Origin of the sequence: Novosphingobium sp., assembly GCF_965229225.1 — a bacterium.
Taxonomy (GTDB): Bacteria; Pseudomonadota; Alphaproteobacteria; order Sphingomonadales; family Sphingomonadaceae; genus Novosphingobium.
In genome coordinates, this window is sequence record NZ_OZ245867.1 from 2,767,862 (window position 1) to 2,878,223 (window position 110,362).

At 65.4% G+C, this 110,362-nt stretch carries 109 protein-coding genes, 2 tRNA genes and 2 pseudogenes (2 of these 113 cut by a window edge); 54 read left to right on the top strand and 59 right to left on the bottom strand.

Annotated features, from left to right (window positions below; translation table 11 throughout):
• From ACO06X_RS12745 to ACO06X_RS12755, 3 genes are all read left to right on the top strand, one after another.
• Positions 1-166, top strand: partial view of a winged helix-turn-helix domain-containing protein gene (locus ACO06X_RS12745; RefSeq protein ID WP_421836627.1) — the final stretch only. Its footprint begins 467 nt before the window's first position; only the last 166 of its 633 coding nucleotides appear in the window; the start codon falls outside the window, past its left edge; the stop codon is at positions 164-166.
• Between the two features lie 259 nt (positions 167-425).
• Positions 426-683: a translation initiation factor IF-1 gene (gene infA / locus ACO06X_RS12750; protein WP_298170836.1), complete on the top strand. Its 258-nt coding sequence runs from the start codon at positions 426-428 to the stop codon at positions 681-683.
• Between the two features lie 154 nt (positions 684-837).
• Positions 838-1,002 carry a hypothetical protein gene (locus tag ACO06X_RS12755; protein WP_421836628.1) on the top strand — a complete coding sequence of 55 codons (165 nt, stop codon included), beginning with the start codon at positions 838-840 and terminating at the stop codon, positions 1,000-1,002.
• 89 nt (positions 1,003-1,091) lie between these two features.
• Here ACO06X_RS12755 and ACO06X_RS12760 read toward each other — a convergent pair whose 3' ends face one another.
• Positions 1,092-1,715 carry a c-type cytochrome gene (locus ACO06X_RS12760; RefSeq protein ID WP_421836629.1) on the bottom strand — a complete coding sequence of 208 codons (624 nt, stop codon included), beginning with the start codon at positions 1,713-1,715 and terminating at the stop codon, positions 1,092-1,094.
• A gap of 190 nt (positions 1,716-1,905) precedes the next feature.
• Between ACO06X_RS12760 and ACO06X_RS12765 the strand changes: the two genes are divergently transcribed.
• From ACO06X_RS12765 to ACO06X_RS12795, 7 genes are all read left to right on the top strand, one after another.
• A complete protein-coding gene (locus ACO06X_RS12765; protein WP_421836630.1) occupies positions 1,906-2,796 on the top strand; it encodes a prephenate dehydratase in 891 nt (296 codons plus the stop codon).
• Between the two features lie 80 nt (positions 2,797-2,876).
• On the top strand, positions 2,877-3,530 hold the full coding sequence (locus ACO06X_RS12770) for a hypothetical protein (RefSeq protein ID WP_421836631.1): 654 nt from the start codon (positions 2,877-2,879) through the stop codon (positions 3,528-3,530).
• Complete coding sequence (locus ACO06X_RS12775; RefSeq protein ID WP_421836632.1) at positions 3,527-4,831, top strand: DUF4350 domain-containing protein; 1,305 nt, start codon at positions 3,527-3,529, stop codon at positions 4,829-4,831. The genes ACO06X_RS12770 and ACO06X_RS12775 overlap by 4 nt, the downstream gene beginning before the upstream one ends.
• The gene (locus tag ACO06X_RS12780; RefSeq protein WP_421836633.1) at positions 4,828-5,784 is read left to right on the top strand and encodes an AAA family ATPase; all 957 of its coding nucleotides are present in this window, start codon (positions 4,828-4,830) and stop codon (positions 5,782-5,784) included. The genes ACO06X_RS12775 and ACO06X_RS12780 overlap by 4 nt, the downstream gene beginning before the upstream one ends.
• 9 nt (positions 5,785-5,793) lie before the next feature.
• A complete protein-coding gene (locus ACO06X_RS12785; protein WP_421839907.1) occupies positions 5,794-7,125 on the top strand; it encodes a DUF58 domain-containing protein in 1,332 nt (443 codons plus the stop codon).
• Positions 7,122-8,201 carry a stage II sporulation protein M gene (locus ACO06X_RS12790; RefSeq protein ID WP_421836634.1) on the top strand — a complete coding sequence of 360 codons (1,080 nt, stop codon included), beginning with the start codon at positions 7,122-7,124 and terminating at the stop codon, positions 8,199-8,201. The genes ACO06X_RS12785 and ACO06X_RS12790 overlap by 4 nt, the downstream gene beginning before the upstream one ends.
• Positions 8,201-9,103, top strand: a complete 903-nt coding sequence (locus ACO06X_RS12795) for an RDD family protein (protein ID WP_421836635.1) — start codon at positions 8,201-8,203, stop codon at positions 9,101-9,103. The genes ACO06X_RS12790 and ACO06X_RS12795 overlap by 1 nt, the downstream gene beginning before the upstream one ends.
• A 3-nt stretch (positions 9,104-9,106) precedes the next feature.
• Here ACO06X_RS12795 and ACO06X_RS12800 read toward each other — a convergent pair whose 3' ends face one another.
• Entirely contained in the window at positions 9,107-10,057 is a 951-nt protein-coding gene (locus ACO06X_RS12800; RefSeq protein WP_421836636.1) for an isoaspartyl peptidase/L-asparaginase family protein, read from the bottom strand.
• Between ACO06X_RS12800 and ACO06X_RS12805 the strand changes: the two genes are divergently transcribed.
• The gene (locus ACO06X_RS12805; RefSeq protein WP_421836637.1) at positions 10,056-10,571 is read left to right on the top strand and encodes a GNAT family N-acetyltransferase; all 516 of its coding nucleotides are present in this window, start codon (positions 10,056-10,058) and stop codon (positions 10,569-10,571) included. The two genes, ACO06X_RS12800 and ACO06X_RS12805, sit on opposite strands and share 2 nt — an antisense overlap.
• 112 nt (positions 10,572-10,683) lie before the next feature.
• Here ACO06X_RS12805 and ACO06X_RS12810 read toward each other — a convergent pair whose 3' ends face one another.
• From ACO06X_RS12810 to ACO06X_RS12845, 8 genes are all read right to left on the bottom strand, one after another.
• Positions 10,684-11,616 carry an electron transfer flavoprotein subunit alpha/FixB family protein gene (locus tag ACO06X_RS12810; RefSeq protein WP_421836638.1) on the bottom strand — a complete coding sequence of 311 codons (933 nt, stop codon included), beginning with the start codon at positions 11,614-11,616 and terminating at the stop codon, positions 10,684-10,686.
• The gene (locus ACO06X_RS12815) at positions 11,616-12,362 is read right to left on the bottom strand and encodes an electron transfer flavoprotein subunit beta/FixA family protein (protein ID WP_421836639.1); all 747 of its coding nucleotides are present in this window, start codon (positions 12,360-12,362) and stop codon (positions 11,616-11,618) included. Before ACO06X_RS12815 ends, ACO06X_RS12810 begins: the two co-directional genes overlap by 1 nt.
• A gap of 111 nt (positions 12,363-12,473) precedes the next feature.
• On the bottom strand, positions 12,474-14,495 hold the full coding sequence (locus ACO06X_RS12820) for a biotin carboxylase N-terminal domain-containing protein (RefSeq protein WP_421836640.1): 2,022 nt from the start codon (positions 14,493-14,495) through the stop codon (positions 12,474-12,476).
• Between the two features lie 2 nt (positions 14,496-14,497).
• Positions 14,498-15,058, bottom strand: coding sequence for a CPBP family intramembrane glutamic endopeptidase (locus ACO06X_RS12825; protein WP_421836641.1), 561 nt, complete (start codon positions 15,056-15,058; stop codon positions 14,498-14,500).
• A gap of 107 nt (positions 15,059-15,165) precedes the next feature.
• Positions 15,166-17,301, bottom strand: a complete 2,136-nt coding sequence (gene scpA, locus ACO06X_RS12830; RefSeq protein ID WP_421836642.1) for a methylmalonyl-CoA mutase — start codon at positions 17,299-17,301, stop codon at positions 15,166-15,168.
• A gap of 88 nt (positions 17,302-17,389) precedes the next feature.
• Positions 17,390-17,830: a methylmalonyl-CoA epimerase gene (gene mce, locus ACO06X_RS12835; protein WP_421836643.1), complete on the bottom strand. Its 441-nt coding sequence runs from the start codon at positions 17,828-17,830 to the stop codon at positions 17,390-17,392.
• A gap of 1 nt (position 17,831) precedes the next feature.
• Entirely contained in the window at positions 17,832-19,010 is a 1,179-nt protein-coding gene (locus ACO06X_RS12840) for an acetyl-CoA C-acyltransferase family protein (RefSeq protein ID WP_421836644.1), read from the bottom strand.
• Positions 19,011-19,034: 24 nt separating this feature from the next.
• A complete protein-coding gene (locus ACO06X_RS12845) occupies positions 19,035-20,561 on the bottom strand; it encodes an acyl-CoA carboxylase subunit beta (protein WP_421836645.1) in 1,527 nt (508 codons plus the stop codon).
• A 118-nt stretch (positions 20,562-20,679) separates the two neighbouring features.
• Here ACO06X_RS12845 and ACO06X_RS12850 point away from each other — a divergent pair, with 118 nt between their 5' ends.
• Entirely contained in the window at positions 20,680-22,101 is a 1,422-nt protein-coding gene (locus ACO06X_RS12850) for a helix-turn-helix domain-containing protein (protein WP_421836646.1), read from the top strand.
• Position 22,102: 1 nt separating this feature from the next.
• Here the strand turns inward: ACO06X_RS12850 and ACO06X_RS12855 are convergent, their stop codons facing one another.
• On the bottom strand, positions 22,103-22,579 hold the full coding sequence (locus ACO06X_RS12855) for a hypothetical protein (protein WP_421836647.1): 477 nt from the start codon (positions 22,577-22,579) through the stop codon (positions 22,103-22,105).
• A gap of 10 nt (positions 22,580-22,589) precedes the next feature.
• The gene (locus ACO06X_RS12860; protein ID WP_421836648.1) at positions 22,590-23,501 is read right to left on the bottom strand and encodes a metal-dependent hydrolase; all 912 of its coding nucleotides are present in this window, start codon (positions 23,499-23,501) and stop codon (positions 22,590-22,592) included.
• Positions 23,502-23,595: 94 nt separating this feature from the next.
• Between ACO06X_RS12860 and ACO06X_RS12865 the strand changes: the two genes are divergently transcribed.
• Positions 23,596-24,270 (top strand): TetR-like C-terminal domain-containing protein, encoded by a 675-nt coding sequence (locus ACO06X_RS12865; RefSeq protein WP_421836649.1) that lies wholly within the window; start codon positions 23,596-23,598, stop codon positions 24,268-24,270.
• Between the two features lie 82 nt (positions 24,271-24,352).
• Here the strand turns inward: ACO06X_RS12865 and sucD are convergent, their stop codons facing one another.
• Positions 24,353-25,237 carry a succinate--CoA ligase subunit alpha gene (gene sucD / locus ACO06X_RS12870; protein WP_421836650.1) on the bottom strand — a complete coding sequence of 295 codons (885 nt, stop codon included), beginning with the start codon at positions 25,235-25,237 and terminating at the stop codon, positions 24,353-24,355.
• 3 nt (positions 25,238-25,240) lie between these two features.
• Entirely contained in the window at positions 25,241-26,440 is a 1,200-nt protein-coding gene (gene sucC, locus ACO06X_RS12875; protein ID WP_421836651.1) for an ADP-forming succinate--CoA ligase subunit beta, read from the bottom strand.
• Between the two features lie 231 nt (positions 26,441-26,671).
• Here sucC and ACO06X_RS12880 point away from each other — a divergent pair, with 231 nt between their 5' ends.
• The gene (locus tag ACO06X_RS12880; RefSeq protein WP_421836652.1) at positions 26,672-27,448 is read left to right on the top strand and encodes a 3'(2'),5'-bisphosphate nucleotidase CysQ; all 777 of its coding nucleotides are present in this window, start codon (positions 26,672-26,674) and stop codon (positions 27,446-27,448) included.
• Between the two features lie 101 nt (positions 27,449-27,549).
• Positions 27,550-28,317, top strand: coding sequence for a HesA/MoeB/ThiF family protein (locus tag ACO06X_RS12885; protein ID WP_421836653.1), 768 nt, complete (start codon positions 27,550-27,552; stop codon positions 28,315-28,317).
• Here ACO06X_RS12885 and ACO06X_RS12890 read toward each other — a convergent pair.
• On the bottom strand, positions 28,306-29,022 hold the full coding sequence (locus ACO06X_RS12890) for an NAD-dependent deacylase (RefSeq protein WP_421836654.1): 717 nt from the start codon (positions 29,020-29,022) through the stop codon (positions 28,306-28,308). The genes ACO06X_RS12885 and ACO06X_RS12890 overlap by 12 nt on opposite strands.
• A 35-nt stretch (positions 29,023-29,057) precedes the next feature.
• Between ACO06X_RS12890 and dapB the strand changes: the two genes are divergently transcribed.
• From dapB to ACO06X_RS12905, 3 genes are read left to right on the top strand one after another with little or no spacing between them, the layout of a single operon-like run.
• Complete coding sequence (dapB, locus tag ACO06X_RS12895) at positions 29,058-29,786, top strand: 4-hydroxy-tetrahydrodipicolinate reductase (protein WP_421836655.1); 729 nt, start codon at positions 29,058-29,060, stop codon at positions 29,784-29,786.
• Positions 29,783-30,493: an endonuclease III gene (gene nth, locus ACO06X_RS12900; RefSeq protein WP_421836656.1), complete on the top strand. Its 711-nt coding sequence runs from the start codon at positions 29,783-29,785 to the stop codon at positions 30,491-30,493. Before dapB ends, nth begins: the two co-directional genes overlap by 4 nt.
• Positions 30,490-30,921 carry a hypothetical protein gene (locus ACO06X_RS12905; protein WP_421836657.1) on the top strand — a complete coding sequence of 144 codons (432 nt, stop codon included), beginning with the start codon at positions 30,490-30,492 and terminating at the stop codon, positions 30,919-30,921. The genes nth and ACO06X_RS12905 overlap by 4 nt, the downstream gene beginning before the upstream one ends.
• A 3-nt stretch (positions 30,922-30,924) precedes the next feature.
• Here ACO06X_RS12905 and ACO06X_RS12910 read toward each other — a convergent pair whose 3' ends face one another.
• Together ACO06X_RS12910 and aroC are read right to left on the bottom strand one after the other, a co-directional pair.
• Positions 30,925-32,235, bottom strand: a complete 1,311-nt coding sequence (locus ACO06X_RS12910; RefSeq protein WP_421836658.1) for a dicarboxylate/amino acid:cation symporter — start codon at positions 32,233-32,235, stop codon at positions 30,925-30,927.
• Positions 32,236-32,321: 86 nt separating this feature from the next.
• Positions 32,322-33,407: a chorismate synthase gene (gene aroC / locus ACO06X_RS12915; RefSeq protein ID WP_421836659.1), complete on the bottom strand. Its 1,086-nt coding sequence runs from the start codon at positions 33,405-33,407 to the stop codon at positions 32,322-32,324.
• 148 nt (positions 33,408-33,555) lie between these two features.
• Between aroC and ACO06X_RS12920 the strand changes: the two genes are divergently transcribed.
• From ACO06X_RS12920 to ACO06X_RS12930, 3 genes are all read left to right on the top strand, one after another.
• Entirely contained in the window at positions 33,556-33,867 is a 312-nt protein-coding gene (locus ACO06X_RS12920; RefSeq protein WP_421836660.1) for an antibiotic biosynthesis monooxygenase family protein, read from the top strand.
• A complete protein-coding gene (locus ACO06X_RS12925; RefSeq protein ID WP_421836661.1) occupies positions 33,864-34,211 on the top strand; it encodes an arsenate reductase in 348 nt (115 codons plus the stop codon). The genes ACO06X_RS12920 and ACO06X_RS12925 overlap by 4 nt, the downstream gene beginning before the upstream one ends.
• A 65-nt stretch (positions 34,212-34,276) precedes the next feature.
• Positions 34,277-34,684 (top strand): acyl-CoA thioesterase, encoded by a 408-nt coding sequence (locus ACO06X_RS12930; protein WP_421836662.1) that lies wholly within the window; start codon positions 34,277-34,279, stop codon positions 34,682-34,684.
• A 108-nt stretch (positions 34,685-34,792) separates the two neighbouring features.
• Here ACO06X_RS12930 and ACO06X_RS12935 read toward each other — a convergent pair whose 3' ends face one another.
• Both ACO06X_RS12935 and ubiG read right to left on the bottom strand, forming a co-directional pair.
• Positions 34,793-34,978: a hypothetical protein gene (locus ACO06X_RS12935; RefSeq protein ID WP_421836663.1), complete on the bottom strand. Its 186-nt coding sequence runs from the start codon at positions 34,976-34,978 to the stop codon at positions 34,793-34,795.
• Entirely contained in the window at positions 34,978-35,742 is a 765-nt protein-coding gene (gene ubiG / locus ACO06X_RS12940) for a bifunctional 2-polyprenyl-6-hydroxyphenol methylase/3-demethylubiquinol 3-O-methyltransferase UbiG (RefSeq protein ID WP_421836664.1), read from the bottom strand. Before ubiG ends, ACO06X_RS12935 begins: the two co-directional genes overlap by 1 nt.
• A 79-nt stretch (positions 35,743-35,821) precedes the next feature.
• Between ubiG and ACO06X_RS12945 the strand changes: the two genes are divergently transcribed.
• Positions 35,822-37,090, top strand: a complete 1,269-nt coding sequence (locus ACO06X_RS12945; RefSeq protein WP_421836665.1) for an aspartate kinase — start codon at positions 35,822-35,824, stop codon at positions 37,088-37,090.
• Positions 37,091-37,349: 259 nt separating this feature from the next.
• Positions 37,350-38,360 carry an NAD(P)H-dependent flavin oxidoreductase gene (locus ACO06X_RS12950; RefSeq protein WP_421836666.1) on the top strand — a complete coding sequence of 337 codons (1,011 nt, stop codon included), beginning with the start codon at positions 37,350-37,352 and terminating at the stop codon, positions 38,358-38,360.
• Here ACO06X_RS12950 and ACO06X_RS12955 read toward each other — a convergent pair whose 3' ends face one another.
• Both ACO06X_RS12955 and ACO06X_RS12960 read right to left on the bottom strand, forming a co-directional pair.
• The gene (locus ACO06X_RS12955) at positions 38,361-38,984 is read right to left on the bottom strand and encodes an HNH endonuclease (RefSeq protein WP_421836667.1); all 624 of its coding nucleotides are present in this window, start codon (positions 38,982-38,984) and stop codon (positions 38,361-38,363) included.
• Between the two features lie 387 nt (positions 38,985-39,371).
• Positions 39,372-40,802 (bottom strand): M20/M25/M40 family metallo-hydrolase, encoded by a 1,431-nt coding sequence (locus ACO06X_RS12960; RefSeq protein ID WP_421836668.1) that lies wholly within the window; start codon positions 40,800-40,802, stop codon positions 39,372-39,374.
• A 163-nt stretch (positions 40,803-40,965) separates the two neighbouring features.
• On the opposite strand from ACO06X_RS12960, the gene gyrB reads away from it, so the two are divergent.
• Complete coding sequence (gene gyrB, locus ACO06X_RS12965) at positions 40,966-43,503, top strand: DNA topoisomerase (ATP-hydrolyzing) subunit B (RefSeq protein WP_421836669.1); 2,538 nt, start codon at positions 40,966-40,968, stop codon at positions 43,501-43,503.
• Positions 43,503-43,772 (top strand): hypothetical protein, encoded by a 270-nt coding sequence (locus ACO06X_RS12970; RefSeq protein WP_421836670.1) that lies wholly within the window; start codon positions 43,503-43,505, stop codon positions 43,770-43,772. The genes gyrB and ACO06X_RS12970 overlap by 1 nt, the downstream gene beginning before the upstream one ends.
• A gap of 562 nt (positions 43,773-44,334) precedes the next feature.
• Here the strand turns inward: ACO06X_RS12970 and ACO06X_RS12975 are convergent.
• On the bottom strand, positions 44,335-46,020 hold the full coding sequence (locus ACO06X_RS12975) for a P-loop ATPase, Sll1717 family (RefSeq protein ID WP_421836671.1): 1,686 nt from the start codon (positions 46,018-46,020) through the stop codon (positions 44,335-44,337).
• Positions 45,909-46,967, bottom strand: a complete 1,059-nt coding sequence (locus tag ACO06X_RS12980; RefSeq protein ID WP_421836672.1) for a ribonucleotide-diphosphate reductase subunit beta — start codon at positions 46,965-46,967, stop codon at positions 45,909-45,911. The genes ACO06X_RS12975 and ACO06X_RS12980 overlap by 112 nt, the downstream gene beginning before the upstream one ends.
• 196 nt (positions 46,968-47,163) lie before the next feature.
• Between ACO06X_RS12980 and ACO06X_RS12985 the strand changes: the two genes are divergently transcribed.
• Positions 47,164-47,424: a DUF2171 domain-containing protein gene (locus ACO06X_RS12985; RefSeq protein ID WP_421836673.1), complete on the top strand. Its 261-nt coding sequence runs from the start codon at positions 47,164-47,166 to the stop codon at positions 47,422-47,424.
• Between the two features lie 50 nt (positions 47,425-47,474).
• Here the strand turns inward: ACO06X_RS12985 and ACO06X_RS12990 are convergent, their stop codons facing one another.
• Both ACO06X_RS12990 and ACO06X_RS12995 read right to left on the bottom strand, forming a co-directional pair.
• Entirely contained in the window at positions 47,475-47,864 is a 390-nt protein-coding gene (locus ACO06X_RS12990) for a PepSY domain-containing protein (RefSeq protein ID WP_421836674.1), read from the bottom strand.
• Between the two features lie 201 nt (positions 47,865-48,065).
• Entirely contained in the window at positions 48,066-50,093 is a 2,028-nt protein-coding gene (locus ACO06X_RS12995; protein ID WP_421836675.1) for a ribonucleoside-diphosphate reductase subunit alpha, read from the bottom strand.
• Positions 50,094-50,633: 540 nt separating this feature from the next.
• On the opposite strand from ACO06X_RS12995, the gene ACO06X_RS13000 reads away from it, so the two are divergent.
• Positions 50,634-50,876, top strand: coding sequence for a GlsB/YeaQ/YmgE family stress response membrane protein (locus ACO06X_RS13000; protein ID WP_421836676.1), 243 nt, complete (start codon positions 50,634-50,636; stop codon positions 50,874-50,876).
• A gap of 170 nt (positions 50,877-51,046) precedes the next feature.
• Here ACO06X_RS13000 and nadB read toward each other — a convergent pair whose 3' ends face one another.
• Entirely contained in the window at positions 51,047-52,666 is a 1,620-nt protein-coding gene (gene nadB / locus ACO06X_RS13005) for an L-aspartate oxidase (RefSeq protein ID WP_421836677.1), read from the bottom strand.
• 403 nt (positions 52,667-53,069) lie between these two features.
• A complete protein-coding gene (locus tag ACO06X_RS13010) occupies positions 53,070-54,026 on the bottom strand; it encodes an ABC transporter ATP-binding protein (RefSeq protein ID WP_421836678.1) in 957 nt (318 codons plus the stop codon).
• Positions 54,027-54,130: 104 nt separating this feature from the next.
• Between ACO06X_RS13010 and ACO06X_RS13015 the strand changes: the two genes are divergently transcribed.
• From ACO06X_RS13015 to ACO06X_RS13050, 8 genes are all read left to right on the top strand, one after another.
• The gene (locus ACO06X_RS13015) at positions 54,131-54,334 is read left to right on the top strand and encodes a zinc-finger domain-containing protein (RefSeq protein WP_298164302.1); all 204 of its coding nucleotides are present in this window, start codon (positions 54,131-54,133) and stop codon (positions 54,332-54,334) included.
• Positions 54,335-54,376: 42 nt separating this feature from the next.
• Positions 54,377-55,804: a metalloprotease TldD gene (tldD, locus tag ACO06X_RS13020; protein ID WP_421836679.1), complete on the top strand. Its 1,428-nt coding sequence runs from the start codon at positions 54,377-54,379 to the stop codon at positions 55,802-55,804.
• Positions 55,805-55,971: 167 nt separating this feature from the next.
• Entirely contained in the window at positions 55,972-56,397 is a 426-nt protein-coding gene (locus ACO06X_RS13025) for a hypothetical protein (protein ID WP_421836680.1), read from the top strand.
• A 32-nt stretch (positions 56,398-56,429) separates the two neighbouring features.
• Complete coding sequence (locus tag ACO06X_RS13030) at positions 56,430-57,017, top strand: GNAT family N-acetyltransferase (protein ID WP_421836681.1); 588 nt, start codon at positions 56,430-56,432, stop codon at positions 57,015-57,017.
• A gap of 8 nt (positions 57,018-57,025) precedes the next feature.
• Entirely contained in the window at positions 57,026-58,162 is a 1,137-nt protein-coding gene (ispG, locus tag ACO06X_RS13035) for a flavodoxin-dependent (E)-4-hydroxy-3-methylbut-2-enyl-diphosphate synthase (protein ID WP_421836682.1), read from the top strand.
• A gap of 52 nt (positions 58,163-58,214) precedes the next feature.
• Positions 58,215-58,739, top strand: a complete 525-nt coding sequence (locus tag ACO06X_RS13040) for a retropepsin-like aspartic protease family protein (protein ID WP_421836683.1) — start codon at positions 58,215-58,217, stop codon at positions 58,737-58,739.
• 10 nt (positions 58,740-58,749) lie between these two features.
• Positions 58,750-59,244, top strand: coding sequence for a GNAT family N-acetyltransferase (locus tag ACO06X_RS13045; RefSeq protein WP_421836684.1), 495 nt, complete (start codon positions 58,750-58,752; stop codon positions 59,242-59,244).
• 119 nt (positions 59,245-59,363) lie between these two features.
• Positions 59,364-59,888: a murein L,D-transpeptidase catalytic domain-containing protein gene (locus ACO06X_RS13050; RefSeq protein ID WP_421836685.1), complete on the top strand. Its 525-nt coding sequence runs from the start codon at positions 59,364-59,366 to the stop codon at positions 59,886-59,888.
• A gap of 124 nt (positions 59,889-60,012) precedes the next feature.
• Here the strand turns inward: ACO06X_RS13050 and ACO06X_RS13055 are convergent, their stop codons facing one another.
• Entirely contained in the window at positions 60,013-61,440 is a 1,428-nt protein-coding gene (locus ACO06X_RS13055) for a L,D-transpeptidase family protein (protein ID WP_421836686.1), read from the bottom strand.
• Positions 61,441-61,610: 170 nt separating this feature from the next.
• On the opposite strand from ACO06X_RS13055, the gene ACO06X_RS13060 reads away from it, so the two are divergent.
• Both ACO06X_RS13060 and acnA read left to right on the top strand, forming a co-directional pair.
• Complete coding sequence (locus tag ACO06X_RS13060) at positions 61,611-62,516, top strand: DMT family transporter (protein ID WP_421836687.1); 906 nt, start codon at positions 61,611-61,613, stop codon at positions 62,514-62,516.
• Positions 62,517-62,696: 180 nt separating this feature from the next.
• Positions 62,697-65,366 (top strand): aconitate hydratase AcnA, encoded by a 2,670-nt coding sequence (gene acnA, locus ACO06X_RS13065; RefSeq protein WP_421836688.1) that lies wholly within the window; start codon positions 62,697-62,699, stop codon positions 65,364-65,366.
• 106 nt (positions 65,367-65,472) lie between these two features.
• Here the strand turns inward: acnA and ACO06X_RS13070 are convergent, their stop codons facing one another.
• The 7 genes from ACO06X_RS13070 to ACO06X_RS13100 all read right to left on the bottom strand — a co-directional run bounded on the left by ACO06X_RS13070 (position 65,473) and on the right by ACO06X_RS13100 (position 70,528).
• Positions 65,473-66,447, bottom strand: a complete 975-nt coding sequence (locus ACO06X_RS13070; RefSeq protein ID WP_421836689.1) for a PEP-CTERM sorting domain-containing protein — start codon at positions 66,445-66,447, stop codon at positions 65,473-65,475.
• Between the two features lie 225 nt (positions 66,448-66,672).
• Positions 66,673-67,704: a Holliday junction branch migration DNA helicase RuvB gene (gene ruvB / locus ACO06X_RS13075; protein ID WP_421836690.1), complete on the bottom strand. Its 1,032-nt coding sequence runs from the start codon at positions 67,702-67,704 to the stop codon at positions 66,673-66,675.
• Positions 67,704-68,324, bottom strand: a complete 621-nt coding sequence (gene ruvA / locus ACO06X_RS13080; protein WP_421836691.1) for a Holliday junction branch migration protein RuvA — start codon at positions 68,322-68,324, stop codon at positions 67,704-67,706. The genes ruvB and ruvA overlap by 1 nt, the downstream gene beginning before the upstream one ends.
• Before the next feature lie 56 nt (positions 68,325-68,380).
• Entirely contained in the window at positions 68,381-68,857 is a 477-nt protein-coding gene (gene ruvC, locus ACO06X_RS13085) for a crossover junction endodeoxyribonuclease RuvC (protein WP_421836692.1), read from the bottom strand.
• A gap of 1 nt (position 68,858) precedes the next feature.
• Entirely contained in the window at positions 68,859-69,209 is a 351-nt protein-coding gene (locus ACO06X_RS13090) for a DUF3147 family protein (protein WP_421836693.1), read from the bottom strand.
• Positions 69,210-69,212: 3 nt separating this feature from the next.
• A complete protein-coding gene (locus ACO06X_RS13095) occupies positions 69,213-69,743 on the bottom strand; it encodes a hypothetical protein (RefSeq protein WP_421836694.1) in 531 nt (176 codons plus the stop codon).
• Positions 69,744-69,763: 20 nt separating this feature from the next.
• Complete coding sequence (locus ACO06X_RS13100; protein WP_421836695.1) at positions 69,764-70,528, bottom strand: YebC/PmpR family DNA-binding transcriptional regulator; 765 nt, start codon at positions 70,526-70,528, stop codon at positions 69,764-69,766.
• A gap of 119 nt (positions 70,529-70,647) precedes the next feature.
• Between ACO06X_RS13100 and ACO06X_RS13105 the strand changes: the two genes are divergently transcribed.
• Positions 70,648-71,334, top strand: coding sequence for a type II CAAX prenyl endopeptidase Rce1 family protein (locus tag ACO06X_RS13105; RefSeq protein ID WP_421836696.1), 687 nt, complete (start codon positions 70,648-70,650; stop codon positions 71,332-71,334).
• Here the strand turns inward: ACO06X_RS13105 and ACO06X_RS13110 are convergent.
• The 5 genes from ACO06X_RS13110 to ACO06X_RS13130 all read right to left on the bottom strand — a co-directional run bounded on the left by ACO06X_RS13110 (position 71,331) and on the right by ACO06X_RS13130 (position 75,530).
• Entirely contained in the window at positions 71,331-71,813 is a 483-nt protein-coding gene (locus ACO06X_RS13110) for an arsinothricin resistance N-acetyltransferase ArsN1 family B (RefSeq protein ID WP_421836697.1), read from the bottom strand. The genes ACO06X_RS13105 and ACO06X_RS13110 overlap by 4 nt on opposite strands.
• Before the next feature lie 18 nt (positions 71,814-71,831).
• The gene (locus tag ACO06X_RS13115) at positions 71,832-73,163 is read right to left on the bottom strand and encodes an amidohydrolase family protein (protein ID WP_421836698.1); all 1,332 of its coding nucleotides are present in this window, start codon (positions 73,161-73,163) and stop codon (positions 71,832-71,834) included.
• Between the two features lie 64 nt (positions 73,164-73,227).
• Positions 73,228-73,464 carry a DUF2312 domain-containing protein gene (locus ACO06X_RS13120; RefSeq protein ID WP_298166052.1) on the bottom strand — a complete coding sequence of 79 codons (237 nt, stop codon included), beginning with the start codon at positions 73,462-73,464 and terminating at the stop codon, positions 73,228-73,230.
• A gap of 81 nt (positions 73,465-73,545) precedes the next feature.
• The gene (locus ACO06X_RS13125) at positions 73,546-74,217 is read right to left on the bottom strand and encodes an RlmE family RNA methyltransferase (RefSeq protein WP_421836699.1); all 672 of its coding nucleotides are present in this window, start codon (positions 74,215-74,217) and stop codon (positions 73,546-73,548) included.
• On the bottom strand, positions 74,214-75,530 hold the full coding sequence (locus tag ACO06X_RS13130; protein ID WP_421836700.1) for a Ppx/GppA phosphatase family protein: 1,317 nt from the start codon (positions 75,528-75,530) through the stop codon (positions 74,214-74,216). The genes ACO06X_RS13125 and ACO06X_RS13130 overlap by 4 nt, the downstream gene beginning before the upstream one ends.
• 155 nt (positions 75,531-75,685) lie before the next feature.
• On the opposite strand from ACO06X_RS13130, the gene ACO06X_RS13135 reads away from it, so the two are divergent.
• The 3 genes from ACO06X_RS13135 (at position 75,686) to ACO06X_RS13145 (ending at position 77,332) form a co-directional block, all read left to right on the top strand.
• Positions 75,686-75,759, top strand: a tRNA-Gln gene (locus ACO06X_RS13135).
• A gap of 163 nt (positions 75,760-75,922) precedes the next feature.
• Positions 75,923-76,801, top strand: coding sequence for an LOG family protein (locus tag ACO06X_RS13140; protein WP_421836701.1), 879 nt, complete (start codon positions 75,923-75,925; stop codon positions 76,799-76,801).
• A gap of 6 nt (positions 76,802-76,807) precedes the next feature.
• Positions 76,808-77,332 (top strand): GNAT family N-acetyltransferase, encoded by a 525-nt coding sequence (locus ACO06X_RS13145; RefSeq protein WP_421836702.1) that lies wholly within the window; start codon positions 76,808-76,810, stop codon positions 77,330-77,332.
• Here the strand turns inward: ACO06X_RS13145 and thiD are convergent.
• From thiD to glmM, 3 genes are read right to left on the bottom strand one after another with little or no spacing between them, the layout of a single operon-like run.
• Positions 77,311-78,063, bottom strand: a complete 753-nt coding sequence (gene thiD, locus ACO06X_RS13150) for a bifunctional hydroxymethylpyrimidine kinase/phosphomethylpyrimidine kinase (protein WP_421836703.1) — start codon at positions 78,061-78,063, stop codon at positions 77,311-77,313. The two genes, ACO06X_RS13145 and thiD, sit on opposite strands and share 22 nt — an antisense overlap.
• Positions 78,060-78,284, bottom strand: a complete 225-nt coding sequence (locus ACO06X_RS13155; RefSeq protein ID WP_421836704.1) for a DUF1272 domain-containing protein — start codon at positions 78,282-78,284, stop codon at positions 78,060-78,062. The genes thiD and ACO06X_RS13155 overlap by 4 nt, the downstream gene beginning before the upstream one ends.
• Positions 78,285-78,295: 11 nt before the next feature.
• On the bottom strand, positions 78,296-79,633 hold the full coding sequence (gene glmM / locus ACO06X_RS13160) for a phosphoglucosamine mutase (RefSeq protein ID WP_421836705.1): 1,338 nt from the start codon (positions 79,631-79,633) through the stop codon (positions 78,296-78,298).
• 80 nt (positions 79,634-79,713) lie between these two features.
• On the opposite strand from glmM, the gene ACO06X_RS13165 reads away from it, so the two are divergent.
• Entirely contained in the window at positions 79,714-81,045 is a 1,332-nt protein-coding gene (locus ACO06X_RS13165) for a dicarboxylate/amino acid:cation symporter (protein ID WP_421836706.1), read from the top strand.
• On the opposite strand, the gene ACO06X_RS13170 is transcribed toward ACO06X_RS13165, so the two are convergent.
• The gene (locus ACO06X_RS13170; protein ID WP_421836707.1) at positions 81,035-82,183 is read right to left on the bottom strand and encodes an AI-2E family transporter; all 1,149 of its coding nucleotides are present in this window, start codon (positions 82,181-82,183) and stop codon (positions 81,035-81,037) included. The two genes, ACO06X_RS13165 and ACO06X_RS13170, sit on opposite strands and share 11 nt — an antisense overlap.
• An 87-nt stretch (positions 82,184-82,270) precedes the next feature.
• Entirely contained in the window at positions 82,271-83,440 is a 1,170-nt protein-coding gene (locus ACO06X_RS13175; RefSeq protein ID WP_421839908.1) for an N-acetyltransferase, read from the bottom strand.
• A gap of 174 nt (positions 83,441-83,614) precedes the next feature.
• Between ACO06X_RS13175 and ACO06X_RS13180 the strand changes: the two genes are divergently transcribed.
• Positions 83,615-84,688 carry a fatty acid desaturase family protein gene (locus tag ACO06X_RS13180; RefSeq protein ID WP_421839909.1) on the top strand — a complete coding sequence of 358 codons (1,074 nt, stop codon included), beginning with the start codon at positions 83,615-83,617 and terminating at the stop codon, positions 84,686-84,688.
• On the opposite strand, the gene ACO06X_RS13185 is transcribed toward ACO06X_RS13180, so the two are convergent.
• Genes ACO06X_RS13185 through ACO06X_RS13195 form a run of 3 tightly spaced genes read right to left on the bottom strand, consistent with a single transcriptional unit; the run spans position 84,685 to position 86,300 of the window.
• Positions 84,685-85,458 (bottom strand): sulfite exporter TauE/SafE family protein, encoded by a 774-nt coding sequence (locus ACO06X_RS13185; RefSeq protein ID WP_421836708.1) that lies wholly within the window; start codon positions 85,456-85,458, stop codon positions 84,685-84,687. The genes ACO06X_RS13180 and ACO06X_RS13185 overlap by 4 nt on opposite strands.
• Before the next feature lie 4 nt (positions 85,459-85,462).
• Positions 85,463-85,975, bottom strand: a complete 513-nt coding sequence (locus tag ACO06X_RS13190) for a rhodanese family protein (protein ID WP_421836709.1) — start codon at positions 85,973-85,975, stop codon at positions 85,463-85,465.
• 4 nt (positions 85,976-85,979) lie between these two features.
• Positions 85,980-86,300, bottom strand: a complete 321-nt coding sequence (locus tag ACO06X_RS13195; protein ID WP_421836710.1) for an ArsR/SmtB family transcription factor — start codon at positions 86,298-86,300, stop codon at positions 85,980-85,982.
• A 69-nt stretch (positions 86,301-86,369) separates the two neighbouring features.
• On the opposite strand from ACO06X_RS13195, the gene ACO06X_RS13200 reads away from it, so the two are divergent.
• A complete protein-coding gene (locus ACO06X_RS13200) occupies positions 86,370-87,263 on the top strand; it encodes an MBL fold metallo-hydrolase (RefSeq protein WP_421836711.1) in 894 nt (297 codons plus the stop codon).
• Here the strand turns inward: ACO06X_RS13200 and lptG are convergent.
• The 5 genes from lptG to ACO06X_RS13225 all read right to left on the bottom strand — a co-directional run bounded on the left by lptG (position 87,247) and on the right by ACO06X_RS13225 (position 93,205).
• On the bottom strand, positions 87,247-88,347 hold the full coding sequence (gene lptG, locus ACO06X_RS13205; RefSeq protein ID WP_421836712.1) for an LPS export ABC transporter permease LptG: 1,101 nt from the start codon (positions 88,345-88,347) through the stop codon (positions 87,247-87,249). The two genes, ACO06X_RS13200 and lptG, sit on opposite strands and share 17 nt — an antisense overlap.
• Positions 88,337-89,569 carry an LPS export ABC transporter permease LptF gene (gene lptF / locus ACO06X_RS13210; RefSeq protein WP_421836713.1) on the bottom strand — a complete coding sequence of 411 codons (1,233 nt, stop codon included), beginning with the start codon at positions 89,567-89,569 and terminating at the stop codon, positions 88,337-88,339. Before lptF ends, lptG begins: the two co-directional genes overlap by 11 nt.
• A 123-nt stretch (positions 89,570-89,692) precedes the next feature.
• Complete coding sequence (gene clpS / locus ACO06X_RS13215; RefSeq protein ID WP_421839910.1) at positions 89,693-90,052, bottom strand: ATP-dependent Clp protease adapter ClpS; 360 nt, start codon at positions 90,050-90,052, stop codon at positions 89,693-89,695.
• A 241-nt stretch (positions 90,053-90,293) separates the two neighbouring features.
• Complete coding sequence (locus tag ACO06X_RS13220; protein WP_421836714.1) at positions 90,294-91,124, bottom strand: phasin family protein; 831 nt, start codon at positions 91,122-91,124, stop codon at positions 90,294-90,296.
• A gap of 182 nt (positions 91,125-91,306) precedes the next feature.
• Positions 91,307-93,205: a PHA/PHB synthase family protein gene (locus ACO06X_RS13225; RefSeq protein WP_421836715.1), complete on the bottom strand. Its 1,899-nt coding sequence runs from the start codon at positions 93,203-93,205 to the stop codon at positions 91,307-91,309.
• Positions 93,206-93,355: 150 nt separating this feature from the next.
• On the opposite strand from ACO06X_RS13225, the gene ACO06X_RS13230 reads away from it, so the two are divergent.
• The 3 genes from ACO06X_RS13230 (at position 93,356) to ACO06X_RS13240 (ending at position 95,542) form a co-directional block, all read left to right on the top strand.
• Entirely contained in the window at positions 93,356-94,555 is a 1,200-nt protein-coding gene (locus ACO06X_RS13230; protein WP_421836716.1) for an LL-diaminopimelate aminotransferase, read from the top strand.
• 26 nt (positions 94,556-94,581) lie between these two features.
• Positions 94,582-95,382 carry a crotonase/enoyl-CoA hydratase family protein gene (locus tag ACO06X_RS13235; RefSeq protein ID WP_421836717.1) on the top strand — a complete coding sequence of 267 codons (801 nt, stop codon included), beginning with the start codon at positions 94,582-94,584 and terminating at the stop codon, positions 95,380-95,382.
• Positions 95,383-95,468: 86 nt separating this feature from the next.
• Positions 95,469-95,542 (top strand) — tRNA-Cys (locus ACO06X_RS13240).
• Positions 95,543-95,827: 285 nt separating this feature from the next.
• On the opposite strand, the gene ACO06X_RS13245 is transcribed toward ACO06X_RS13240, so the two are convergent.
• Positions 95,828-97,126, bottom strand: coding sequence for an aromatic ring-hydroxylating oxygenase subunit alpha (locus ACO06X_RS13245; protein WP_421836718.1), 1,299 nt, complete (start codon positions 97,124-97,126; stop codon positions 95,828-95,830).
• 250 nt (positions 97,127-97,376) lie between these two features.
• Here ACO06X_RS13245 and ACO06X_RS13250 point away from each other — a divergent pair, with 250 nt between their 5' ends.
• The 3 genes from ACO06X_RS13250 to ACO06X_RS13260 all read left to right on the top strand — a co-directional run bounded on the left by ACO06X_RS13250 (position 97,377) and on the right by ACO06X_RS13260 (position 100,249).
• On the top strand, positions 97,377-98,504 hold the full coding sequence (locus ACO06X_RS13250) for an aromatic ring-hydroxylating oxygenase subunit alpha (RefSeq protein WP_421836719.1): 1,128 nt from the start codon (positions 97,377-97,379) through the stop codon (positions 98,502-98,504).
• Positions 98,492-99,097 (top strand): TetR family transcriptional regulator C-terminal domain-containing protein, encoded by a 606-nt coding sequence (locus ACO06X_RS13255; RefSeq protein ID WP_421836720.1) that lies wholly within the window; start codon positions 98,492-98,494, stop codon positions 99,095-99,097. Before ACO06X_RS13250 ends, ACO06X_RS13255 begins: the two co-directional genes overlap by 13 nt.
• 315 nt (positions 99,098-99,412) lie before the next feature.
• Entirely contained in the window at positions 99,413-100,249 is an 837-nt protein-coding gene (locus tag ACO06X_RS13260) for a TonB-dependent receptor (protein ID WP_421836721.1), read from the top strand.
• Here ACO06X_RS13260 and ACO06X_RS13265 read toward each other — a convergent pair.
• Positions 100,170-100,535: pseudogene (locus tag ACO06X_RS13265) on the bottom strand (bifunctional D-altronate/D-mannonate dehydratase); the annotation flags it as partial. The gene ACO06X_RS13260 and the pseudogene ACO06X_RS13265 overlap by 80 nt on opposite strands.
• A 98-nt stretch (positions 100,536-100,633) precedes the next feature.
• Between ACO06X_RS13265 and ACO06X_RS13270 the strand changes: the two are divergent.
• The 4 genes and pseudogenes from ACO06X_RS13270 (at position 100,634) to ACO06X_RS13285 (ending at position 105,605) form a co-directional block, all read left to right on the top strand.
• Positions 100,634-101,389, top strand: a complete 756-nt coding sequence (locus ACO06X_RS13270; protein WP_421836722.1) for a FadR/GntR family transcriptional regulator — start codon at positions 100,634-100,636, stop codon at positions 101,387-101,389.
• Positions 101,386-102,784, top strand: a pseudogene (gene uxaC / locus ACO06X_RS13275) (glucuronate isomerase). Before ACO06X_RS13270 ends, uxaC begins: the two are co-directional and overlap by 4 nt.
• A complete protein-coding gene (locus ACO06X_RS13280; protein WP_421836723.1) occupies positions 102,781-104,175 on the top strand; it encodes a mannitol dehydrogenase family protein in 1,395 nt (464 codons plus the stop codon). Before uxaC ends, ACO06X_RS13280 begins: the two are co-directional and overlap by 4 nt.
• 332 nt (positions 104,176-104,507) lie before the next feature.
• Positions 104,508-105,605: an Acg family FMN-binding oxidoreductase gene (locus tag ACO06X_RS13285; RefSeq protein WP_421836724.1), complete on the top strand. Its 1,098-nt coding sequence runs from the start codon at positions 104,508-104,510 to the stop codon at positions 105,603-105,605.
• 177 nt (positions 105,606-105,782) lie between these two features.
• Here the strand turns inward: ACO06X_RS13285 and ACO06X_RS13290 are convergent, their stop codons facing one another.
• The 4 genes in view from ACO06X_RS13290 to ACO06X_RS13305 are tightly spaced (each overlapping or abutting the next) and all read right to left on the bottom strand, a layout consistent with a single transcriptional unit that may run on beyond the window.
• Entirely contained in the window at positions 105,783-107,003 is a 1,221-nt protein-coding gene (locus ACO06X_RS13290) for an ABC transporter permease (RefSeq protein ID WP_421836725.1), read from the bottom strand.
• Positions 107,003-107,704, bottom strand: a complete 702-nt coding sequence (locus ACO06X_RS13295; RefSeq protein ID WP_421836726.1) for an ABC transporter ATP-binding protein — start codon at positions 107,702-107,704, stop codon at positions 107,003-107,005. The genes ACO06X_RS13290 and ACO06X_RS13295 overlap by 1 nt, the downstream gene beginning before the upstream one ends.
• Complete coding sequence (locus tag ACO06X_RS13300) at positions 107,704-109,056, bottom strand: efflux RND transporter periplasmic adaptor subunit (RefSeq protein ID WP_421836727.1); 1,353 nt, start codon at positions 109,054-109,056, stop codon at positions 107,704-107,706. Before ACO06X_RS13300 ends, ACO06X_RS13295 begins: the two co-directional genes overlap by 1 nt.
• Positions 109,049-110,362 carry the 3' portion of an efflux transporter outer membrane subunit gene (locus ACO06X_RS13305; protein ID WP_421836728.1) on the bottom strand. It continues 111 nt past the right edge of the window, so only the last 1,314 of its 1,425 coding nucleotides appear in the window; the start codon falls outside the window, past its right edge — the gene reads right to left on this strand; the stop codon is at positions 109,049-109,051. Before ACO06X_RS13305 ends, ACO06X_RS13300 begins: the two co-directional genes overlap by 8 nt.

Here is a 110,362-nt window from a genome sequence, read left to right on the forward strand (position 1 = left end):
CGAGCCGGTCTCGCACTACAAGCTCCGCACTGAGCTCAGCCATGGCAACGACGAGATGTCGTACAACTATCTCAAGGTGCTCGCCTCGAACCTGCGCGCAAAGCTCAAAGCGCCCTATGTACTCGTGCCGGGCGGGCAGGGTTCCTACAAGATCGCCAGCCTTTAGAAGACCTTGGCAAAAGCGCCGCCGGGCTGTCATTGACAATCCGGCGGCCGCAGCCCATATAGGCCTCGCTATCGTCGCCTGCGACGGATTATCACGCACCGGATCTTGATGCCGGGCCGAATTCTCCCCTCTCACGCCACCAGCACCGGTTGCACCGTTTGTAGCCGCGTATTCTGTTTTCGTGAAAGGGGCCCTTATGCCCGCTACCAGTCCTCGTCTTTCTCCCGCTGCTCCTGCTCATCAGAAGGGCAACTGAGCCATGGCGAAAGAAGATGTGATGACCCTCGACGGCCAGATCGACGAGATCCTGCCAGACGGCCGCTTTGGCGTCATGCTCGAGAACGAACACCGCATCATCGCCTATACGGCGGGGAAGATGCGCAAGTTCCGCATCCGCTCGATCGTGGGAGACCGCGTGAAGGTGGAAATGACACCCTACGACCTGACCAAGGGCCGTATCGTGTTTCGCGAAAAGGTCGCCAGCAGCGGCGGCGGCGCGTTCAAGAAGCGGCGCTGACACTCCGCTCCAGACCGGCGGCCGATCCGGCGCATTGGCGCGCGATGGCCTCGCATACTCTCAACATATCGGCGCGCCCTGCGCGCCGGGCACCTATCGGCGCGTTCTGCGCGCCAGACAACACATCGGCGCGCCGTGCGCGCCAGGGATTTTCATGACACCGATTTTGAACACAACGCACGCCTACACCATCAGCCACAGCTTCCTGCCCGGCCATCGGGTTTCCCGGATGGACCGCAAGGCAGCGCCGACCCGGCGCACTTCGCCCGTACTGACAGCGCAGGAACTGCAGAAGCTCGTCCGCCAAATGGTCGACTGACCCCCGGCCCGACGCAGACACGAAAAAGGCCCCTCTGGCCGCGCCGAAATGCGCTGCCGGAGGGGCCTTTTTCGTTGCAGACTGATCGCTTACTTGGCGGCTTCGCTCGCCTCGGGCGCAGCAGAGCTGGAGTCCGCTGCCGGAGCGCTGGCATCGCCAGCCGGTGCCGCAGCGGCTTCGGCGGCGGGAAGCGGCAGGTTGCTGCCCTGCGAGTTGAGGTACAGGATCACATCGGCGCGCTGCTGCGGATCGCCGATCCCGGCGAACGACATCTTGGTGCCGGTCGCGTACTTGGCGGGCGAGGTCAGCCACTCATCGAGGTTGGCGAAGTCCCATTTGCCGCCCTTGGCCTTGAGCGCATCGGAGAAGGCATAGCCGCCGCGACCGGCCGCCTGGGCTTCACCCACCACGCCCCAGAGATTCGGACCGATGCCGTTGGCCCCGCCCTGCGCGATCGTGTGGCAAGCCTTGCACTTGGCAAAAGTGGCTTCGCCCTTGGCGACATCGCCCTTGGCAAGGCGGTTCGCGATCGGTTCCGCAGCCGCCGCACCAGCGCCGGCTTCAGCCTCGACACCCTCGATCACATAGCCCATCTTTTCGGGGCGATGTTCCTTGTCGGCCAGGAAGTAGTGGCCCGAAAGGCTCGAAAGCCCCAGCGCAACGATGCCGCCGAACAAGGTCCAACCGGCAATGGTATTGAAACGATCGTCCATTCCGAGCCCCATATGGAGTTTGCGCAGCCCGCGTGCCGCGTGAAATTTCGCCGCCGCTCTAGTCACGCCCCCGCGCGCGCGCAAGAGCGATTGCAATAGGTTGGAACACAAGAATCGCATGCGTCCATGATCTTGGAAGCTGCAGAAGCGCCTTGCCGCGCCCATCGCGGGGCCTTAAGCGCCTCGGTCGATGGCCAGTTACCCCGCCCCCGCCGCCCGCCTCGTTGCTGAAATGACCGAGGCCGCCGCCGCCGATCCGGCGCGCACAGTTGCGTTTCAGGGCGCGCCGGGTGCCAATTCGCACCGCGCCGCGCTTGAGGCGCTGCCGTACTGTCTGCCGCTGCCGTGCTTCTCGTTCGAGGATGCGCTGGAGGCGGTGAAGGACGGCCGCGCCGGCCAGGCGATCATCCCGATCGAAAACTCGCAGCACGGTCGTGTCGCCGATATCCACTTTCTCCTGCCCGAAAGCGGCCTGTCGATCGTTGGCGAGCACTTCATGCCGATCCACGCCTGCCTGATGGGCCTCGGCACCGGGCCCTTCACCAGCGCCTACAGCCACCCGCAGGCGCTTGGCCAGTCGCGCCACTACCTGCGGACACGAGGCATCGTGCCGATGTCCCACGCCGATACGGCGGGCGCTGCTGCCTATGTCGCCGAGCTCGGCGATCCCGCCATCGCCGCCATTGCTCCGCGCATCGCCGCCGAACTCTATGACCTCACGCTCGTCGAGGAAAACATCGAGGACGCGCACGACAACATGACCCGTTTCGTCATGCTGGCGCGCGAGCCGCTTGAACTCGGCACGATCACGGGCCCCGCGATCACCACCTTCATCTTCGAGGTGCGCAACATCCCCGCCGCGCTCTACAAGGCGCTCGGCGGCTTCGCGACCAACGGCGTCAACATGACCAAGCTGGAAAGCTACCAGCGCGGCGCGAGCTTTTCCGCCACCGCCTTCTTCGCCGATATCGTTGGCGCGCCGGGCGAACCGCCGGTCGATCGTGCGCTCGAAGAACTCACCTTCTTCGCCAAGGATCTGCGCATTCTCGGCACCTATCCGCTGGAACGCGCGCGCGGCTGACGTCCCGGTCCGGGATCGAACACCAGACCGGCGCGATAATCGCTTGCTCCCGGCGGGCAGGGCATGCGACGACTTGTGCTGTGGCAGGAGCACCGGGACCGGACAGCGCCAAGGCAGGCGAACGCGCCTGGGAAGCTGCACGCGCGATGCGCGAGATCCAGTATGCCCCGCTGCCGACCAACAAGATCCCCAAGAGCGAGCCGCCCGAATGGCTCGAGGCGCTCTTCCGCTTCCTCGGCAAGCTGATCGAGCCGCTGGGCCGCTGGCTTGGCGCGGGTTGGAGCGCCGTCGAGGTCGTGCTGGTGCTGCTTGCCGTGATCGGCGCGGCGTGGATCGGCTGGACGCTCTTCCAGCGCTGGCGGCTCACCCTTGCGCTTGCCGTACCGGTCACCGCCCAGCCGGTGATCGACCGCGCAGCCGCGCTTGCTCTGCTCGAAGATGCCGATGCGCTGGCAGCCCAGGGCCGGTTTGACGAGGCGGTGCATCTGCTGCTCCAGCGCAGCGTTCATCACATCGCAGCCGCCCGGCCCGATTGGCTTTCCCCTTCCAGCACCGCGCGCGAGATCGGCCTGATCCCCGGCCTGCCTGCGGCCGCACGGCAGGCCTTCACGCTCATCGCGCGCGAGGTGGAGCGCAGCCTCTATGCCCTGCGCGCGCTGGCGGCGGATGATTGGCACCGCGCCCGCGAAGCCTATGCCGCCTTCGCGTTGCAGAATCTGGAGGGCGGCCAGTGAAGGATGCCACCTTCGGCCGGGGCACCACATTGGGTGTGGTGCTGATCGGCGCGCTCGCCTTCGTCACCGTGCTCTATTGGCTCGGAACTGGCGGCGGGGCGACGAACAACGGCGGCGGGCATGCCGCGGGGCGCGGGCTGAATGGCTATGCCGGCCTTGCCGCGATGCTCGAGGCGGACGACATCACCGTCCACCGCGCGCGCAGCAAGGACGCGCTCAGGCAGCCCGGCCTGCTTGTGCTGACGCCGCCGGCCGAGGCCAAGGGCAGCGATATCGCCGAGATCGTCGCCGCGCGGCGCACGATTGGCCCGACGCTTGTCGTAACCCCCAAGTGGGTGACCAACCCCGACTTCACGAGCCCGCTGACGCGGCGCGGCTGGACGCGGATCGACGGAACCCGCCCGCCCGAATGGAAGGGCTATCACGACGATGTCAGCCTCGATTTCGTGCCCGGCGCGGCACACGGGTGGACAGGCTCCGGCGCATTTTCCGCGCTGCATGGCCGCCTGCCTGACGACCGCAAGGTGCAGTCCGGCACCGGCCCCGGCCTCGAAGCGCTGGTGGAAACGCCGGGCGGGCGCGTCCTTGCCGGCTATCTTAGCGGGGATGGCAGCAACCCCGCGCTGGAGCGCTGGATCGGCATGGAGCGTCATGCCGACGGCGATCCGGACGAAGCGGACGCCAGCAAAGATTTTACTCGTAGCTACCCGGTGGTGCTGGTGTTCGAGCCCGACCTGCTCGACAACTGGGGCCTCGCGGACAAGCAGACCGGCCTCCTTGCCCGCCGCTTGATTTTTGCCGCTGCCGGTGGCCGCCCGAACGAAGTGACCTTCGATCTTACGCTCAATGGCCTCGGCGCGAGCCGCAACCTCCTCACGCTTGCCTTCGAGCCGCCGTTCCTCGCCGCCACGCTGTGCTTCCTGATGGCGCTGTTGGCAGTCGGCTGGCGCAGCTTCAACCGTTTCGGGCCGGCGCGCGTGGCCGGGCGCGAGATCCCGCTCGGCAAGACCGTGCTGGTGCGCAACACGGCTGGCCTGATTCGCCGCGCCGGGCGGCTGCGCCTGATCGCCGGGCCCTATGGCGATGCCGCGCGCGAACGGCTGGTGCTTGCACTCGGCCTGCCGCGCGGCCGCCCGCCGGAGGAAACCGACGCGGCGATCGATCGCTTGCAGGCCCGCCTCGATACGACCGGACCGCGCTGGTCCGAACTCGCCGCACATCTGCGCGCGGCCCGCCGCAGCACCGACGTGGTGCAGCGCGCGGCTGCCCTGCAACGCCTTGAAAGGGACCTGACCGAATGACACTCGAAGACGTCCGCGCTCTGGCCGCCGCTATCCGCGCCGAAGTGGCCAAGGCCGTGGTGGGGCAGGACAGTGTGGTCGATCACCTGCTGATCGCGCTGCTGGCCGGTGGCCACGTGCTGCTCGAAGGCCCGCCGGGCACTGCCAAGACCCTGCTCGCGCAGAGCTTTGCCACCACTCTGGGGCTCGATTTCGGGCGTATCCAGTTCACGCCGGATCTCATGCCCGGCGATATTCTCGGCTCCAACCTGTTCAACTTCCAGACCAGCCAGTTCACCCTCACGCGCGGGCCGATCTTCCACGAACTGCTGCTGGGCGATGAAATCAACCGCACCCCGCCCAAGACGCAGGCCGCGCTGCTTGAAGCGATGCAGGAACGCCGCGTCACGCTCGATGGGGAGACCTATGCGCTATCAGACCGCTTCATGGTCGTCGCCACGCAGAACCCGATCGAGAGCCAGGGCGTCTATCCGCTCCCCGAAGCGCAGCTTGATCGCTTTCTGTTCAAGCTGCTCGTCGATTACCCGAGCGCCGAGGAAGAAGCCCAGATCGTCACCCGTTACGGCGCCGGGCGCGGCGCGCCGAGCCTGGCCGCGCTGGGGGTGAGCGCGGTCACCACAGGCGATGCGATCGGTCAGGCAGTCGCCGCCGTAACCACCGTCACGATGTCCGAAACCGTGGTCGATTACATCGTCCGCCTCGTCCGGGCGACGCGCGAGAGCGCTGATCTTGCCGCCGGGGCCAGCCCGCGCGCGGCGGTGGTCCTCGCCGGTGCCGCCCGCGCCCGCGCCGCGCTGGACGGGCGCGATTATGTCATCCCCGATGACGTGAAGGCCCTCGCCATCGCGGTGTTGCGCCACCGCATGTTGCTCAGTCCCGCTGCCGAGATCGAGGGCCGCGCCGCCGAGAGCATTGTCGCGGATCTCATCCAGCGCACCGAAGCGCCGAGATAGCCCTTGGCGCTGCGCTGGCCTTTCCCGGTATTCTACCCTTCGGCGCGCACGGCGGTGCTGCTTGCGCTCGCCGCGCCGCTGGCCGTCGTGCTCGCCGCCGCCGCGCCGCAGGCATGGATCGCAGCGCCCGCGCTTGGCGGCGCGCTGCTGGTGATGGTCCTGCTCGATGCCTTGCTGGCCCCTGCGCTGGCAGATCTGCGCGTCATCGTGCCTCAGGATGGCGAAGTGGGCGAACCGCTGCGCCTCACCGTGCTCGCCGATTTCCGCATCGACACGCCACGCGCCGCGCCGGTCGCCGCCCTGGCGCTCGATCCCCGGCTTGCCCCCGGTGGACGGCTGGTGGCACCCCTTCGGCGTGCCGGCGGGGTGTGGAGCGCCGAGATCGAAACCACACCCACCCGGCGCGGCACCGGGCGAGTCGACGCGGTGTGGCTGCGCTGGGATGGCCCGCTCGGCCTCGCCTCGCGCCAGGTCCGCCGCGAACTGGGTGAGGCGATCCGCATCCGCCCCAATATCGCTCCGGTGCGCAGCCCTGCGCTGCAGCTGTTCCTGCGCGATGCCCAGTTTGGCATGGTCGCCCGCCGTATCCGGGGTGAGGGCACCGAGTTCGAGGCGCTCGCCGAATACGAACCCGGCATGGACCGCCGCCGGATCGACTGGAAGTCCTCCGCGCGCCACGCCCGGCTCTTCGCCAAGGAGTATGAGACCGAGCGCAACAACCAGATCGTCTTCGCCTTCGATTGCGGGCAGACAATGTGCGAGCCGATTGCCGGCCTGCCGCGTATCGATCGGGCCGTCACTGCCGCGCTCACCACCGCCTGGATCGCACTCGGCGCGCAGGACCGGGTCGCAGTCTATGGCTTTGCCCAGCGGCCGCAGGTGCTGAGTCCTTTTGTCACTGCCCCGCGCGATTTTGCCCGCCTGCAGGAAGCTGCTGCCGCGCTCGACTACAGCGCCGAGCAGCCCAACTTCACCCTCGCGCTCTCCACGCTTGCGGCGCGGCTACGGCGGCGCTCCCTGATCGTGGTTTTCTCCGAATTCACCGATCCCACCAGCGCCGAACTCATGATCGAATCGATGCGCCGTCTGGTCGAGCGACACCGCGTCATCTTCGTTGTCATGGCCGATGCCGAACTGGCCGAGTTCGTCAGCGCGCCGGTCCGCAGCGCGCAGGATGCGGCAATGGCCGTCACCGCCACCACCTTGCAGCACCAGCGCACGCTAGTGCTCCAGCGCCTGCGGCGTGCGGGCATTCTCGTGGTTGAAGCGCCCTACCAGCATATCGGCAATCGCCTGCTTGATGCCTATCTCGCGGTAAAGCGCGCGGGGAGCCTCGGATGAACGAGCCCGCAAACGCCTCTCTCCTCGGCCGGCTCGGCGGCTGGTTCAGCCCCGCCGCGAGCGCGGACATCGCTGCCGCGACAAGCGCCGCGCTGCGCTCGGACCGCTTCCGGCTCGAGCGCGAGGGCGAATGGAAGCGGCTCGAAGCCATCGTCTCGCGCATCGAGCGCGGACGGCTGCGTGGTGTCTCGGACGAAGACCTCCTCGCGCTCCCCGCGCTCTATCGCACCGCCGTCTCCAGCCTCGCCGTTGCGCGCGAAACCTCGCTCGATGCCGAAACGCTGCTCTGGCTGGAAGGGTTGACCCGCCGCGCGTGGTTCATCGTCTATGGTCCGCGCGCGGGGCTGGGCGATTGGCTGCTGCGCTTCTTCGGCGGCGGCTGGGGGGACAGCGTACGCGCGCTGCGCAGCGAGATCCTGATCGCGCTGGCGCTGATGGTGGCCGGCACGATCGTTGGCTGGCTGCTCGTCGCCAGCGATCCCGATTGGTACTACGCGCTGATCCCCGGCGGCATGGCCGATGCCCGCGTTCCGGGCGCGAGCCGCGCGGTGCTCCTGCGCACCGTGTTCAGCCAGCAGGACCAGCACGGCCTCGCCGTGTTTGCCGCCGCGCTGTTTTCCAACAACGCACAAGTCGCGATCCTCGCCTTCGCGCTCGGCTTCGCGTTCGGCCTGCCCTCCGCGCTGCTGCTGATCCAGAACACTACGATGCTGGGCGCGCTGCTCTGGCTCTATCACGGGCAGGGCCTCACGCTGGAGATCATCGGCTGGCTTTCGGTCCATGGCACGACCGAGCTCTACGCGATCCTGCTGGCCGGTGCGGCGGGGCTTCATATCGGCCGCGCGATGGCCTTTCCCGGCGAAGCGTCCGTGCTCGATGCCGCTGCTGCCGCCGGGCGGCGCAGCGCGCAAGTCATGGTCGGCGTGGTCCTCATGCTGATCGTCGCGGGCCTGCTCGAGGGTTTCGCCCGCCAGCTGATCGACAACACCGCCGGCCGCCTCATCGTCGGCACTTTCATGCTGGTGTTCTGGACCGTCTATTTCTTCGTCTGGCGCGGCGCGGGGAAATCGGCCTGATGGCGCGCCGCCAGCCCCGCAACCGCAATCGCACAGTGATAACGCCCGAAGGCGTTGCGCTCCCTCTCGTGCTTGCCTCCCGCGGTTCGCGGGCTGCCGCGCTGTTCATCGATCTCATCCTGATCGTCACCGCGATGACCGTCACCACGCTCACGCTGATCTGGATCGCAGGCGGCGTCGGCATCAAGATCGACGAAGTCGACGCGGATGGCCCCAAATCGCGCGCCGTGCAGGCGCTGGCGATCGTGTGGATCATCGCGATGTTCCTGTTCCGCAATGCCTGGTTCCTGTTCTTCGAACTCGGCCCGCGCGGCGCGACGCCGGGCAAGCGCGTGACCGGCATCCGCATCGCCGCGCGCGGCACCGAGCGGTTGACCACCGAAGCCGTGATCGCCCGCAACATCGTGCGCGATATCGAGCTGTTCATGCCGATCGTGTTCATCAGCAGCGCCATCGCATCAGGCAGCGATACCGACGTCGCCGGCTGGGCGGGCGCCATCTGGTGCGCGATCTTCCTGCTGTTCCCGTTTTTCAACCGCGATTCCCTGCGCTGCGGCGATGTGATCGCCGGCACATGGGTGGTCGAGGCGCAGAACCGCAAGCTGGGCCAGGCGCTGTCCGTCAGCGCAACGGCAGCCGTTGCCGATCAGGCCTTCACGTTCACCCCCGCAGAACTCGCGGTCTATGGCGAGTACGAACTCCAGACGCTCGAAAGGGTGCTGCGCGAGGACAAGGGTTCGGCACTCGGCGATGTCGCCGATGCGATCAGCCGCAAGATTGGCCGCCCCTATCCCTACCGCGCCGAACGCGTCTTCCTCGAATCCTACTATATCCAGCTCCGCGCCCAGCTGGAGCAGGGCCTGCGCCTTGGCCGCCGCAAGGCGGACAAGCACGCCGCCTAGAACCTAGCCTTCGCCGAAGATGCCCACTTCGAGCAGGCCCGCGCTATCGGCCCGGCCGCGAAACATGCCCGGCGTGGTGAAGGCAAACCCCGTCTCGCCGCCGGGCGTCGCGTAGATCACGCCGCCAACCCCGCCCATCGCGCCAACTTCGCCGAGCACGGCCTCGGTCGCCGCCTGCGGACCTTCGCCGCCGATCCGCATCCGCGCGCAAATCTCGTGCGCCACGGCGGCGCGGATGAACTGTTCGCCCGAACCGGTGCAGCTGATTGCGGCTGCCCGGTCATCGGCATAGGTCCCTGCACCGATAAGCGGCGAATCCCCGATCCGCCCCCAGCGCTTGCCAGTGAGGCCTCCGGTCGACGTCGCCGCCGCGACATGCCCGCTCGCGTCCACCGCCACCGCGCCCACCGTGCCGTACTTGAGCCCCGCATCGAACCAGCCGAGCTTCTTCGCCTTGAGCTCCTGCAACTGCTGCCAGCGCGCCTCGGTGGCGAACCAGTCCGGATCGACCTGCGGCACGCCCTGCTCGCGCGCAAACTCTTCGGCCCCCGCGCCGCTCAGAAACACGTGCGGGCTCTTTTCCATGACCGTTCGTGCCAGCTGGACCGGGTTGCGCGTATGCGTCACCCCGCAGACCGCCCCGGCCCCACGCGTAGCCCCGTCCATCAGCGCCGCATCAAGCTCGTTGGTGCCTTGATAGGTGAACACCGCGCCGCGCCCGGCGTTGAAGTGCGGATCATCCTCCAGCGCCGAAACCGCCGCGCAGACCGCGTCCAGCGCGCTCCCGCCCGCCGCGAGCACGGCGGTTCCTGCATCGAGCGCCACGCCCAGCGCTGCTTCGTGCGCGGTGACGCCTGCGGCATCCATCGTCTCGGGCGTCATCGATCCGGCCCCGCCGTGGATGGCGATGGCCCAGCGGCTTTTGCCAGCCTCAGTTTTGCTTGTATCGGTCATGCCCAGCGCGATAGCAGATCAGATCGGCAAGGCCAGCGGGGGGCGCATGATCGAAGGTCTTGAAATCACCGAAGACGACCTGTCGGGCGCGGACGTACAGGCGCTGGTGGCCTATCACCTCGGCGGCATGCACGCGGAGAGCCCCGCCTGCAAAGTCCACGCCTTGCCGCTCGACAAGCTGCGCCAGCCCGGCGTCACCTTCTACACCGCCCGCATCCACGGCACGCTCGCGGCCATGGGTGCGATCAAGCACCTCGACGAAACCCACGGCGAACTCAAATCGATGCGCGCCGCCCCCGAATGGCGCGGAAAGGGCGTGGGTGAGGCGATGTTGGTGCATCTGCTGGATGTGGCGAGGACGCGTGGCTATGCGCGCGTGAGCCTTGAGACGGGGCGGACCGAGGCGTTTGCCCCTGCGGTGGCGCTGTACCGGAAGTATGGGTTTGAGGAGTGCGAGGCCTTCGCCGACTACGTGGTGGATGAATTCAGCTGGTGTCTCAGTCTGGTTCTTTGAGAACCTCCCCCGCAAGGGGAGGGGGACCGCCCGAAGGGTGCTGGAGGGGTAGCTCCAACGAAAAAGGCCCCGCCGGAGCAGGGCCTTCTTGTACTCAACGCAAACCGTCTGCTCAGAGCTTGCCGGTAAGCTCCGGCACCAGCGTGAACAGATCGCCGACGAGGCCAATGTCCGCGACCTGGAAGATCGGGGCGTCCTCATCCTTGTTGATGGCGATGATGGTCTTGGAATCCTTCATGCCCGCAAGGTGCTGAATCGCGCCCGAGATGCCGACTGCGATGTAGACTTCCGGTGCCACGATCTTGCCGGTCTGGCCGACCTGGTAGTCGTTGGGCACGTAGCCCGCGTCCACCGCCGCGCGGCTCGCGCCGACGCCCGCGCCGAGCTTGTCGGCGAGCGGGATGATCACGCTCTGGAAGGTTTCCGCATCCTTGAGGGCGCGACCGCCCGAGACGATGATCTTGGCCGAGGTCAGTTCCGGACGCTCGCTCTTGGCGATTTCCGAACCGAGGAAGCTCGATGTGCCGGCATCGCCCGCCGCGCCAACGGCTTCCACCGCAGCCGAACCGCCAGTGGCGTCCGCCTTCGCAAAGGCGGTGCCGCGCACGGTGACAACCAGCTTGGCATCGGTCGATTCAACCGTCGCGATGGCGTTGCCGGCATAGATCGGACGGGTGAAGGTCTTGGGGCCCTCGACCGAGAGAATGTCCGAGACCTGCATCACATCGAGCAGCGCGGCGACGCGCGGGGCGATGTTCTTGCCGGTGGTCGTGGCGGGCGCGACGAACACGTCGAAATCGGCCATCAGGCCAGCGACGAGCGGTGCGACATTTTCGGCCAGCGCATGGGCATAAGCCGCGTCATCGGCCTTGAGCACCTTGGTGACGCCAGCAATCTGCGCGGCAGCGGCGGCAGCGGCATCACAGCCCGAACCAGCGACCAGCGCGGTCACTTCACCGATCTGCGCGGCAGCGGTGACGACGGCGAGCGTGGCGTCCTTGACCGAGGCGTTGTCGTGTTCGACCCAAACGAGTGTCTTGGACATCAGGCGACTCCCATTTCCTTGAGCTTGGCAACCAGCGCATCGACGTCAGGCACCTTGATGCCCGCGCTGCGCACCGGCGGTTCGGTGACCTTGAGCGTCTTGAGACGCGGTGCGATATCGACGCCGTAGTCCGCAGGCGTCTTGCTCGCGAGCGGCTTCGACTTCGCCTTCATGATGTTGGGCAGCGAGGCGTAGCGCGGCTCGTTGAGACGCAGGTCTGTGGTGACGATGGCGGGCAGCGCCAGCTTCACCGTCTCCAGACCGCCGTCGATCTCGCGCTTCACGACGACGCTGTCGCCTTCGACCGCGATCTCGTTGGCGAACGTGCCCTGCGGACGACCCAGCAGCGCGGCGACCATCTGGCCGACCTGGTTGGCGTCGTCGTCGATCGCCTGCTTGCCGGTGATGATCAGGCCCGGCTGTTCCTCGTCGGCAATCGCCTTGATGATCTTGGCCACCGCCAGCGGCTCGACTTCGGTTTCGCTGACCACGAGGATCGCGCGGTCCGCACCCATGGCGAGCGCGGTACGCAGCGTTTCCTGCGCCTTGGCCGGGCCGACCGAAACCGCCACGATCTCGGTGACCACGCCCTTTTCCTTGAGGCGGATGGCTTCCTCGACCGCGATCTCGTCGAACGGGTTCATGCTCATCTTGACGTTGGCAAGGTCAACCCCCGTGCCATCCGCCTTCACGCGCGGCTTCACGTTGTAGTCGATCACCCGCTTCACGCAGACCAGGGCTTTCATCGTGTCAGGCCTTTCTCAATTCGATGGCGCGCGCATAATTGGCGCTTACGTAAACGTCAACCTCACCCCATTGCCCATGCAGGAAAGTGAGCACGGGCATCAGCGGCGCTTCTACTCCATTTCAAGGATGATGGCATCCACTGCAAGGCTTTCGCCCTGCGCTGCGTTCACTGCCTTCACCTTGCCCGATTTCTCGGCGCGCAGGATGTTTTCCATCTTCATCGCCTCGACCACCGCGAGCGGCTGCCCGGCCTCGACGGCATCGCCAACGCCGACATGCAGCGCCACGAGCAGCCCGGGCATCGGGCAGACGAGATACTTCGACATGTCGGGCGCGACCTTGGCGATCATATGCTTGGTCAGCGGCGCGATTCGCGCGGGCAGTACGCGCACGTCATGGCTCGCCCCGCGCGTCGTCAGCTTGAAGCCCGCCGCGCGCGCGGCAATCTTCACCGTCAGCGGCTTGCCGCCAACTTCCGCCATCACCACCCGGTCGCCCGGGGTGTATTCGAGCGCGAGGTCGACTTCCGCGCCATCGACGGTGATCGCCTCCTCGTCGACCGAGACCGCAAAGTCGGTCTCGCCGATCCGCACCGCCCATTCGGACGGCGGATCGAGCGTCACGCCCAGCTGCCCATCGACCTGCCGTGCCCGGTCGGCCCGCGCCGTGGCGAGGAATCCCGCCAGCGCCGCCAGCGAGCGCTTGGTCTCGTCAGACGTCGCCGCGCCGTGGAACCCGTCCGGATACTCCTCGGCGATGAACCCGGTGGTCAGCTCGCCCGAACGGAAGCGCGGGTGCTGCATGATCGCCGAGACGAAATCGATATTGTGGCCCAGCCCTTCGATCTCGAACGCATCGAGCGCCTCGATCTGCCGGTCCGCCGCCTCGTCACGCGTTTCGCCCCAGGTCACCAGCTTGGCGATCATCGGATCATAGAACATCGAGACTTCGCCGCCTTCATAGACGCCGTCGTCCACGCGCACGCCGTCCACGCCGCGCCGACCATTGGCGGTCCCGTCATCGGTCCAGCCTTCCACCGGCGGATCATAGCGCACCAGCCGCCCGGTCGAGGGCAGGAACCCGCGGTAGGGGTCTTCGGCATAGACGCGGTTTTCGATCGCCCAGCCGTCGATGCCGATATCGTCCTGCGTGAACGCCAGCTTCTCACCCGCCGCCACACGGATCATTTGCTCGACCAGATCGATGCCGGTGATCGCCTCCGTAACCGGGTGCTCCACCTGCAGGCGGGTATTCATTTCGAGGAAATAGAAGCTCTCGCCGCTCGGGTCCGCGCCCGAAACGATCAGTTCCACCGTACCCGCCGAATAATACCCCACCGCACGGCTCAGCGCGACGCACTGCTCGCCCATCGCCTTGCGCATCTTCGGCGTCACGAAGGGCGAGGGTGCTTCCTCGACCACCTTCTGGTGCCGCCGCTGAATCGAGCATTCGCGTTCGTTGAGGTAAAGAATGTTGCCGTGCTGGTCGCCAAGGATCTGGATCTCGATGTGGCGCGGATTGAGAATGAACTTCTCGATGAACACGCGGTCATCGCCGAACGAGTTCAGCCCCTCGCGCTTCACCGCCTCGAAGCCCTCGCGCACGTCCTTCTCGGAATAGGCAAGGCGCATGCCCTTGCCACCGCCGCCGGCCGAGGCCTTCATCATCACCGGATAGCCGATCTCGTCCGAGATGCGCACTGCGTGCTCGGTATCCTCGATCTCGCCCACGAAGCCGGGGACGACGTTCACGCCCGCCGCCTTCGCCAGCTTCTTCGATTCGATCTTGTCACCCATCGCGGCAATCGCGTTCACGGGCGGCCCGATGAACGCGATGCCCTCCGCTGCCAGCGCCTCGGCAAACGAGGTGCGCTCGGACAGGAAGCCATAGCCCGGATGTACCGCCTCGGCGCCGGTCTGCTTGCATGCCGCGATGATCTTGTCGGCGATGAGGTAGCTCTGCGCGGCAGGCGAAGGACCGATATGCACCGCCTCATCCGCCATCTTCACAAACGGCGCGCGCGCATCGGCATCCGAATAGACCGCAACGGTCTGGATACCCATCCGCCGCGCGGTCTTGATCACGCGGCAAGCAATTTCGCCACGGTTGGCGATGAGGATTTTCTTGAACATTTTCATATTCTTTCAGAAAGATTCCTGAAGTCCGAGGTCCGCTTGGCCATCACCTTTCCGGCCAGCATCATCGGAGCATCGACTATCAGGTGGGCGATCATGGCGGCCCACAGTCCGCCCAGAACAAAAGCACCAGTCATTAACGCTCCTGCCACAGCCACGAACAGCAGATGCATCAGGCCCCATGAAGAGCGATGCAGCAGCACGAAAACGACAAAGGGCGCGCCGACGGCTGCCAAACGTGGAAACCCTGCCGCCATGAGGCTGCCAATGGCGACGGCACGGAAGATTAGTTCCTCTGCGCCGGCTGCAGTGACGAGCAGGAACAACCTCTGAATCAGCGATGCTGATGCGATCTCGCGCAGCGCGTCGGCGTTTTGCGGCTGTCCACCAAGCCTTTTCGCAACGAGAACGTAGGCCGGCAAGGACAGCAACCCGAGTACGCCGAACAGAAGGCCATATCCCGCTTGCTGCCAGCCAAAGCTCCACATGCCGAACAGCTGCGGGTCGAAGCCTTGCTGGCGCAACGCTAGCCAGAAGCTGGCAGCTGCAACCGCCCACAACAAAATGCTACCTACAAGGCGAGGCCGGACCCCAACGCGCCCAAACAGCCCACACGATCGGGCAAAGACGACCATAGCGGTACCACCAAGGGCGACGAGCGCAGCAATCATTCGGCAGCCTCGGCTTCGCCAATCGGCGGCATGTTGTGGCCCAGCAGACGGAGCATATCCGCCGCACATTCCACCACATTCGAGCCGGGGCCGTAGATGCCCTGCACCCCCGCCTCGCGCAGGTAGTCGTAGTCCTGCGGGGGGATCACGCCGCCCGCAACGACCTTGATATCGCTGCGCCCCGCTTCGCGCAGGTGGCGGATCAGTTCGGGGATCAGGGTCTTGTGGCCCGCCGCCAGCGACGACGCGCCGACTGCATCGACATTGGCCTCCAGCGCCAGCTTGGCGGCTTCCTCGGGCGTCTGGAACAGGGGGCTGCTCGTCACATCGAAGCCCATGTCGCCGAACGCGGAGGCGATCACGTTCGCGCCGCGGTCATGCCCGTCCTGGCCCATCTTCGAGACGAGCATCCTGGGCGCACGGCCCAAGCGGCGCGTCACGGCTTCCACGCCATCCAGCACCTGCTGGTAGCGCGAATCGCCTGCATAATAGGCGCTGTAGACGCCCTTCACCGGGGTCGGGTGCGTGCCATGGCGACCGAACACGATTTCCATCGCATCCGAGATCTCGCCCAGCGTCGCGCGGTGCCGCGCGGCTTCCACTGCGAGTTCGAGCAGATTGCCGCCAGTCTTCGCGCCTTCAGTGAGAGCGTTCAGGGCCGCGCGGCACTTCGTCTCGTCGCGCGTCTCGCGCACCCATTTCAGCCGCGCGATCTGCCCTTCGCGCACCGCCATGTTGTCCACTTCCAGCGTATCGAGCTGGTCTTCGCTGGCGAGGCGATACTTGTTGACGCCGACGATCACGTCATCGCCCTTGTCCACCCGCGCCTGCCGTCCGGCAGCGGCTTCCTCGATCATCGCCTTGGGCCAGCCCGCCGCGACGGCCTTGGCCATGCCGCCTTCGGCTTCGACGCGCTCGATGATCTCCCAGGCCTTGTCGACCAGTTCCTGCGTCAGCGCCTCGATGTAGTAGGAGCCCCCGAGCGGATCGACCACCTTGGTCATGCCGGTCTCTTCCTGGATCACGATTTGCGTATTGCGGGCGATGCGCGCGGAAAAGTCGGTCGGCAGCGCGATGGCTTCATCGAGCGCATTGGTGTGGAGCGACTGCGTGCCACCCAGCATCGCGGCCATCGCCTCGATCGTGGTGCGGATCACGTTGTTGTAGGGGTCCTGCTCCTGCAAGCTCACGCCCGAGGTCTGGCAGTGCGTGCGCAGCATCTTGCTCCGCTCGTCCTGCGCGCCCAGCTGCGTCATCACGCGGTGCCACAGCACGCGCGCGGCGCGCAGCTTGGCCACTTCCATGAAGAAGTTCATGCCGATGGCGAAGAAGAAGCTGAGGCGCCCGGCAAACTTGTCGATATCGAGGCCCGAGGCGACGCCGTACTTCACGTATTCCATGCCATCGGCGATGGTGAAGGCGAGCTCCTGCACCTGCGTCGCGCCGGCTTCCTGCATGTGATAGCCGGAAATCGAGATCGAATTGAACTTCGGCATCTCGCGGCTGGTGTAGCCGAAGATGTCCGAGATGATCCGCATGCTCGGCTCGGGCGGGTAGATATAGGTGTTGCGGACCATGAACTCCTTGAGGATGTCGTTCTGGATGGTCCCGTCGAGCTGCGCGCGGGCAACGCCCTGCTCCTCGCCCGCCACGATGAAGAAAGCGAGTATGGGGATCACCGCGCCGTTCATGGTCATCGAAACCGACATCTGATCGAGCGGAATCCCGTCGAACAGGATCTTCATGTCCTCGACCGAATCGATCGCCACGCCTGCCTTGCCGACATCGCCCACCACGCGCGGGTGATCCGAGTCATAGCCCCGGTGCGTCGCCAGATCGAAGGCGACCGAGAGGCCCTTCTGCCCAGCCGCCAGATTGCGGCGATAGAACGCGTTCGATTCCTCGGCAGTGGAGAAGCCCGCATATTGCCGGATCGTCCAGGGCCGCCCCGCATACATCGAGGCGCGCACCCCGCGCGTGAACGGCGCGAAGCCCGGCAGGCCCGGGTCCACCGGCGCGTCGTCAGCCGTATAGAGCGGCTTCACGGCAATGCCTTCCGGCGTCTGCCAGGTGAGGTCCTTGCCCTTCACTTCCTTGGCGGCAGCCTTCTGCCAGTCTTCGATATTCGCCATGATCTTGTCCCTAAACCCGTTCGGTTCGAGCGAAGTCGAGAACCGTTGCGCCCGTGTCTCGACTTCGCTCGACACGAACGGAGTGTGGTTAGTGCCCGCCCTTGGGCGTCTCCATGATCTCGGTCAGCACGCCGCCCATGTCCTTGGGGTGGACGAAGAAGATCAGCGTCCCATGCGCGCCGATGCGCGGTTCGCCCAGCACGCGCTTGCCCAGCGCCTCGAACGCTGCCTTGGCCGCATGGATATCGGGCACTTCATAGCACATGTGGTGCTGCCCGCCCGCCGGGTTCTTGGCGAGAAATGCCGCAATCCCGGCATTGCCCGGCAGCGGCTCGATCAGCTCGATCTGCGTGCCATTGAGCGCACCATCCGCGCCCGGCGTATCGACGAAGCACACCTTCACGCCCTGCTCGGGCAGGTCGAACGGCTCATGGATCTTCGTCGCGCCCATCACGTCGCGCCAGAACACAATGCTGTCCGCAATCGAAGGCGTCGCAACGCCGATATGGTTCAGCCGTCCGAGCTTCATGTCAGACCCTCTCGATCACCATGGCGATGCCCTGACCGCCGCCGATGCACATCGTGATAAGGCCGTACTGGCCCCCGGTGCGCTGCAACTCGTAAGCCGCCTTGATCGTCAGGATGGCGCCCGTCGCGCCAATCGGATGGCCGAGCGAAATGCCCGAACCGTTGGGATTGGTCTTGGCCGGATCGAAGCCCAGCTCCTTCGCCACGCCGCAGGCCTGCGCCGCGAACGCCTCGTTGCTCTCGATCACGTCGATCTGATCCAGCGTCAGACCCGCGCGCTTCAGCGCCACCGGCACCGCCTTCACTGGGCCGAGACCCATCACATTGGGCTCCACGCCCGCATGGCCCCAGCTCAGGATCTTGGCGATCGGCTTCAGCCCATGTTCGGCCACGGCCTCACCACTCGCCAGCACGACTGCGCCCGCGCCGTCGTTGATGCCGCTGGCGTTGCCGGCGGTCACGGTGCCGTCCTTCTTGAACACCGGGCGCAGCGCAGCCATAGCCTCGACACTCGCGTCAGCACGGAAATGCTCATCGGTGTCGAACACGGTCACGCCCTTGCGGGTCTTGATCTCGACCGGAACGATCTGCTCCTTGAAGTAGCCCGCCGCCGTCGCCGCCGCCGCGCGCTTGTGGCTTTCCACCGCCAGCGCATCCTGCGTTTCGCGCGTGATCTGGTGGCGCTCGGCCACGTTCTCCGCCGTCACGCCCATATGGATGTTCTCGAACGGATCGTGAAGCGCGCCGAGCATGGCGTCCATCATCACCTGATCGCCCATCTTCTGGCCGTTGCGCGCCGTCAGCACCATATGCGGCGCGTTCGACATGACCTCGCAGCCCCCGCCGATGGCGATCTGCTGCTCGCCCAGCGCAATACCCTGCGCCGCGGAGACAATCGCCTGCAGGCCTGAGCCGCAAAGCCGGTTCACGTTCATCGCCGGGCTCTCGATGGGCACGCCCGCATTCACCGCCGCGACGCGGCTAACATAGGCGTCCTTCGGCTGCGTCGGCACGACGGTGCCGATCACCACATTCTCGATCGCATCCGGCGTCAGACCCGCGCGGGCAATCGCCTCCTTGATCACGATGGTGCCCAGATCCGCCGGGCGGAAAGAGGCCAAGCTGCCGCCAAACGTGCCAATGGCAGTCCGCGCGCCGGAAACGATGAAGATGTCAGTCATGCGAAATGTCCTTCAAGCCGCCGCTCAAAGCGGAATATTGTCATGCTTCTTCCAAGGGTTCTCGAGGCTCTTCCCCCGCAGTTTCCGCAGCCCCAGCGCAATGCGCCGCCGCGTGGAATGCGGGTGGATCACCTCGTCGACAAAGCCCTTGCTCGCCGCCACGAACGGGTTGGCGAAGCGGTCCTCGTATTCCTTGGTTTTCACCGCCTGCTCTTCGGTCGAAAGCCCGCGGAAGATGATTTCCACCGCGCCCTTCGCGCCCATCACCGCGATTTCGGCGGTCGGCCAGGCGTAGTTCAGATCGCCGCGCAAGTGCTTGGAGGCCATCACGTCATAGGCGCCGCCATAGGCCTTGCGCGTGATCACGGTGATCTTGGGCACGGTCGCTTCGGCATAGGCGAAGAGCAGCTTGGCGCCGTGCTTGATGATCCCGCCCAGTTCCTGCGCGGTGCCCGGCAGGAAGCCCGGCACGTCGACAAAGGTGATGATCGGAATCTCGAACGCATCGCAGAAGCGCACAAACCGCGCGGCCTTCTTCGAGGAGTTGATGTCGAGCACGCCCGCCAGCACCATCGGCTGGTTCGCCACCACGCCCACGGTCTTGCCCTCGATCCGCCCGAACCCGCAGAGGATGTTGCCCGCGTGCTTGGGCTGGATTTCGAAGAACTCGCCTTCGTCCAGCGTCTTGGCGATCACCTCGTGCATGTCATAAGGCTGGTTGGCTGAGGCGGGGATGATCGTGTCGAGGCTCGGCTCCAACCGGTCCCACGCGTCCGCCGTCGGCCGCTCGGGCACGCCGGAGCGGTTGGTCAGCGGCAGGTAATCGAAGAACTCGCGCGCCATGAGCAGCGCTTCGATATCGTTCTCGCAGGCGAGGTCCGCCACCGAGGTCTTGGTCGAATGCGTCACCGCGCCGCCCAGCTCTTCCTGCGTGACGATCTCGTTGGTGACGGTCTTCACCACGTCCGGCCCGGTGACGAACATGTAGCTGCTGTCCTTCACCATGAAGATGAAGTCGGTCATCGCGGGCGAATAGACCGCGCCGCCCGCGCAAGGCCCCATGATGAGGCTGAGCTGCGGCACGACGCCTGAGGCGAGCACATTGCGCTGGAAAATCTCGGCGTAGCCGCCAAGGCTGGCAACGCCCTCCTGAATGCGCGCGCCGCCGCTGTCATTCAGCCCGATCACCGGTGCGCCGACTTTCAGCGCGGTGTCCATGATCTTGCAGATCTTCATCGCGTGCCGCTCGGAAACCGCGCCACCGAACACGGTGAAGTCCTGGCTGAACACGTAGACCAGCCGCCCGTTGATCGTGCCCGAACCGGTCACCACGCCGTCGCCCGGCACGGTCTGCTCGGGCATCCCGAAATCGACGCAGTTGTGCTCGACGTAGGCGTCGATCTCTTCGAAGCTGCCTTCATCGAGCAGGATATCGAGCCGCTCGCGCGCGGTCAGCTTGCCCTTGGCGTGCTGGGCATCGATGCGGCGCTGGCCGCCCCCCATGCGGGCCGCCTCGCGGCGCTTTTCCATTTCGGCGATATTGGCTGACATGCGTGCAAAGCCCCGGATTCTGGTAAAGTGGCGCTGGCGGATGCCGCATTGCAGCGCGGCTGTCCAATGCAATTCGGCAAAGTTGCAAAGTCGAAGTTTGCAAACTAGGCTCGCGTTCATGGCAAACCGAAGGCTCTTTGCAGGACAGGCCCTGCGCACCCTGCGCCAGCGACGCGGATTGCGTCAGGCAGAGATGGCCACTGCGCTCGGCATCAGCGCGCCCTATCTCTCACAGCTCGAAACGGACGAGCGCCACCTCACCCCCGCACTGGCCGAACGCCTGCGCGCCGCCTTCCCGATCGACTGGGCCGATTTCGCCCCGCCCGATGCCGATGCACTTGCGGAATCGCTGCGTGATGCGCTGGCCGATCCGCAATTGCCGGGCGGCATTCCCGCCGAACAGGTTGAACGCCTCGCCCGCCAGTTCCCCGCCTTTGCCGAAAGCTTCGTCGCACTCCACGGCCTCTTCACCAAAGGTCGCCAGCGCCTCGAAATGCTGGATGAAGCCATCGGCGCAGACCTTGGCGGCTCCGAGATCGCGGGCGGCCGCCTGCCGTGGGAGGAAGTGCGCGACTGGTTCCACCTCGCCAACAACTACGTCGACCGCATCGACCGCGACGCCGAAACGCTCGCGCACCAGATCTCCGGAGACGAGGCGTCCCCTCGCATCCGCACCATGCAGCAATGGCTGCGCCGCGAAGGCGTCACCATCGAATGGGCCAGCGGCGCCGCGCTCCGCCGCTTCGATGCCGCCAAACGCCACCTTCAGCTCGATTCAGCGCAGCCCAACGAATCGAGCCGTTTCCAACTCGCCTATCAGGTCGCTGCGCTCGCGCTATCAGGCCAGATCGCGGCCATCGTCGCCTCGGCCCCGCTGCAGACCGAAGCCGCGCGCCACCTCCTGACCGTCGGGCTAGGCAACTACGCGGCGGGCGCGCTGCTCATGCCCTACGAACGGTTCCGCAGCGCAGCACGCACCTTGCGCCACGATATCGACCGCCTGCGCCAGCTCTTCCATGTCAGCTTCGAGCAGTGCTGCCACCGCCTATCCACCCTCCAGCGCCCGCAGGCGCGCGGCATCCCGGTGTTCTTCGCGCGGGTCGACATGGCCGGCAACATCACCAAGCGCCATTCCGCCACCCGTCTCCAGTTCGGCCGCTTCGGCGGCGCCTGCCCTCTGTGGATCGTCCACGAAGCCGTCGCCATCCCGGACCGCATCCACGTCCAGCTTGCCGAGATGCCCGATGGGATCCGCTACGTCTCGATCGCCAAGGGCCTCGTGAAACCCAGCGGCAGCTACTACCGCCAGCCGCGCCGCTACGCCGTGGTGCTGGGCTGCGAAGCCGCGCTGGCAGACGAGTTCGTCTATGCCGACGGTCTCAACCTCACCAACGAGGACGCCGTCACCCGGATCGGCATTTCTTGCCGCATCTGCCCCCGCGACAGCTGCGACCAGCGCGCCTTCCCCCCCAGCGACAAGGCCATCGCGGTCGATCCCAGCCAGCGCGATCTGGTGCCCTACCGGATCGTGGAGGGGTAACTCAGACCTGCTTGCGCACGCGAACCACGATCTCCACCACCGCCCAGACCAGCGCGATGATGCCCACGTAGAACAGGAAAAACGGGATCAGGTTGGTCACCGGCGCGGCGAATTTCAGGCCCCGGCTGTCCTTGAACAGCGCGTCGAACAGCGAGGCGATGGGGAAGCACCACGCCGTCAGCACCAGCATCCGCGCGATACGCCGCGCTGTGGCCACAGGCAGGGCCATCGCCGGTTGCAACGCTGCCACCAGCCACAGCAGCAACCCGTTGAGCACGCCTTCCATGTGGCTCATGCGCCAGGCCTTGTCGGTGCCGGGCAGCTGCACCGCGATCTTGCCCGGGATCGGCCAAAGCTCGATGCTGCCGATGAGGTAGAACACGAAGCCGAACCCCGCGACGAACCCCAGCAGCATCACATAGCCGCCCTGCACGATCAGCATGCGCTGCACGGCGCGCAGTTCCGAACCTTCCATCATCCATCCCCCTTCAGAACGGCACCGGCATCGCGGCGCTCTGTGTGTCGATCAACGGCATCGGCGCGCCCCGATCCCCGGCCCGTTCCCCGGCACGCGCATGCGCCGCGATCCATTCACGCACCCACGGATGATCTTTCATCCCGCGCGGATCATGGCCCGGCACCAGCGAGCGCAGCAACGCGGGGCCCGCGCCCAGCAGAAACTGCGCCGCCCACCACCACACCTTGAGCCGCGAGCCGGGCCGCCGCCAGCGTCCATCCGCCAGCAGCAGCGCACGGTAGCACCGGCGGCTCCAGCGGATCACGTCGAGCGACCCATGCAGCACGCCGAACACCCGCCGCCAGTACCCCGGCGAGACCGCCTCATAGACATCGTGCGCCACCAGCTTGTGCTCGGTTTCCTCGACCATGTGCCACAGGATGAACGAGGTGACCTGGCGGTCCGCGCCGCGAAACAGCTTCACCCGATTGCCCACCAGCCATTCGGTCAGCCCCAGCGTCATCGCCTCGAACCCCGCCGCGTAGGCGAGGCGCACCGCCAGCGGGCGCTGCAAAAGCCGCGCATAGGCCTGCGCCATCTCCGCTTCAACATTGGCGAGGCTGGCATAGCCTTGCGCCAGGATCACATCGTTGAACCGCCGATGCGTGCGGTAGTGCTGCGTCTCCTGCATGCAGAAGTCGCGCGCCTCGCGGCGCACCGCTGGGTTTTCGATCTGCTTCGCCGCCTCGCCCAGCGTGGCCACCAGAAATGGCTCAAGATGCGGCATCACAAACGATGCGCCGTTGATCATCTGCGAAAATTCGGGCGCATGCGGGATCCAGTGCGCCGGCGTATCCTCGGCAAAGGCAAAGGCGCCCTGCCGCACCGTGATCGGTGTAATCGCGCCAGCCCGCCCGCCTGCGCCCGCATCGTTGTCGCCCATCACCCGCTCCCTTGCGCCGGATCGACTCTATAACAGCGTTATAAACCCGACATACCACTGGAATTTCAAAGCGCAAGCGCCCATGCAAAACACGATGCCGAATCGGAGGACTGTCACCACGGAGCCCCCGCGCGAAGATCTCGCCGCGCGCCTGCTCGCTGAGGCCGAAGCACTCATACGCCGTGACGGACCAGACGGCATTGCCCTGCGCGAACTCGCCCGCGCCTGCGGCTCCTCGACCATGGCGATCTACACGCTCTATGGCGGCAAGCCGGGGCTGATGCAGGCGCTCTACGCGGTCGGCTTCGCGCGGCTCCATGCCTACGCTCTCTCAGCCGAGCACCGCGATGCCCCCTTGCGCTGGATGGTCCGCCAGATGCTCGCCTATCGCCGCTTCGCGCTCGATCATACCGGGCTCTACCGGCTGATGTTCGGCGGCGAGAAGCGCTTCTCCCCCACTGGCCGCCATAGCCGCTTCACCTCGCTCGCCGTGCCGGTAGAGGATGCCTACCCAGCCTTTGCCGCGCTGGTCGATGCCGTCGGCACGTGCCTCGCCCACCACCGCGCCAAGGTGCCCGATCCTGCCGAAGTGCAGGACCTCGCCTTCCTCGTCTGGGGCCAGATGCATGGCCTCGTCGGGCTGGAAATTGCAGGCTACGCCGATCCTGACGACGCGCTCGCACGCTACCAGTCCGCCGTGCGCTTTATCTGTACCCACTGCGGGGCGGATCGCGCCGACGTGGATGCTGAACTGGCCGCTACCAGCTAACCACCGCCCGCGTCATCGCGCGCCACGAAAAAGGCCGGAGGTTTCCCCCCGGCCCCTTCCTCAAACCAAGGCGCGAAAAGGCTCAGCCCTTCAGCACTTCCGCCAGCGTCTCACCCAAGAGCGAGGGCGACGGCGAAACGCGGATGCCGGCTTCTTCCATCGCGGCGATCTTGCTTTCGGCATCGCCCTTGCCGCCCGAAACGATCGCGCCGGCGTGGCCCATGCGGCGGCCCGGAGGCGCCGAGCGGCCTGCGATGAAGCCGGCCATCGGCTTCTTGCGGCCCTTCTTCGCCTCGTCGATCAGGAACTGCGCGGCCATTTCCTCGGCGTCGCCGCCGATTTCGCCGATCATGATGATCGACTTGGTCTCGTCATCGGCCAGGAACAGCTCGAGCACGTCGATGAAGTTGGTGCCGTTCACCGGATCGCCGCCGATGCCGACTGCGGTCGTCTGGCCCAGGCCGATGTTGGTGGTCTGGAACACCGCTTCATAGGTCAGCGTGCCTGAACGCGATACGACGCCGACCGAGCCCTGCTTGAAGATCGAGCCCGGCATGATGCCGATCTTGCATTCGTTCGGGGTCAGCACGCCAGGGCAGTTCGGCCCGATCAGGCGCGACTTCGAGCCCTGCAGTGCGCGCTTCACGCGCACCATGTCGAGCACCGGGATGCCCTCGGTGATGCAGACGATCAGTTCCATCTGCGCGTCGATCGCTTCAAGGATCGCATCCGCAGCGCCCGGAGGCGGCACGTAGATGCAGCTGGCGGTCGCGCCGGTCGCGGCCTTGGCTTCGGCCACGGTATCATACTGCGGCAGGCCGATGTGGCTGGTGCCGCCCTTGCCCGGGGTGACGCCCGCGACCATCTGCGTGCCGTAATCGAGCGCCGCCTGCGTGTGGAACGCGCCGGTCTTGCCGGTCATGCCCTGCGTGATGACCTTGGTGTGCTTGTTGACGAGAATCGACATGGTTCAGGAAACCTTCCGGACTGCGGCCACGATCTTCTGCGCGGCATCGCCAAGGTCGTTGGCGGGGACAATGGGGAGACCCGAATTGGCAAGGATGTCCTTGCCCTGCTGCACGTTGGTGCCTTCAAGGCGCACGACCAGCGGAACCTGCAGGTTCACTTCCTTCGCCGCAGCCACGATGCCGTCGGCGATGATGTCGCACTTCATGATCCCGCCGAAGATGTTGACGAGAATGCCCTTCACGGCCGGATCCGAAAGGATCAGCTTGAACGCCGCCGTCACCTTCTCGGTCGTCGCGCCGCCGCCCACGTCGAGGAAGTTCGCGGGGAATTCGCCGTTCAGCTTGATGATGTCCATCGTCGCCATGGCAAGGCCAGCGCCGTTCACCATGCAGCCGATATTGCCGTCGAGCTTGATGTAGGCGAGGTCGTACTTGCTGGCCTCGATTTCCGCCGGATCTTCCTCGGTCTCGTCACGCAGCGCGACGACATCGGGGTGGCGATAGAGCGCGTTCGAATCGAAGCTCATCTTGGTGTCGAGCACCAGCAGATTGCCGTCCTTGGTTTCCACCAGCGGGTTGATCTCGAGCATGTCGCAATCGAGCGCCATGAACGCGGTGTAGAGCTGCTTGGCGATCGTGGCGGCCTGCTTGTTGAGTTCGCCCGTCAGCTTCAGCGCATAGCCCACGGCGCGGCCGTGGTGCGGCATGAAGCCCTGTGCCGGATCGATCGTGATCGTCGCGATCTTTTCAGGGGTCGAGTGCGCAACCTCTTCGATGTCCATGCCGCCTTCGGTCGAGACAATCATGGCCACCCGGCCGGTACCCCGGTCCACCACCATCGAGAGGTAGTATTCCTTGGCGATATCAACGCCGTCGGTCACGTAGAGACGGTTGACCTGCTTGCCCGCCGCGCCGGTCTGCACCGTCACCAGCGTGTTGCCGAGCATTTCCCTGGCAAACGCTTCGACTTCCTCGACCGACTTGGCCAGCCGCACGCCGCCCTTGGCATCGGGGCCGAGTTCCTTGAACTTGCCCTTGCCGCGCCCGCCCGCGTGGATCTGCGCCTTCACCACATAGAGCGGCCCGGGCAGCTGCTTCGCGGCCGCAACCGCTTCTTCCACGGTCAGGGCAGCAATGCCCGCCGGAATGCCGACACCGAAACGGCTGAGCAATTCCTTGGCCTGATATTCATGAACGTTCATGCGTTATCCCCGCAAAGAGAGAATGAGAGCTAGCGGTTTAAACCCGGCAGGTCGCGCTGCCTTAAGCACACGACTAAGGGCTTGAAAAGGGTTCGTGACGCCCAATTGCGCCTGCACGGATGCATTCTCCGCCTGCGCGGCCTCGCCTTCGCCGAATACGAATGCACAGCCGGGTCCGCGCCCGCAGCGCCCCCTTGCGCTCGCGCCGCCAAACCCGCATCCCGAAAGCCAATGATCGACTTTGACCGCTTCCGCCACATCATGGCCGAAGCCGGACGCCTGGCGCTCGCCAGCTGGCCCGGCCACGGCCACGCACTCGATGTGTGGGACAAGTCTCCGAACAACCCCGTCTCCGCCGCAGATCTCGCCGTTGATGGCTATCTCAAGCAGGAACTCGGGGCGCTGCTCCCCTCCGCCGGCTGGCTCTCGGAGGAAACCGTCGATGATCCGTCCCGGCTCGACAAAGGGCTGTGCTGGCTGGTCGATCCCATCGACGGTACGCGCGATTTCGTACGCGGACGGCCCGGCTGGGCTGTATCGGTCGCGCTCATTTCCGAAGGGCGTCCCCTGATCGGCGCACTCGATGCCCCCGCGCGCGGCGAATACTGGCAGGCCATCGCCGGCCAAGGCGCCACCCGCAACGAAGCGCCCCTGACCGCCAGCAACCGCCTCGAACTCACCGGCGCACGCGTCCCCGCTGATGCGCTGCCCCGTGCGGACCACGACCTCATCCTCGTCGACAAGCCCAATTCCATCGCGCTGCGCATCGCGATGGTCGCCGCCGATGAGGCCGATCTCCTCGCCACGCTGCGCTGGGGCTACGAATGGGATATCGGCGCCGCCGCCCTCATCGCCCGCGAAGCCGGTGCTGCGGTCAGCGACGCGTTCGGCGCCCCGCTCGCCTACAACAAGCGCGACCCCCGCGCCTTCGGCCTCCTCGCCGCAGCGCCTGCGATCCACGCGGCGGCGGTGGACCGCCTCGCCGAACGCGCAAGCCGAATGGCATAGGACCCGACCATTTATGCCGCCGTCGTGCTGGCCTGGCTCTGATCACGAGTCCGCATCCATGGCCCTCGCATTTTCTCTCCTTTCTCCCTAACTCCCCTCCCATGACTCCTGACCGCCTCGATCGCTTCGCCCGCCACATCGTCCTTCCCGAAGTCGGCGGCGCGGGGCAGGCGAAGCTCGTGCAGAGCCATGTCGTGCTGGTCGGGCTTGGCGGCATTGGCAGCCCCGCCTTGCAGTATCTGGCGGGAGCGGGGATCGGGCGGCTGACCCTGATCGACGACGATGTGGTCGATGCCTCGAACCTCCAGCGACAGACCATCTTTGCGACCGGTGACGTTGGCCGGCCCAAGGCCGAGGCGGCGGCGGAGTGGCTCCAGGCCTTTGACCCGGCGCTGGTGGGCACGGCGCATGTCACGCGGCTGACGCGGGACAATGCGGCAGAGCTGATCGCGGGTGCCGACGTGGTGCTCGATGGCTGCGACAACTTCGCGACGCGCCTGGCGGTTTCGGATGCCTGTGTCGCCGCGGGTGTGCCGCTGACGAGTGCGGCGCTGGGCCGGTTCCAGGGGCAAGTGGCGAATTTTGCCGGGCACCGCGCGGGCCATGCCTGCTATCGCTGCTTTGTCGGCGATGCATTCGATGCGGAGGATTGCGACACTTGCGCCGATACCGGGGTGCTGGGGGCGATGGTCGGCATGGTGGGCGCGTTTGGTGCGATGGCTGCGCTGCGGGTGCTGCTGGAAGGTGTTTCGACGCTGGGCGATCCGCAGTGGGGGCAGGTCCATGTGCTCGATGGATTGAAGCCCGCGCTGCGCACGATGCGGATTGCCAAGGACCCGGAGTGCGGGGCCTGCGGGTCAGCCGCCTAGCAGATCCTCGACCCAGGCGGGCACGATCTCGCTGGCAGGGCCGAGGCGGGTCTCTTCAAACCACGACGAACCAGCTGAGCGTTCGAGATTGAGTTCGAGCGTAGCCGCGCCAAGCTCGCGCGCAGTCCGCACGAAGCCGGCGGCAGGATAGACCGCGCCCGAGGTGCCGATCGAGACGAACAGATCGGCTTCGGAAAGCGCGGCGAAGATCTCGTCCATGCGGTAGGGCACTTCGCCGAACCACACGACGTCCGGGCGTAGCGCGGTGACGCTGCAGGCAGGACAGGGCGGGCGGTGGATCAGCGGGCCGGTCCACGGCACGCGCCTATCGCAGGCTGTGCACCACACGGTGAGGTGCTCCCCGTGCATGTGGATGACCGAGAGCGAGCCGCCGCGCTCGTGCAGATCATCGACGTTCTGGGTGACGAGAGTGACGCTGCCGCCGGGCACTTTCTTCGGCCATTCGCGCTCCAGCCGGCCCAAGGCGTGGTGAGCGGGGTTGGGCTGCTTGGTCTGGATGGCTTCGCGGCGCATGTCGTAGAAGCGCAGCACGAGATCGGGATCGCGCGCGAAGCCTTCGGGGGTGGCGACGTCCTCGACGCGGTGCTGTTCCCAAAGGCCTCCGGCTGAGCGGAACGTATCGATTCCGCTTTCGGCGGAGACGCCCGCGCCTGTCAGGATGACGATGTTGCGAATGGTCTGCATCGCGGCCATGAAGCACGCCAGACACGAGGTGAGCAATGGCTAGAGTGGGCATTATCGGCAGCGCAGGTCGCATGGGGAAAGCACTGTCCGAGGCGATCGTTGCCGCAGGGCACGAAGTTTCGGGCGGCATCGATCAGGGCGGTGATCCCGTCGCGCTGGCACATGCCTCCGACGTGCTGGTCGATTTTTCGGCCCCGGCGGCGCTGGAGTTCAACCTCGATGCGGCGATCCATGCCGGGATCCCGATCGTGGTCGGCACGACCGGGCTTGCCGAGCGGCACCACTGGCTGGTCGATGCAGCGGCGGTTTCCGTGCCCGTGCTGCAGACCGGCAATACCTCGCTCGGCGTCACGCTGCTGGCGCATCTGGTGCGCGAGGCGGCGATGCGGCTGGGCGAGGACTGGGACATCGAGATTGTCGAGACGCACCACCGGATGAAAGTCGATGCGCCTTCGGGCACGGCGCTCCTGCTGGGTGAGGCGGCGGCGGCGGGCCGGGGCATTCGGCTGCACGAGGAAGCGGTGTCCGGGCGTGACGGGGTGACCGGCGCGCGCAAGGAAGGCACCATCGGCTTCGCGGCGCTGCGCGGCGGCACGGTGGCGGGTGATCACACCGTGCATTTCCTTGCCGACAACGAACGCATCGCGCTCTCGCACCTCGCCGAGAACCGCGCGATCTTCGCACGCGGCGCGGTGCGTGCGGCGCAGTGGCTGCTTGGCAAGGAGCCGGGGCGCTATGCGATGCAGGAGGTGCTGGGGCTTTGAAGAAGGACCATGTCTTCGAGTTCTTCCGGCGGCTGGCCGAAACCAATCCCGCGCCCGAAACCGAGCTCGAATACGGCAATGTCTACCAGCTGCTCGTCGCGGTGACGCTTTCGGCGCAGGCGACCGATGTCGGCGTCAACAAGGCGACGCGCGCGCTGTTTGCCAGGGTGAAGACCCCGGCGCAGATGCTGGAGCTGGGCGAAGAGGGCCTGAAGGCGCACATCAAGACCATCGGCCTGTTCAACAGCAAGGCGAAGAACGTGATCGCCATGGCCGAAATCCTCGTGCGCGAGCATGGTGGCGAAGTGCCTAACGACCGCGACGCGCTGACGCTGCTGCCGGGCGTGGGGCGCAAGACCGCCAATGTCGTGCTCAACTGCGCCTTCGGGGCGGAGACCTTCGCGGTCGATACGCACATCTTTCGCGTGGGCAATCGCACCGGTCTGGCCAAGGGCAAGACGCCGCTGGCGGTGGAGAAGCAGCTCGAGAAGAAAGTGCCGCAGCCGTTCCGCGTGGGGGCGCATCATTGGCTGATCCTGCACGGGCGCTATGTCTGCAAGGCGCGCAGCCCCGAATGCTGGCGCTGCGAAGTGGTTGACCTTTGCGGTTTCAAGGAGAAGATTCTCGAGAAGGGGGTGAAACCCGCGACTACGCCAGCGACTCGGGGGGGCGGAGCGCGCAAGAAAGCCAAGGAGAAAAAGCCGTGAGTGCTTTGAGGATCGCCGCCTTGCTTACCCTGACCACGACAGCTGCCCTGTCGCTCAGTGCCTGCGCGCCCGGCGCCGGGGCGAAGTGGGCAGCCAATGGCCATGCCGCCGACGTCCCTGCCGCGACGCCAACCGGCAAGGCGGTGAGCTGCATCCCGATTACCGCGATCCGGGAAAGCCGGGTGCGCGACGACTGGACCATCGATTTCCGCACCGGCGGTGACACCTGGTATCGCAGCAGCCTGCCCTACCGGTGCAGCAATCTGGGCTTCGAGCGGGCGTTCTCCTACTCGACCTCGCTCTCGCAGCTGTGCAACGTCGATATCATCACCGTCTTCCGCAACGGCGGTGGCCCGACCGGTCCGCTGGGCTCTTGCGGGCTGGGGATGTTCCAGCCGGTGAAGCTGGCGAAAGACACGAAGAAGTAGGCTTCACGCCTCCGGATCGAGGTGCAGCCCCCGGCGGCCGTGTTCCGGCGTGTCGTGCGGGGGCACCGGCTCGGGCGCATCGGGATCCATCGGCACTTGCAGCATGCCTTCCCACTTGGTGATCACCGAGGTCGCCACGGCATTGCCGACGACGTTGGTGGCCGTGCGGCCCATGTCGAGGAAGGTATCGACGCCGAGCAGCAGCGCGACGCCTTCCACCGGAAGGCCGAACTGGGTGAGTGTCGCCGCGATCACGACAAGGCTCGCGCGCGGGACGCTGGCGATGCCCTTGGAGGTGACCATCAGCGTGAGCAGCATGGCCACCTGCTGCCCGGCGGAGAGCGGGATGTTGTAGGCCTGCGCGATGAACAGCGTGGCGAAGCTGGTGTACATCATCGAGCCATCGAGATTGAAACTGTAGCCCAGCGGCAACATGAACCCCGAAATGCGGCGCGGCACACCGAAGCGGTCGAGCTGCTCGAACAGCTTCGGCAGCGCGCTTTCCGAGCTGGCGGTGGAGAAGGCGAGCAGAATCGGTTCGCGGATATAGCGCGCAAGCAGCAGCACGCGTTTGCCAAGGAAGATCCCGCCCATGCCCAGCAGCAGGGTCCACAGGATCAGCAGCCCGAAGTAGAACTCGGCGACGAAAGCGCCGTAGGTCACGATGATGCCGAGCCCGCGTGTGGCGATAACCGAGGCCATCGCGCCGAACACGCCCAGCGGTGCGGCGCGCATGACATAGCCGGTGATCGTGAGCATCAGCGTCGCCAGCGCCTCGCAGCCGCGCACCAGCGGCGCGCCTTCCTCGCCCATCGCTGAAAGCCCAAGTCCGGCGAAGATCGAGAAGACGAGGATCTGCAGCACGTTGTTGTTGGCCATCGCGTCGAGCGCGCTGGTCGGGAACACCGACAGCAGGAAGTGGCGCAAGGTCAGATCTGCCGTGGCGAGATCGGAGACCGGCGTCGAGGACGTGATGTTGAGCCCGGCGCCCGGCTGGAACAGATTGACGAGCAGAAGGCCGAGCCCGATCGAAATGAGGCTAGCGGTGATGAACCAGGCGAGCGCCCGCCCGCCGATGCGGCCCAGCGCGGCGCTATCGCCCATGCTGGCGATGCCCGTCACCAGCGTCGCGAGGATCAGCGGCGCGATGATCATCTTGATGAGGTGGAGGAACACCTCGGGCAGCAGCTTGAGGAGATCGGCGATCTCCGCGAGGTGCTTGTCGCCCGCCGGATAGGAAACGTTGAGCGCATAGCCCACGCCGATACCGGCGAAGAGGGCGATTAGGATGTAGAGGGTCAGGCGCGTGCCCAAGTTTTCGGCTCCCCGTGTGCTTATTTGCCGTTTGCTTTGGCGTGCGAGACTAGCGGGGTCGTGGCATTAGGCAAGGCGTTGGCCGGTCAGCCCCCGCACTGCGCCCGGTGCATCAGCTTCTGATCGGCCAGCACCAACGCCATCATCGCCTCGACCACCGGAACGCCGCGAATGCCGACGCAGGGGTCGTGGCGGCCCTTGGTGAAGAGCTCGGTCGCCTCGCCTTCCCGCGTGATCGTGGGCACGGGCGTGAGGATCGACGACGTCGGCTTGAAGGCGACACGCACGTGGACCGGCTGACCGGTGGAGATGCCGCCCGCAATGCCGCCGGCGTGATTGGCAAGGAATTCGGGCGCTTCTTCTCCCGATCCGGTTTTTGGGGGCCGCATCGGATCGGCATTGCCTTCACCGGTGTTGGCCGCGGCGGCAAAGCCATCGCCGATCTCGACACCCTTGACTGCATTGATGCCCATCATCGCGTGAGCCAGCTCGGCATCAAGCTTGGCATAGAGCGGTGCGCCCCAGCCTGCGGGGACGCCGGTGGCGGTGCATTCGACGACGGCGCCGAGCGAGGAACCGGCCTTGCGGGCATTGTCCACCAGGGCTTCCCAGCGTGCGGCGGCCTTGGCATCAGGGCAGAAGAAGGGGTTGCGCGTGATCTCTGCCGCATCGAAGTTGGCAGGATCGATGGCATCGCCGCCGATGGCGCTGACCCAGCCGAGCACTGTCACTTCCGGAATGACGAGGCGCGCCACTGCACCCGCTGCCACGCGCGCGGCGGTTTCGCGCGCGCTGGAGCGTCCGCCGCCGCGATAGTCACGAAAGCCGTATTTGGCGTCGTAGGCATAGTCGGCATGGCCCGGGCGATAGGCCTTGGCGACGTCACCATAGTCCTTCGAGCGCTGGTCGAGGTTCTCGATCATCAGGCTGATCGGGGTGCCAGTGGTCTTGCCTTCGAACACGCCCGAAAGGATGCGGACCTGATCCGGCTCCTGCCGCTGCGTGGTGAAGCGCGATTGGCCGGGGCGGCGCGCATCGAGGAAGGGCTGGATCTGCGCTTCGCTGATGGCGAGGCCCGGCGGGCAACCATCGACGACTGCGCCCAGCGCAGGTCCGTGGCTTTCCCCCCAGGTGGTGAAGCGGAATGCGTGGCCGAAAGTGTTGAAGCTCATGGCGCAGCGCCTTCGCGCAAATTGTTGCAAAAGTCACGCCTGCCTTGCGCCAAACGTGCTTCGACAAGCTCAGCACGAGCGGATATGGGCGTCGCATATCAACCCCGCTCGCCCTGAGCTTGTCGAAGGGCCAAAAGCAGGTCCCGCCATGTTCCTCGTCGTCTTCCGCAACCGCAAGCGCGCCGACATTGATGCCGCTGCCTATTCCGCTGATGCCGATGCCATGGAGGTGCTCGCCGCAGCGCAGCCCGGGTACATCTCCTTCAAAAGCTACACCGCCGAGGATGGCGAGGTCGTCGCGATCAGCGAATGGGTGGACGAAGCGGCGGCGCTGGCATGGCGGCGGGCGGCCGAACACGCCGAAATGCAGGCCAAGGGCCGCGAGGCCTACTACGAGGACTACACGCTGTTTGCGGGCACGCCGAACCGGGTGCACCGCTTTTCGAGGACCAAGGCATGACGATCACGCTCTACGGCATCCCCAATTGCGACACGGTGAAAAAGGCGCGCACCTGGCTGGACGCAAAAGGGATCGCCTACACCTTTCACGACTACAAGAAGCAGGGCGCGGACTCTGCGAAGATCGCTGGCTGGATCGCTACGGCGGGGCGCGACAAAGTGGTGAACCGTGCGGGGACGACGTTCCGCAAGCTGTCAGCCGAAGATCAGGCCGCGCTGGCGGGCGATGGTGCGCCGGCCGTGCTGGCGGCCAATACCTCGGTGATCAAGCGGCCGATCGTGGAGCATCCGGGCGGGCTGCTGGTGGGGTTCAAGGAAGCGGAATGGAGCTCCATTCTGGGCTGAATTGACATGAAAAGACACGCGGGTTGCCCTGTTCAGCAGGGCGCCGCCGTGTTATCTACATCAATGTGAATACTGCCGCGCCCTTCGCCTTTGCGATCACCGTCGATCCTTCGGACATCGATTTCATGGGGCACGTCAACAACGCGTCCTACCTCAAATGGGTTCAGGATGCCGTCGTCGGCCACTGGCGGGCGTTTGCTCCGGCGCAGGCGATTGCCGACCATGTGTGGGTCGCGACCAATCACAACATCACGTACCGGCGGCCGACCTTCCTCAACGATCCGGTGATCGCGCACGTGATCCTCGAACGTGTGCAGGGTGCGCGGGCGTTTTACGAAACGATCATCAAGCGCGGCGAGGATGTGCTCGCCGAAGTGAAATCAAGCTGGTGCTGCCTCGATGCCGCCACCTTGCGCCCGGCGCGGCTGGCGCGTGAACTGGTGGAGCGGTTCCTGCCAGCTTCGGTAGACTGAGCGCGGCCAGCCCCCGCTTCGTCATTCCCGCGCAGGCGGGAATCCAGCGAACCATAGCGCTGCGCCGCTCTGGATCCCCGCCTTCGCGGGGATGACGAGGGATAAACTTCAGCGCAGCTTCGCGATTTCCAGTCCGTCGGCCTTGGCGCGAATCTTGATCGATTCCTCAGTGCGGGTCAGCGCCTTGGCGAGGCCTTTCAGCGCCATGCCCTTCTTGGCGAGCATGTGCAGCTTCTGCACCTCGTCGGTGGTCCAGGCCTGCTTGTGGCGTTCGAAGACTTTTCCGGTCGCCATCAGGCTTGCACTCCTTCGATTCTGCGTGCGGTGACAATGTAGTTGAGCGAAAGGTCGTCCGAAAGGTGGAGGCCTTTCAGCGGGCTCCACGATATGCCCCTGGGGTTGCCCATCGCAAACCCCGCTTCGGCGAGCAGATCGCTGAGCTCCAGCGGGGTGATGAAATCCTCCCAGTGGTGCGTGCCCTTGGGCACCATGCCGACCGTTTCCGCCGCACCGACCAGCAACAGGCGCGAGGCGGCGGTGCGGTTGGGGGTGGACAGGACCAGCAGGCCGTCTTCGGCAACCGTCGCCACGAGGCCGGAGATGAAGGCGGCCTTGTCGGCTACGTGTTCGATCACTTCCATCGAGGTGACGAGATCGAAGGTGCCGAGACCGAGCGCGGCGAGTTCGCCGTGGCGGTAATCGATGGCGAGGCCGCTGCCTTCGGCATGCGCCCGTGCTGCCGCGATATTCTCCTCCGCCGCGTCAACCGCCGTCACCGCGGCGCCCATCCGCGCGAGCGGTTCGGCGAGCAGCCCTGCGCCGCAGCCGACATCGAGCGCGCGGCGGCCGGCGAGCGGGCGGAGCGACTTCGGATCGGCGGCAAAGTGCGAGTCGATGGCTTCGCGCAAGAAAGCGAGCCGCACCGGGTTGAGCTTGTGCAGCATGGCCGAGCTGCCCTTGGGATCCCACCATTCGGCGGCCAGCTTGCCGAAATGGGCGGCTTCCTCGGGCCTGATGGTCGCTGCGCCTGTTATTGCTTGGGAGGTTGCATTGCTCATGCGGCGACTCTAAAGCGCCGCGTCCGCGCGGTCGAGGGGCCGCGGGGGAAACCTTTTTTGTTGCTGCGGGGGATAGAGCGTGGCCCGGATCGTGATGAAATTCGGCGGCACTTCGATGGCCGGCACCGAGCGCATCCGCCGCGTGGCCGGCATCGTCAAGCGCCAGCAGGAAGCGGGGCACGAAGTTGCTGTCGTCGTCTCGGCCATGGCGGGCGAGACCGACCGGCTGGTGACGTTCTGCCGCGAGGCCAATGCCCTCTATGACCGCGCCGAATACGACGTGGTGGTGGCGGCGGGGGAGCAGGTCACGGCCGGCCTCCTCGCGCTCCATCTGCAGGCGCTGGGCTGCAAGGCGCGCTCGTGGCTCGGCTGGCAGCTGCCGGTGCGCACCGACGATGCCCATGCTGCCGCGCGGATCGAGGATATCGAATCGGGCGCGCTGCTCGCTTCCATGGCGGCGGGCGAGATCGCGGTTATCCCGGGCTTTCAGGGCCTCGATCCCCAGGCCCGAGTGACCACGCTGGGCCGGGGCGGCTCGGATACCTCGGCGGTGGCGGTGGCGGCGGCGGTTCACGCGGACCGCTGCGATATCTACACCGATGTCGACGGCGTCTACACCACCGATCCGCGCATCGTGGCAAAGGCGCGCAAGCTGAAATACGTGACTTACGAGGAAATGCTCGAGCTCGCCTCGGTTGGCTCCAAGGTGCTGCAGACGCGCTCGGTCAGCCTCGCGATGAAGGAAGGCGTGCGCGTGCAGGTGCTCTCCTCGTTCATCGATGAAAGCGCGCCGCCAGCCGACAGCATCCCCGGCACGATGATCGTCAGCGACGAAGAATTGGCCAAGATTACGGAGGGAACCGACATGGAACGCCAGCTGATCACCGGCATTGCCGCCGACAAGAACGAGGCCAAGGTGACGCTGACCCGCGTGCCCGACCGTCCGGGTGCGGTGGCCGCGATCTTCGGCCCACTCGCCGAGGCGAACATCAACGTCGACATGATCATCCAGAACATCGCCAAGGACAAGGGCGAGACCGACGTGACCTTCACCTGTCCGCAAGCGGACCTCGCCCGCACGCAGGCGCTGATCGAAGAGCGCAAGGAAGCGATCGGCTACTACCGCATGATCGCGGACAGCAAGGTCGCAAAGGTCTCGGTGGTCGGCGTCGGCATGCGCAGCCACGCGGGCGTCGCCTCGACCATGTTCAAGGCGCTCGCGGACCGGGGCATCAATATCCAGGCGATCTCGACCAGCGAAATCAAGGTTTCGGTGCTGATCGACGCGGACGAAGTGGAACTCGCCGTGCGCGTGCTGCACACCGCTTACGAGCTCGACGCGGCCTGAAAAGTCCCGCCTCCCGACGCCGTTGCGAAGCCGGAAGGCGGGGTGCGACCCGGGACCGGGCCTTGGTGGACCGGCTCTCGGCTTTCTCGAAGATACCTGATGCCGCCTTTCTGCTTGCTGTACGGCCATCGGGCAAACGACAAACCTTGCGCACTGAAATCGGGGCCGCCGATCAGGCTGCCAACTTCCCGCCTTGTTGCCGCCACGAAGCAGCCCTAAAGGCGCTCGTTTGCAGGCTGCGCTAGACGAGACGTTTCGAATGACCGCATTTCCCAAGACCCACGCCCTCATGGCGCGCGGTGCAGAGTTTCTTGGTACCGAGCATGCCGTGCTGTGCGGCGCGATGAGCTGGGTTTCCGAGCGCAATCTCGTGGCCGCGATCAGCAATGCCGGCGGTTTCGGCGTGATTGCCTGCGGGGCGATGACCCCCGAACTGCTCGATGCCGAGATCACGGCGACAGCGGCGCTCACCGCCAAGCCCTTCGGCGTGAACCTCATCACGATGCATCCGCGTCTGTTCGATCTGATCGAGGTCTGCGCGCGGCACAAGGTCGGCCATGTCGTGCTGGCGGGCGGCATTCCGCCCAAGGGTTCGGTTGAGGCGATCAAGGCGTTCGGCGCCAGGGTCATTGTGTTTGCACCGACTTTGGCGCTGGCGAAGAAGCTGTTCCGTTCGGGCGCTGATGCCTTGGTGATCGAGGGTTCCGAAGCCGGCGGGCATATCGGCCCGGTCTCGACCTCGGTGCTGGCGCAGGAATTCCTGCCTGCGCTCGCCGCCGAACATGTGGTGTTCGTGGCCGGCGGAATCGGCCGCGGCGAGATGATCGCCAGCTACCTCGAAATGGGCGCGAGCGGGGTGCAACTCGGCACCCGTTTTGCCTGCGCCAGCGAATCCATCGCGCATCCGGCGTTCAAGGCGGCGTTCTTTCGCGCCAATGCGCGCGATGCGGTGGCCAGCGTGCAGATCGATCCGCGCCTCCCCGTCATCCCGGTGCGCGCGCTGCGCAACAAGGGCAGCGAGGAATTCAACGCCAAGCAGATCGAAGTCGCGCGGCGGCTCGATGAAGGCGTGGTCGACATGGGCCAGGCGCAGCTGGAAATCGAGCATTTCTGGGCTGGCGCGCTGCGCCGCGCGGTGATCGACGGCGATGTCGAACGCGGTTCGGTCATGGCCGGGCAGTCCGTCGGCATGGTGACGAAGGAAGAGCCAGTCGCCGCGATCATGGCCGAATTGATGACGGAGTGCGAGGCGGCGCTGACGCGCGGCTGATCAGCCTTCCAGTTCGACGTCCCAGTAGAGCCAGTCGCGCCAGCTATCGTGGAGGTGGCCGGGCGGGAACAGGCGGCCGCGCTCCTGCAGGTGCCATGAGGTCGGCCGGATCGGTTCGGTGATCAGGCGCATCGCTGCCTGTGCCGGGGTGCGGCCGCCCTTGCGCATGTTGCACGGCGCGCAGGCGGCGACGACGTTTTCCCAGGTCGTGCGCCCGCCAAGGCGGCGCGGCACCACATGGTCGAAAGTCAGCTGATCCGGGCAGCCGCAGTACTGGCACTGAAACTTGTCGCGCAGGAACAGGTTGAAGCGCGTGAAGGCGGGAAATTCGCTCGGCCGCACGTATTGCCGGAGCGCGATGACCGAAGGGATCTTCATGTCGAGCGAGGCGCTGTGGACTTCGCGGTCGTAGGTCGCGACGATATCGACCCGTTCGAGGAACACCGCCTTGATCGCCGTCTGCCACGGCCAGAGGCTCAGGGGATAGTAGCTGAGCGGGGTGTAATCCGCATTGAGCACGAGCGCCGGGCAGTTTGAAAGATGGCGATCATGGCCCAATAGCGCGGTATCACCGCCGTGGGGCCTGGCTTCTGCCGCCCGCTCGATCAGCGCCCTGTGAAGCATGCTCCCAACCGGCCCTTTCGCTCCCTGGCGCCCGAAGCCTCACCCGGAGGCGAAGCAAGGCGCCTTCGGGGTGCGATGTGAGGGATGCGGATGACCGCTTCGTGACGCATGGGCAGAAAAGACCACAGCCCTCTCGCGTGCGTCAAGAGGACGCGCGCTTTCCTGTCCACAGGTGCATAAGCCTGTGGACAGGATGGGGGCAATTCCCGCTAAAGCGAGCAATTACAGGGGCGTGATCTGCATGGCACTTACACGGTAAACTCCCCGTCGCCCCGTGCTTGACACGGGGCTTGGCTAACCTTTGCTGCCAAGGAAAGCCCAGGCCCGTGTCAAGCACGGGCCGACGGAAGTCTTTTGAGATATCAACCGACCTTCAAATCCGCGCTGTTACTTGGTGTAGGCCTTGACCAGTTCATAGAGATAGGCGCGGCCGGTCATGAGCGACTTGATCTCGATCCGTTCGTTGAGGCCGTGGACGCCGTTGCCGTCCGGATTGCCCCAGCTGCCCGGCACGCCATAGGTCGGGATGCCCACCGCGGCGAGGAAGATGCCATCGGTCGCGCCGGTCGACATCGTCGGCACCACGGGGACGCCGGGAAAGTACTTGGCGGCGAGCTTTTCCATCGGGCCGATGATCGCGGGATCCATCGGCGGGGTCTTGGCGAGGGGGCGCAGCGGCGGGACCGGGGTGATCGTCACGCCGGTATCGGCGACGACGGCCTGCAGTTCCTGCTGCACTTCCTCCACCGAGTGGCCGGGGAAGATGCGGCAGTTGACGTTGGCCCCGGCGCGCTGCGGCAAGGCGTTGTTGGCATGGCCGCCATCGATCAGCGTGGCAACGCAAGTGGTGCGCAGCATCGAATGGAACGTGCGGTCGGTGTTGAGGACCGCTTCCGCCGCGCTATCCGCCGGGTTGGCGGCAATCGCCTGCATCGCCTTGCCGAGATCATCGGACCGGGCTGCGCCGGCCTTGGCGAAGAAGGCACGAGTCGTGTCCGAAAGCTCGAGCTTGAAATCGTAGGCCTGCAGCTTCACCAGCGCGGCAGCGAGTTCGTAGATCGCATTCTCGCGCACCGGGATCGAGCTGTGGCCGCCCGGGTTGCGCGTTTCGAGCCGGTAGTTCTGCACGCCCTTCTCGCCGACCTGGATCGATTCCACCACAAGCTTGCCGCCTTCGGAGAGGCCCTTGCCATTGGTGCGCCCGCCGCCGCCTTCGTTGAGCGCGTAGGCGGCATCGATCAGATCGCGCTTGTTCTTGGCCAGCCATTCGGCGCCGTTGAAGGCATAGGTCGTCTCCTCACCGCAGGTGAGCGCGAGCTTGAGCGTGCGCTTGGGCTTGAAGCCCTCCTGCTTGAAGCGGATCAGCGTATCGACCCAGCCTGCCGCCATCGCCTTGTCGTCGCTCGTGCCGCGCGCGTAGAGGTAGCCGTTCTCTTCGATCAAGGTGAAGGGATCGCGCACCCAGTCCTCGCGCTTGGCTTCCACGACGTCGAGGTGGGCGAGCAGCAGGATCGGCTTCTCGGTCTTCGACGTGCCGGGCATGACGGCGACGAGGCCGCCTTCCTTGGGCTTTTCGGGCGTGGCGAAGAGCGTCAGCTGATCATCGGTGAAGCCCGCCGTCTTGAGGCGCGCCGCCATGCGTTCGGCTGCCAGTGTGCAGCTGCCGGAAGAGAGTGTCGTGTTGGTTTCGACGAGTTCCTTGTAGAGGCTGCGGAACGCTTCCTCTCCGCCGTAGGGATCGGCCTTCGCGGTTGGCGCGGCCAGTGCCGGAGAGGAGAGCAGTGCGGCCGAAATGGCGCCGGTCAGCAGCTTGCGCATGGGGTGACAAGTCCTTTGTCGTGAGGGGGTTGCGGCGTGTTTCAGCACGATTGGCGCCCCGCCGCCAGTCCCCCTCGCTTCAGCGGGTGAAACAGGGCTCTCCCTTGTGCAAAACAGGGCGGATTCGCTTGGGAAATCGGCCTTTAATGCCTATGTCCGAATGATGGCCAGTACGAACGAAAACATCCCCAACGCCAACGAATATGGCGCCGATTCCATCAAGGTCCTGCGCGGGCTCGATGCGGTGCGCAAGCGCCCCGGCATGTACATCGGTGATACCGATGATGGCTCGGGCCTGCACCACATGGTGTTCGAGGTTTCGGACAACGCGATCGACGAGGCGCTGGCCGGGCATTGCGATCTCGTGCTGATCGAATTGAACCCCGATGGTTCGGTCTCGGTGGAAGACAATGGCCGCGGCATCCCCACCGGCATCCATGCCGAGGAAGGCGTTTCCGCCGCCGAAGTGATCATGACCCAGCTCCACGCGGGCGGGAAGTTCGAGAACACCAGCGACGACAATGCCTACAAGGTTTCGGGCGGGCTCCACGGCGTCGGCGTCTCGGTCGTCAATGCGCTCTCGGAATGGCTTGAACTGACGATCTGGCGCGACGGGCAGGAGCACTGGATGCGCTTCGAACACGGCGACGCGGTCGCCCCGCTCAAGGTCACCGGCCCGGCTCCGGACGATGGCAAGGGCGGGGTGAAGAAGGGCACGCGGGTCACGTTCTCGGCCAGCCACGACACCTTCAAGAACGTGCTCGAGTTCGATTTCGACAAGTTGCAGCACCGCTACCGCGAGCTGGCCTTCCTCAATTCCGGCGTGCGCATTCTGCTGCGCGACAAGCGGCACGAGGAAGTGGCCGAGCACGATCTCTACTACGTCGGCGGGATCGGCGCGTTCGTGCAGTACCTTGATCGCAACAAGCAGCCTCTGATGCCCGAGCCGATCGCCATTTCCGCGAGCCGCGACGGCGTGGGGATCGATGTCGCGCTCGAATGGAACGACAGCTACTACGAAAACGTCCTCGCCTTCACCAACAACATCCCCCAGCGCGATGGCGGCACGCACCTTGCCGCCTTCCGCGCGGCGTTGACGCGCACGCTCAACGGCTATGCCGATCGTTCGGGCATGCTGAAGAAGGAAAAGGTCAGCCTCACCGGCGATGACATGCGCGAGGGGCTGACCGCGATCGTTTCGGTCAAGCTGCCGGACCCCAAATTCTCCTCGCAGACCAAGGACAAGCTGGTCAGCTCCGAAGTGCGCCAGCCGCTCGAAAGCTTGATGGCCGACAAGATGAGCGAATGGCTGGAGGAAAACCCCGCCCACGCCCGCGCCGTGATCCAGAAGGTGATCGACGCCGCCGCTGCGCGCGAAGCCGCCAAGAAGGCGCGCGAGCTGACCCGGCGCAAGGGCGCGATGGATATCGCCAGCCTGCCCGGCAAGCTGGCGGATTGCCAGGAGCGCGATCCCGCCAAGTGCGAACTGTTCCTCGTCGAGGGCGATTCGGCAGGCGGCTCGGCCAAGCAGGGGCGTGATCGGCACTTCCAGGCGATCCTGCCGCTGAAGGGCAAGATCCTCAACGTGGAGCGCGCGCGGTTCGACCGGATCATCGGCTCGAAGGAAGTCGGCACGCTGATCCAGGCGATGGGCACCGGCATCCGCGACGAGTTCAATCTGGGCAAGCTGCGCTATCACAAGATCGTGATCATGACCGACGCCGACGTCGACGGCGCGCATATCCGCACGCTGCTGCTCACGTTTTTCCACCGCCAGATGCCCGAGATCATCCGCGAAGGGCACCTCTTCATCGCCCAGCCGCCGCTCTACAAGGTGGCGAAGGGGCGCAGCGAGGTCTACCTCAAGGACGGCCCGGCGCTCGATCGCTACCTTGTCGAGGCAGGCCTTGCCGGCCGTATGCTGGAAACCGCTGGCGGCGCGCGCAGCGGGGCGGATCTGGCGGGGCTGGTCGAGCACGCGCTGCGCTTCCGCAACCTGATGGCCTTCGCGCCCAAGCGCTATGATCCGACGATCATCGAGGCGCTGGCGCTGGCGGGCGCGCTTGAGCCCGAGATGACCGCAGCCGAGCGTGACGCGGCGCTGGCTGCCAGCGTGCGCTGGATGGACCGGGGCGAGCACGATGCGCGCTGGGTTGCCGAAGTGGCCCCCGATGGCGGCTATCGCATCCAGCGCGTGTGGCGCGGGGTGACCGACAACCACACGATCGAACCCGGCTTCCTTTCGAGTGCCGAGGCGCGCAAGCTCGCCCGCCTCGCCGGGGAGCAGGCCGAAGTCTATGCCATGCCCGCGCGGCTGGTGCGCACCAGCGCCGCCGCTGCCGAGCCCGAGCCAGAGGCCGTGCTGGAAGGGCAGGAGGGCGAGGCCGAAGCGCCCGCGCCCGTGCGCCCGGCGACCAAGGAAAGCGCCGGGATCACCCGGCCTTCGGAACTCCTTGCGCAAGTGCTGGCGGCGGGGCGCAAGGGCCTTGCCATCTCGCGCTACAAGGGCCTGGGCGAAATGAACGCCGATCAGCTGTGGGAGACCACGCTCGATCCCACGCAGCGCTCGCTGCTGCAGGTGAAGATGGAAGACGCCGACGTGACCGACGAGATCTTCACCCGCCTGATGGGCGACGTGGTCGAGCCGCGCCGCGACTTCATCCAGGAAAACGCGCTCAACGTGGCGAACCTGGACGTCTGATGGCTGGCGCGACTCTGGCCGAAATCCCCTTGGATCAGGCGGCCACGATGATCGATCTGGAAGGCCGTGTGCCGATCATCGGCACGATCCGCGAATGTGCGATGCACTTCACGCTCTACAAGCCGCACGCGCGCGAGAATGCACGCCTGCTGCTGACGGTGCCGGTCCACCGCGAGGGGCGGGCGACGCGGACCTGGCTGCTGGAACCGGCGGAAATCGCGGTGCTGGCGGATCGGCTCAAGGAAGAAGGCGCTGAAACGGCGCACTAGGTTTTCGCTTTTCCTTCTTGTTGCCCCCCATCAAACCCCGCTCACCCTGAGCTTGTCGAAGGGTGATTGCGCCGCCGTAGTGATTGATGCTTCGACAGGCTCAGCATGAGCGGGTCTGGGTGTGGCTGGAGGCGGGGCATTGTCCCCTGAACATGTTGGATTTGGCGGCACGCCGGTGCGGCCTGCAGGCAATAGGGTTGGATCGCGCGGCCGGTGCGGCGCCGTTTGAGGGCGCTGCGGGGAGGACGTCGCAGGGCTGCTTCGTTTGCGAACGGCGGGAAGGGGCAGTTGCCGATCCGGCTCGACCTGAAAGGGACCAGACCCGGATGCCAGGGGCGGCTCGCATACCAGCCGGCAACCGACTTCACCGGGCTTTGGGGCCGGGCGAAGCGTGGGCAGTGATCCACTGGGCACGGCATCTGCCGGGCCGAGGCCTTGGGACGACGCCCCGCCTTGAACCCGCAGCCCGCACCGACCGCGTCGGCCCTTGGCGTGAGCCTCGGGCCAGAAGAGCGGGGGGAAGGCTGGCCTCGCCTGCCCCCGATCCGGGGAGGCGTTTAACCTATTTGGTTTGTTTTGTCAAGGGCAAAGCTGCATTGGAGCAATACTCCATCAGTGATGAGCTGACGTCCAAAGGAAACTCAAATGCACACTCATGGCAGTTTGCCGTTTCTCCATCCCTGACCAAAATAGTCTCGCATCTTGGACATATATATGCATTGAAAGACAAGAAATCAGAAAGCTTATAGGAAGACACGGCATAAGCTAGTCGCGGATCAACGATAGAATATTGATGTAAGGGGCGATTTCCCGGGTTCTCGATATCACCTGATTTGATAACAGCACCTACATTCATCAGATTCTGAATCTTATTTCGACCCGCCTGATGGCTGACACGAAAAATATCGTTAGCTATCTCGCCTATTGTGAATGAAACAACTCCAATTTTCGAAAGATCATTGATTTTCTCTGCGCCATAAAGTTCAATTGATCGTTCTCTCGAGTAATTCTTTATTCCACTTTCAATACTAGACCAAGTTAGCGGCTCGTGAGTGTCCGAAATCTTGGTGTGCTCGTCTATAATTCTTCCAACTAGCCGAATAACATCACGCGGAGAGCCATTGCCCAGGCAACAAATTAGCTTGTGCAAGTCTATATCGGAATCTTCAGAAATAAGATCATTCAATGAACTTACCTGTGAATTTGAATATGCTGCTATCCGCCTCGAAAGCATTTCAGATAGGTTGTCAGCAGACCAGTTTAATCTATGTACGAGTACACGGTCTGTTCGCAGACCAGCTTCAACAACATGATCTTCAATCTGATCCCAGAGAAAAAACTTGAACGAAAGTCCCTCGAGCTCCAAAAGGTTGAGCTCTGTCAGGAGCGGGGCAATGAATTTACCACAGGAGATTGCATCGTTAGCGAACTCAGAGATTTCATCAACACGGTCAACGAGAACGTATACTGAATCGTATCCGTATGATTGGATGATGGTGATGAGGCGTTCGATGATATAGAGCGGAGGCTCATCCTTAAGTTCTTTTGTCGATAACTCTAGATCAAGCGGCGGCAGTCCCCATATTGTCGGAATCGCTGAGACGATCTTTGTAATATTCCCAGCCTGAGCTTGTATAAACTCTCGAACTTTCTCAACGTCGCTCTTTATTGACTTTAATATTTCGATTGCTTCTGCCTCATTTAGGCTTCCAAGATACTTCTTAAAGCAAAAATTAAGAAGAATTTTGTCTGATTTACCTAAGTCATGAAGAGGACTTGTTTGTATAAGTGCGAGTGTAGCAGATAATAAACGCTGGATAACTTGGCTTAAATGCCAATCGGTGTTCAGCGATGTAATTTTGCTACGTGATATATGGCGAAAACTATCGTATGTTATGCAAAGAAAGCGCGAGGTGTTTTGAGTTTCCGCATACTCTTCTAGCATAACTTTTTGAGCTGTTTTACCACCGCCACGAGGTGCGAAAATCACGTTACTCTTTGGATTGCGCGGGTCGCCCTTCACGGATGTAAAGTATGGTGGCGGCACAAAATACTGTGAAAGTCGCGGCTCCTTGTCCGCGTTCGTGCTTGCGAAGGGGTTTTCTTCGAACCCTCGCGATGCAAGAAACCGACTAATCACTCCGCTGCGATCCCAGCCGCCTTGAACATGTCGGCTTCGTCTTCGACCACCAGCTCGTTCGCCGGTTCGGCGGACTTCGCCTTGCGGCGGCTGTCGAAGCTCGACCACACGGTGTTCCAATCACCGCGGGTGGCGGCCTTGGAGTACTCGGTGGCGCGGGTTTCGAAGAAGTTGGCGTGTTCGACGCCGTTGAGCAGCGGGGTGAGCCAGGGGAGGGGGTGTTCCTCGATCATGTAGATCGGCTGGAAGCCCAGCTGGCCGAGGCGCCAATCGGCGATGTAGCGGATGTACTTCTTGATTTCCTTGGGGCTCATGCCCGGAACCGGGCCCTGCTCGAAGGCGAGGTCGATGAAGGCGTCCTCCAGGCGGACGGTCTTCTGGCAGCAATCGATGATGTCTTCCTTCACCGCCTTGGTGAGGCAGCCGCGTTCCTGCACGAAGGCGTGGAACAGCTTGGTGATGCCTTCGCAGTGGAGCGATTCATCGCGCACCGACCACGAGACGATCTGGCCCATGCCCTTCATCTTGTTGAAGCGCGGGAAGTTCATCAGCATGGCGAAGCTGGCGAAGAGCTGGAGGCCTTCGGTGAAGCCGCCGAACATCGCGAGGGTGCGGGCGATGTCTTCATCGCTGTCGACGCCGAACTGCTGCAGGTAATCGTGCTTGGCGCGCATTTCCTCGTATTCGAGGAACATCGCGTACTCGCTCTCGGGCATGCCGATGGTGTCGAGCAGGTGCGAGTAGGCGGCGATGTGCACCGTCTCCATGTTGGAGAAGGCGGCGAGCATCATCTTGACCTCGGTCGGCTTGAACACGCGGCCGTACTTGTCGTGGTAGCAATCCTGCACCTCGACATCGGCCTGGGTGAAGAAGCGGAAGATCTGGGTGAGCAGGTTGCGCTCGTGGTCCGAGATCTTCTGCGCCCAATCGCGGCAATCCTCGCCGAGCGGCACTTCTTCCGGCATCCAGTGGATCTGCTGCTGGCGCTTCCAGAACTCGTAGGCCCACGGATATTCGAAGGGCTTGTAGGAGCTGCGGGCTTCAAGAAGTGACATGGGACGGATCCTGTTGGGCAAGGGATTGATATAGGAAGCGGGGTGCGGCGGGATAAGCCGCGCCAAAGGGTAAACGCGCGGAATCGCGCAAGATCGCGGTGCGGCGCGTGGAACGAGTGGGCCGGCGGCGCGTTGTGCGGTTGAGGACGCGCGGCCTTCCGGCTGCGCGGCCCGACCTCAGCCCCGGAGAACCATCATGTCCAATGCCATCGCCGCACAAATCCGCGAGCACATGGAAATCATCGGCGCAGACGGCGTGCATGTCGGCACGGTCGATCATGTCGACGGCGACCGCATCAAGCTGACCAAGAAAGACAGCAGCGCCGGGATCGAAGGTGAGACCCATCAGGGCCACCACCACTATCTCTCGCTCGGGCTGGTTGCCGAAGTGGAGGGCGACACGGTGCGCCTCTCCGCCAATGGCGACGTGGCCTACTCGATGGAAGAGGAAAACTAAGGCAGCAGATCCGGCCGCAACCCCGTTCGAGGGTGCGGCCGGGTGCTGCGCTATTTCCAGAACCAGCGCGGGGTCAGCTTGCGCTCCGCCCGATTGCGCCACATCTGGATGTAGAGCCAGAGCCCCGAGAAGCTGAAGAAGATCATCGCGAAGCCCGAGAGCAGGCTGATCGCCACCCCGACGGGCCCGAAGGTTTCGCCCGAATGCAGGTGATGCAAGAAGCCGATCACCGCGCGCGGATCGCCCGGCTTGGGCTTGGGCCGGCACGTGTAGTCCGGCGGGCAGGTGAAGGCTGGCTTGCCCTCCGCTTGCGCCGCCTTGGGCTTCCCGCCCTCGCCACCCGCGAAGAGCGGCACGATCTGGCTGAGCGTGCCGGTTACGGCGATCCACAGCAGAAAGACGCCGAAAAACACCGAGATCCAGCGGTGAAACTTGCGCATCAATAGGTCCCTTCTGATATTGCAATTCACTCGCAATACTAGAAGGGCGTGAGCCGATCGCGCAAGCGGGCATCGTGTCGCGAATTGTACGCCGCGAAGCGCGCCGCGCCTGGGGGGCGCAGCGGGCTTTGCAAGAGAGCGGACGATCCGGCATGGCGTGCCTTTAGCGGCTGGAAGGGGCGCGGGGCTCTAGGTGTGGCCTCACTGGCAGGCGAGGCATTCCTCGTAGTCGGTCGGGCTCGCCAGCTCGATCACGGGGGCGACGGCGGTGTTGTCCGCCTCTACCCCGCCGGCAAAGCCCGCGCGCTGCACCGACTTCGAGCGGAGGTAGTAGAGCGACTTGATGCCCTTCTCCCAAGCCTGGAAGTGCAGCATCATGAGGTCCCACTTGTCGACATCAGCCGGGATGTAGAGGTTCAGCGACTGCGCCTGATCGATATAGGGCGTGCGATCCGCCGCGAATTCGAGCAGCCAGCGCTGGTCGATCTCGAAGCTGGTCTTGTAGACCGCCTTTTCCTCCGGCGAGAGGAAATCGAGGTGCTGGACCGAACCGCCGCGCTCGAGGATCGAGTTCCACACGTTGGTGGAATCCTTCGACTTCGACTGGAGCAGCTTTTCGAGATAGGGGTTCTTCACCACGAAGCTGCCCGAGAGCGTCTTGTGGGTGTAGATGTTCGCCGGGATCGGCTCGATGCAGGCAGACGTGCCGCCGCAGATGATCGAGATCGACGCGGTGGGGGCAATCGCCATCTTGCAGGAGAAACGCTGCATCACGCCCATGTCCGCCGCATCGGGGCACGCGCCGCGTTCCTGCGCGAGGAGCAGCGATGCCTCATCCGCGCGCGACGCGATGTGCTTGAACATCTTGAGGTTCCACGCCTTGGCCATGGCGCTTTCGAAACCGATGCCCTTGAGCTGCAGGAATGAGTGGAAGCCCATCACGCCCATGCCGACCGAGCGTTCGCGCATGGCGGAGTACTTGGCGCGGGCCATCTCGTCCGGCGCGCGGTCGATATAGTCCTGCAGCACGTTGTCGAGGAAGCGCAGCACGTCCTCGATGAAGCGGTCGTCCTTGTTCCACTCGTCCCAGGTTTCGAGGTTGAGCGAGGAGAGGCAGCAGACGGCGGTGCGATCGTTGCCGAGATGGTCGCGCCCGGTGGGGAGGGTGATTTCCGAGCACAGGTTCGAGGTCGAAACCTTGAGGCCGAGATCGCGGTGATGCTTGGGCATCATGCGGTTCACCGTGTCGTTGAACACGATATAGGGCTCACCCGTGGCGAGGCGGGTTTCGACGAGCTTCTGAAACAGCGAACGCGCATCGACGGTGCCGCGCACCGAGCCGTCCTTGGGGCTGCGCAGGTGGAATTCGGTGCCATCGCGCACCGCTTCCATGAACTCGTCCGTCAGCAGCACGCCGTGGTGCAGATTGAGCGCCTTGCGGTTGAAATCGCCCGACGGCTTGCGGATTTCGAGGAACTCCTCGATTTCAGGGTGCGACACGTCCAGGTAGCAGGCCGCCGAACCACGGCGCAGCGAGCCCTGGCTGATCGCGAGGGTGAGGCTGTCCATCACGCGGACGAAGGGGATGATCCCGCTGGTCTTGCCGTTGAGGCCGACAGATTCGCCGATGCCGCGCACCTGGCCCCAATAGGTGCCGATGCCGCCGCCGCGGCTGGCGAGCCAGACGTTCTCGTTCCACGTGCCGACGATGCCTTCGAGGCTATCAGACACCGAGTTGAGGTAGCACGAGATGGGCAGGCCGCGCCCGGTGCCGCCGTTTGAAAGCACGGGGGTGGCCGGCATGAACCACAGCTTGGAGATGTAGTCGTAGAGCCGCTGCGCGTGATCCTGATCGTCAGCGTAGGCGTCGGCCACGCGCGCGAAGAGATCCTGATAGCGTTCGCCGGGCAGCAGATAGCGGTCGTCGAGCGTATCCTTGCCGAAATCCGTCAGCAGGGCGTCACGCGCGTGATCGGTTGCGATCGTGAAGCGGCGCGCGTTGATGGTCTTGGAATCAGGCGCCGGCTTCGCCGCTGCGGCGAGCGCGCCTGCAGCGCCTGCGGCCATGGCCGCCACCAGCGCTTCGCTGCCCTTATCATCCGCACTCATGCCAATTGCCTTTCCATCTGCCGGGGCAGGGCCGCTGGTGAGGCCCAGCTCGCTCTGGCCGAAATCTTCACGACCCGTACCGTCCTGCTCAACGACGCCGTCACCAGTCCTGAAATCCACGCCGCAACCCCTGTTCATCTTTGAGCGGCCCCCGGATCAAACCGAATCGGGCCCTCGAAATCCATCATACGCCTTGCGGAACAAAAGGAGAATGTTTCATTCTCCCAAGGCTTCGCGCGGGCGCCCGCTGCAAGGTCAAGACCAGGGTCGGCGGCGATGCAGCCACCGTTGCCGCGAGCTAACTGCCCGCTGCGCCACTGAAACTAGGTTTAGAGGTTCCCCCGGGATCCGACCACTACCCATAGTGCCTCAACCGGAATCAGACACAAGAGGGTAAACACCGCATTACGGATTCGGCTCGTCGCACGTACGATTCGTTTCATCGTCATGACAGTCATGCTGCAGTGCAGCGACGCGCGTGGAAACAGCCATTTCAAGTCCCAATCTGAGCTGCCCAAAAATATTTCAGCACCTTCCACCGATCTTGTGGACAATATCGCTGTCCAGACCCTTCACCACGTTTGCCACCCGATTATCCACTGGCGCGTAGGGCACGGTGCGCGATATGCGTCGCACTGGTTGCAAAAGCGGAGCGGGCGCGTGTTCAAGCTTATCTCGATCATTCTCAGCGGCTTGTTCGTCGGTCTCGCCGCGCGCTATCTCTATCCCGGCACGGTGCCGATGGGCCTTGGCCGCACGATCCTGCTGGGCATCGCCGGCTCGCTGGTGGCGGGCCTCGCGGCAGGCTGGGGCAGCAACGACGGCGGCAAGGTGAGCCGCGCCGGGTGCATCGCCTCCGTGCTGGGCGCGATGGTGCTGATCTTCATCGGGCGGCATTTGTAGGGGCACGGGCTGCGCCTGACCGCTCTGGATTCCCGCCTTCGCGGGAATGACGAAGGTGGTGAGGTTCGCGGGAATGACGAAGGTGGTGAGGTTCGCGGGAATGACAAAGGTTGGGCAGGGCGCGGAAAGGACGCAGGCGGGGTGGGCGCGCTGAGGTCTTCCGCCCGCCTTCAGCCAGGCACCAGCACCGTATCGCGTGCGGCAGGCTGGGTCTGGGGGTAATCCTCGTTGAAGTGCAGGCCGCGGCTTTCGCGGCGGGCGCGGGCGCTCTTCACGATGAGTTCGGCGGTCTGGAGCAGATTGCGCAGTTCGATGAGGTCGGAGGTCACGCGGAAGTTGCCGTAGTAATCGTTGACCTCGCCCTTCAGGAGCTTGATGCGGTGCGCCGCGCGCTCGAGGCGCTTGTTGGTGCGCACGATGCCGACGTAGTTCCACATGAAGCGGCGCAGTTCGGTCCAGTTCTGCTTGATGACGACTTCCTCGTCGGAATCCGAGACGCGGCTTTCGTCCCACGGGCGCAGATCCGGCGGCGCGGGGAAGCTTTCCCAGCGGGCGAGGATGTCATTCGCGGCGGCATCGCCGAACACGAAGCATTCGAGCAGGCTGTTGGAGGCAAGGCGGTTGGCGCCGTGGAGCCCGCTTTCCGAGCACTCGCCGACGGCATAGAGCCCGTCGAGATCGGTGCGGCCGGCCAGATCGATGAGGACGCCGCCGCAGGTGTAGTGCTGCGCGGGGACGACCGGGATCGGCTCCTTCGTCATGTCGATGCCGAGGCCGAGCAGCCGCTCGTAGATATTGGGGAAGTGACCGCGGACGAATTCCGGGTCCTTGTGGCTGATATCGAGGTGGACGTAATCGAGCCCGAGCCGCTTGATCTCGTGGTCGATCGCGCGAGCGACGATATCGCGCGGGGCGAGTTCTTCGCGCGGGTCGAAGCGCGGCATGAAGCGTTCGCCGCCGCCCGGCACGCCCGGCGGCAACTTCAGGTGCCCGCCTTCGCCGCGCACCGCCTCGGTGATCAGGAAGTTCTTGACCTCGAGGTTGTAGAGGCAAGTGGGGTGGAACTGCATGAACTCCATGTTGGAGACGCGGCAGCCTGCGCGCCAGGCCATGGCGATGCCGTCTCCGGTCGCGCCGCGCGGGGCGGTGCTGAAGAGATAGGTGCGGCCCGCGCCGCCGGTCGCCAGGATCGTGGCGCGTGCGGCGAAGCATTCGACGCGGCCAGTCCCGGTATCGAGCGCGTAGACGCCCCAGACGCGGTGGCCGCTGCTTTCGCCGTCCGTGCGGTCGGCGCGGTGGCGGTCGGTCACCAGATCGATCGCGACCATGTCGGGCCGCAGGGTGATGTTGGGGTGCGCCGTGGCAGCCGCGATCAGCGCCTGCTGCACGGCCCAGCCGGTGGCGTCGTCGACATGGACGATGCGGCGGTGCGAGTGCCCGCCTTCGCGCGTGAGGTGCAAGGCGCCGGATTCGGCATTGAACGGGACGCCGAGATCGGCGAGCCGGCGGATCGCCGCGGGTGCGTTCTCCACCACGAATTCCACGGTGTCGCGGCGGTTGAGGCCGGCGCCAGCGACCATGGTATCGCGGATATGATCGTCGAAGGTATCCCCCTCGTCGAGCACGGCGGCAATGCCGCCCTGCGCCCACGCGGTCGAGCCGCCGTCCAGCGCGCCCTTGGCGAGCACGAGTACACGGCAACGCTCTGCAAGCACCAAAGCGGCTGTGAGGCCGGCGGCGCCGGAGCCGATGATCAGGACATCAGGGCTGGCGGGTTCCGAGGCACTCATGACCAGACCCGGGGCACATCAGGAAGATGATCAAACACGCATGCTCTTTGCCTGTCCCTGCGGCGTTTGGAAAGTCTCATGCGGTGCGGGGCACGAGGTAAAAAATTTGTGTTTGCACGTTTTGGGTGTTTGTTTCCGCATCTGCGAACTGGTAGGATTTGCGTGATCGCTTCTCCTCTCCAGGATCACATGCCATGCTATGGCGCCTGCCTTTCTGCCTGTTCAACAGGCATCGCTCCGATCCGGCGTCCGTAAGGTGGAACGGCACCCGCCACGTCGGTCGGTGCCGTGACTGCAAACGCACGATCCGCCGGTCAGGCAAAGGCTATTGGAAGCTCTTTTCTGAGCAAAACGAGATTTAAAACCAAAAATATAGCAAAATACTCGCAAGGCGCGGCGGAGCTTACCCGGCCGCGCCCGCAGGGGCGCTCGTCAGTTTGACGAAGACATCCTCGAGGTCCGCTTCGTCGGTCGAGACATCGACGATTCCGTAGCCGAGCGACTGGACCAGCGTGAGCACATCACCCGCGTTGATGCGGTCCTTGTTGTAGGTCACGCGAAGCTCGCGTTCGCCGGAAATCGTGCTCTTAACAAAGGCCTCGTGCTGCGGTGCGGCAACGATCGGGCGATCCAGTGTAAGCACCACGATTTTCTCGCGCATCATGCCCACCAGTTCACGCGTCGGCTGGTCGGTAATCAGCCGTCCGTGGTTGATGATCGCGATGCGGTCGCACAGCTGCTCCGCCTCTTCGAGGTAGTGCGTCGTCAGGACGATGGTAACGCCCTGCTTGTTAAGATCGACCACCAGTTCCCACAGCAGCCGCCGCAGTTCCACATCGACGCCTGCGGTCGGCTCGTCGAGCACGAGGATCGGCGGGGTATGGACCATGGCCTTGGCGATGAGCAGGCGGCGCTTCATGCCCCCCGAAAGCGAGCGAGCATAGGCATGAGCCTTGTCGGCCAGATGGACCGACTGCAGGAGTTCGAGCGAACGGCGCGCAGCGGGCGGCACACCATAGAGCCCGGCCTGGATGTCGAGCACTTCGAGCGGCGTGAAGAACGGATCGAACACGATTTCCTGCGGCACGATCCCGATCGAGGCCTTGGCGTTGCGCGGCTCGCGGTCGATGTCGAAGCCCCAGATCTCGACCGAGCCGGACGATTTCATCACAAGCCCGGCCAACGTGTTGATCAGCGTGGACTTGCCCGCGCCGTTGGGGCCAAGCAGGCCGAAGATCTGGCCCTGCGGCACATCGAAGCTGACGCCGCCGAGCGCGAGCTTGCCCTCTCCCGATTTGCTGCCAGCCGGGGCGTAGCGCTTGACGAGATCGCGGATGCGGATGGCGGGGGTCGTTTCCATGGGGTTCTCCCTGCCCCTTGATGCGCTTGGCGTAAAGGGGGCAAGGCAGGACGGGTGCAAGCACCTGCTTGTCGGCGGCATGCCGGTTTGCTAACCGCGCGGCCATGACTACGATCAAGGCACCCGAGACGGTTCTCACCACAAGCTCGCGCGTCCGCTGCGACGGCGCTGACGGCATCCGCGGCGGCGCGGCGCTGGGGCATCCCCGCGTGTGGATCGAGATCGACGAGCGAGGCTACGCGGAATGCGGCTATTGCGATCGTCGCTTTGTGCTGAAGGGCGGACCGGCGGATCAGGCGGGCGCGTAATCACGGTGGCGTGATGCGGCAGGGCTGCCTATATCCCTGCGCATGACCCATACGCCCGATCCCCGCTCGCTGCTCTATCGCCCCGGACTGCTGACCCCTGAGGAGGCGCGGGCGCTGACCGCCACGGCGCTGGGCGCCTGCGAGGATGGCGAGCTCTATCTCCAGTTCATTGCCAGCGAGAGCTTCGGCTTCGACGACGGGCGGCTGAAGACGGCGGACTATTCGCGCGATGCCGGGTTCGGCCTGCGCGGCGTTTCGGGCGAGATGACCGGCTTTGCCCATGCCAACGAGATTTCCGCCGCCGCCATCGCGCGCGCCGGCGAGACGCTGAAGCTGCTCGATCCGGCAAAGGGCGCGGCCGCCGCCCCGCCGCGCCAGAACAACCGGCATCTCTACACCGATGCCTCGCCGCTCGATGCGATCCCCTTCGCGGCCAAGGTCAAGCTGCTCGAGACGATCGATGCCGCAGCGCGGGCGCGCGATCCACGCGTGGCGCAGGTTTCGGCGAGCCTTGCCGCGAGCTGGTCGGTGGTCGAGATCGTGCGGGCGGACGGCTTTGTCGCACAGGATGTGCGGCCGCTGGTACGGCTGAATGTGTCCATCGTGGCCGAACAGAACGGGCGGCGCGAGACGGGCAGCTTCGGCATCGGCGGGCGGCGGCTCTATGACGATCTGTTCGAGGCGGAAACGTGGAACCGCGCGATCGATTCCGCGCTGGCGCAGGCGCTCGTCAATCTCGAATCGGTCGATGCCCCGGCGGGCGAGATGACCGTGCTGCTCGGGCCCGGCTGGCCCGGCATCCTGCTGCATGAAGCCATCGGCCACGGCCTTGAGGGCGATTTCAATCGCAAGGGCACCAGCGCCTTTTCGGGCCGGATCGGCGAGCGCGTGGCGGCACCGGGCGTGACCGTGGTCGACGACGGGTCGATCCCCGGACGGCGCGGCTCGCTCACCATCGATGACGAAGGCACGCCGACCGAGGAGACCGTGCTGATCGAGGACGGCATTCTCAAGGGCTATATCCACGACCGGATGAGCGCACGACTGATGGGCCTTGCGCCCACCGGCAACGGGCGGCGCGAATCCTATGCCCACGCGCCGATGCCGCGCATGACCAACACCTTCATGCGGGGCGGCAGCGACGATCCGGCCGAGCTGCTCAGCCGCGTGAAGAACGGCATCTTCGCCAAGTCGTTCGGCGGCGGGCAGGTTGACATCACCAGCGGCAAGTTCGTGTTTTCCTGCACCGAGGCCTACCGCATCGAGAACGGCAAGCTGGGCGCACCGATCAAGGGCGCGACCCTGATCGGCGACGGGCCGAGCGTGCTGACGCGGGTGACCGGGATCGGCAATGACATGGCGCTGGACGAGGGCGTGGGCGTTTGCGGCAAGGGCGGGCAGAGCGTACCGGCGGGCGTAGGCCAGCCGACCCTGCTGGTCGAAGGGCTGACCGTAGGCGGCACAGCCTGACCCGCTGTGGCGGGGTCAGCAGTCTCGAAATGCGACACCAGGAGAACTACGTAGTAGGCGTAGGGCCTGCGACTTGGTTTAGGGTGCCCTCAGGGAAACTACAGTCAGCGCTGGTTAAGGCAGCGCGGCGTAGCCTGCCTGCCAATTGGAATGAGAAAGGGCACGTCATGATCCGGAACGCCACAAAGCTCGGGTTCGTTGCCGCCGCCGGCGCACTGCTGCTGGCTGGTGCGGCTGCCGACGCCCGCCCCCGCCTGACCGGTGAGGAACAGCTGGCCAAGCTGCTTGATGGCCGCGTTGCCGGCAAGCCGGTCAACTGCATCAACCTGCCCAACGTCCAGTCCTCGCGCGTGATCGACAAGACCGCGATCGTCTATGGCAGCGGCAGCACGCTCTATGTCCAGCGGCCGAAGTCGGGCGCATCGTCGCTCAATTCGGACGATATCCTCGTCACCCGGCTGGTGAGCTCGCAGCTCTGCAATATCGACGTGGTTCAGCTGCGCGATCGCAACGGCTTGTTCTGGCGCGGATTCGTGTCGCTCGATCAGTTCGTGCCCTATAGCAGGCCGGCCAAGGTCGCGCTGGCCAATTGATTTAGGGCCGCGCGTGGCGGTAAGGGCGCGGCATGCCTGCCACGTCCCTGCCGCTTCTGCGCCACGCCTCTCCCGCCGATACCGCCGCGCTTGCCGATCTTGGCCGCCGCGCTGTCAGCGCCAAGTTCCAGCACCTCTACAAGCCGGAGGACTTCGCCACCTTCCTCGGGCAGGCGCATAGTGAGGAGAAGGTGGCCAAGGAAATCGCCGATCCCGGCATGCGCATCGCGGTGATCGAGGAGGATGGCGCGCTCGTCGCCTTCTGCAAGCTGGTGCTGCAGAGCACGATGCCCGCCGGGCACAGCGACGCGCGCGCGCCGCTGGAACTGAAGCAGCTTTACACCGATCCCGCACGCATCGGCGGTGGATTCGGCGCAAAGCTGATGGATTGGGCGCTGGCCCAGGCAGAGGACGTCGGCGCGGACGAGATCCAGCTCTCCGTCTACAGCGAGAATCCGGAGGCACAGCGGTTCTACCATCGCTACGGCTTTGCCAAGATCGCCGATATCGAGTTCTGGGTCGGGAGCCACTGCGATCCCGAATTTCTTTATGCGCGCCGTCTCGTACGCGAAGGCCATGGCGGCGAAACCCATGGCCATGCCGGGACCGAGCAGGTATAAGGCAGGCCATGTCCTCCGTACGCCCCTGGCGCGATATCGCGCGCCGCAAGAGCCGCCAGATCATGGTCGGATCCGTTCCCGTTGGCGGCGATGCGCCGATCACGGTGCAGACCATGACCAACACGCTGACCAGCGATCCCGTCGCCACGATCAACCAGATCCGCCGCTGCGAGGATGCGGGGGCGGACATCATCCGCGTTTCGTGCCCCGACGTGGAAAGCACCGCGGCGCTCGGCAAGATCGTGCGCGCGGCGCGCATTCCGATCGTGGCGGACATCCATTTCCACTACAAGCGCGCGCTGGAAGCCGCCGATGCGGGCGCGGCCTGCCTGCGCATCAACCCCGGCAATATCGGATCGAGTGACCGCGTGGCCGAAGTGGTGCGTGCAGCCAAGGCCAATGGCTGTGCGATCCGCATCGGGGTGAACGCGGGCAGCCTCGAAAAGGACCTGCTCGAAAAGTATGGCGAGCCGTGCCCCGAGGCGCTGGTGGAATCCGCGCTCGATCATATCAAGCTGCTGCAGGACCACGATTTCCACGAATACAAGGTGGCGGTGAAGGCCTCCGACGTGTTCCTCGCGGTCGCGGCTTACATGGGCCTCGCCGAAGCGGTCGATTGCCCACTGCATCTGGGCATTACCGAAGCGGGCGGGCTGATCGGCGGCACGGTCAAGTCCTCGATCGGCCTTGGCAGCCTGCTCTGGGCGGGTATCGGCGATACGCTGCGCGTCTCGCTTTCGGCCGAGCCCGAAGAGGAAGTGCGCGTCGGCTTCGAGATTCTGAAGTCGCTCGGCCTGCGCACGCGCGGCGTGCGCGTCGTCTCCTGCCCCAGCTGCGCGCGTCAGGGCTTTGACGTGATCCGCACGGTGGAGGCGCTGGAAAGCCGCCTCAGCCACATCAAGACGCCGATCTCGCTCTCGGTGCTGGGCTGCGTGGTCAATGGACCGGGCGAAGCGCGCGAGACCGATGTCGGCCTGACGGGCGGCGGCAACGGCAAGCACATGGTCTACCTTTCGGGCGTGACCGATCACACCGTGCAGAGCGAGGAGATGCTGGAGCATATCGTCGCGCTGGTGGAGAAGAAGGCCGCCGAGATGGAAGCCGCCACGACCGATGCGGGGAAGGCGGAAGTTCCGGTAGGGTAGGCCGCGACCTTCGCGATTTGCTAACCCCTTTGCGGGCACAAGGCGGCCCGCCATGAACCGCTTCATCGTCCTCGCCGTCCTTGTGCTGATGAGCAGCGCGGTGCTTGCGCCGCGGCTCAAGGTCGAGCCTGCGGCGGACGAGCTGCATGCCAAGCCCGCGCATGTCTCACCCTGGAGCAAGGATGCGCCCGCGCCAAAGCGCGGCGGACCTGCCGAAATGGTCGAGATCGCGCGCGACGGGCAGGGGCAATTTCACCTCAATGTCGATGTCGGCGGCGAGTCGGTGCGCTTTCTTGTCGATACCGGCGCCGACGTGGTGGCGCTGACCGAGGACGATGCCGACCGGCTGGGGCTGCGGCCCGATCCTTCCGAATATCGCCCGATGCTGCAGACGGCCTCCGGCACCGGCATGGCGGCGCCGGTGGAGATCGAGCGGCTGACCATCGGTGGGCACGACCTGACCGGGATCGAGGCGGTCGTGGTGCCCGATCTGCCGGTCAGCCTGCTCGGTCAATCGGTGCTGCGGCGGCTGGGCAGTGTGACCTTGAAGGGTGACCGGCTGCTGATTGCGGGCTAAGAGCACGCGCATGACAGTTACCATCCGCCCTGCCACGCCCGCCGATCTGCCGCTGATCGCCGACCTCATCCGCGCGCTTGCCGATTACGAGAAGCTGGCAGACGCCGTGCGCTTTGATGAGGCGGTGCTGGGCGCCAAGCTCTTCGGCGCACGCCCTTATGCCGAGGTGATCATCGGCGAGGTTGATGGCGCGGCGCAGGGCTTCGCCTTGTTCTTTCACAACTTCTCGACCTTCGAGGGGCGTCCCGGGATCTATCTCGAGGACTTGTTCGTGCGGCCCGAGGCGCGTGGCAGCGGGCTCGGCAAAGCGCTCCTCTCGCAGCTCGCCGCGCTGGCAGTGGAGCGGGATTGCGCGCGGCTCGAATGGTCGGTGCTCGATTGGAACGAGCCCGCGATCGGTTTCTACAGGAAGCTCGGCGCGCGGCTGATGGACGAGTGGACGGTGATGCGGGTGGACGGCGCGGCGCTGGAACGGTTGGGCGCAGGCGCTGGAGAATCGGCGTAGTTCGCCGTATACAGAGCAATATGACGGGACTGGTGAACAGGCGCGGGCTCATCTTGGGCGCGGCAGCAACGGCTGTTGCTGCGGCCGCTCCTTTGCGCGTCTTTGCCCAACCCTACAGCGTGCCCGAACAGAACCGCCGCATCCTTGCTGTGGCGAAGGAGCAGATGGAGCGCGCCAGATCGGTGCTGTGGCGCACCGATATCGTAGGCGTGGCGGATTTTGCACTGCCATCGGCCATGCCGCGGCTTCATTTCGCCGATCTGGAAAAGGGCGAAGTGCGCTCGTTCCTCGTCGCGCATGGCAAGGGCTCGGACCCGGAGCACGACGGGTTCCTCAAGACCTTCTCCAACGACGTGGGCAGCCTCGCCACCTCGCGCGGGGCGTTCATCACCTATGAGTGGTACAAGGGCAAATACGGCACTTCGATCCGGCTCGGCGGGATCGATCCCGAAAACAGCAATACGCTGGAGCGTGCGATCGTGATGCATCCGGCGTGGTATGCCAATCCCGACATGCTGGAGAAATGGGGCAAGCTGGGCCGCAGCGACGGCTGCTTCGCGATGAGCGAGGCGGACTTTAACGAGGCGCTGTGGCACCTTTCCGGCGGGCGGCTTTTGTATGCGGACCGGCTGGGGATTTATTGAGTCCTTGCCCATAGCTTCGTCATTCCCGCGAAGGCGGGAATCCAGGGCGGCGCAGGGCAGCGCTTGCCCGCTCTGGATCCCCGCCTGCGCGGGGATGACGAAGTTTGGGGAGAATCGAAGCGAACTACAGCGGATTATCCAGCTTGATGATCGCCTCGTTGCTCTTGCGCTGGTCGGTGTGGAGTTCGCGCGGCTTGGTGAAGCTGGCGATGACGGGGGCGTCGCGGTTGTAGATGTCCGGGAAGCTGCGCATCAGGCCGGTCACGTCGCGCGCGACGGTGAAGTAGGTGATGTAGACCGCCCAGGGCTTGGTCATCGGCACCTTGGTGTACTTGCCCGAGAGGTTGTACTGCACCGCGGTTTCTGGCGGCAGGTCCGCACCGAGGATTGCCATCGTCATGGCCAGTTCGGTGGCGCGTTCGGCGCGGATGCAACCGTGGCTGAGCGCGCGCGTGGGGAGCGCGAAGAGGTTCCGGTTGGGCGTATCGTGGATGTAGATCGCGTGCTCGTTGGGCATGTCGAGCTTCACGCGGCCGAGCGAATTGTTGTCACCCGGCTGCTGCACCACGGTGATCGTGCCGTCCGCGTTCTTGGTCGCGACATAGCCCTGCCGCTTGGCAAGTGCGGGGCTGGCGATCAGCTTCTGGCCGAGGCCTTCGCCCACCACGATCGACTGCGGCACGGTCCAGGTCGGGTTGAACACCACGTTCTTGACCTGCTCGGCGAGCTGCGGCGTGGCGGTCTTGCCCGGCTTGCCGACGATGGCGCGGTAGGTGCGGATGATCTTGTTGTTCACCGTGAGCCGGAGCTCCTGCTCCGGCACGTTGATGATGAGGTATTGCAGCCCCATGTCGCGCGCCAGCCAGCGCCAGCGGTCCATGTTGGCCTTGATCATGCCGATCTGGCGCGGCTCCTTGGCCTTGGCCAGCATGTCGCGCAGCAGGGCATAATCGGGGTGCGTGGGATTGAGCGAGGCGAGTACGCCCGGAATGTCGTGCGTCTCGGTCGCCTGCGCAAGGAGCTGCGAATTGGGGTGCAGGTCCTGATCGGGATCGATCGCGAACCACTGCACGCGCGCGGGCATCGGCGTGCGGCCATCGCGCAGGTCTTCGGCGAGCCAGACGAAGAGGCGGCTGGCGAGTGCATCGAGATCGTCGCCTTCACCCTTGGCGATGGCGGCGGCCAGATTCGCCGGCTCGTAGTCGGCAGGGGTCAGGCCCTCGGTGCGGATTCCCTTGATCGCGGCGAGCAGCGCCTGCGCATCGGCGAGTGTCCAGTGCGCGAGCGGCGGCGGCACCGGCTGGAACACCGGCACGGGGGCTGCCGTGGCAGCGTCGGCAGGAGCCGGGGCCCCCTGGGCTGATGGTGCCGGTGCTGTGGGACTCGGCGCGGGCTTGGGCGCATTGACGCTCGGCGCGGGCTTGGCGGGCTGGGCCGCTGCGGTCAGATCGACCGGGCCCTGCCGGGCGGCGGCGGGGGTGCCAAGCACGGCCCAGCCGATCGCTGCCGTGCAGAGCATGCCGCTGAGACTGGACCGATGGATTATATGCATTCGTTGATGTCTTTCCCTGTTTGGGCGCCCGGCTACACACTAATTCCTGCCCCAAGCTGGTGTTCCAATCAAGCAAGGCGGCTGACTGTTTGCTGAATTGCAGCATGGGGCGGGGTCGGGCGATGGGCCTCGCCTTTGCACTCCGCCAGCGGGGTCGCTATGGGCGGGCGATGAAGCGCTCCGCCCCCTTGCTCCCGATCCTTTCCGCCCTGACCGGCCTTGCCTGCTTCGGCGTGATGGACGGGTTCATGAAGATCGCCGCACTGGCGGTGGGGGCCTATGCCGCGCTGTTCTGGCGCAATCTGGTTGGTTCGCTGATCATGCTGCCGGTCTGGCTGGCGCGCGGCAACAAGGACGGCCGCCGCCGGCTGCCGGGGCGCGAGGCCATGCGGCTCCATCTGATGCGCTCGGGCGTTTCGGGGGTGATGGCGGTGCTGTTCTTCTATGGTCTTGCGCGGACCCCGGTGGCCGAGGCCATGGCGCTGTCCTTCGTCGCCCCGCTGCTCGCGCTCTATCTGGCGGCTGCAACGCTGGGCGAGGAGCTTTCGCGGCGCGCGGTGGCGGGATCGGTGCTGGCGCTGAGCGGCGTGGGCCTGATCGCGGCGGGCAAGTTTGGCGGGCAATACAACACCGAGAGCGTGCACGGGCTGATCGCGATCCTGCTTTCGGCGGTGCTCTATGCGGTGAACCTCGTGCTGCAACGGCGGCAGTCCCAGCTTGCGGGGCCGGAGGAGATTTCGTTCTTCCAGACGTTCTTCATCTTCTGCCTGCTGGGCCTTGGCGCATGGTGGTTTGCGCCGATGCCGCCGGCGCAGATGTGGCTGGTGCTTTCAGCCTCTGCCGTACTCTCGACGGGATCGCTGATGCTGCTGGGCTGGGCCTATGCCCGCGCCGAAGCGCAGGTGCTGGTGCCGCTGGAATACACCGCGTTCATCTGGGCGGCGCTGACGGGCTGGATCGTGTTTTCCGAACCGGTGACTGTGCGCACCCTTGCCGGCGTGGTGCTGATCGTGGCGGGCTGCCTTATCGCGCTGCGGCGCAAGCCCGCACTGGAAGCCGCCGCCGAGCGCGCTTGACCGGGCAAGACGGCCGGCAACGCAGGGCCGCGTTCGCGCGCATGATCAGCATGCAAACTATGCATTTCACGCAGCCTCCAAGCCTTGACGCGCGGGCTGTCTCGGCGCATCGGGCAGCGTGCCCTCGGGGGCGGCTCCGGCGCGGCAAACGGTATCAACTTTAAGGGATTACGCATCGCCATGACCCAGGTCGGACAGGACACGCTCGGCGCGCGCAGCACGCTTAACGTCGGTGGGAAGGACTACGCCTACTACGCGCTCGGCAAGGCCGCGGCGGCTTATGGCGATGTCTCGCGCCTGCCCTTCTCGATGAAGGTCCTGCTCGAAAACCTGCTGCGCTTCGAGGATGGCGGCTTCACCGTTTCGACCGATGACATCAAGGCGCTGGTCGACTGGCAGAAGGATCCCTCCAGCAGCCGCGAAATCCAGTACCGCCCGGCGCGCGTGCTGCTGCAGGATTTCACCGGCGTGCCCTGCGTCGTCGATCTTGCCGCGATGCGCGATGCCATCGCCAAGCTGGGCGGCGATACCAGCAAGATCAACCCGCAGGTGCCGGTCCACCTCGTGATCGACCACTCGGTCATGGTCGACGAGTTTGGCCACCCCAAGGCCTTCGAGCAGAACGTCGAGATCGAGTACTATCGCAACGGCGAGCGCTATGACTTCCTGAAGTGGGGCTCGAAGTCGCTGGCCAACTTCAAGGCGGTGCCCCCGGGCACGGGCATCTGCCATCAGGTCAATCTCGAGCACATCGCGCAGGCGGTGTGGACGAGCGAAGGGCCGGATGGCGCGACTGTCGCCTATCCCGATACCTGCGTTGGCACCGATAGCCACACCACGATGATCAACGGCCTTGGCGTGCTGGGCTGGGGCGTCGGCGGGATCGAGGCCGAAGCAGCGATGCTCGGCCAGCCGGTTTCGATGCTGATCCCCGAAGTCGTCGGCTTCAAGTTCACCGGCGAGCTCAAGGAAGGCGTGACCGCGACCGACCTCGTGCTGACCTGCACCAACATGCTGCGCAAGCACGGCGTGGTGGGCCGTTTTGTCGAATATTACGGCCCCGGTCTTGCCTCGCTCACGCTGGCGGACCGCGCCACGCTGGCCAACATGGCGCCGGAATACGGCGCGACGTGCGGCTTCTTCGGCATCGACGAGAAGACGCTGGACTACATGCGTCTGACGGGCCGCGAGGAAGATCAGATCGCGCTGACCGAGGCCTATGCCAAGGCGCAGGGCTTCTGGATCGATCCTTCGGTCGAGCCCGTCTTCACCTCGACGCTTGAGCTTGACCTTGCGACCGTCGTGCCCAGCCTCGCCGGCCCGAAGCGCCCGCAGGACCGCGTCTCGCTGCCCGACGTGGACGATGTGTTCAACGCCGACATGGCCAATGTCTACAAGAAGGCGCAGCAGCGCGTGCCGGTTGAAGGCAAGGACTTCGATATCGGCGATGGCGACGTGACGATCGCGGCGATCACCAGCTGCACCAACACCTCGAACCCGGGCGTGCTGGTTGCTGCGGGCCTCGTCGCCAAGAAGGCCAACGAGCTGGGCCTGAAGCCCAAGCCCTGGGTCAAGACCTCGCTGGCTCCGGGCTCGCAGGTCGTGACGGACTACCTCGTCCGCGCCGGGCTGCAGGAGCACCTCGACGCGGTCGGTTTCAACCTCGTTGGCTATGGCTGCACCACCTGCATCGGCAACTCTGGCCCGCTGGCCGAACCGATCAGCAAGGCGATCAACGACAACGGCCTCGTTGCCGCCGCCGTCATCTCGGGCAATCGCAACTTCGAGGGCCGCGTCTCGCCCGACGTGCGCGCGAACTTCCTCGCCAGTCCGCCGCTGGTCGTCGCCTACGCGCTCAAGGGCACGGTGATCGAGGACTTCATCGCGACCCCGATCGGCCAGAGCAAGGACGGCGTGGACGTCTACCTCAAGGACATCTGGCCCTCGAACGCCGAAGTCTATGCGACGATGGCCGGGTGCATGGACCGCGCGATGTTCCAGGCGCGCTATGCCGACGTCTACAAGGGCGATGTGCACTGGCAGGCGATCAACGTCACGGGCTCGGAAACCTACAGCTGGCGCGCAGGCAGCACCTACGTCGCTAACCCGCCCTACTTCGAGGGCATGAGCATGACCCCGGCGCCGGTGAGTGACATCATCGAGGCCAAGCCGCTGGCGATCCTCGGCGATTCGATCACCACTGACCACATCTCGCCGGCCGGCTCGATCAAGGCCGACAGCCCGGCTGGCAAGTGGCTGATGGAGCACCAGGTCGCCAAGGCGGACTTCAACTCCTACGGCGCGCGCCGCGGCCATCACGAAGTGATGATGCGCGGCACCTTCGCCAACATCCGCATCAAGAACGAGATGGTGCCCGGCATCGAAGGCGGCATGAGCCGCTACGGCAGCGAGGTCGGCGCGATCTACGATGTGGCCATGCAGCACAAGGCCGATGGCACGCCGCTGGTCGTCATCGCGGGCAAGGAATACGGCACCGGCTCCAGCCGTGACTGGGCGGCCAAGGGCACCAATCTGCTCGGCGTGCGGGCGGTGATCGTCGAAAGCTTCGAGCGCATCCACCGCTCGAACCTTGTCGGCATGGGCGTGCTGCCGCTGCAGTTCCTCGATGGCGAATCGCGCGAGACGCTGGGGCTGACGGGTGATGACACCTTCACCATCCGCGGCGTGGCCGGCCTCAAGCCGCGTCAGGACGTTGAGGTCGAGGTGACCCGCGCCGATGGCTCGGCCTTCACGTTCAAGGCGCTGTGCCGCATCGATACCGCCAACGAGCTGGAGTACTACCTCAACGGCGGCATCCTGCAGTACGTGCTGCGCAACCTGGCGGCCTGAGCGCCGCCAGCAGTTGCCGGAATCAGAAAGGGCGGCTCCCCCCGGAGCCGCCCGTTCCTTTTGTCCGCGTCTGCTTCGTACGTGACGGTCCGCGGAAGTTGGTTGTTCAGGCTGCCGCCCGGTCCTTCGCCTTGAGGCCGTGGCGGCGCCGCCCGACGAGCCCTGCAGCGGCAGCGCCGAACAGCAGGACCATCGAAGGTTCGGGAACCGGCGTGCCGCCGTTCGACGAGGTCGTCGAGGTGCTTCCGCCGTTCGAAGAAGACGAGCTGCTGGTGCTGCTCGAGGTTGAAGACGAGCCCGACGTCGACGAAGACGACGAGGTGGAGGAGGACGTCGAGGACGACGTTGACGACGAAGTCGAGGAGCTGCTCGTCACGTTGCCCGAGCTGGTCGAAGTTGACGAGCTGGTGGAGACGTTGCCCGAAGACGTGCTGACATTGCCCGAGCTGGTCGAGACATTGCCTGAAGACGTGCTGACGTTGCCCGACGATGTCGAGGTGCTGCTCGTCACCGCGCCCGAACTGGTCGAGACGTTACCGCTGGACGTCGAGGTCGAGATGTTGCCGCTCGAAGTCGAACCGCCGGACGTCGAAGTCGAGCCACCCGAGGTCGAGGTCGAGCCGCCGGAGGTGGAGCCGCCCGAAGTCGAGGTGGAGCCGGTGCTGGTCGAGGAGACCACCACGCTGCCGCCGCCGCTGCTGCCGCCGAAAAACCCGCCGAAGAACCCGCCGCCGAAGCCGCCGATCCCGCCGCCACCGATCACCACCGGCACCGCGCCGCCGCCGCCACCCGCCGCCTGCGGCGGCATCGGTGCCATATAGGGCACGGGGGCATAGGCCATCTGCTGCTGCGGCATCGCACAGGACTTGGTGACGGTAGTCTTGACCACGCGGCGCAGGCGGTGGACCGGCCGCTGCTTGACCACGGCATAATGCCGCTTCACCTGCTTGACCTTGATCGGCTTCACGTGATGGATTTCGGCCGCCGAAGGTGCCTCCGAAACGTGCACCGCACCGCCTCCCAGCACTGCACCGCCTGCTGCGCAGGCCGCCAGTTTTGCCAATGCCATCCGAACCGACATGATCGTTGCTCTCTGTTCCCGTGGAGCAAGCCCTATCCACCCAATGGTGGACAAACCCTCTCCTGACAGATCGATCAACGCAGATCAGACCGGCGGCGGCAATGCTGTTAACCGGGTTTCGCCCTCTTCCGGGGCCCCGAATTGGGTCATTTCGGGCCGCCAGGACAAGTCTGTACCAAACTGGAACCGAATTGACCCCGGCAGTTACGCTATCAGCGTTTACCATTAGTCTCCGTCGTCAGCGAAGAGGCCGGGAAGATCTGCCGAGGGCGGCGCGAGTCCCAGATGTCGCCAGCCGCGATCGTTGAGGCAGCGCCCGCGTGCGGTGCGCGCGACGAGGCCGAGCTGGATGAGATAGGGTTCGATCACATCCTCGATCGTATCGCGCGGCTCGGAAAGGCCGGCTGCCAGCGTTTCCACGCCAACCGGGCCGCCCTTGTAGATATCGGCAATCATGCTGAGGTAGCGCCGGTCCTGCAGGTCGAGCCCGAGCGAATCGACCTCAAGCCGGGTCAGCGCGCTGTCCGCCACTTCGCGGGAAATCACGTCTGCGCCAGCGACTTGCGCGAAATCGCGCACCCGCCGCAGCAGCCTTCCGGCCACGCGCGGGGTGCCGCGTGATCGGCGGGCGATTTCCCCAGCGCCGCCCTGATCGATGCCGATGCCGAGGAGGCCCGCGCCGCGCGTGACGACGCGTTCAAGCTCGGCCACGGTGTAGAACTGGAGGCGCACGGGAATGCCGAACCGGTCTCGCAAGGGGGTGGCGAGGAGGCCCGCGCGCGTGGTCGCGCCGATCAGCGTGAAGGCGGGCAGATCGATCCGCACCGAGCGCGCGGAAGGCCCTTCGCCGATGATGAGATCGAGCGCGCGGTCCTCCATCGCCGGATAGAGCACTTCCTCGACCACGGGGTTGAGGCGGTGGATCTCGTCGATGAACAGGACGTCGCCTGCTTCCAGATTGGTGAGCAGCGCCGCCAGATCGCCCGCCTTGGCGATAACCGGGCCGGAAGTCGCGCGAAAGTTCACCCCCATCTCGCGCGCGATGATCGCGGCCAGCGTTGTCTTGCCTAGGCCCGGCGGACCATAGAACAGCACATGATCCATTGCCTCACCGCGCTGGCGCGCGCTTTCGATGAACACCTGAAGGTTCTCGCGCGCACCCTCCTGCCCTACGAATTCGGCGAGCGTCTTGGGCCGCAGCGCAGCGTCCGCATCATCGGCCTGGCGGCGGGGGGTGAGGATGGGGTTGTCGGTCATCACCCCGTCGCCCGTTTCAGCGCCACGCGCACGAGATCGTTGAGCTGCGCGTCATCGCCCAGTTCCTTGACGGCTGCGGCGACGGCCATGCTCGCGGTGGCGGGCTTGAAGCCGAGGTTCTGGAGGGCGGATATCGCATCGGCGCTGGCGGAACCGGCGGGCGCTGCGGCGAGGCCTTCGATCGGCGGGGTGCCGGCACCTGCGGAAATCGGGCCGATGCCGCCAGCCTTGTCCTTGAGTTCGTTGACGATGCGGCCGGCAAGCTTCGGCCCTACGCCCTGCGCGCGGGCGACCATCGCGGCATCGCCGCTGGCGCAGGCGCGCTGCAAGTCTTCTACAGAGAGCGCCGAGAGGATCGCCAGCGCCACCTTGCTGCCCACGCCCTGCACGGCGGTGAGCAGGCGGAACCAGCCGCGCTCGCCCGCGCTGGTGAAGCCGATCAGGCGCTGGTCGTTCTCGGAAACCTGAAGCTCGGTGTGGATCACGACCTTGTCGCCGCGAATGCAGAGCCGCTCCAGCGTCTTGGCCGAGCAATGGACGAGGTAGCCGACGCCGTTCACGTCGATGATCGCCCAGTCGGGGCCGAAATCATCGAGCAGGCCGGTAAGCTTTGCGATCATGGTTTGTTCTATGGCAGCGAACCCAGTATGGGGCAAGCCCGCCAAGGCAAGCCCGGTTACCGGTGGCTGCCGATCATGTTGGCATGGGTGATCGCCACCGCCAGCGCATCCGCCGCGTCTTCGCCCGCGAGCGTGACGCCGGGGAGCAGCACCTTGAGCATGGCCTGCACTTGCGCCTTTTCCGCGCCGCCCGTGCCGACCAGTGCCTTCTTGATGACCTTGGTGGGGTATTCGGCGACGGACAGGCCCGCCCGCGCCACCGCCAGCATGGCAACACCGCGCGCCTGCCCCAGCTTGAGCGTGGACTGCGGGTTCTTGTTGACGAAGACTTCCTCCACCGCGCCGGTATCCGGGCGGTGCGCGGCGATCACGGCGGCGAGGCCGTCGTCGAGTTCCACCAGCCGCTCGGCCATCGAGGTCTTGGCGTTGGTGCGGATCTGGCCGTTGGCGACGTGGCTCAGGCGGCTGCCAGCCTTGGCGACCACGCCCCAGCCGGTGCAGGTGAGGCCGGGATCGATGCCGAGGATGATCATGTCAGAGTTTCAGCCCAAAACGCGGGCCGATGTGCATCATGCCGAGGTAGAGCGCCACGGTCAGCACACAGCCCGCCGCGAGCGCGATCCAGAACGACACGCCTTGGCGCAGCAGCGCAGGGATCACGAGGAACATCGGCAGGCTGGGCAGCACGTACCAGAAGGTCGCCTCGGCGTGGATCGCCATGTTCTCCGCATCGGGCCGCGCGCGCCAGAGCAGGATCATGCCGAGCACCGAGACGAGCGGCAGCGAGGCGACGAGTGCGCCCACCGTGGGCAGCTTGCGCCCGATTTCCGAAATGAGCGCGATGAGCAGGCCGGAAAGGAGTGCCTTGATGACAAGCGGCATCATGGCTCAGTAGACCGCATTGGATGGGAAGCCGGGCGTTTCCGTATTGTCCCAGCCCTTCGGCGCGGCAGCAGCGATCGCGTCGAAGGACTGCCAGTCGAACCGGGCCCGCGCCTTGCAATCAAGGCTGGCGAGCGATTGATCGCCCGCCTCGCCGCGCAGGACTTCGATGCCGGAGGAGGTGCGGCCCGGGTTCTCGTTTAGCGAGCCTGTCTCGTCCTGATGCACGATGTAATGTGTCAGCCCGTTAGTGAAGCGGATATGGTCCTGGTTGAGTCCGGCCCGGCTGCGGTTGCCGCCAGTGTGGATGTTGCTCCAATCCGGCGCGCTGGCGACGTCGATCTCGGCATGGCCGGCGGGGCCGAAGCGATAGTGCAGGCTGCTCTGGCCGAGGCAGACGCTGCCGAGCTTCTCGCCGAAGCGGCAGGAATAGACTACGCGTTCACCGCCCGAGCAGAGGCTGGGCATGGGTGCGCGACTGCTGTGGGCCGGCTTGGCCGCCGAACCCGCCGTGCAGAGCAGTGCGGCAACACTCATGGCTGCCGCGAGTGCCCGCATCAGCCCAGCTTTTCCATCACGTCATCCGGGATCTCGTAGTTGCCCCAGACGGTCTGGACGTCATCATCGTCATCCAGCACGTCGATCAGCTTGAGCAGGGTCGCGGCGGTTTCGGCATCGACGGTGGTTTTCAGGCTGGGCTTCCACGCCAGCTTCACGCCTTCAGCCTCGCCCAGCACCTTTTCCAGTTCGCGCGCGACGGGGTGGAGCTGGTCGATCGACACCCAGATCTGGTGGCTGCCGGGGTTCTCGTCGCCGTCGCCCATATCGGATTCGACGTCGTCCGCACCCGCTTCGATCGCGGCTTCGAGGACTTTCTCCTCATCGCCTGCCTTGCCGGGATATTCGATCAGGCCGAGCCGCTCGAACCCGTGGCTCACCGCGCCCGAAGCGCCGAGGTTGCCGCCGTTCTTGGCGAAAGCGGTGCGCACGTTGGTGGCGGTGCGGTTGCGGTTGTCGGTCAGCGCCTCGACGATGATCGCCACGCCGCCCGGGCCATAGCCTTCGTAGCGCACTTCTTCATAGTTATCGCCTTCGCCCTTGGTGGCTTTGTCGATCGCGCGGGCGATGTTGTCCTTGGGCATCGACTGCGCCTTGGCCGCGTTGACGGCGGCGCGCAGGCGCGGGTTCATGTCCGGATCGGGCATGCCCATCTTGGCCGCGACGGTGATTTCGCGGGAGAGCTTGGAGAACTGCGCCGAGCGCTTTTTGTCCTGCGCGCCCTTGCGGTGCATGATGTTCTTGAATTTGGAATGGCCTGCCATGGTCTTCTGCTCAGGGCTTTCTGCAAATTGCTTTGGCCGCTCCCCTAGCCGAGACAGCGGCGCTGGGCAATTGGCCCTGCATACCCGGTCTTAACCCGCGTTGCGGCATGCTTGCTGCGATGACCGCGCTGTATCACGATTTCGCCGCATGGCTCGCCCGTCCGCACATGCTGACGCCCTCCGGGCTTCGTGCGCGCCATGCAGGGCAGGCTTTGCTGGCTATGCTGGCGCTGCATCTGGCTGTGCTGCTGCTGGTGCTGCTGCCGCTGCTGGGCCTGTGGCAGTCCGCGATGGGCCTGCCTTCGCCCGAGGCGTTCGATCAGGTGTCCAAGGCGATGCTGGTGCCCTTCGTGGTGCTGCTGGCGCCGGTCGCCGAGGAGCTAGCCTTTCGTGGCTGGCTGACCGGGCGGGTGCGCGCAGTTTGGCTGGTCGGCTGCGGTTTCGCGGCTGCTGGCTTTCTCGCGATGGTGAATTTCCACATCTACGAAGTGCCGGCGAGCTTTGCCGTGCTCGGCATTGGGCTGGCCATGCCGGCGGGCTGGTGGTGGCTGCGCCGGCGCGGCGTGGTGCCGGGGTTCGAGCGGGCCTTTCCGGTGCTGGTGTGGCTGTCGATCGTGGTTTTCGCTCTCTCGCACCTCAGCAACTATCCGCGTTTTTCGTGGACGCTGCTGCCGATGGTGCTGCCCCAGCTCTGGGCGGGGATGACGCTGAGCTACACGCGCATGCGGATCGGCATTTTCGGCGCGATGCTGATCCACGCGGCGGCCAACGGCATATCGGTCAGCCTCGCGCTTTTTGGGGGTTAGAGCACTCGCTGCCACCGGCCGACATCGCGCCAAGCGCCCATTTTCCAGCCGACTTCGCGGTACACGCCCACGGGGGTAAACCCGCAGGCTTCGTGCAGCGCAACGCTGGCGGGGTTGGGTTGTGCGATTCCGGCAAAGGCCGCGTGGAAGCCCTTGGCCTTGAGCCGCGCGAGCAACTCACCATAAAGCGCGCGGCCGATGCCGGTGCGCGGGAAGGCCGGGCTGACGTAGATCGCCACGTCGCAGGATGAGGCATAGGCCGCGCGGGTCCGGTGCGGGCTGGCATAGGCATAGCCGGCGACCTCGCTGCCGCGTGTCGCGACAAGCCAGGCGTGGCTGGCGCCGTAGTCCGCGATGCGGCGGGCCATTTCCTCCGCGTCGGGTGGGTCCAGCTCGAAGCTCACCCAGCTGTCGGTGACGTAGGGACGGTAGATCGCGGCGCAGGCCTCGGCGTCTTCCGGGCCTGCCGCGCGGATCATCAGCCCTTCCGCCATCGGTCAGGGTACCTGCTTCACCACCGCGCCGCGTTTCATCACGAAATCGACGTGTCCGAGGCGGGTAACGTCGCTGAGCGGATCGCCGTGGACCGCGATAATATCGGCCGGCATGCCCGGCGCGATCCGGCCCACACTATCGCTGCGGCCCAGCGCTTCGGCAGCGTTCACCGTGGCAGCCGCGATGGCGGCCATCGGCGTCATGCCCGCCTTGACCATCAGAGCGAATTCCTGCGCGTTGTCCCCATGGCGCGAGACGCCAGTGTCCGTCCCGAACGCGATCTTCACGCCCATCCGGATCGCCAGTTCATGCGATTTGCGTTCCGCGGCGGCGGCATTTTCGGCCTTGGGGATCGTTGCGGGTGGCAGCAGACCGGCACGCGCCTGCGCAAGGGCCGCAACCGGGGCGAGCATGGTCGGCACGAGCCAGGTGCCGTGTGCGAGCATGGCCTTGATCGTCGGCTCATCAAGGAAGGTGCCATGATCGATCGTATCGACGCCGGCGTTGACTGCGGCCATCGTCCCGGCTGCGGCATGGCTGTGCGCCGCCACCTTCCGGCCAAAGCCGTGCGCCGTGTCGATGACGGCCTTCATTTCCTCGTCGGTCATCTGCTGGCCAAGACCGCCCGCCACATTCGAGAGCACGCCGCCGGTCGCGGCGAACTTGATGACTTGCGCGCCGAGCCGGATCTGCTCGCGCACCGCGCGGCGGCAATCGTCCGCGCCGTTGCAGAGGTTGTTGTAGTCATGCGGCGTGAAGGCGCCGTAGCTCTCCTCGTTGAGCCCGCCGCCGTCGCCATGTCCGCCCGAAACCGAAATCATCGTGCCAGCGTTGACGATGGTGGGGCCAGCCACTTCGCCGGCATTGATCGCATCGCGCAGCGCGCGGATACCGCGCGGCGGACCGCCCAGATCACGCACCGTGGTGAAGCCGGCTTCCAGCGTCTGCAGGGCATGCTGCGCGGCGAGATAGGCCGAATCCTCGCGGTCGCGCGTGGACTGCTCCAGCCGCTCGCGCATCGGATCGCCGTCGCTGAACAAGTGGACGTGCATGTCGGTGAGCCCCGGCAGCACGAAGGCATCGCCGAGTTCGACGGTCGTGGCACCGGTGGGCGCTGGCAGCGTGCCATCGCTGACGTTGGTGACCACGCCATCGGTGATCACCACGGTGGAAGCCCCGCGCGGGGGCTTGCCGGGCTGATCGAGCAGCCGCCCGGCGTGCAGATAGACCACCTTGGGCTGCGGCTTTGCGGGCGCTTCGGCTGCCGCAGCGGGCGCCGCAATGACGGCCAGTGCGGCAAAACCGGCAAGAAGGGCGGGGCGGGAAAGGCGCATCAGGCAAACTCCGACTGAACGTTGCACCGCAGCCTAGCGCGTTGTCACCCCGCGTCCAGTGATCCTATTCGATACCCAGCGCGTTCTTGTAGGTATCGAGAATCGCTTCCATTTCGCGGCGATCATCGGGCTTCAGCTTACGCAGACGCACGATCTGGCGCATGATCTTGGGATCGTAGCCGGTCGATTTCGCCTCGGAGTAGACGTCCTTGATATCGTCGCCGATGCCCTTCTTTTCTTCCTCGAGGCGTTCGATACGCTCGATCAGGAGGCGCAGGCGGTCGTCGGCGGAATCGGCCATGGGGTAGGGTCTCCGGTCAGATAAGATCGGCTCCGTTAGGACCGGGAGGCCGATTCGCGCAAAACCCAGCCTGTGGAAAGTTCAGGCATCCTCGCGCCCCTTGAAGCCTTGGGCGATCACGTACCACTCGGACGAATCCTTGCGGCTGGCGGGCGGCTTGGCGTGCTTTACCGTCTTGAAGTTGCGCTTGAGGATCGTGAGCAGTTCGCCGTCGGTCCCGCCTGCAAAGACTTTGGCGACGAAGGCGCCGCCGGGGGCGAGCGTCTTGACCGCGAAATCGACGGCGGTTTCGACGAGGCCCATGGTGCGCAGATGGTCGGTCGCCTTGTGGCCCACCGTGTTGGCGGCCATGTCGGAAATGACGAGATCGGGCGCGCCGCCCAGTGCGCCGGTGAGCGCCGCAGGGGCCTCGTCAGTCATGAAGTCCATCTGGAAGATGGTCACGCCCTCGATCGGCTCTACCGCCAGGAGATCGATGCCGACCACTTCGGCTTGCGGTACCTGCTTGCGCACGACTTGCGCCCAGCCCCCCGGCGCGATGCCGAGATCGATCACGCGGCGCGCGTCCTTGAGCAGGCCGAAGCGCGTATCGAGCTCGATCAGCTTGAACGCGGCGCGGCTGCGCCAACCTTCCGCCTTGGCCTGCTTGACGTAGGGATCGTTGAGCTGGCGGGATAGCCAGCGGTTGGAAGAGGCCGTGCGGCCCTTGGCGCTCTTGACCCGCGTGCCGGGGTCGCGGCCGCTTCGGCTCATGCGGCAGTGCCTCCGTTAACGCTTTTGCCTTGCGCTGTTTCCGCGCGCCGGTCGCCGAGCCCGCCCGCCGCCATCAGGCTGCGCAGAATGCCTTCGCGAATGCCGCGGTCGGCGATGCCGAGCCGTTCGGCAGGCCAGATGTCGAAGATCGATTCGAGGATCGCGCAGCCCGCTACGACGAGGTCCGCTCGCTCGCGCCCGATGCAGGGCACGGCGATGCGCTCGGCGGGGGAGATATGCGCAAGGCGCTGGCTGATCTCGCGCATCGAGGTGGTGGGCACGATCAAGCCGTCCACCGCGCTGCGATCATATTGCGGCAGGCCCAGGTGCAGGCTGGCGAGCGTGGTGACGGTGCCGCTCGTACCGAGCAGGCGCAGGCCGCCATCCGCCGCCGCCGATTCGCGCGCCGGGGCAACCCGTTCGGAGAACCGGGCGAAGCCATCGGTGATGCGGGTGCGCATCTCGTGATAGGCGGCGGCGCGGGCTTCGGCGGTCAGTTCGATCGGGCCGATGCTTTCGGTAAGCGAGACGACGCCCCACGGCACCGATTGCCAATCGAGGATGCGCGGCACCGTATCGCTGGTATCGACCAGGACCATCTCGGTCGACCCGCCGCCGATATCGAAGATCATCGCCGGGCCGCAGCCAGGTTCCAGCAGGATATGGCAGCCGAGCACGGCGAGCCGCGCTTCCTCCTCGGCGGTGATGATGTTGAGGCAGATGCCGGTTTCGCGGTGGACGCGTTCGATGAATTCCTCGCCGTTGGTGGCGCGGCGGCAGGCTTCGGTGGCGACCGAGCGCGCGAGGTGCACGCCGCGTTTGCGCAGCTTGTCGGCACAGATGTGGAGCGCGCCAAGCGCACGGTCCATGGCCGCATCCGAAAGCCGGCCTGATTGCGCGAGCCCTTCGCCCAGTCGCACCACCCGGCTGAACGCATCGATCACCATGAAGTGATCGCCGGAAGGCCGCGCGATGAGCAGGCGGCAATTGTTGGTGCCGAGATCGATCGCGGCATAGGCCTGGCGATGGAACGGCGGTGTCTTCTGCCAGGGCGCGCGCGGCGCCTCTACGGGTGGCGGCGGGGCCGAGGGCAAAGCTGGGGGCGGGGTTGAGACCGTTGGGGCCGGCGCACTCATGGCGAGGTTGGCTGCGGGCCGCGCTTCGGGCCCAGAGACTGGACCGGCAGGGTTGCTGGCCGACGCTGCTGCCGCAGGACGGGCTCCCCTTGGCTTGCCGCGGGACGCTGATTTGCGCCCCCGCCGCTTGCCTGGCCGCGTCTTGCGCCGTTGCGCCGGCGGATCGAATTCCGCCATGTCTACCAATCGCTTATGTTCTCCCGCCAAGGGAATGCCCGGCAGGTACTTGACACGCACTCTAGCGTTCCTGCGGCTTTCGGGCAAGTACGGTGCGGGAAGGGCGCGCGTCACCTTGACTTGAACGCACGCCCCGCCTAAAGGCCCGCCCTCATTGCCCCGTCGTCTAATGGTAAGACAACGGATTCTGATTCCGTTTATCGAGGTTCGAATCCTCGCGGGGCATCCATTTTCCGCCACATTCGACGCCCGGCTACCGGTTGTGCGCACGGCGCAAAAGCCGGACTTGCCGGTTATGGTTGTCGGGACAGACCGATTTCACATCAGCAATCTGCTAGACCGGAACCATCGCCCATTGCGATTTGGCGCCGCGCTTGCGACACCTCTCGGTCATGACCGATGAAGAAGCCCACGAACTCACGCACCGCAAATTCTACAAGGCCGAGCAGGAAGTCGGCTTTGTCGAATCGCACGATAATGTCACCCCGCAGCAGCGGGATCCGGCCTATCGGCTCGCCTTCCGCGACACCGATTTCCTGCTGCGCGAGGAATTGCGCCCGGTACGGTTCCAGCTTGAGCTGCTGAAGCCCGAAATGCTGCTCGACGAGGCGGGGATCGGCTCCACCCTCGTGATGTACGGCTCGGCGCGGATTCCTTCGCCCGAGGAAGCGGACGCGGTGCGCGCGGCGGCGGCGACGCCGGAGCAGCAGAAGGTCGCCGAGCGGCTGATCGCCAAGGCGCGCTACTATGAGGAGGCTCGCAAGCTGGCGCAGATTGCCAGCCGCAGTGCGGTGGTAGAGGACGGCAAGCGCCATTTCGTGATCTGCTCGGGCGGCGGGCCTTCGATCATGGAGGCGGCCAATCGCGGCGCAGCGGATGTCGGCGCGGAATCGATCGGGCTCAACATCACGCTGCGGCACGAACACACGCCCAACGCTTATGTGACGCCGCACCTCTCGTTCCAGTTCCACTACTTCGCGCTGCGCAAGATGCATTTCCTGCTGCGCGCGCGGGCGGTGGCGGCGTTTCCGGGCGGCTTCGGCACGTTCGATGAACTGTTCGAACTGCTGACATTGGTCCAGACCGGCAAGATGCAGCCGATCCCGATCCTGCTGTTCGGCGGGGATTTCTGGAACCGGGTGGTGAACTTTGCGGCGCTGGCCGAGGAGGGCGTGATCAGCGCTGCGGACATCGACTTGTTTCACATCGTGGAGACGGCAGAGGAAGCCTGGGGCCACATCACCGCGTTTTACGGTCTCGATCTGGACTGAAGACCCATGGCCGAACTGCGCACCGAGCGGCTGGTCCTGCGGCCCGCTTGCTCCGGTGATCTTGATGCGTTGCACGCGATCATGCGCCAGCCGCGCGCCATGGCCTATTGGTCGACGCCGCCGCACGATACCCTCGCCCAGACCGCCGAATTCCTCGATGGCATGATGACAATCCCGCCGGGTGAGGGCGAGGACTTCGCGATCGAGCATCAAGGCCGCATGATCGGCAAGGCCGGGCTCTATCGCTTTCCCGATATCGGCTACATTCTCGATCCGGACCATTGGGGCCGCGGACTGATGCGTGAGGCGCTGACGGCCGTGATCGCGCGGGCCTTTGCGGTGCATGGCCTGCCGCGCATTCAGGCCGACGTCGATCCGCGCAATGGTGCCTCGCTGCGGCTGCTGGCGCGGCTGGGCTTTCGCGAGACGGACCGGCAGGCGCGGACCTGGCTGGTGGGCGAGGAATGGTGCGACAGCGTCTATCTGGTGCTGGACGCGGCGGACTGGCCTCAGGCTTGCAGGACGGCGTAGTGTCCGAGCGGGCCGCTGCCTGCACCGAAGCCGGGCGCAGCGAGCAGCGCAGCGCGGACGAACTGGCGGGCCTCAGCGACCGCTTCGGCCAGCGAGAGTCCGCGCGCGAGATGCGTGGCAATGGCGCTCGATAGCGTGCAGCCGGTGCCATGGGTGTGGCGCGTGTGGATGCGCGGTGCGGTCCACACGACATCGTCCTCACCCGGCACGGCAAGCCGGTCTGTCACATCTGGCCCTTCCGCATCGCCGCCCTTGCCGAGCCACGCGATGCCCCGCGCGCGCAGTGCTGCCGCGCCGCCCAGCGCGGCGAGTTCCGGCACGTTGGGTGTGGTCAGCGTAGCGAGCGCCATGAGCCGTTCGAATGCAGCGATCGTGGCGGCATCGGCGAGCGCCGCGCCGCTGGTGGCGATCATGACCGGATCGAACACGATGGGCACGGCGAGCCGCTCCAGCCTCTCGGCCACCACGGCGGCGATCTCGGGCGAGCCGAGCATACCGATCTTGACCGCGTCGACGCCGAGATCGCCGGTGCAGGCATCGATCTGCGCGGCGACCATCGCGGGGCTCGCGGCCTCGACCATGTGGACCCCGGTCGTGTCCTGCGCGGTCAGCGTGGTCACGGCGGTCATCGCGTAGCCGCCGAGCATGGTGATCGTCTTGATATCGGCCTGAATGCCCGCTCCCCCGCCCGAATCCGAACCAGCAATGGAAAGCACGCGGGGTGGCTTCATCCCTTGAACCTCCGCTCGGCAGACGGCGGGTACTTGGCATGAAGCGCTTTGGCGCGGCTGGGGCGGTCCATCAGTTCGCCGCCGCAATTGGGGCAGCGGTCATCAAGCGCTTCGGCGCATTCGGCGCAGAATGTGCACTCGAACGAGCAGATGAACGCGCCCGGCGCATCGGCGGGGAGATCGGTGCCGCAGCGTTCGCAATCGGGGCGCATTTCCAGCATAGGGACTCTCCTCAGGCGGCCTTGCGCACCGCATCGCAGATCGCATCGACGACTTGCGCCACTTCGCGCGCATCATCGCCTTCCGCCATGACGCGGATCACGGGTTCGGTGCCCGAGGGGCGGATGACGAGGCGGCCCTTGCCGGCGAGCTGGGCTTCGGCCTCGGCAATCACCGCCTTGACGCTGGCGGCCTCGAGCGGCTTGCCGCCGGCAAAGCGCACGTTCTTGAGGAGCTGCGGCACGGGATCGAACAAGTGCAGCGTCTCGCTTGCCGGCTTGCCCGAGGCGACCAGCGCGGCGAGGACCTGCAGCGCGGCGACGGTGCCGTCGCCGGTCGTGCCATGGTCGGTCAGGATCATGTGGCCGGATTGCTCGCCGCCAACGTTGTAGCCGCCTTCGCGCATCTTCTCGAGCACGTAACGGTCGCCCACGGAGGCGCGCACCAATTCAAGGCCGAGGCCATTGAGGTAGCGTTCGAGGCCGAGGTTCGACATGACGGTGGCTACCACGCCGCCGCCGCGCAGCGCGCCAGCCTCGTGCAACCGCCCGCCGATCAGCGCCATGATCTGGTCGCCGTCGACCGTCTGGCCCTTCTCGTCGACCACGATCAGCCGGTCCGCATCGCCATCGAGCGCAATGCCGATATCGGCGCGCACTTCGCGCACGCGCGCTTTCAGCGCATCGAGATGGGTCGAGCCGACGCCCGCGTTGATGTTCTTGCCGTTGGGCTCCACGCCGATGGCGATGACTTCGGCGCCGAGTTCCCACAGCGCCGAAGGCGCCACATGATAGGCCGCGCCATTCGCGCAATCGACGACGATGCGCAGGCCATCGAGGCGGACGTTATGCGGGAGCGAAGCCTTGACCGCGTGAATATAGCGGCCGCGCGCATCCTCGATGCGGCGGGCGCGGCCCACGTCGTTCGCATCGGCGAGCGGCAGGTCCTGTTCGATCATCGCCTCGATCGCGAGCTCGTCTTCGTCAGAAAGCTTGTAGCCATCGGGGCCGAACAGCTTGATGCCGTTGTCCTCGAACGGATTGTGGCTGGCCGAGATCATCACCCCGACATCGGCGCGCATTTCGCGCGTGAGCAGCGCGACGGCGGGCGTGGGCATCGGCCCCAGCAGCACGACATCCATGCCGACGCTGGTGAAGCCCGCGGTCATCGCGTTTTCCAGCATGTAGCCCGAAAGGCGGGTATCCTTGCCGATCACCACGCGGTGGCGGTGATCGCCACGCAGGAAGTAGGTACCAGCGGCCTGGCCCACTTTCATCGCGGTTGCAGCCGTCATGACCCCGGCGTTGGTCCGACCCCGGATGCCGTCGGTGCCGAAAAATTTTCGTGCCATTGCCTGAAACTATTCCTTGTCAGAAGCGCTTGCGCGGCGCGGATTGCCATATGCCCCTACACGCTTAATGTCACCGACCCATGAACCAAGCGATTAACGATCCTTCATCCGCCAGCGAAGCGCCCCGCTCGCCAAGTCCCTTGCCCGAAATCACCAAGGTTCCCACGCTGTGGACGTTCGTCGGGCTGATCGGCGGCCTTGGCCTTGGCCTTGCCATGGCGATGCGTGCCCCCGGTGCGCTTGCACCGCTGCTGGCGGTGGCGGAGCCGATGGGCGACATGTGGTTGCGCGCTTTGAGGGCGACGATCATTCCCCTCGTCGTCTCGCTGCTGTTCATGGGTGTGGTGCAGACCGTGGCGGCGGCGCGGGCCGGAGCCATGGCGCGGCGCGCATTGGGCTGGTTCTACCTCATCCTCGCAGGTGGCTCCGCGATGGCCGCTTTTGTGGTGCCGACGCTCCTCCTGCTGATCCCCAGCCCACCGGGCGCGGCCGCAGCGCTGCGATCCAGCATGTCCGCCGCCACGACCCAGAACGCCGGGCCGCTGCCGGGGGCGGGCGATTTCGTCGCCTCGTTCGTGCCGGCCAATGTGTTTGCCTCTGCCGCCAACGACGCGATCCTGCCGCTGCTGCTGTTCACTGCGGCCTTCGCCGTGGCCGCCGCGCGGCTCGGCCTGCGCCAGCGCGACAGCCTGTTGACGTTCTTCGAGGGCGTGGGCGGGGCGACATTGGTCGTGGTCGGCTGGATCCTGTGGACCGCGCCGGTCGGCGTCTTCGCGCTGAGCTTCGCGGTGGCAGCGCACACCGGCGCGGCGGCGATCGGGGCGCTGGCGCACTATGTGCTGATCGTGACGCTGACCGGCACGGTGATGTTCCTCAGCGCCTATCCGATTGCGGTGCTGTTCGGACGCCAGTCGCTGGGGGCCTTCGCCCGCGCGGTCATCCCGGCGCAGGCACTGGCGCTATCGACGCAGTCCTCGCTCGCCTCGCTCCCGGCGATGCTGGGCGCCTGCCGCCAGCTCGGCGTGCGCGACCGCGCTGCCGAGTTTACCCTGCCGCTGGCCGTGGCGCTGTTTCGCGGCACCGGCCCCGCAATGAACTTCGCCGTTGCGATCTACCTCGCGCACTGGCTCGGCATTCCGGTCGATACCTGGCACATGGTGGCGGGCTTCGCGGTTGCCTCGGTGATGAGCTTCGGCGCGGTGAGCCTGCCCGGCGCGATCAGCCTTGTCACCTCGTGCGGACCGATCGCGCTCGCCATGGGCGTGCCGGTGGGGCCGCTCGCGCTGCTGGTGGCGGTGGAAGTGCTGCCCGATCTCATGCGGACGCTGGGCAACGTGACGCTCGACGTTGCGGTTACCACCGTGGTCGACGCGATGCCCGGCCTCGATGATGAGCAGGTCGCTAGCGACTGATCCCTGCAGCAGGCCGGAACAGCGGCTCGCCCAGCAGGAAACCGATCACGTTTGGGCGGCCGAGATTGTCGAGCAGCGCCTCGATGATCATGAGGATCGGCACCGAAAGCAGCGCGCCGGGCACGCCCCAGATCCATGAGAAATAGCTGATCGCGACGAGGATCGAGACCGGACTGACCGTGAGGCGGGCGCCGAGGATCGCCGGTGTCACGAAGTTTGCCTCGACCGCGTGGAGGGCGAGGAAGGCCAGCACAGGGACCACGCCGACCGCGACCGAGCTGGCCGTGCCGAGCCCGACCAGCGCCAGCAGCGCCATCATGGCGAGCGGGCCGAGGTAGGGGAGGAAATTGAACACGAAGGCAAGGCCGCCCCACATGATCGGCGCGCTGAGGCCGAAGGCCCAGGCTCCGCCCGCGACGATCACGCCGACACCGAGGTTGATCAGCGCGACAGTGAGCAGGTAGCCCGCCACCCGGTCCTGCACATCGCGCATCACCCGGGCGATGCGCACCGAAGCATTGGCGCTGTGGCTGCTCTGCGCGAGGCGGCGTTGCACGCGCAGGCGCGTCTCGATCATGAAGAAGGTCATCAGCAGCGTGACGAGGATTTCCAGCACGACGCTGGGGGTGGCAAAGGCGACCTGTTCGATCACCGAAGGGCTGGCGAGCACGACTTCGCGCGGGCTGTGGCCCATGAGCCGGGCAAGCTGGCGGTTGAAATCGTTGATCCAGGCAAGGTTGCCGCGCAGTTCGGCAAAGCGCCGGCTGACGACCGCGAGCATGTCCGGCACCTGATCGACCATCGCGAAGGCCGGCTGAAGGATCAGGCCGAGCGCGGCGACGATCACGCCGGCCATGGTCAGGATCGCCAGAAGCGAAGCGAGCATCCCCGGCAGGCCGATCCGGCTCAGCCGATCGGCCAGAGGAGCAAGGATGATGGTGATGACAAGCGCGGTAACCGGCGGCAGAAACACCACCGCACCGATCGACAGCACGAAGGGCAGCGCAAGGAACAGGCCAACCATCAGGAGCAGCACGATCGCCGATTGCAGCCGCGCGCGCGTATCACCCACCCATTCGTCGGGCAGGCCGTGCACAGCAGTGCCAGCTTCAAGTTCGGGATCGGGCATGTCGGCCATTGCGGGCTGTAGTCTGGACTCCGCATGTGGCGGGATCAAGGCCGGAACAGAGGATTGCCAATTGTTCTGGCGCGCCTGTGCGCCGCCTTATCCCGCCAGTTCCTTGCCGTAGATCACGTATTCCTTGTTGACCTTGCTGTCGATGGCGTCGGCGATGGCGACCATTCCCTGATTGTCATCGAGGATCCAGCCGATCTCGCCGCGCGTCGAACCATAACGCGTCACCGAATTGCGGCGGATATACTCGATCATCATGAAGGCGAGCTGGCTGGCGAGGCGCGAGGCCTGCAGCTTCTTGCGCACGCCCATCAAGGGCACGCGCATGGTGCGCACGCGCGGATTGCGCAGCCACAGCAGCAGCTTGGCCCAATTGAACGGAAACAGCGAACCGCCCATGGGCTTGAGCACTTCGTTGAGATCGGGCAGCGTCATCATGAAGGCCACCGGCTCGCCGTCGTACTCGGCGACCATGATCAGGTCCTCGCGCACGATCGGTTTGAACTTCTTGCCGGCGTAGGCGATCTCGGTGTCGGTGAAGGGAACGAAGCCCCAGTTGTCCGACCATGCATCGTTGAGGATGTCGAGGATGAGCTTGGCTTCGGCATCGAACTTGCTCTTGTCCACCCCGCGGATGCGGATGCGCGGGTTCTTCTCGCCCGAGGCGACGATGCGCTGGATCAGCGGGGGGAATTCTTTCGTGATATCGAGCTCGTAGGTGAGCAGCGACTTGGCCGGGGAGTAGCCCAGGGCCTCGATATAGGGCGGGTAGCGCCTGCTCTGGTGGCCCATCATCACCGTGGGCGATTGCTCGAACCCGCGCACAAGCTGGCCCGGCTCCTCCCAGATCGACATCGAGATCGGGGCGAGCACGCGGTTCATGCCCTTCTCGCGCAGCCAGTCCTCGGCGCGAGTGATCAGCGCGCCGGCCACGCTCTCGTCTTCCGCCTCGAGCAGGCCCCAGTTGCCGGTGCCCGGGCCCATGCCCTGCACCGGGTCCATCGCCACAGCGAGGTGATCGATATGCGCCGAGATGCGCCCGACGACGCGTCCTCCGCGGCGGGCGAGGAACAGCTGGACATCGGCATGTTCGAAGAACGGGTTCTTGCCCGGCGTGACAAGCTCCACCGCTTCCATGCGCAGCGGCGGGACCCAGGCGGGATCGCTCGCGTTGATGCGGTAGGCCACGTCCACAAAGGCAGTGCGGTCGGCCTTGCCGGAAACCGGGGTGATGCTTACTTCGCCTTTGGTGTCTGGGATCCCGGCCACGATATTGCCTTTGTTTGTAGGTATCGAAAAATACGAAGGGCTTGCCTGCGTTGGCCCGGGCCGGATTGTCAAGCCGGACGCAGCGCTGGCAGGGCCCCGGATGAACGCATCGGGTCAATCAGGAATCATCGCATGCTTGCCTCTCCGTCTCTCGATACGCCGCCGATGCTGGAGCCCCAGTCCGCCGGTGCCGCGCCCCGAGAGGCCGCGATCCTCGCCCGCACGCCGGACGACAAGGCGATGCTGCGCGCGGCGGTCGAGCTGACGCGCGATCTGGGCGAAGCGAAACCGGCGGTGTTCTGGCCCGATATGCTGGCCTCGGCGCTGACGGGTTATGCGGCGCTGGCGGGCGCGATCCTTGCCGGAAACCTGTGGGTGGCCGCCGTTTGCGGGGTGCTTTCGGCGCTGGCGTTCTACCGTGCGCTGCTGTTCATCCACGAGCTTTCGCATATCCACCGCAATGCCCTGCCGGGCTTTCGCTTCGCGTGGAACGTCATCGTCGGCATCCCGATGCTCACGCCTTCGTTCATGTATGAAGGCGTCCACCCGCTGCACCATGCCCGCACCCGTTATGGCACGGCGGAGGATCCGGAATACCTGCCGCTCGCGCTGATGAAGCCGTGGTCGCTTCCGGTGTTCCTGCTCACCGCCATTCTGCTGCCGGTGGCGCTGCTGGTGCGTTCGGCGGTGCTGGTGCCGTTGGGTGTGGTCATTCCGCCGCTGCGCCGGCTGGTCTGGGCGCGCGCCTCGGCGCTCGCGATCAACCCGGCCTTCCGCCGCCGCCCGCCCGAGGGTGACTTTGCGCGGATGGTGTTCTGGCAGGAACTCGGCGCTTCGGCCTGGGCGTGGTTCCTGCTCGGCTGGTCGGCCACGCATGGCTGGCGGCCGCTGCTGATCGGCATTGTGGTGATCGCGCTCGGCGCGGTGCTCAATCAGGCGCGCACGCTGGTCGCACACCTTTGGGAGAACGAGGGCGAGACGATGACGGTGACGGGGCAGTACCTCGATTCGGTCAACGTGCCGCCGCCGGGCTGGGCCACCGCGCTGTGGGCCCCGGTCGGCCTGCGCTATCACGCGCTGCACCACCTGCTGCCGAGCGTGCCCTATCACGCCTTGGGGGAGGCGCATCGCCGCCTGACGGCCGAACTGGGTCTGGCGTCGACCTATACCCGTTCGAGCTACTCCGGGCTGTTCCCGCTGCTCGGCCGGCTGGTGCGCAGCACGATGACGGCGCGCTAGCTTAGCGCGACATAGGCGCCGACCGCGATCACCAGCGCGGCAAAGCCCTTTTCGACCATGCCGCGATGGCTAGCGAGCGCTGCGGTGCCCTTGATGCCGAGCGCAGCACCGGCGGCACCGCCAATGGCCAGAACGCCCACCAGCGGCCAGTCGACATAGCCTGAGAGCGCGTAGGACGTGGCGGTCGTCGCGCCCAGCGCCGCGACGATGACCAGCGAAGTGCCCGAGGCAAAGCGCATCGGCATCGCGGTCGCTGCAATCAGCCCCGGTACGATCAGGAAGCCGCCGCCGATCCCGAAGAAGCCCGCCAGCAGTCCCGTGCCGAGCCCGATGGGGAGCAGGCGCGGCAGGAGTTGGCTTGCGCTCGTCATGGTGAGCCGCACGTCTGCGCGTTCCTCGCTGCGGCGCGGGCGGAGCATGGCAAGGCCAACACCGATCATCAGCAGGCCGAACAGCATGAGCAGCCGCTTGCCATCCAGCGCCTTGCCCAGCTCCGCGCCAAGGCTCGCCCCGATGACGCCCGCTGCCGCAAACACCCCGGCGCAGCGCCATTTGACCGTGCCCGCGCGGGCATGTCCGGCCAGTCCGACCAGTGCGTTGAGCGTAACGGCGACAGCACTCGTGCCCACCGCGGCGTGCGCGGAAGAAACGCCCACCGCATAGACCAGCAGCGGCGTCATCAGGATCGATCCACCCGCACCGAGCCCGGCGAGGATCAGGCCGATCGCTGCGCCCGAACCCAATGCGGCAAGGATCATCGCCAGTGGCATGGCATCAGGCCGCCGCGCGCCGGTTCCACGGCATTGCCGCGAGGAGCTTGGCCATGCCGCACCAGCCTGTCGTGCCGGCAAACATCAGGCCCGCGCCGACAAAGGCGGAGAGGCCGAGGAAGAGCGGGCTGAACAGGAAGCCCAGCACCACGCCGAGCACGACCAGCGCGCCTGCGGTGATCTGCACCTGCCGCATGATCTCGAGCGGGGCCTTGCGGTTTTCCGCCACCGGCAGCCCCGCCGTGCGCCAGGCGTCGAGTCCGCCTTCGAGCAGGTAGGCCGGGCAATCGCTGGCCGCCGCGAGCAGCTCGGCGTTGGCGGCGGTGCGCATGCCGCTGCGGCAGTGATAGACCACGGCCGGCGCATCTCCGACGCGGCCGATGGCGTCGATGGGGCGGTTCTCGGAGCCGGGAATGCGCGCGCGGGCAAATTCGTCCGGCGAGCGGATATCGATCAGGCGCGCGCCGCCAGCTATCAACCGGCGGGTTTCGGTGGGGGTGATCCGGGGCAAGGTCATTGTGTCAGTCCTCAGCGCAATAGAGTTGGTAGAGCGTGGCGAGCAGCGCCTCGACCCGGGCATCGGCAATCCGGTAGCGCAGCACCTGCGCTTCGCGGGTGAAGCCCACGAGACCCACTTCGCGGAGACGCGCGAGGTGCTGCGAAAGCGCGGACTGCGAGAGCCCGATGCGCTCGGCAATATCGCCCACCTTCATCTCACCCGCCTCGGCCAGCGAGCAGAGCACCATCAGTCGGTGCGGATTGGCGAGTTCGCGCAGAATGCCAGAGACCATCGTGGCGTTGGCTTCGAACGTCGCTGTATCGAGGGGAGGGTGGATCGTCATGGAGCCTATATATAAGAACCTGCTAATTTAGCAAGAGCTAATATAAAGAGGTCTCGAAAGGACCTTGCCATGGACGCTGCGCCTGCGATTCTCGCCTTCTTCGACGAGCCGACCTTCACCGTGACCTATCTCGTCGCCGATCCCGCCACGGGCACAGCGGCGGTGATCGATCCGGTGCTCGATTTCGACCAGGCCTCCGCGCGGATCGGCTCCGCTTCGGTCGAGGCCGTGCTGGCAGCTGCCTCGGCGCGGGGCTGGCGGATCGAGATGGTGCTCGAAACCCACGCCCACGCCGATCACCTGAGCGGGGCGAAGCTGATTGCCGCGCGGACCGGCGCCTGGATCGGCATCGGCGCGCATATTACCGAAGTGCAGGCCACCTTCGCGCCGATGTTCGGTGCGGATGATCTGCTGCCCGAAGGCCGCGATTTCGACCGGCTCCTCCATGATGGCGAAACGGTCCCGCTCGGCAATCTGGCCTTCACCGTGATGCACACGCCGGGGCATACCGCCGCCTGCATCAGCTTTCGCATCGATGACGCGGTCTTCGTCGGCGATACGCTGTTCATGCCCGACTACGGCACCGCGCGGTGCGATTTTCCGGGCGGTGATGCCCATGCGCTTTATGCCTCGATCCGCCGCCTGCTGGCGCTGCCGGACGAGACCCGGATGTTCCTCTGCCACGATTACAAGGGGCCTGAGCGCACCGGGTTTGCGTGGGAAACCACGGTTGGCGAGCAGCGGCGGGCCAACGTGCAGGCGCATGACGGTATCGACGAGGCGGCGTTTGTCACGCTGCGGCAGGCACGCGATGCGACGCTGGCGCCGCCGCGCCTGCTGCTGCCTTCGATCCAGGTCAACATTCGCGCCGGGCGGTTGCCGCCTGTCGATGCGCAAGGGGTGCAGGCACTGCGCTTGCCGCTGCGCGCGGGCGATGCGGTGGCGGCTACTCTTCTGTCCTGATCAGCACCGTTTCGCCGATCAGCAGGAACAGGAAGAACGGCGCCCAGGCGGCAAGGAGCGGCGGATAGCCCCCGAAATTGCCCATCGCGAGCGCGGCGTTATCGACCACGAAGTAGGCGAAGCCCAAGGCCATGCCGATCACCGCGCGCACGAACAGCATGCCAGAGCGCGCGAGCCCGAACGCAGCCACCGCGCCAAGCAGCGGCATCAGCAGGGCTGAAAGCGGGCCAGAAAGCTTGTGCCACCATTTGCCCTCGAGCTCGCTGGTGCGATAGCCGGCACTGCGGATCGCGTCGATCGATTGCGAGAGCTGATCGATCGATTCGCCATCGGCATCGGCCTTGCGGATGACCACCTGCGCCGGGTCGACGCTTTTCGCGAAGACTTGACCCGAAGGATACGTGATGCGGCGCGCGCTCTGCACGTCAAAGCCGGTGGGACGGCTCAAATGCCAGCCGGGCCCGGCATAAGTCGCTTCGGGCGAGCGCACGATCTCGGTCACCATTCCGGCCGGATCGCGGCGATACCAGCTCACGTCGGTCATGCGGGTCTGCTTGCCGATGCCGGTGACCGAGCGCGCGAACAGCAGGTTGACCCCATCCTGCAGCCACAAGTTGGATTTGACCGCACTGTCACGCGGGATCGGGCCGTAATCGACCGCTTGCCAGGCCTTGAGCGTGGCGGAGGAGCGCACGACCACCCGCTCGTTGAAGCCCAGGGTAACCAGGGATGTCAGCGCCGCAACGAGGAACAGCGGCGCGAGCACCTGATGGGCGGACAGGCCGGCTGCCTTGAGCGCGATGACCTCGCTGTTCTGGTTGAGCGTCATCAGCGTGATGATCGTGGCGAGCAGCACCGAATAAGGCAGGAACCGGCTGATCAGTTGCGGGACGCGCAAGCCGACATACGTCAGCAGTTCGCCCTGTCCGTTGCCGGGCGCAGCCAGGATCCGGCCGCTTTCGCTCAGCAGGTCGAGCATCTGCAGCACCAGCACGAGCATCAGCAGCACGGCGATGATGCGCACCGCGAACAGGCGGCCGATGTAGAGCGTGATCGTGCGCGAAGGGAAGAATTCAAGATGCATCGACTGCTCCCGATGCAACCGCCCGGTCCGGTTTGCGCGTGGCGAACAGCTTTACCACCGAGCGCGAGATCTTGGCAAAGCCGGTTTCGAGCCCACCGATCGGCTGGCCGCCGGGGACATAGGCAAGGCGCCAGTACATCGAGACGATGAGCGCCGCGAAGAGCACGAACGGCCCCCACAGCGCCAGCGTCGGATCGATCCGACCGAGGCTTGCCACGTCCTGCCCGTATTCATTCACCTTGTGGTAGGCGACCACCATCACGATCGAGACGAATACGCCCAGTGCCGAGCTAGACCGCTTGGGCGGCACCGCCAGCGAGACCGCCAGCAGCGGCAGCAGGAACATCATCGCCACCTCGACAAGGCGGTAGTTGAGGCTCGCGATGCTCTGGTAGCGCGCGGCCTGGCTCGAATCCTTGCTCCAGCCGATGCGCAGCAGTTCGGGCAGGAAATACTCGCGGTCGCGCTCTCCGCGGCTGCGGAACTGCTCGATCTTGGGCAGATCGATCGGCAGATCATGCGTCGCGAACGTGAGCACGCGCGGAGAGGTGATGCCCGGCCCGTCCTGCACGATCTGGCCTTCGGACAGGCGCAGGATCACCGTGTCCGGATTTTCCTTGTTGGCGAAGAACTGGCCCTCGCGCGCGGAGATCACGAGAACCTGCCCGTCCTTGGCGGCAATCCGCGCGAAGATTCCGCGCAGGTCGCGCCCCTCGTCGCGGCTCGAATCGACGCGCAGCGCGGTGCGGTCCTGCAGTGTGTTGAACTCGCCCACCTTGATCGAGGCGCCAAGCGCGCCTGAGCGCAGATCGAACTGGAGCTGTTCGTAGTAGTAGCGCGAAAGCGGCTGGAGATAGCCCACGATCAGCAGATTGAGCGCCGCAAGCACTATGGTGAAAAGATAGGGCACCCGCAGCAGCCGCGTGTAGGAAAGCCCGACCGCGCGCATCACGTCGAGCTCCGACGAGGTAGCAAGGCGGCGGAACGCCAGCAGGATGCCGAGCATCAGGCCGAGCGGAATCGCAAGGCTCGCATATTCGGGCAGAAGGTTGGCCAGCATCTTGAACACGACGCTGACCGGCCCGCCTTCCGTTGCCACGAAGTCGAACAGCTTGAGCATCTTGTCGAGCACGAGCAGCGACGCCGCGATCACGAAAACCGCGCACATCGGCACGAAGACGAGCCGGGCGATGTATCGGTCAGTGGCGGTAAGCAAAGGCAAGGGCGGGGCAGCTCGCTGGACCGGGTGAACGGTTCCGGTTAGCCGGGTTCAGAGGCCGGCGGAAGGCGAAAATGCTGGGAGCGCCAAGCGACCTGTCGACCGTGGCGGTCAATCAGGCGCGAATCACGCCTTCTCGAGCGTGCACTGCAGCGGGTGCTGGTTCTGCCGGGCAAAATCCATCACCTGGTTCACCTTGGTTTCAGCGATCTCGTAAGGGAAGATCCCGCAGACGCCGACGCCCTTCTGGTGAACATGAAGCATGACCCGCGTCGCCTGTTCGAGGTCCATGTTGAAGAAGCGCTTGAGGCACATCACGACGAATTCCATCGGCGTGTAATCGTCGTTCAGCATCAGTACCTTGAACATGCTGGGCTTCTTGGGCCGCGTGCGTGTCTTGGTGGCTATGCCGACCTGATCATCACCGCCGCCGTTGTCGGAGCCACCGGGGCCCTTGGGTTCGTCATCGGCCGCGCGCAAGGGCATGCACACCGCATATGCGGCAGAGCCTTCGGGGGCGCCGGGATGGGATGTCATGCTCATAGCGTAAGGGGAATATCGCATCGCAGGCCCCCGCGTACAAGAGGCGGGTGAACACTTGGCCTTAAAGTCCAGCATCTGGGCCACATTTTCCGCCAGCAAACGAAAACGGGCCGGAGGGAAATCCCGTCCGGCCCGCTTCGTGGTCATAGCCCGCCTGCGCCGAAGCGCAGGCGTAGCGCACCGATCAGGCGGCGTGCTTGATCTTCTCGACCGCGAGGCTGACGCGGTTCGAGATCGGCTGGAAAGCCTCGCTGGCGAGCTTGAGCATCGCTTCGCTGTTCTTCGAGGTCGCGGCCATCGCGGCATCGAACTGCTTGCGGAGCATCGCGTTCTGCTTCTCGAAGAATTCGGCCGGCGACTTCACGGCGGCGAGTTCCTTCATTTCGGCCTGCATCGTCTCGACCACGGTCTTGGTCTCGGCGGCGTAGCTCTTGCCCATTTCCTGCAGACCCGAAGCGAGGATCTTGGTCGATTCAACGACCGCTTCGACGTTGCCCTTGGTGAAGGTGCCCATGTCGCCCAGCGCGGCCTGGCTCTTTTCGAGCGCGGCCTTTGCCTTGTCGGCGGCTTCCTTCATCGCGGTCTGGATGGTCGCGGTCATTTCGGTGGGGATGGCGTTCATGATGGTAAAGTCCTTCTGCTTGGTCGCCGCGCTCTTCATGGAGACGGCTTCTTTCTTGTTGATCTTGACGTTCTTGTCAGTGGTTTTGGGGGTCGTGCTGATTTTCGCGGCAGGCTTCGGTTCGGGCTTTGCAGCCTTGGCCTTGACCGTCCGGACCGGCTTAACAGCCGGCGCCACCGGCGCTTCGACAGCCTTTGCGGGGGCAGACACGGCGACCTTGCGGGGACGACCGGGCTTGCCCTTGGGTTTGGGAGCCTGCTTGGCAGCGACCACCGGGGCGGCCTCCGCTGCAAGCACTTCCGGCTGTACGAGCGGCTGGGCCGGGGCGATTTCGGCCTCGGCACTCGGCGCGGCAATTGCTGCGCTTGCGATGTCCTTGACGTCGTCTTCCATGACCTGACTGCTCCTGCGCCGCACACGCCCCATCAGCAAAATCCAAGAAGTTGGATCAGCAGCGGACCGTGTTGCAGTGCACAAAATAGGGAGTCGGCAGGGTCAGGTCAAGTACTTTTGTGCACTGCACCATTGCCAGAAGCGCCCAGAATGGCAGGAGCTTTGCCCGCTTCCAGCAATCCTCAGCGGGTCTTCACATAGCGGCCGGGCGCATCCTCGATCACCGGGTCGCCGCGCCCACCCGGCACGCGCTTGCCCTTGGCGGGTACGGTGGCCGCATCCGACTCGCGGATCCATTCGATCCAGTCGGGCCACCAGCTGCCCTTGGTCTCGCGCGCTCCGCCGACAAACTCAGCGAGCGTCGTCGGTGCGCCGTCGTTGCGCCAATACTGGTATTTGCCGGCATCGGGCGGATTGACCACCCCGGCGATATGGCCCGAGCCCGCCAGCAGGAAGCGCCACGGCCCTGACAGCAGGCGGGTCAGCTTCCACACGCTTTCCGGCGGCGCGATGTGATCTTCGCGCCCAGCCTGGATGTAGCAAGGCGTGGCGATCAGCCTGAGATCGATCGGCGTGCCGTCGATCGCCAGCGAATCGGGCATGACCAGCCGGTTGTCGCGGTAGAGGTCCTCGAGATAGGCCTTGTGCCACTTGGCCGGCAGGTTGGTCGTGTCCCCGTTCCAGTGCAGCAGGTCGAACGCCGGATAGTCCTCGCCCAGCAGGTAATTGCTGACGACGTAGTTCCAGATGAGGTCGGTGCCGCGCAGCAGATTGAACGTGGCAGCCATGTAGCGCCCGTCGAGGTAGCCATCGGTCGAAAGGCTCTCCAGCAGCTTGATCTGCTTGTCGTCGATGAACGACTTGAGATCGCCCGCCTTCTCGAAATCGACCTGCGCGGTGAAGAATGTGGCGGAACGCACCTTGTCCGCCTCGCCCCGCCGCGCCATCAGCGCGAGCGTTGCCGCCAGCGTGGTGCCCGCGACACAATAACCGATGGCGTGGACCTGCGGCACGCCAAGCCGTTCGCGCACAACGTCGATCGCCTCGATCTGCGCCATCACGTAGTCGTCCCACACGATGTCCGCCATCGCGGCATCGGCCGATTTCCACGAGACGACGAACACCGTTAGCCCCTGCTCCACTGCCCAGCGGATGAAGCTCTTCTTGGGGTTGAGATCGAGGATGTAGAAGCGGTTGATCCACGGCGGGAAGATCAGCAGCGGCACCGCGAGCACGGTTTCGGTCGCCGGGCTGTACTGGATCAGCTGGAAGAGCGGCGTCTCGTAGACGACCTTGCCCGGCGTGACCGCGATGTTGCGGCCGAGCTCGAAAGCCTGCGGATCGGTGTGGGTGAGCTGGCCCTTGCGCACATCGGCCAGCATGTGCTCGACGCCCTTGACCAGGTTCTCGCCGTGCGTTTCCAGCGTGCGCTCGATCACGATGGGGTTCGTCATCGGGAAATTGGCCGGGCTCAGCGCATCGATCACCAGCTTGGTGAAGAATTGCACCTGGTGCTGGCGTTCGGGCGGCAGTCCCTTGACGTCCGAAGCCATGGCGGTGAGCTTTTCGGCGAGCAGCAGATAGGTCTGGTGGAGCAGCGCGAACCACGGCTGATCCGCCCAGCGCGGATCGGCAAAGCGGCGGTCCTTGCGCGGCAGCGCTGCCGGCTCTTCCTTGCCGGCGGCTGGCCCGATGCCATAGCGGCCCAGCACATTGGTCCACAGCTCCAGCCCGTCTTCCCACAGCTTGGCCTGGGTTTCGGCCTGCGAGAGCGGCAGCGCGGCGTACCAGTCACTGAACAGCGAGGTCCAGCGTCCCGGGTCAGCCATGCGCGCCATCGCAGGCTCGATCTGACCCGCCTGCTCGGCCCCGAAATCGAGCCACATCTTCTGCAGCTTCGCGGCCGACATCGCCCAGTGCTGCATTGCCGCCGGATCGGACGCCAGATTGGGCAGGGGAGTCGAAGCCGTGGGCAGGAACGGCGCGAACAGCGCCTGCACCGCCTCGCCCTGCTGGCGCATGAGATCCTCGATCACTGCCGTATCGAGCGGGTTTTCCGGCGGCGTGGCGGCGTCGGCCATGTGTGGTCCCAATCCCTGTTGCGCTGAGGCAGCCTTATAGCGCCGATTGGGGCGCTTGTGATCCCTTCCGGTTTCCACAGGCCGACGATTGTCGTAAGGGGCCTGATGGCGCGGCGCTTTTGCTGCGTCAAAGGAGTGAGTAAACCCGTCGTGACCGAAGAATTCTACCGCATGAAGCGCCTGCCGCCCTACGTCATCGCCGAAGTGAACGCGATGAGGGCCGCCGCTCGCGCCCGCGGGCAGGACATCATCGATCTCGGCATGGGCAACCCCGATCTCCCGCCGCCGCCGCATGTCATCGAGAAGCTGTGCGAAGTGGCGATGAAGCCCGATGCGCACGGTTATTCCGCGTCGAAGGGCATCCCCGGCGTGCGCAAGGCGCAGGCCAACTACTACGCCCGCCGCTTCAATGTGGAGCTCGATCCCGAGAACGAGGTCGTGATGACCATGGGCTCGAAGGAAGGGCTCGCCAGCCTTGCCACCGCGATCACCGCGCCGGGCGACGTCGTGCTCGCACCCAATCCGAGCTACCCGATCCACACCTTTGGCTTCATCATCGCCGGCGCGACGATCCGCTCGGTGCCGACCACGCCCGATGAGCGCTACTGGGAAGCGCTCGATCGCGCGATGCGCTACAGCGTGCCGCGCCCCTCGGTGGTGATCGTCAACTACCCGTCGAACCCCACGGCCGAGACGGTGGATCTTGCCTTCTATGAGCGCCTTGTCGCCTGGGCGAAGGAGAACAAGGTCTGGGTCCTGTCCGACCTTGCCTATTCCGAGCTCTATTTCGACGGCAACCCGACGCGCTCGATCCTTGAAGTGCCGGGCGCGAAGGATGTCGCGGTCGAGTTCACTTCGATGTCGAAGACGTTTTCGATGGCCGGTTGGCGTGTCGGCTTCGCGGTGGGCAACAAGCAACTGATCGCCGCGCTGACCCGCGTGAAATCCTACCTCGATTACGGCGCCTTCACCCCGATTCAGGCTGCGGCCTGCGCCGCGCTCAACGGGCCGCAGGATATCGTCGAGACCAACCGCCTGCTCTATCAAAAGCGCCGCGACGTGATGGTCGAAGCCTTCGGCCGCGCCGGGTGGGAAATCCCTTCCCCGCGCGCCTCGATGTTCGCCTGGGCGCCGCTGCCGCCAGCGCTGCGCGAGATGGGCAGCCTTGAGTTTTCGAAGCAGCTGCTCACCCACGCCGAAGTCGCGGTTGCGCCCGGCGTCGGCTATGGCGAGGACGGCGAAGGCTATGTGCGCATCGCCATGGTGGAGAACGAGCAGCGCCTGCGCCAGGCCGCGCGCAACATCCGCCGCTACCTTTCCAGCATGGGCGTCAACGCCAGCGCCGCCTGAAACAATACCGGGAGCACGTCCAAGCCATGAATTTCCATGATCGCGTCAGCGTCACCATCGAAGATCACGTCGCCCATGTCCTGCTCGACCGGGCGGACAAGATGAATGCGCTCGACGATGCCATGTTCGACGCGATCATTGCGGCCGGGAGCCATCTGCACAGCGCCAAGGGCGTGCGCAGCGTGGTCCTCTCGGGCGCGGGGCGCTCGTTCTGCGCGGGGCTCGATCTTTCGAGCATGGGCAACCCCGATCGCTGGGGGAGTGGCGGAAACCTGACCGACCGCACCCATGGCAACGCCAACCGCGCGCAATATGCCGCCATGGTCTGGCGGGGCCTGCCGATGCCGGTGATCGCGGCGGTCCACGGCGTCTGCTTCGGCGGGGGCCTGCAGGTGGCGAGCGGTGCGGATATCCGGATCGTGGCCCCCGATGCGCGTCTGGCGGTGATGGAAGTGAAGTGGGGCCTCGTGCCCGACATGGCCGGCTATGTGCTGTGGCGCGGCAATGTGCGCGACGATGTGCTGCGCGAACTGACCTATACCCACCGCGAGTTCAACGGGACCGAAGCGGCCGCCTTCGGCTTTGCCACCCATGCCGATCCCGATCCACTGGGCCGCGCGATGGCACTCGCGCGCGAGATCGCGAGCAAGAGCCCCACCGCCGTGCGCGGAGCCAAGCTGCTGACCGGTCGCACCGCATATCTGAACGAGGACGAGATCCTCATGGCGGAAAGCGTGGCGCAGCACGAGCTCATGTATTCGCGCAACCAGATCGAGGCTGTGAAGGCCGGGATGGAAAAGCGCGCGGGCGATTTCGTCGATCCTTGAGGCGAAGGACGGCCGGCCTCAAAGAATCCCGTTGCGGGCACGGCATCGCTCGGCTAACCGCGCCGTTCCACGCTGATGCGCATCGGGGCCCGATGGCGGAGTGGTTACGTAGCGGACTGCAAATCCGTGCACGCCGGTTCGATTCCGGCTCGGGCCTCCATTTCACCGTTTGAAGACGTCCGATAACGTCCGGCAAATGGCTGCCGCGCTGGACTTTACCTGCTCGTGACGCCCAATGGCATCCGGTATTGGCGAGTGCTCCAAGAGAGGAGTCCGCTGGTGAGGTGATGCCAGGCAAGTGCAGAAGACATAGGGCCTGCATGCGGATAGGCTTGCGCCTGTCAGTGGCTTTCGAGCAAGGTCGTTAGCAAGAGTCCAATTCGGACGGAAGCTGCTGAGGAAACCGAAGGCGATATTGCACCGTTATCGCGGCTCAATGCGCACTCTATTCCGCAGCCTCTTGTTTCTCGGCATCCAGCATCCTGACACGCGGATCGTTGGGTGAGACCCAGTCGCTGCCGATCGCCTGCTCGACCCGCAGGTGCGGTGGGACGACATCCGGACCGATCATCCGGTCACAGTGCTGGTGAAACCAGTAGATGCGCGCTTCCTGATAGCTCAGTGGGACGCTCTTGAAGCCGCGGCTTTCCATCGAGCGTTGGATGGCCTCGCCGAACTGGGTGTCCTCCTGGATGAGCTTGGCCATGGCGCGTCCGTTCGGGGATGTCTCATCGGGCACGGTCCACAGATCAGGCGCTTCGCCATCGCCCCAGTCAGGGGCCATCGTGATCAGCTCAAGCCGCGTAGTCGTGCGCGAGGTGGGCCAGAAGATCAGCGGCGGAACGAAGAAGTTCGACTGCGGCGAGACCCAGTTGGGGAAGATCGTGTAGCTTTGGGTGTGGGTGCGCCCCAACTCGCCGACGGTGTCGATCGTGATCCAGTTGGGCGCATTCTCGATGGCCCGCACGGTTTCGCCCTGCATGTCGCGCGGGGGCGGGGCGAGCATCCGTCCATGCCCGTTGGGATAAAGGTGATTGACGTTGCGCTTGGCATCTACCAGCGGCGCGACCGTTTCGGGCTGGATGAAGGGCACATGGTAGACTTCCATGTTGGCCTCCATCGCGACCTTCCAGTTGCACGCGAGATCGAAGGTATGGCGTGCGGCCAGACGCAGCTTGTCGAAGCCGAACTCCTCCCATTCCTCAGCGATCGGGCCGAGCCACTCGCGCAAGGTCGGCGCTTCATCATCGAAGTTGACGAAAATCAGCTGTCCGAACATCTCGCAGCGCACCGGGATCAGGCCGCGCGTGGTCAGGTCGAGATCGACGAAATTCTGCCGCTCGGGCACGCCGATCAGGGAGCCGTCGGTCTTGTAGGTCCAGGCGTGATAGGGGCAGACGAGCCGCTTTGCGCAGCCGCGGTCCTCAGTCACCACAGGCGCACCGCGGTGGCGACAGGTGTTGTAAAACGCACGCACCACGCCGTCCGTGCCATGGACGATGATGATCGGGTCGCCCGCGTTGTTCCAGCGCATGAAGCTGCCGGGCTCGGGCACTTCGTCAAGGTGCGCGGCGAAGAGCCACGACTTGCCGAAGACGTGCTCCTGTTCGAGCCTGTAGTATTCGGCGCTGGTATAGCGCGCCGCAGGCACATCGGGCAGCGACGGAAAGCCTGCGGGCGGCCCTTTGCGCTGCCCTTCCCATTCCATCATGGCCTTCAGGGTCGCGATCGTAGCGGAATCCATATGCGCCTCTCTGTCCGAATCATCCTGGTTGATATGCAACACACGTTGCATAAAGAAGCGCAGATTGCTAGACTGCGCCCATCGAAAGGACTTGGGTGAGGGCAGCGCGATGCAGACGACCGATGTCGAAAGGGAGCCAGTGCCAGCCGAGAGGGTGATAAGTTCCAGCGCCCGCAAAACCCTCGAGCAGAACGCCGCCGTTTTGCTGCGGCATACGGCCGAAGGGACATTCCCACTAGCGCGCGATGTCATGGTCCTCAGTGCCGACCACTATACGTCTGCCGAGCGCTTCGAGACCGAGAAGCGGCGTGTATTCCAGCGCGTTCCGCTGGTCCTCGCCGCCTCGTGCGAATTGCCGGGCCCCGGCGCCTACAAGACGGTGGCCGTCGCTGGCATTCCGGTTCTGCTGGTTCGCGACCGGCAGGGCAAGGCCCATGCGCTGCTGAACGCCTGCACCCATCGCGGCGCGGCGGTGGCCACCGGTTGTGGCTCGGCAGTGCGCTTTACATGCCCCTATCATGGCTGGACCTTCGGCCAGGATGGCACGCTGCTTGGCGTGGCCAGCGCGGCCGATTTCGGGACGGTCGACAAGGCGATGCTGGCGATGAAGCGCTTCCCGGTCACGGAGCGCGCTGGTCTGATCTGGGCGATTCTCGACCCCGCCAGCACGCAGAACCCGGCAGACATGCTGGGCGGGATCGATGACCTGATCGCAGGCTTCAACCTCGCCGATTGGACCATGATCGAAAACCGCACGCTCCCCGGGCCAAACTGGAAGCTTGCCTTCGACGCGCACCTTGAGTTCTACCACGTCCCTGTCCTGCATCGCGACACCTTCGGGCCGGAGCGAAGCAACCGTGCGTTCTATTTTGCTCAGGGACCGCACCAGCGGGTGATAGCGCCGCAGGGCCGCCCAGGTGCGCTGGTTCCGGATGATCTCTACGCCCTTGGTCGTCTGCCGACCTCGGGTGAGCCGCTCGCTCCGCTATTGATGGGCGAGTGGATCCTGTTTCCGGGCACGTCGATCAATACATTTTACACCGGCGGCATTCGCTGTGTCCTGGTCTCGATCGTTGCACCCGGCGCTGAAGTTGCCACATCCACGACCACCCAAACGTTCCTTGCCGAAACACAACCCGATGAAGAAAGCCGGGCAGCGATGAGCCGGATGTGCGCCTTCCTTGCGCACGTCGTGGGCGATGAGGATCTGCCTACCTCGGCCTTCCAGCAGCAGGTGATGGCGACCGGGATGCTGGGCGAGGTGCGGTTCGGGCGAAACGAGGGCGGCTTGCAGCACTTCCACGGCTGGCTCGACCGCGTGATTGCCGCAGACACCAGCGAGTTGCCGAGCCTTCTGGCGGCTCCATGCCCGCAGTAATCGATCACGCCGCGCGCCGCACCGCGCTTGCCGAGATCGCGGCCGATCTGGTCGCGGCGGGCGGTGCAGAGGCAGCAACGGTGCGCGCTGTTGCGGCAGCAGCCGGGTTCAGCACCAAGGCGGTGACGCACTACTTCCCCGACAAGCACGCGCTGATGCTGCTCACTTATCGCCATGCGGCGCTGAGCTCGCAGGCGCGCACGGATGCCTCGCAGCCCGAATCCGGTGGCGACATTAAGGCGCTGCTTCAGGCTCTGCTGCCGACCGATCCGAAGGTCGAGCGCGACTGGCGGGTGTGGTTCTCCTTCTGGGGCCTTGCCATCGCCAACTCGGAGTTCGCTGCCGAGCAGAGGGCGCGCATGCGCGACTTCGTCGCCCAGATCGATACGATCCTCGCCGCGGATCGGACTTGCGCTCATCTGACTATGGCGGAACGCCCCGGCGTTGCCAGTGCATTGCTTGCGGCGCTGGTCGGGATCGTCACGCAGGCGATCTTCGATCCTGAAGCATGGGCGCCCGAACGTCAGGTCGATGCGATCAACGAAGTGCTGACACGGATTGCACGCAGGGCTGACATGCGGCGGGCGATGTGATGGCGAGCGCCCTAGGTCATGGCTTTCGGATTTGTGGCAGGGCGGCACGCCGCAGAGCAGGCTTTCTTAGCTTAAGGCCAAGCCACGCTCGGCGCTGACCGAGGCAAACACATTCCGCGCATTGCCCATAAAATTGGCCTGACAGGTTGGTCGGGGCCTGTCCGCGCGGCATGAGCAATGGGCGCGGCCTGACAAGCACCTGCTTTTGCATCCAAAACCTCCCGCGCAAATTGGCATTACGACAGAGATTAGCATAAATGACCAAAATAAATAATTGGTCAGACCAAAAGGTAAATCTGATTCTGGGGGGGTGTCATGACGCACAAGTTTATCCTGCTGGCCGGCCTGTCGGGCCTCGCGCTTTCGCAGCCCGTCCATGCGCAGGAGGCTTCAGCGCAGCCTGATACGGCAGAAGCGGCAGCGCCCTCCGCCGGTATCGAGGAAATCGTCGTCACCGCGCAGAAGCGCGAACAGAACCTCCAGTCGGTTCCTGGCGCCGTCACCGCACTTTCGAGCGAGGCGATTGCCAATGCACGCCTTTCGGACTTCTCCGACCTGACGCGCGCGGCACCGGCGCTGACCATCACGCAGACGACCACTTCGCCCAACAACTCGATCATCCTGCGCGGCATCGGCACGTTCGCCTTCTCGATCGGGGTAGAACCGAGCGTGGCGGTGATCATCGACGACATGCCGGTGGTGCAGCAGGCACAGGCGTTCGACAATCTCGCCGACCTTCAGCGCATCGAAGTGCTCAAGGGCCCGCAGGGCACGCTTTTCGGCAAGAATTCCTCGGCGGGCGTCGTCAACATCGTCACCAAGGATCCCGGCCGCGATTTCGAAGGCAGCTTCAATGTGACCGCTGCGACCGACGGTGACGTCCGCACCGAAGCGGCGATTTCGGTCCCCCTTTCGGACGGCGTCGGCCTGCGCGTCACGGGCTTTTACCACGACTTTCCGGGCAACGTCCGCAACCTTACCAGCGGGCGCAAGCTCAATGATCAGGAAAACTATGGCTTTCGCGCCAAGCTGCGCGCTGAGCTCGGCAGCAACCTGACCTTCACGCTCACCGGTGGCCATAGACCATCACGCCATCGCGGCTGCGCCCGCCAAGCAGATCATAGAGCGGCATGCCTGCCATCTTGGCCTTGATATCCCACAGCGCCATGTCCACCGCCGCGATCGCGCGCATGGTGACAGGGCCACGCCGCCAGTAGGCGCCGCGATAGAGATACTGCCAGATATCCTCGATCCGGCGCGGGTCCATGCCGATCAGGCAGGGAACCACGTGATCTTCCAGATAGGCAACCACCGCCTTTTCGCGCCCGTTCAGCGTGGCATCGCCGATCCCGTAAACACCTTGGTCGGTTTCGATCTTGAGCGTGACGAAGTTGCGACCCGGACAGGTCACGATGACGCGGGCGGACTGAATCTTCATGCGAATCCCCGTGCATTGGGTAGTGGAGCGTGTACAATGCGACTTGACCAAAGTTGCCATACCTGTCAAGAAAATTGGTAATACCAAAAGGAGCCGACATGAGCGAGATCGAGAAAGGCACTGATCGCCTCTATCAGGACCTGGCCCGCAACCTGACCGAAGAGCTGGCGAGCGGGGCCTATCCCGTCGGCGCTCGCCTCCCCGCAGAGCGCGAGCTGGCGGTGAAGTACGGGGTGAGCCGCCCCACCGTGCGCGAAGCGATCATCGCGCTTGAAGTGCAGGGCCTCCTCGAAGTGCGCGTTGGCTCGGGCGCCTATGTCCGCCGCCTGCCTGGCAGCGAGGACCTTCCCGGCTTCAATGTCAGTGCATTCGAACTGACCGAAGCGCGGCTCCTGTTCGAGGGCGAAGCCGCCGCGCTCGCCGCCACGCAGGTGACGGACGAGGAACTGGCCGAGATCGAGCGGCTGGTCGATGCCATCGCGCAGGAAAACAATGACCCGCGCGGCAGCGAGAAGGCGGACCGCGCGTTTCATCTCGCCATTGCCAAGGCCACGCGCAACGGCGCGATCCACGATGCCATCGAGCGCCTTTGGGATTTGCGCGCCTCATCGCCTGAAGCTGCCCTGCTCCACGAGAAGGCGCGCACCGCCAATATAAAGCCGGTCGTCGATGAACATAGCGCAATCCTCCAGGCCCTGCGCTCGCGCGATCCGGTAGCCGCGCGGCAGGCTATGCGCGGTCATCTCAGCCAGGTGATCGACAGCCTCCTGTTCGCCACCGAAGAACGCCAGATCGAGGAAGCGCGCCGTGCCGCGCAGGCCAAGCGCGACCGCTATTCAAGGGCAACCGCGTGATCCGCAGTCTCGATCTTCATCCCGACCGACTGTTCCCGGCGGATCCGGCGGTCCGCGCGCTGGCCCGCGAGCTTTACGAGTCGGTCCGCGATCTGCCGATCATCAGCCCGCATGGCCACACCGATCCCGCATGGTTCGCGCGCAACGAAAGCTTCGGCAATGCGACCGAGTTTCTGCTCGTGCCGGATCACTACGTTTTCCGCATGCTCTATTCACAGGGCGTGGCGCTGAAGGATCTCGGGGTTGGCAATCCGGACGTCGATCCCCGCGCGGCGTGGCGGCTGCTGGCTGAACGCTACCATCTGTTTCGCGGTACGCCTTCCCGGATGTGGCTCGATTTCGTGTTTGCCGATACCTTCGGGCTCGAGGTCCAGCTTAGCGCGGAGACGGCTGACCTCTATTTCGACAGCATCACAGAGCAGCTGGCGAGCGATGCAATGCGCCCGCGCGCTGTTCGAACGCTACAATATCGAAGTGCTTGCGACGACCGAAAGCCCGCTCGATAGCCTCGAGCACCACGCCGCGATCCGCGCGAGTGGTTGGCAGGGCCGGGTCATTACCGCCTATCGCCCTGATCCCGTGGTCGATCCCGAGTACGAGGGCTTCCGCACCAACATTGATCGCCTCTCCGAACTGACCGGCGAGGACTGCACCACATGGGGCGGCTATCTTGCGGCCCATCGCAAGCGGCGCGCCCTCTTCGCATCGATGGGTGCGACCAGCACCGATCACGGCCACCCTACCGCGCTTACGGCCAACCTGTCGCGCGGCGAGGCCGAGCGCTTGTATCAGACCGTTCTCTCTGGCGCCTTCACCGAATATGACGCGGAACTGTTCCGCGCCCAGATGCTCACCGAAATGGCAGCGATGAGCATCGATGACGGGCTCGTTATGCAGATCCACCCCGGAGCGCTGCGCAACCATAATGATGGCCTGTTCCACGCGCTCGGCCGAGACATGGGCGCGGACATGCCGACGCGTACGGACTACGTCCATGCACTGAAACCCCTGCTCGATTGCTTCGGCAACAATCCTGCGCTCTCGATCATTCTCTTCACGCTCGATGAAAGCGCCTATGCGCGCGAACTGGCGCCGCTGGCGGGGCACTATCCCTGCCTCAAGCTCGGCCCGGCCTGGTGGTTCCACGATAGCCCGGAGGGCATGCGCCGCTTCCGCCGGATGACCACCGAGACCGCCGGGTTCTACAACACCGTCGGCTTCAACGACGATACGCGCGCGTTCCTCTCGATCCCGGCCCGGCACGATGTCGCCCGGCGGATCGACTGCGGCTTCCTTGCTGAGCTCGTTGCAGAACATCGCCTCGCCGATTGGGAAGCGGCGGAGCTCGCAGGCGATCTCACCTACAATCTCGCCAGGCAGGCCTACCGGCTGTGAACGAAGCTGCGCGCCTGTCGCCTGAGGTACTTTCGCGCCTGCCACAGAACGTCGCGCGTCCGGATTTTGACCGCGACGCGCAGGCTGTGGGTATCGTCCACTTCGGCATCGGCGCGTTCCACCGCGCACATCAGGCCTGGTATACTGACGCAGCAATGCGGCAGGGTGAGCGGAACTGGATGATCCTCGGCGTTTCGCTGCGCTCTGCCGACGTCGCGCAGCAAATGAACCCGCAAGCGGGTCTCTACAGCGTGATCGAGCGCAGTGCGGAAGGCGCCAGTGGTCGCATCGTCGGTGCGGTGCGCGGTGTGCTGGTTGCCAAGGACGATCCTGAGGCTGTGGTCGCGGCAATCGCCGCACCGGCCACGCGGATTGTCAGCCTGACCATTACCGAAAAGGGCTATTGCCGCAGCCCGGCGGGCGATCTCGACGAAGAAGCCGGTGCTGGCAGTGTGTTCGACTTTCTCGCGAAGGGCTTGCGGCAGCGGCATGATGCCGGTCTGCCCGGTCTCACACTGCTTTCCTGCGACAATCTTTCAGACAACGGCCATCAACTCGATCGGCTGATGCGCCAGTATCTCGCGCGGCATGATCCTGCGCTGCTGGACTGGTTTGGCACCGCCTGCACCTGCCCATGCACCATGGTCGACCGCATCGTGCCCGCGACCACGCCCGCAGACCGCGATGCTGTTGCCGGTCTGCTTGGCGGCTTGCGCGACGATGCGGCCGTGTTCACCGAACCCTTCAGTCAATGGGTGATCGAGGACCGCTTCGCCGGACCGCGCCCCGATTGGGAGGCAGTCGGCGCCCGCTTCGTGGCGAACATCGCGCCATACGAGATGGCCAAGCTGCGCATGCTCAATGGTGCGCACTCGCTGCTGGCTTATTGCGGCCTCGCGCATAGGCACAGCTTTGTCCATCAGGCCGTGGCCGATGCGGTGCTGCTGGAACTGGTGCGCAGCTTGCTGCTGACCGAAGCGGCCCCGACGATTGCCGCCGAGCCAGGGCAGGACCTTGCCGCCTACGCCGAAGACCTGCTGGCGCGATTTACCAATCCCGCTCTCGAACACCGACTGGCGCAGATTGCCATGGATGGCAGCCAGAAGATCCCGCAACGCTGGCTAGCCACGCTCACCGACAACGCCTCATGGGGCCGTCAGTGCCCCGCGATCCTGACTGCTATCGGCGCATGGATCCGGCATCTGCGCGGCTGCAATGGTCTTGTGTCAGACCCTCTCGCCGCCAAGCTCGGTGCGGCTGCCACTTCGGACGATCCGGTCGAAGAATTGTTCGGGCGTGATGGGCTTATCGCTACTGGATGGACGCCAACCCAGAGCGATACCGATCTGGCGCTGCGCAGTCTCGACACGACGTCCTTATCTAAGGTCTAAGGCCGCAGCAGTTTAATAAATGCCAAGCCCGTCCGGAATTGGCGAATAACCTGCCGCTGCTGACGTCTCGCTTGTCCCACCATGCGTCGTCAGCGTGCGGCAGCAGTCGACCAAATTGGGCCCTTCGCATCGCTGGGTTGCAGCGGCCTCTCTTGCCAAAAATGGACATCGGTCCGGGCGGCTTCCATCGACCGTGATGGAATCTGGAGATATCTTGGCGACTGAATCGCAGTCTTGGGCAACCTGGGTGTTTTCCGAGGCTCCGGCGCGTTGATGCCAAGGCCTATGCCAACGCATATCCCGAAGGAATCCCCCCAACGCAGGAACAGCGTATGAACCGACGACAGTGGCTGATCGGAGTGGGCATGACCGCTGCGCTCGGCAGCAGCGCAACCTGGCTTGCCTTCTCAGGTCTGGGGTCGTCGTCTGATTATGGGGCCAGCATTGCACCGCTTCGCGCGGCCTTGCCCGACCCTGCGCGCCAACTCGATCTGATCCGCTACGCCACGCTCGCCCCCAATGGCCATAACACCCAACCATGGCGGTTTCGCTTGGGTGGGAACCAGATCGACATCCTTCCTGATCTTTCGCGCCGCACGCCTGTCGTCGATCCTGACGATCACCACATATTCGTCAGCCTTGGTGCCGCCGCCGAGAATCTGTCGCTGGCCTCCGCCGCGCGGGGCCGGCCCGGTGCGGTGCGGTTCGACGCCTCTGATGGCGGCGTGGTAAGCTTCGATTGGGAGAGCGGCCCAGTGGCCAGTTCCCCGCTGTTCAGCGCCATTCCCAAACGCCAATCGACCCGCGCCGACTACGATGGCCGAACGGTTGGGGCAACCGATCTCGCCATGCTGGCCAAGGCGGCAACCGTGCCCGGCGTCGATCTGGTGCTGCTCACCGACCGCCCCCGGATCGAACGGATTTGTGACCTGGTGGTGGCAGGCAACAGCGCGCAAATGGCCGACGCCGCCTTCGTGCGCGAGCTGAAATCCTGGCTGAGGTTCAACCCGCGCCAGGCGCTACGAACCGGCGACGGGCTCTACAGTGTGGCGAGCGGCAATCCTGCGCTGCCCGACTGGCTGGGGCCCTATGCGTTCGACTGGTTCTCTACCGCGAAATCGGAAAATGACGCCTATGCCCGCCAGATCCGCTCATCGGCGGGGATCGCTGTTTTCGTTGGCGCAGGACCAAGTCCCGCGCAATGGGTGGCCGTCGGGCAGGCGTGCCAGCGCTTTGCGCTGCAGGCGACAGCGCTCGGGCTGAAACAGGCGTTCATCAACCAGCCGGTCGAAGTAGCCAGCCTGCGCCCCGAACTGGCAGCGCTGGTTGGCCTGCCCGGCAGGCGCCCCGATATCGTGATGCGCTTTGGCTATGGTCCCGAATTGCCATGGTCACCGCGCCGACCAATCGCAGCCGTTATCACGACGTGATGGGATGACTCCGGGCTCCCAGCTTCGAGCCACAAAGCTGCTTCATGCTGCCATCTGGGCGTTCTTCGTGGCCATGATCGGCGCGATCTGGGTGTTTGCAGCATACGCCTCAATTGCGGTGATCGGGGATTTGCCGCCGACAGCCTGAAAACGAACAGGTGTGTAGCCGTTGCCCCGTCATTCGTAGCGAAGGGCGTCGATCGGATTGAGCCCAGCGGCACGGCGCGCCGGAAAATAACCGAAGACCATGCCGATCGCCGCCGCGATCAGGAACGCGATGACGTTGATGCGCGGCACGAACAGCCACGGCACCTGCATCAGCGGGGCAATGATCAGCACCATCACCTGGGCGAGGGCGATGCCGATCACACCGCCCAGGCAGGACAATACGATCGCCTCGACCAGAAACTGGGTCAGGACCTCGTTCGCCACCGCGCCGATGGCCAGCCTGATGCCGATTTCGCGGGTGCGTTCAGTCACCGACACCAGCATGATGTTCATGATGCCGATGCCGCCAACCACCAGGCTGATCGCCGCGACGGAGGTGACGATGCCGGTCAGCAAGGTGGTCGTGGCGGTCAGCGTCGCGCTGATCTGCGCGGTATCGAAGATGTTGAAATCATCCTGCTTGTCACCGGTGATCTGTCGCCGCTGACGCAGCAGGCCGGTGATCGCGGTTTGCACCGTGGGGCTGTCGTAAGCCTGATCCACGCCGACCAGCATCACCCGGATGTCGAGATTTCCGGTCAGCCGGCGCTGGACGGTCTTGATCGGCATGATCACGGTATCGTCTTGGTCCCCGCCAAAGCCCGCCTGCCCGCGGGTGGAGAGCAGGCCGATGACCAGACAGGATATTCCGTTCAGGCGGATCCTCTGGCCGAGCGGTGCATCTGGCGCCCCACCTTTTGTGAAGAGGTTTTTGCGCACGGTGTTGCCCAGAATGCAGACGGCCTTGCCAGCCAGTTCCTCGTCGGGTTCGAAACTGCGTCCGGCGACAAGGGGCCAGGGCTGGATCTGGAAGAAGTCCGCGGTGGTGCCGTTGACCGAGGTGGTCCAATTAGATCCTTCGTAGACGGCGGTGACGGCACTGCTCGCCTGCGGTGCAACGGCGGTGATTCCGGCGATCTGATCGCGGATCGCGGCAACGTCCCGCGTGTCGAAATCGGCGGGTTGCGGCCCGCCGCCGCCCCGTCCGAACCCCTGTCCCGGGCGTACGAGAAGGATGTTGTTGCCCAGGCTGGCGATCTGCTGCTGCACGGCCAGCGTGGTTGCCTCGCCCAGGGTAACCATGGTGATCACGGCGGCCACGCCGATGATGATGCCCAGCGTGGTCAGGAACGACCGCATCAGGTGTCGGCGGATCGAGCGGAAGGCGAGAATGAACGTGGTGAACAGCATCAGGCTGGTACCGGCTGATTGCTGTCCACATGGTCGACCAGTCCGTCCTTGAAATGGATGATGCGCTGCGCAAACCGGGCCATGTCGGGCTCGTGGGTCACCATCACCACGGTTATGCCGCTGGTCTGGTTGAGGTCCGCGAGCAGTTGCATGATTTCGATCGAGCGTTCGCTGTCGAGATTGCCGGTCGGCTCGTCGGCCAGCAGAAGTTCGGGATTGGTGACAAGCGCGCGGGCGATCGCCACGCGCTGCTGCTGCCCGCCAGAGAGCTCTGCCGGGGTGTGCCCGGCCCAATCGGCCAGCCCGACTTTGGTCAGCGCGGCCAGCGAAAGCGTCTGCCGCACTTCGCGCCCGTCACCCCGATAGATCAGCGGCAATTCGACATTTTCCAGCGCCGACGTGCGCGCCAACAGATTGTAGCCCTGAAACACAAAGCCGAGATAGCGCCGCCTCAGCAGCGCGCGCTGGTCGCGGTCCAGCGTGCCGACATCATGGCCCTTGAACAGGTACTGGCCACTGCTGGCCACATCGAGGCACCCGAGAATGTTCATCATCGTAGATTTGCCAGAACCCGAGGGGCCCATGATGGCGACAAAATCGCCCGATGCGATCTCGAGGTCCACGCCCTTCAAGGCCTGAAACTGGGCGTCGCCCGTGCCGAAGGTCTTCGTCACGTGGCTGAGCTGGATCAGGGGCGCCATCAGCCGGCGCCACTGGCTAGTTGCCCGGTGATGACTTGCATGCCGGGCCGCAAAGCACCGCTGATCACTTCGGTCGAGGTGCCATCGCTCGCGCCGGTCTGGATGTCGATGGCTTTGGGCACGCCCTTGTCGAGCACATAGACGGTCTGCCGCGCACCGCGGCCCTTTTGCGAGGTCTTGTCGGCATGGCCGCCGCGGATCCCGCGCATGGTCAGCGTGCTGGTGATGCCGCTGCTGCCGGCCGCGCTGGCGGCGGACGGGGTATAGCGGAGCGCAGCATTCGGGACGAGCAGGGCGCCCTGCCGCGCCTTGGTGATGATCGTGGCCGTTGCGGTCATGCCGGGGCGCAGCCGCAGCGTGGCGTTGCCCACCGTGAGGTTCGCATTGTACGAGACGACCTGCGAATTGGTAGTTGCTGCCGCTGCCGAGGCCGAGGTGGCGGTCAGGTTCGAGCCGAGATCGACGCGCGAGACGGTGGCCGGAAAGCGTTCGCCCGGGAAGGCATCAACGGTGAACGTCGCCTGCTGGCCCTCAGCAACCTCACCGACATCGGCTTCATCGACGGCAACCGGCAGTTTCATCAGGGCCAGATCCTGCGCGATCACGAACAGCGTGGGCGTGTTGAAGGATGCAGCGACGGTCTGCCCCGGTTCGATCTGCCGGGTCAGTACCACGCCCTTTACCGGCGAACGGATCACGGTCTTGGTCAGGTTGGTGGTGGCCGAAGATACCACGGCGCGCGCCGCAGCGACGTTGGCGACCGCGGATCCCAGCGTGGCCGTGGCGCGGCCATATTCGGCGCGCGCGGCGGCCAGATCGGTATCCGATGGCACTTTGCCGCCCGACAGGCGGAACACCATCTCCAGCCGCGACAACTGCGCGCGGACCTGCGCGAAGGTGGCCTCCGCCAGCGCGATGGCGCTTTGGCTGGCGCGCAACTGCGCGGCGCTCTGGTTCACCGTATCGGCAAACCGCGAGGGATCGATCAGCGCGAGCTGCTGGCCGGCAACAACCGGATCGTTGACATCGACCATGACCCGGGTGACCAGACCGGACAGCTCCGAACCGACCAGAATCTGGTTCACCGGCGCCAACCGCCCGGTGGCGGATACGGTAACCTGCAGCGCCCCGCGACGCACCGGCTGGCTGACGTACTGGTTGGCCGGCACAGCTGTGAAGGTGCGCACCAGCAGCCCGATCACGACGACCGCGATCAGCCCCAGGACAAGCCACTTGGCCCAGCGCCGCCACCAGGGCACCGGCTTGACCCCGAGAAAGGCATCGGTTGTTTGCGCGTCGTTCGCGATTGGGGCCTCAGGCAAGGCCGCATCGGGTTTGGTGGGTTCAGCCATTGTCAGTCCTGTCCGGTATGGCGTCCCTGTCGGTCCAGCCACCGCCGAGCGCCGCGTAGAGTTGCACCAGCGCCGCCGCCCGGTCGTGGCGCGCTTGCGCTACCCCGTTGCGCGAGGTGATCAGCAGGTTCTCGGTGATCAGCAGCGCGGCATAATCGATTAGCCCGCTGCGATATTGCTGCCGCGCCAGCGCTGCCGATGAGGCTGCGGAAGTTTCGGCGAGGTCGAACTGGATCTGGCGCCGGTTCGCTGCCTGCAGCGCGACGACGGCATTTTCGACGTCCTCGAGAGCGACCAGCACCGACTGCTTGTAGCGGGCAAGGGCGCCATCGGTTGCCGCGCGCTGCGAGCGCACCTGACTGCGCAGCCGTCCGCCATCGAAGATGGTCTGGGCGATCCGGGCAAAGGCCTGGCCGGTGATGAGATCGAATGGGCTGGACAGCGCGGCAGAACCGGTGCCGATGCTGCCGCCGAGCGAAAGCGCGGGATAGAGCGCAGCCTCTGCCACGCCGATGCGCGCCGTGGCTGCGGCCAGGGACCGTTCGGCGAACCGAACATCGGGCCGCTGGCGCACGACATCGGCAGGGATTCCCACGGCAAGGGCGGCGGGGCCGACGGGGATCGGCTGCGATTGCGCCAGTTCGGCGCGCAAAGCCCCGGGGCCCCGGCCGAGCAGCACGCCCAGCGCGGCGATCGTCTGGCTGAGGGTGCTTTCAATTTGCGGAATTGTTGCCGTCGTCTGGGCCAGCTGGGTCCGCGCCAGATCGACATCGAACTGGCTGATCAGCCCCGCCTGCCGACGCCAATCGGCGATCTGCAGATTGTCGGTCTGGTTGGTCCGGGCTTCCTGCGCATTGGCGAGATTGGCCTGCAGCAGCCGGACTTGCAGATAGGTACTGGCGATGGTCGACTGGACGGTCAGCGCCACCGCGCCGTAGTCGAACCGGCTGGCATCGGTTTCGGCGCGCGCGGCTTCGATCGCGCGCGACCGGCCGCCAAACAGATCGACCTGATAGGCTGCGTCGGCGGCGATTGTCAGACTGTCTCCCGAAAGGCTGGCGCCAGCGGGCGCTGCAATTGCCTCTGTGCGGGTATAACCGCCCGATGCGGAAATCGTCGGCATCGCAGCACTGCGCGCCTGCGTCAGAGCCTCGCGCACCTGGCGCAGCCGCGAGAGGGCCTGCGCGATATCGAGGTTGGCGGCGAGGCCCGCCTCTTCCAGCCGGGTCAGGTCCGGATCACCGAACTGGCTCCACCAGCGAGCTGTGGCGCTTTGCGCAGAGGGATCCGATGCCACCGAATACGT

Excerpts from the sequence above, each read along its gene's own strand:
- ACO06X_RS13235 (WP_421836717.1), top strand. The coding sequence starts at position 94,582 with ATGAATTTCCATGATCGCGTCAGCGTCACCATCGAAGATCACGTCGCC.
- sucD (WP_421836650.1), bottom strand. The coding sequence starts at position 25,237 with ATGTCGATTCTCGTCAACAAGCACACCAAGGTCATCACGCAGGGCATG.
- ACO06X_RS12765 (WP_421836630.1), top strand. The coding sequence starts at position 1,906 with ATGGCCAGTTACCCCGCCCCCGCCGCCCGCCTCGTTGCTGAAATGACC.
- ACO06X_RS12970 (WP_421836670.1), top strand. The coding sequence starts at position 43,503 with ATGGCTGGCGCGACTCTGGCCGAAATCCCCTTGGATCAGGCGGCCACG.
- ACO06X_RS12890 (WP_421836654.1), bottom strand. The coding sequence starts at position 29,022 with ATGCAGACCATTCGCAACATCGTCATCCTGACAGGCGCGGGCGTCTCC.
- ACO06X_RS12755 (WP_421836628.1), top strand. The coding sequence starts at position 838 with ATGACACCGATTTTGAACACAACGCACGCCTACACCATCAGCCACAGC.
- ACO06X_RS12800 (WP_421836636.1), bottom strand. The coding sequence starts at position 10,057 with ATGACCGATACAAGCAAAACTGAGGCTGGCAAAAGCCGCTGGGCCATC.
- ACO06X_RS12920 (WP_421836660.1), top strand. The coding sequence starts at position 33,556 with ATGTTCCTCGTCGTCTTCCGCAACCGCAAGCGCGCCGACATTGATGCC.
- ACO06X_RS13115 (WP_421836698.1), bottom strand. The coding sequence starts at position 73,163 with ATGCGCCTTTCCCGCCCCGCCCTTCTTGCCGGTTTTGCCGCACTGGCC.
- clpS (WP_421839910.1), bottom strand. The coding sequence starts at position 90,052 with ATGCCCTTGCGCGCGGCCGATGACGAACCCAAGGGCCCCGGTGGCTCC.
- ACO06X_RS13010 (WP_421836678.1), bottom strand. The coding sequence starts at position 54,026 with ATGGAAACGACCCCCGCCATCCGCATCCGCGATCTCGTCAAGCGCTAC.
- ACO06X_RS13270 (WP_421836722.1), top strand. The coding sequence starts at position 100,634 with ATGAGCGAGATCGAGAAAGGCACTGATCGCCTCTATCAGGACCTGGCC.
- ACO06X_RS13155 (WP_421836704.1), bottom strand. The coding sequence starts at position 78,284 with ATGCTGGAAATGCGCCCCGATTGCGAACGCTGCGGCACCGATCTCCCC.
- ACO06X_RS12865 (WP_421836649.1), top strand. The coding sequence starts at position 23,596 with ATGCCGAATCGGAGGACTGTCACCACGGAGCCCCCGCGCGAAGATCTC.
- ACO06X_RS13165 (WP_421836706.1), top strand. The coding sequence starts at position 79,714 with ATGAACCAAGCGATTAACGATCCTTCATCCGCCAGCGAAGCGCCCCGC.
- ACO06X_RS12850 (WP_421836646.1), top strand. The coding sequence starts at position 20,680 with ATGGCAAACCGAAGGCTCTTTGCAGGACAGGCCCTGCGCACCCTGCGC.
- tldD (WP_421836679.1), top strand. The coding sequence starts at position 54,377 with ATGACCCATACGCCCGATCCCCGCTCGCTGCTCTATCGCCCCGGACTG.
- dapB (WP_421836655.1), top strand. The coding sequence starts at position 29,058 with ATGGCTAGAGTGGGCATTATCGGCAGCGCAGGTCGCATGGGGAAAGCA.
- nadB (WP_421836677.1), bottom strand. The coding sequence starts at position 52,666 with ATGAGTGCCTCGGAACCCGCCAGCCCTGATGTCCTGATCATCGGCTCC.
- ACO06X_RS13110 (WP_421836697.1), bottom strand. The coding sequence starts at position 71,813 with ATGATCCGCGCGGCAGGCCCGGAAGACGCCGAGGCCTGCGCCGCGATC.
- ispG (WP_421836682.1), top strand. The coding sequence starts at position 57,026 with ATGTCCTCCGTACGCCCCTGGCGCGATATCGCGCGCCGCAAGAGCCGC.
- ACO06X_RS13090 (WP_421836693.1), bottom strand. The coding sequence starts at position 69,209 with ATGATGCCGCTTGTCATCAAGGCACTCCTTTCCGGCCTGCTCATCGCG.
- ACO06X_RS12810 (WP_421836638.1), bottom strand. The coding sequence starts at position 11,616 with ATGTCCAAGACACTCGTTTGGGTCGAACACGACAACGCCTCGGTCAAG.
- ACO06X_RS13170 (WP_421836707.1), bottom strand. The coding sequence starts at position 82,183 with ATGGCCGACATGCCCGATCCCGAACTTGAAGCTGGCACTGCTGTGCAC.
- ACO06X_RS13260 (WP_421836721.1), top strand. The coding sequence starts at position 99,413 with ATGACGCACAAGTTTATCCTGCTGGCCGGCCTGTCGGGCCTCGCGCTT.
- ACO06X_RS12795 (WP_421836635.1), top strand. The coding sequence starts at position 8,201 with ATGGCGCGCCGCCAGCCCCGCAACCGCAATCGCACAGTGATAACGCCC.
- ACO06X_RS13190 (WP_421836709.1), bottom strand. The coding sequence starts at position 85,975 with ATGACCTTGCCCCGGATCACCCCCACCGAAACCCGCCGGTTGATAGCT.
- aroC (WP_421836659.1), bottom strand. The coding sequence starts at position 33,407 with ATGAGCTTCAACACTTTCGGCCACGCATTCCGCTTCACCACCTGGGGG.
- ACO06X_RS13290 (WP_421836725.1), bottom strand. The coding sequence starts at position 107,003 with ATGCTGTTCACCACGTTCATTCTCGCCTTCCGCTCGATCCGCCGACAC.
- ACO06X_RS12990 (WP_421836674.1), bottom strand. The coding sequence starts at position 47,864 with ATGCGCAAGTTTCACCGCTGGATCTCGGTGTTTTTCGGCGTCTTTCTG.
- gyrB (WP_421836669.1), top strand. The coding sequence starts at position 40,966 with ATGGCCAGTACGAACGAAAACATCCCCAACGCCAACGAATATGGCGCC.
- ACO06X_RS13255 (WP_421836720.1), top strand. The coding sequence starts at position 98,492 with ATGCCCGCAGTAATCGATCACGCCGCGCGCCGCACCGCGCTTGCCGAG.
- ACO06X_RS12790 (WP_421836634.1), top strand. The coding sequence starts at position 7,122 with ATGAACGAGCCCGCAAACGCCTCTCTCCTCGGCCGGCTCGGCGGCTGG.
- ACO06X_RS13070 (WP_421836689.1), bottom strand. The coding sequence starts at position 66,447 with ATGTCGGTTCGGATGGCATTGGCAAAACTGGCGGCCTGCGCAGCAGGC.
- ACO06X_RS13195 (WP_421836710.1), bottom strand. The coding sequence starts at position 86,300 with ATGACGATCCACCCTCCCCTCGATACAGCGACGTTCGAAGCCAACGCC.
- ACO06X_RS12880 (WP_421836652.1), top strand. The coding sequence starts at position 26,672 with ATGATCGACTTTGACCGCTTCCGCCACATCATGGCCGAAGCCGGACGC.
- ACO06X_RS12860 (WP_421836648.1), bottom strand. The coding sequence starts at position 23,501 with ATGGGCGACAACGATGCGGGCGCAGGCGGGCGGGCTGGCGCGATTACA.
- ACO06X_RS13295 (WP_421836726.1), bottom strand. The coding sequence starts at position 107,704 with ATGGCGCCCCTGATCCAGCTCAGCCACGTGACGAAGACCTTCGGCACG.
- ACO06X_RS12780 (WP_421836633.1), top strand. The coding sequence starts at position 4,828 with ATGACACTCGAAGACGTCCGCGCTCTGGCCGCCGCTATCCGCGCCGAA.
- ACO06X_RS13140 (WP_421836701.1), top strand. The coding sequence starts at position 75,923 with ATGACCGATGAAGAAGCCCACGAACTCACGCACCGCAAATTCTACAAG.
- glmM (WP_421836705.1), bottom strand. The coding sequence starts at position 79,633 with ATGGCACGAAAATTTTTCGGCACCGACGGCATCCGGGGTCGGACCAAC.
- mce (WP_421836643.1), bottom strand. The coding sequence starts at position 17,830 with ATGAAGCTCGGACGGCTGAACCATATCGGCGTTGCGACGCCTTCGATT.
- ACO06X_RS13245 (WP_421836718.1), bottom strand. The coding sequence starts at position 97,126 with ATGGATTCCGCTACGATCGCGACCCTGAAGGCCATGATGGAATGGGAA.
- ACO06X_RS13040 (WP_421836683.1), top strand. The coding sequence starts at position 58,215 with ATGAACCGCTTCATCGTCCTCGCCGTCCTTGTGCTGATGAGCAGCGCG.
- ACO06X_RS13185 (WP_421836708.1), bottom strand. The coding sequence starts at position 85,458 with ATGCCACTGGCGATGATCCTTGCCGCATTGGGTTCGGGCGCAGCGATC.
- thiD (WP_421836703.1), bottom strand. The coding sequence starts at position 78,063 with ATGAAGCCACCCCGCGTGCTTTCCATTGCTGGTTCGGATTCGGGCGGG.
- ACO06X_RS12840 (WP_421836644.1), bottom strand. The coding sequence starts at position 19,010 with ATGACTGACATCTTCATCGTTTCCGGCGCGCGGACTGCCATTGGCACG.
- ACO06X_RS12885 (WP_421836653.1), top strand. The coding sequence starts at position 27,550 with ATGACTCCTGACCGCCTCGATCGCTTCGCCCGCCACATCGTCCTTCCC.
- lptG (WP_421836712.1), bottom strand. The coding sequence starts at position 88,347 with ATGCATCTTGAATTCTTCCCTTCGCGCACGATCACGCTCTACATCGGC.
- ACO06X_RS13025 (WP_421836680.1), top strand. The coding sequence starts at position 55,972 with ATGATCCGGAACGCCACAAAGCTCGGGTTCGTTGCCGCCGCCGGCGCA.
- sucC (WP_421836651.1), bottom strand. The coding sequence starts at position 26,440 with ATGAACGTTCATGAATATCAGGCCAAGGAATTGCTCAGCCGTTTCGGT.
- ACO06X_RS13100 (WP_421836695.1), bottom strand. The coding sequence starts at position 70,528 with ATGGCAGGCCATTCCAAATTCAAGAACATCATGCACCGCAAGGGCGCG.
- ACO06X_RS13225 (WP_421836715.1), bottom strand. The coding sequence starts at position 93,205 with ATGGCCGACGCCGCCACGCCGCCGGAAAACCCGCTCGATACGGCAGTG.
- ubiG (WP_421836664.1), bottom strand. The coding sequence starts at position 35,742 with ATGAGCAATGCAACCTCCCAAGCAATAACAGGCGCAGCGACCATCAGG.
- ACO06X_RS12845 (WP_421836645.1), bottom strand. The coding sequence starts at position 20,561 with ATGTCAGCCAATATCGCCGAAATGGAAAAGCGCCGCGAGGCGGCCCGC.
- ACO06X_RS13095 (WP_421836694.1), bottom strand. The coding sequence starts at position 69,743 with ATGAGTGTTGCCGCACTGCTCTGCACGGCGGGTTCGGCGGCCAAGCCG.
- ruvA (WP_421836691.1), bottom strand. The coding sequence starts at position 68,324 with ATGATCGCAAAGCTTACCGGCCTGCTCGATGATTTCGGCCCCGACTGG.
- ACO06X_RS12925 (WP_421836661.1), top strand. The coding sequence starts at position 33,864 with ATGACGATCACGCTCTACGGCATCCCCAATTGCGACACGGTGAAAAAG.
- ACO06X_RS12815 (WP_421836639.1), bottom strand. The coding sequence starts at position 12,362 with ATGAAAGCCCTGGTCTGCGTGAAGCGGGTGATCGACTACAACGTGAAG.
- ACO06X_RS12980 (WP_421836672.1), bottom strand. The coding sequence starts at position 46,967 with ATGTCACTTCTTGAAGCCCGCAGCTCCTACAAGCCCTTCGAATATCCG.
- ACO06X_RS12935 (WP_421836663.1), bottom strand. The coding sequence starts at position 34,978 with ATGGCGACCGGAAAAGTCTTCGAACGCCACAAGCAGGCCTGGACCACC.
- ACO06X_RS13145 (WP_421836702.1), top strand. The coding sequence starts at position 76,808 with ATGGCCGAACTGCGCACCGAGCGGCTGGTCCTGCGGCCCGCTTGCTCC.
- ACO06X_RS13285 (WP_421836724.1), top strand. The coding sequence starts at position 104,508 with ATGAACCGACGACAGTGGCTGATCGGAGTGGGCATGACCGCTGCGCTC.
- ACO06X_RS12820 (WP_421836640.1), bottom strand. The coding sequence starts at position 14,495 with ATGTTCAAGAAAATCCTCATCGCCAACCGTGGCGAAATTGCTTGCCGC.
- ACO06X_RS12760 (WP_421836629.1), bottom strand. The coding sequence starts at position 1,715 with ATGGACGATCGTTTCAATACCATTGCCGGTTGGACCTTGTTCGGCGGC.
- scpA (WP_421836642.1), bottom strand. The coding sequence starts at position 17,301 with ATGGCGAATATCGAAGACTGGCAGAAGGCTGCCGCCAAGGAAGTGAAG.
- ACO06X_RS13180 (WP_421839909.1), top strand. The coding sequence starts at position 83,615 with ATGCTGGAGCCCCAGTCCGCCGGTGCCGCGCCCCGAGAGGCCGCGATC.
- ACO06X_RS13055 (WP_421836686.1), bottom strand. The coding sequence starts at position 61,440 with ATGCATATAATCCATCGGTCCAGTCTCAGCGGCATGCTCTGCACGGCA.
- ACO06X_RS13045 (WP_421836684.1), top strand. The coding sequence starts at position 58,750 with ATGACAGTTACCATCCGCCCTGCCACGCCCGCCGATCTGCCGCTGATC.
- infA (WP_298170836.1), top strand. The coding sequence starts at position 426 with ATGGCGAAAGAAGATGTGATGACCCTCGACGGCCAGATCGACGAGATC.
- ACO06X_RS13300 (WP_421836727.1), bottom strand. The coding sequence starts at position 109,056 with ATGGCTGAACCCACCAAACCCGATGCGGCCTTGCCTGAGGCCCCAATC.
- ACO06X_RS12855 (WP_421836647.1), bottom strand. The coding sequence starts at position 22,579 with ATGATGGAAGGTTCGGAACTGCGCGCCGTGCAGCGCATGCTGATCGTG.
- ACO06X_RS12985 (WP_421836673.1), top strand. The coding sequence starts at position 47,164 with ATGTCCAATGCCATCGCCGCACAAATCCGCGAGCACATGGAAATCATC.
- acnA (WP_421836688.1), top strand. The coding sequence starts at position 62,697 with ATGACCCAGGTCGGACAGGACACGCTCGGCGCGCGCAGCACGCTTAAC.
- ACO06X_RS13125 (WP_421836699.1), bottom strand. The coding sequence starts at position 74,217 with ATGAGCCGAAGCGGCCGCGACCCCGGCACGCGGGTCAAGAGCGCCAAG.
- ACO06X_RS13220 (WP_421836714.1), bottom strand. The coding sequence starts at position 91,124 with ATGGAAGACGACGTCAAGGACATCGCAAGCGCAGCAATTGCCGCGCCG.
- ruvB (WP_421836690.1), bottom strand. The coding sequence starts at position 67,704 with ATGACCGACAACCCCATCCTCACCCCCCGCCGCCAGGCCGATGATGCG.
- ACO06X_RS13015 (WP_298164302.1), top strand. The coding sequence starts at position 54,131 with ATGACTACGATCAAGGCACCCGAGACGGTTCTCACCACAAGCTCGCGC.
- ACO06X_RS13130 (WP_421836700.1), bottom strand. The coding sequence starts at position 75,530 with ATGGCGGAATTCGATCCGCCGGCGCAACGGCGCAAGACGCGGCCAGGC.
- ACO06X_RS13105 (WP_421836696.1), top strand. The coding sequence starts at position 70,648 with ATGACCGCGCTGTATCACGATTTCGCCGCATGGCTCGCCCGTCCGCAC.
- ACO06X_RS13200 (WP_421836711.1), top strand. The coding sequence starts at position 86,370 with ATGGACGCTGCGCCTGCGATTCTCGCCTTCTTCGACGAGCCGACCTTC.
- ACO06X_RS12805 (WP_421836637.1), top strand. The coding sequence starts at position 10,056 with ATGCCCAGCGCGATAGCAGATCAGATCGGCAAGGCCAGCGGGGGGCGC.
- ruvC (WP_421836692.1), bottom strand. The coding sequence starts at position 68,857 with ATGATCATCCTCGGCATCGATCCCGGCCTCACCTGCACCGGCTGGGGC.
- ACO06X_RS13120 (WP_298166052.1), bottom strand. The coding sequence starts at position 73,464 with ATGGCCGATTCCGCCGACGACCGCCTGCGCCTCCTGATCGAGCGTATC.
- ACO06X_RS12955 (WP_421836667.1), bottom strand. The coding sequence starts at position 38,984 with ATGCTTCACAGGGCGCTGATCGAGCGGGCGGCAGAAGCCAGGCCCCAC.
- ACO06X_RS13030 (WP_421836681.1), top strand. The coding sequence starts at position 56,430 with ATGCCTGCCACGTCCCTGCCGCTTCTGCGCCACGCCTCTCCCGCCGAT.
- ACO06X_RS13250 (WP_421836719.1), top strand. The coding sequence starts at position 97,377 with ATGGTCCTCAGTGCCGACCACTATACGTCTGCCGAGCGCTTCGAGACC.
- ACO06X_RS12950 (WP_421836666.1), top strand. The coding sequence starts at position 37,350 with ATGACCGCATTTCCCAAGACCCACGCCCTCATGGCGCGCGGTGCAGAG.
- ACO06X_RS12960 (WP_421836668.1), bottom strand. The coding sequence starts at position 40,802 with ATGCGCAAGCTGCTGACCGGCGCCATTTCGGCCGCACTGCTCTCCTCT.
- ACO06X_RS13060 (WP_421836687.1), top strand. The coding sequence starts at position 61,611 with ATGAAGCGCTCCGCCCCCTTGCTCCCGATCCTTTCCGCCCTGACCGGC.